Annotated in this window: 103 protein-coding genes and 5 pseudogenes (1 of these 108 running past the window's edge); 61 read left to right on the top strand and 47 right to left on the bottom strand. The window is 73.2% G+C overall.

The features are described 5' to 3' along the window. Positions 1–1,174: the 5' portion of a glycoside hydrolase family 16 protein gene (locus ACIPXC_RS19500; RefSeq protein WP_401619490.1), read on the bottom strand. The gene continues 248 nt to the left of window position 1, outside the view; the window shows 1,174 of its 1,422 coding nt (coding positions 1–1,174); its start codon is at positions 1,172–1,174; the stop codon falls past the left edge of the window. Between the two features lie 292 nt (positions 1,175–1,466). Between ACIPXC_RS19500 and ACIPXC_RS19495 the strand changes: the two are divergent. The 3 genes and pseudogenes from ACIPXC_RS19495 to ACIPXC_RS19485 all read left to right on the top strand — a co-directional run. Further along, positions 1,467–1,729, top strand: a pseudogene (locus ACIPXC_RS19495) (dienelactone hydrolase family protein); the annotation flags it as partial. Positions 1,730–1,890: 161 nt separating this feature from the next. Further along, entirely contained in the window at positions 1,891–2,442 is a 552-nt protein-coding gene (locus ACIPXC_RS19490; protein ID WP_401619488.1) for a MepB family protein, read from the top strand. A gap of 41 nt (positions 2,443–2,483) precedes the next feature. Beyond that, positions 2,484–3,062, top strand: coding sequence for a GNAT family N-acetyltransferase (locus tag ACIPXC_RS19485; RefSeq protein ID WP_401619485.1), 579 nt, complete (start codon positions 2,484–2,486; stop codon positions 3,060–3,062). Positions 3,063–3,453: 391 nt separating this feature from the next. Here ACIPXC_RS19485 and ACIPXC_RS19480 read toward each other — a convergent pair whose 3' ends face one another. Continuing rightward, entirely contained in the window at positions 3,454–3,672 is a 219-nt protein-coding gene (locus ACIPXC_RS19480) for a hypothetical protein (protein ID WP_030848328.1), read from the bottom strand. Positions 3,673–3,785: 113 nt separating this feature from the next. Between ACIPXC_RS19480 and ACIPXC_RS19475 the strand changes: the two genes are divergently transcribed. Next, positions 3,786–4,178, top strand: coding sequence for an acyl-CoA carboxylase epsilon subunit (locus ACIPXC_RS19475; protein ID WP_401619481.1), 393 nt, complete (start codon positions 3,786–3,788; stop codon positions 4,176–4,178). Positions 4,179–4,228: 50 nt separating this feature from the next. On the opposite strand, the gene ACIPXC_RS19470 is transcribed toward ACIPXC_RS19475, so the two are convergent. Next, the gene (locus ACIPXC_RS19470; RefSeq protein ID WP_401619478.1) at positions 4,229–5,863 is read right to left on the bottom strand and encodes an FAD-dependent oxidoreductase; all 1,635 of its coding nucleotides are present in this window, start codon (positions 5,861–5,863) and stop codon (positions 4,229–4,231) included. Between the two features lie 274 nt (positions 5,864–6,137). Between ACIPXC_RS19470 and ACIPXC_RS19465 the strand changes: the two genes are divergently transcribed. The 10 genes from ACIPXC_RS19465 to ACIPXC_RS19420 all read left to right on the top strand — a co-directional run bounded on the left by ACIPXC_RS19465 (position 6,138) and on the right by ACIPXC_RS19420 (position 14,022). Further along, positions 6,138–7,235, top strand: a complete 1,098-nt coding sequence (locus ACIPXC_RS19465; protein WP_401619475.1) for a SchA/CurD-like domain-containing protein — start codon at positions 6,138–6,140, stop codon at positions 7,233–7,235. Positions 7,236–7,368: 133 nt separating this feature from the next. Then, positions 7,369–7,812, top strand: coding sequence for a cupin domain-containing protein (locus tag ACIPXC_RS19460; protein ID WP_030965476.1), 444 nt, complete (start codon positions 7,369–7,371; stop codon positions 7,810–7,812). Beyond that, on the top strand, positions 7,809–9,080 hold the full coding sequence (locus tag ACIPXC_RS19455) for a beta-ketoacyl-[acyl-carrier-protein] synthase family protein (RefSeq protein ID WP_401619472.1): 1,272 nt from the start codon (positions 7,809–7,811) through the stop codon (positions 9,078–9,080). The genes ACIPXC_RS19460 and ACIPXC_RS19455 overlap by 4 nt, the downstream gene beginning before the upstream one ends. Next, positions 9,077–10,315 carry a beta-ketoacyl synthase N-terminal-like domain-containing protein gene (locus ACIPXC_RS19450; RefSeq protein WP_401619469.1) on the top strand — a complete coding sequence of 413 codons (1,239 nt, stop codon included), beginning with the start codon at positions 9,077–9,079 and terminating at the stop codon, positions 10,313–10,315. The genes ACIPXC_RS19455 and ACIPXC_RS19450 overlap by 4 nt, the downstream gene beginning before the upstream one ends. A 42-nt stretch (positions 10,316–10,357) precedes the next feature. Then, positions 10,358–10,612: a phosphopantetheine-binding protein gene (locus ACIPXC_RS19445; protein WP_401619466.1), complete on the top strand. Its 255-nt coding sequence runs from the start codon at positions 10,358–10,360 to the stop codon at positions 10,610–10,612. Position 10,613: 1 nt separating this feature from the next. Continuing rightward, complete coding sequence (locus ACIPXC_RS19440; RefSeq protein WP_401619464.1) at positions 10,614–11,093, top strand: SRPBCC family protein; 480 nt, start codon at positions 10,614–10,616, stop codon at positions 11,091–11,093. Between the two features lie 21 nt (positions 11,094–11,114). Next, positions 11,115–11,456, top strand: a complete 342-nt coding sequence (locus ACIPXC_RS19435; RefSeq protein ID WP_401619461.1) for a TcmI family type II polyketide cyclase — start codon at positions 11,115–11,117, stop codon at positions 11,454–11,456. Between the two features lie 312 nt (positions 11,457–11,768). Next, the gene (locus ACIPXC_RS19430) at positions 11,769–12,326 is read left to right on the top strand and encodes an NADPH-dependent FMN reductase (protein ID WP_401619458.1); all 558 of its coding nucleotides are present in this window, start codon (positions 11,769–11,771) and stop codon (positions 12,324–12,326) included. A 63-nt stretch (positions 12,327–12,389) separates the two neighbouring features. After that, on the top strand, positions 12,390–13,307 hold the full coding sequence (locus ACIPXC_RS19425; protein ID WP_386455898.1) for a MurR/RpiR family transcriptional regulator: 918 nt from the start codon (positions 12,390–12,392) through the stop codon (positions 13,305–13,307). A gap of 328 nt (positions 13,308–13,635) precedes the next feature. Then, positions 13,636–14,022 carry a hypothetical protein gene (locus ACIPXC_RS19420; RefSeq protein ID WP_030965466.1) on the top strand — a complete coding sequence of 129 codons (387 nt, stop codon included), beginning with the start codon at positions 13,636–13,638 and terminating at the stop codon, positions 14,020–14,022. 6 nt (positions 14,023–14,028) lie between these two features. On the opposite strand, the gene ACIPXC_RS19415 is transcribed toward ACIPXC_RS19420, so the two are convergent. Beyond that, positions 14,029–14,403: a toxin Doc gene (locus ACIPXC_RS19415; protein WP_401619455.1), complete on the bottom strand. Its 375-nt coding sequence runs from the start codon at positions 14,401–14,403 to the stop codon at positions 14,029–14,031. Between the two features lie 185 nt (positions 14,404–14,588). Between ACIPXC_RS19415 and ACIPXC_RS19410 the strand changes: the two genes are divergently transcribed. The 4 genes from ACIPXC_RS19410 (at position 14,589) to ACIPXC_RS19395 (ending at position 16,318) form a co-directional block, all read left to right on the top strand. Then, positions 14,589–15,101: a hypothetical protein gene (locus ACIPXC_RS19410; protein WP_401619452.1), complete on the top strand. Its 513-nt coding sequence runs from the start codon at positions 14,589–14,591 to the stop codon at positions 15,099–15,101. Positions 15,102–15,144: 43 nt separating this feature from the next. Beyond that, positions 15,145–15,393, top strand: a complete 249-nt coding sequence (locus tag ACIPXC_RS19405) for a hypothetical protein (protein ID WP_401619449.1) — start codon at positions 15,145–15,147, stop codon at positions 15,391–15,393. A 120-nt stretch (positions 15,394–15,513) separates the two neighbouring features. Beyond that, entirely contained in the window at positions 15,514–15,900 is a 387-nt protein-coding gene (locus ACIPXC_RS19400) for an aldo/keto reductase (protein ID WP_401619445.1), read from the top strand. A gap of 244 nt (positions 15,901–16,144) precedes the next feature. Beyond that, complete coding sequence (locus tag ACIPXC_RS19395; protein ID WP_158717287.1) at positions 16,145–16,318, top strand: hypothetical protein; 174 nt, start codon at positions 16,145–16,147, stop codon at positions 16,316–16,318. Positions 16,319–16,339: 21 nt separating this feature from the next. On the opposite strand, the gene ACIPXC_RS19390 is transcribed toward ACIPXC_RS19395, so the two are convergent. Continuing rightward, positions 16,340–17,629 (bottom strand): MFS transporter, encoded by a 1,290-nt coding sequence (locus ACIPXC_RS19390; protein WP_401619532.1) that lies wholly within the window; start codon positions 17,627–17,629, stop codon positions 16,340–16,342. A 91-nt stretch (positions 17,630–17,720) separates the two neighbouring features. Between ACIPXC_RS19390 and ACIPXC_RS19385 the strand changes: the two genes are divergently transcribed. After that, complete coding sequence (locus ACIPXC_RS19385; protein WP_401619441.1) at positions 17,721–18,788, top strand: AI-2E family transporter; 1,068 nt, start codon at positions 17,721–17,723, stop codon at positions 18,786–18,788. Then, the gene (locus ACIPXC_RS19380; RefSeq protein ID WP_401619439.1) at positions 18,778–20,805 is read left to right on the top strand and encodes a prolyl oligopeptidase family protein; all 2,028 of its coding nucleotides are present in this window, start codon (positions 18,778–18,780) and stop codon (positions 20,803–20,805) included. Before ACIPXC_RS19385 ends, ACIPXC_RS19380 begins: the two co-directional genes overlap by 11 nt. Before the next feature lie 186 nt (positions 20,806–20,991). Here ACIPXC_RS19380 and ACIPXC_RS19375 read toward each other — a convergent pair whose 3' ends face one another. After that, positions 20,992–22,845: a glycoside hydrolase family 15 protein gene (locus tag ACIPXC_RS19375; RefSeq protein WP_401619436.1), complete on the bottom strand. Its 1,854-nt coding sequence runs from the start codon at positions 22,843–22,845 to the stop codon at positions 20,992–20,994. A 706-nt stretch (positions 22,846–23,551) separates the two neighbouring features. Here ACIPXC_RS19375 and ACIPXC_RS19370 point away from each other — a divergent pair. Beyond that, positions 23,552–24,337 carry a class I SAM-dependent methyltransferase gene (locus ACIPXC_RS19370; RefSeq protein ID WP_401619433.1) on the top strand — a complete coding sequence of 262 codons (786 nt, stop codon included), beginning with the start codon at positions 23,552–23,554 and terminating at the stop codon, positions 24,335–24,337. A gap of 52 nt (positions 24,338–24,389) precedes the next feature. On the opposite strand, the gene ACIPXC_RS19365 is transcribed toward ACIPXC_RS19370, so the two are convergent. Next, positions 24,390–25,382 carry an oxidoreductase gene (locus ACIPXC_RS19365; protein WP_401619430.1) on the bottom strand — a complete coding sequence of 331 codons (993 nt, stop codon included), beginning with the start codon at positions 25,380–25,382 and terminating at the stop codon, positions 24,390–24,392. Between the two features lie 79 nt (positions 25,383–25,461). Then, positions 25,462–25,968, bottom strand: a complete 507-nt coding sequence (locus ACIPXC_RS19360) for a GNAT family N-acetyltransferase (RefSeq protein WP_401619427.1) — start codon at positions 25,966–25,968, stop codon at positions 25,462–25,464. 146 nt (positions 25,969–26,114) lie between these two features. On the opposite strand from ACIPXC_RS19360, the gene ACIPXC_RS19355 reads away from it, so the two are divergent. The 3 genes from ACIPXC_RS19355 to ACIPXC_RS19345 all read left to right on the top strand — a co-directional run bounded on the left by ACIPXC_RS19355 (position 26,115) and on the right by ACIPXC_RS19345 (position 28,646). Then, complete coding sequence (locus tag ACIPXC_RS19355; protein ID WP_401619424.1) at positions 26,115–27,548, top strand: Ig-like domain-containing protein; 1,434 nt, start codon at positions 26,115–26,117, stop codon at positions 27,546–27,548. A gap of 35 nt (positions 27,549–27,583) precedes the next feature. After that, positions 27,584–28,276 (top strand): HAD family hydrolase, encoded by a 693-nt coding sequence (locus ACIPXC_RS19350; protein WP_401619421.1) that lies wholly within the window; start codon positions 27,584–27,586, stop codon positions 28,274–28,276. A 133-nt stretch (positions 28,277–28,409) separates the two neighbouring features. Next, positions 28,410–28,646 carry a hypothetical protein gene (locus tag ACIPXC_RS19345; RefSeq protein WP_401619418.1) on the top strand — a complete coding sequence of 79 codons (237 nt, stop codon included), beginning with the start codon at positions 28,410–28,412 and terminating at the stop codon, positions 28,644–28,646. Between the two features lie 22 nt (positions 28,647–28,668). On the opposite strand, the gene ACIPXC_RS19340 is transcribed toward ACIPXC_RS19345, so the two are convergent. From ACIPXC_RS19340 to ACIPXC_RS19330, 3 genes are all read right to left on the bottom strand, one after another. Then, a complete protein-coding gene (locus ACIPXC_RS19340) occupies positions 28,669–29,832 on the bottom strand; it encodes a PP2C family protein-serine/threonine phosphatase (RefSeq protein ID WP_401619415.1) in 1,164 nt (387 codons plus the stop codon). Between the two features lie 22 nt (positions 29,833–29,854). Beyond that, positions 29,855–30,502, bottom strand: coding sequence for a DUF4389 domain-containing protein (locus ACIPXC_RS19335; RefSeq protein WP_401619529.1), 648 nt, complete (start codon positions 30,500–30,502; stop codon positions 29,855–29,857). Between the two features lie 124 nt (positions 30,503–30,626). Further along, a complete protein-coding gene (locus ACIPXC_RS19330; protein WP_401619412.1) occupies positions 30,627–31,358 on the bottom strand; it encodes a DUF2470 domain-containing protein in 732 nt (243 codons plus the stop codon). A gap of 643 nt (positions 31,359–32,001) precedes the next feature. On the opposite strand from ACIPXC_RS19330, the gene ACIPXC_RS19325 reads away from it, so the two are divergent. Then, entirely contained in the window at positions 32,002–34,434 is a 2,433-nt protein-coding gene (locus tag ACIPXC_RS19325) for a SpoIIE family protein phosphatase (protein WP_401619409.1), read from the top strand. Between the two features lie 138 nt (positions 34,435–34,572). Beyond that, positions 34,573–34,911, top strand: coding sequence for a lysine transporter LysE (locus tag ACIPXC_RS19320; protein ID WP_401619406.1), 339 nt, complete (start codon positions 34,573–34,575; stop codon positions 34,909–34,911). A gap of 118 nt (positions 34,912–35,029) precedes the next feature. Here ACIPXC_RS19320 and ACIPXC_RS19315 read toward each other — a convergent pair. Further along, positions 35,030–35,167 (bottom strand): annotated as a pseudogene (locus ACIPXC_RS19315) (GNAT family N-acetyltransferase); the annotation flags it as partial. Between the two features lie 36 nt (positions 35,168–35,203). Then, positions 35,204–36,103 (bottom strand): NAD-dependent protein deacetylase, encoded by a 900-nt coding sequence (locus ACIPXC_RS19310; protein ID WP_401619403.1) that lies wholly within the window; start codon positions 36,101–36,103, stop codon positions 35,204–35,206. A 245-nt stretch (positions 36,104–36,348) separates the two neighbouring features. Here ACIPXC_RS19310 and ACIPXC_RS19305 point away from each other — a divergent pair, with 245 nt between their 5' ends. Next, complete coding sequence (locus ACIPXC_RS19305) at positions 36,349–37,953, top strand: phospholipase (RefSeq protein WP_401619400.1); 1,605 nt, start codon at positions 36,349–36,351, stop codon at positions 37,951–37,953. Between the two features lie 130 nt (positions 37,954–38,083). Here ACIPXC_RS19305 and ACIPXC_RS19300 read toward each other — a convergent pair whose 3' ends face one another. The 4 genes from ACIPXC_RS19300 to ACIPXC_RS19285 form a co-directional block, all read right to left on the bottom strand. Further along, the gene (locus ACIPXC_RS19300) at positions 38,084–38,443 is read right to left on the bottom strand and encodes an ArsR/SmtB family transcription factor (RefSeq protein ID WP_386457470.1); all 360 of its coding nucleotides are present in this window, start codon (positions 38,441–38,443) and stop codon (positions 38,084–38,086) included. A gap of 196 nt (positions 38,444–38,639) precedes the next feature. Beyond that, entirely contained in the window at positions 38,640–39,011 is a 372-nt protein-coding gene (locus tag ACIPXC_RS19295; protein WP_401619397.1) for a hypothetical protein, read from the bottom strand. 1,199 nt (positions 39,012–40,210) lie between these two features. After that, the gene (locus tag ACIPXC_RS19290) at positions 40,211–40,660 is read right to left on the bottom strand and encodes an STAS domain-containing protein (RefSeq protein ID WP_401619394.1); all 450 of its coding nucleotides are present in this window, start codon (positions 40,658–40,660) and stop codon (positions 40,211–40,213) included. Positions 40,661–41,028: 368 nt separating this feature from the next. After that, positions 41,029–41,274 carry a hypothetical protein gene (locus ACIPXC_RS19285; RefSeq protein ID WP_401619391.1) on the bottom strand — a complete coding sequence of 82 codons (246 nt, stop codon included), beginning with the start codon at positions 41,272–41,274 and terminating at the stop codon, positions 41,029–41,031. Positions 41,275–41,680: 406 nt separating this feature from the next. Here ACIPXC_RS19285 and ACIPXC_RS19280 point away from each other — a divergent pair, with 406 nt between their 5' ends. The 6 genes from ACIPXC_RS19280 to ACIPXC_RS19255 all read left to right on the top strand — a co-directional run bounded on the left by ACIPXC_RS19280 (position 41,681) and on the right by ACIPXC_RS19255 (position 54,815). Next, a complete protein-coding gene (locus ACIPXC_RS19280) occupies positions 41,681–43,039 on the top strand; it encodes an MFS transporter (RefSeq protein ID WP_401619388.1) in 1,359 nt (452 codons plus the stop codon). A 58-nt stretch (positions 43,040–43,097) separates the two neighbouring features. Next, the gene (locus ACIPXC_RS19275) at positions 43,098–44,396 is read left to right on the top strand and encodes a condensation domain-containing protein (protein WP_401619385.1); all 1,299 of its coding nucleotides are present in this window, start codon (positions 43,098–43,100) and stop codon (positions 44,394–44,396) included. A 386-nt stretch (positions 44,397–44,782) separates the two neighbouring features. Further along, entirely contained in the window at positions 44,783–48,037 is a 3,255-nt protein-coding gene (locus tag ACIPXC_RS19270; protein WP_401619382.1) for an amino acid adenylation domain-containing protein, read from the top strand. Further along, the gene (locus ACIPXC_RS19265) at positions 48,037–49,968 is read left to right on the top strand and encodes a non-ribosomal peptide synthetase (RefSeq protein ID WP_401619379.1); all 1,932 of its coding nucleotides are present in this window, start codon (positions 48,037–48,039) and stop codon (positions 49,966–49,968) included. Before ACIPXC_RS19270 ends, ACIPXC_RS19265 begins: the two co-directional genes overlap by 1 nt. Before the next feature lies 1 nt (position 49,969). Beyond that, complete coding sequence (locus tag ACIPXC_RS19260; RefSeq protein WP_401619376.1) at positions 49,970–51,829, top strand: non-ribosomal peptide synthetase; 1,860 nt, start codon at positions 49,970–49,972, stop codon at positions 51,827–51,829. Beyond that, positions 51,819–54,815, top strand: coding sequence for a condensation domain-containing protein (locus ACIPXC_RS19255; protein ID WP_401619373.1), 2,997 nt, complete (start codon positions 51,819–51,821; stop codon positions 54,813–54,815). The genes ACIPXC_RS19260 and ACIPXC_RS19255 overlap by 11 nt, the downstream gene beginning before the upstream one ends. A 50-nt stretch (positions 54,816–54,865) precedes the next feature. Here the strand turns inward: ACIPXC_RS19255 and ACIPXC_RS19250 are convergent, their stop codons facing one another. After that, positions 54,866–55,108: a DUF6332 family protein gene (locus ACIPXC_RS19250; RefSeq protein ID WP_401619369.1), complete on the bottom strand. Its 243-nt coding sequence runs from the start codon at positions 55,106–55,108 to the stop codon at positions 54,866–54,868. A gap of 158 nt (positions 55,109–55,266) precedes the next feature. Between ACIPXC_RS19250 and ACIPXC_RS19245 the strand changes: the two are divergent. Further along, positions 55,267–55,728, top strand: a pseudogene (locus tag ACIPXC_RS19245) (FAD-dependent oxidoreductase); the annotation flags it as partial. On the opposite strand, the gene ACIPXC_RS19240 reads toward ACIPXC_RS19245, so the two are convergent. Then, positions 55,712–57,271, bottom strand: coding sequence for a serine/threonine-protein kinase (locus ACIPXC_RS19240; protein WP_401619366.1), 1,560 nt, complete (start codon positions 57,269–57,271; stop codon positions 55,712–55,714). The pseudogene ACIPXC_RS19245 and the gene ACIPXC_RS19240 sit on opposite strands and share 17 nt — an antisense overlap. A 215-nt stretch (positions 57,272–57,486) precedes the next feature. Here ACIPXC_RS19240 and ACIPXC_RS19235 point away from each other — a divergent pair, with 215 nt between their 5' ends. The 3 genes from ACIPXC_RS19235 (at position 57,487) to ACIPXC_RS19225 (ending at position 61,298) form a co-directional block, all read left to right on the top strand. After that, positions 57,487–57,759, top strand: coding sequence for an FHA domain-containing protein (locus tag ACIPXC_RS19235; RefSeq protein ID WP_401619526.1), 273 nt, complete (start codon positions 57,487–57,489; stop codon positions 57,757–57,759). 342 nt (positions 57,760–58,101) lie between these two features. Continuing rightward, entirely contained in the window at positions 58,102–59,274 is a 1,173-nt protein-coding gene (locus ACIPXC_RS19230; protein ID WP_401619363.1) for a 4-hydroxybenzoate 3-monooxygenase, read from the top strand. A 77-nt stretch (positions 59,275–59,351) separates the two neighbouring features. Further along, entirely contained in the window at positions 59,352–61,298 is a 1,947-nt protein-coding gene (locus tag ACIPXC_RS19225) for a methyltransferase (RefSeq protein WP_401619360.1), read from the top strand. Here ACIPXC_RS19225 and ACIPXC_RS19220 read toward each other — a convergent pair. Beyond that, positions 61,282–62,298, bottom strand: a complete 1,017-nt coding sequence (locus ACIPXC_RS19220) for an EamA family transporter (protein ID WP_401619356.1) — start codon at positions 62,296–62,298, stop codon at positions 61,282–61,284. The genes ACIPXC_RS19225 and ACIPXC_RS19220 overlap by 17 nt on opposite strands. 152 nt (positions 62,299–62,450) lie before the next feature. Here ACIPXC_RS19220 and ACIPXC_RS19215 point away from each other — a divergent pair, with 152 nt between their 5' ends. After that, positions 62,451–62,927: a MarR family winged helix-turn-helix transcriptional regulator gene (locus ACIPXC_RS19215; RefSeq protein ID WP_401619354.1), complete on the top strand. Its 477-nt coding sequence runs from the start codon at positions 62,451–62,453 to the stop codon at positions 62,925–62,927. A gap of 79 nt (positions 62,928–63,006) precedes the next feature. Here the strand turns inward: ACIPXC_RS19215 and ACIPXC_RS19210 are convergent, their stop codons facing one another. Continuing rightward, positions 63,007–63,414 carry a RidA family protein gene (locus ACIPXC_RS19210; RefSeq protein WP_401619351.1) on the bottom strand — a complete coding sequence of 136 codons (408 nt, stop codon included), beginning with the start codon at positions 63,412–63,414 and terminating at the stop codon, positions 63,007–63,009. Positions 63,415–63,511: 97 nt separating this feature from the next. Between ACIPXC_RS19210 and ACIPXC_RS19205 the strand changes: the two genes are divergently transcribed. The 3 genes from ACIPXC_RS19205 (at position 63,512) to ACIPXC_RS19195 (ending at position 64,710) form a co-directional block, all read left to right on the top strand. Then, entirely contained in the window at positions 63,512–63,934 is a 423-nt protein-coding gene (locus tag ACIPXC_RS19205) for a winged helix-turn-helix transcriptional regulator (RefSeq protein WP_401619348.1), read from the top strand. Between the two features lie 122 nt (positions 63,935–64,056). Further along, positions 64,057–64,257, top strand: coding sequence for a three-helix bundle dimerization domain-containing protein (locus ACIPXC_RS19200; protein ID WP_401619346.1), 201 nt, complete (start codon positions 64,057–64,059; stop codon positions 64,255–64,257). A 54-nt stretch (positions 64,258–64,311) separates the two neighbouring features. Then, positions 64,312–64,710: a hypothetical protein gene (locus tag ACIPXC_RS19195; protein WP_401619343.1), complete on the top strand. Its 399-nt coding sequence runs from the start codon at positions 64,312–64,314 to the stop codon at positions 64,708–64,710. A 17-nt stretch (positions 64,711–64,727) separates the two neighbouring features. Here the strand turns inward: ACIPXC_RS19195 and ACIPXC_RS19190 are convergent, their stop codons facing one another. The 11 genes from ACIPXC_RS19190 to ACIPXC_RS19140 all read right to left on the bottom strand — a co-directional run bounded on the left by ACIPXC_RS19190 (position 64,728) and on the right by ACIPXC_RS19140 (position 79,301). Next, positions 64,728–65,015, bottom strand: a complete 288-nt coding sequence (locus tag ACIPXC_RS19190; protein ID WP_401619341.1) for a hypothetical protein — start codon at positions 65,013–65,015, stop codon at positions 64,728–64,730. A 534-nt stretch (positions 65,016–65,549) separates the two neighbouring features. Next, positions 65,550–65,795 (bottom strand): helix-turn-helix domain-containing protein, encoded by a 246-nt coding sequence (locus ACIPXC_RS19185; protein ID WP_401619338.1) that lies wholly within the window; start codon positions 65,793–65,795, stop codon positions 65,550–65,552. Continuing rightward, entirely contained in the window at positions 65,795–66,280 is a 486-nt protein-coding gene (locus tag ACIPXC_RS19180; RefSeq protein ID WP_401619336.1) for a DUF2975 domain-containing protein, read from the bottom strand. The genes ACIPXC_RS19185 and ACIPXC_RS19180 overlap by 1 nt, the downstream gene beginning before the upstream one ends. Positions 66,281–66,683: 403 nt before the next feature. Next, positions 66,684–70,235: an ATP-binding protein gene (locus ACIPXC_RS19175; protein WP_401619333.1), complete on the bottom strand. Its 3,552-nt coding sequence runs from the start codon at positions 70,233–70,235 to the stop codon at positions 66,684–66,686. Then, entirely contained in the window at positions 70,232–71,440 is a 1,209-nt protein-coding gene (locus tag ACIPXC_RS19170) for a hypothetical protein (protein WP_401619330.1), read from the bottom strand. The genes ACIPXC_RS19175 and ACIPXC_RS19170 overlap by 4 nt, the downstream gene beginning before the upstream one ends. Then, the gene (locus tag ACIPXC_RS19165; protein WP_401619327.1) at positions 71,437–73,131 is read right to left on the bottom strand and encodes a dynamin family protein; all 1,695 of its coding nucleotides are present in this window, start codon (positions 73,129–73,131) and stop codon (positions 71,437–71,439) included. The genes ACIPXC_RS19170 and ACIPXC_RS19165 overlap by 4 nt, the downstream gene beginning before the upstream one ends. 192 nt (positions 73,132–73,323) lie before the next feature. Further along, the gene (locus tag ACIPXC_RS19160) at positions 73,324–75,414 is read right to left on the bottom strand and encodes a dynamin family protein (protein WP_401619324.1); all 2,091 of its coding nucleotides are present in this window, start codon (positions 75,412–75,414) and stop codon (positions 73,324–73,326) included. Between the two features lie 125 nt (positions 75,415–75,539). Next, the gene (locus ACIPXC_RS19155; protein ID WP_401619322.1) at positions 75,540–77,189 is read right to left on the bottom strand and encodes a hypothetical protein; all 1,650 of its coding nucleotides are present in this window, start codon (positions 77,187–77,189) and stop codon (positions 75,540–75,542) included. Next, positions 77,189–77,722 carry a hypothetical protein gene (locus ACIPXC_RS19150; protein WP_401619319.1) on the bottom strand — a complete coding sequence of 178 codons (534 nt, stop codon included), beginning with the start codon at positions 77,720–77,722 and terminating at the stop codon, positions 77,189–77,191. Before ACIPXC_RS19150 ends, ACIPXC_RS19155 begins: the two co-directional genes overlap by 1 nt. Then, a complete protein-coding gene (locus tag ACIPXC_RS19145; protein ID WP_401619316.1) occupies positions 77,719–78,438 on the bottom strand; it encodes a hypothetical protein in 720 nt (239 codons plus the stop codon). The genes ACIPXC_RS19150 and ACIPXC_RS19145 overlap by 4 nt, the downstream gene beginning before the upstream one ends. Positions 78,439–78,512: 74 nt before the next feature. Further along, the gene (locus ACIPXC_RS19140; RefSeq protein ID WP_401619314.1) at positions 78,513–79,301 is read right to left on the bottom strand and encodes an RNA polymerase sigma factor; all 789 of its coding nucleotides are present in this window, start codon (positions 79,299–79,301) and stop codon (positions 78,513–78,515) included. 914 nt (positions 79,302–80,215) lie between these two features. On the opposite strand from ACIPXC_RS19140, the gene ACIPXC_RS19135 reads away from it, so the two are divergent. From ACIPXC_RS19135 to ACIPXC_RS19120, 4 genes are all read left to right on the top strand, one after another. Beyond that, positions 80,216–81,208 carry an AraC family transcriptional regulator gene (locus ACIPXC_RS19135; protein WP_401619311.1) on the top strand — a complete coding sequence of 331 codons (993 nt, stop codon included), beginning with the start codon at positions 80,216–80,218 and terminating at the stop codon, positions 81,206–81,208. A gap of 164 nt (positions 81,209–81,372) precedes the next feature. After that, positions 81,373–81,828 (top strand): RICIN domain-containing protein, encoded by a 456-nt coding sequence (locus ACIPXC_RS19130; RefSeq protein WP_401619308.1) that lies wholly within the window; start codon positions 81,373–81,375, stop codon positions 81,826–81,828. Between the two features lie 10 nt (positions 81,829–81,838). Next, positions 81,839–82,108, top strand: a complete 270-nt coding sequence (locus ACIPXC_RS19125) for a GNAT family N-acetyltransferase (RefSeq protein ID WP_401619305.1) — start codon at positions 81,839–81,841, stop codon at positions 82,106–82,108. Between the two features lie 168 nt (positions 82,109–82,276). Then, positions 82,277–82,516 (top strand): hypothetical protein, encoded by a 240-nt coding sequence (locus ACIPXC_RS19120; protein ID WP_401619302.1) that lies wholly within the window; start codon positions 82,277–82,279, stop codon positions 82,514–82,516. A gap of 7 nt (positions 82,517–82,523) precedes the next feature. Here ACIPXC_RS19120 and ACIPXC_RS19115 read toward each other — a convergent pair whose 3' ends face one another. Continuing rightward, positions 82,524–82,670, bottom strand: a complete 147-nt coding sequence (locus tag ACIPXC_RS19115; RefSeq protein WP_401619299.1) for a hypothetical protein — start codon at positions 82,668–82,670, stop codon at positions 82,524–82,526. After that, positions 82,667–82,912, bottom strand: coding sequence for a hypothetical protein (locus tag ACIPXC_RS19110; RefSeq protein ID WP_401619297.1), 246 nt, complete (start codon positions 82,910–82,912; stop codon positions 82,667–82,669). The genes ACIPXC_RS19115 and ACIPXC_RS19110 overlap by 4 nt, the downstream gene beginning before the upstream one ends. Before the next feature lie 38 nt (positions 82,913–82,950). Here ACIPXC_RS19110 and ACIPXC_RS19105 point away from each other — a divergent pair, with 38 nt between their 5' ends. The 3 genes from ACIPXC_RS19105 to ACIPXC_RS19095 all read left to right on the top strand — a co-directional run bounded on the left by ACIPXC_RS19105 (position 82,951) and on the right by ACIPXC_RS19095 (position 85,054). Further along, the gene (locus ACIPXC_RS19105; protein ID WP_401619295.1) at positions 82,951–83,190 is read left to right on the top strand and encodes a hypothetical protein; all 240 of its coding nucleotides are present in this window, start codon (positions 82,951–82,953) and stop codon (positions 83,188–83,190) included. Positions 83,191–83,748: 558 nt separating this feature from the next. Further along, complete coding sequence (locus tag ACIPXC_RS19100) at positions 83,749–84,174, top strand: subtilase-type protease inhibitor (RefSeq protein ID WP_401619292.1); 426 nt, start codon at positions 83,749–83,751, stop codon at positions 84,172–84,174. A gap of 268 nt (positions 84,175–84,442) precedes the next feature. Next, complete coding sequence (locus tag ACIPXC_RS19095; protein ID WP_401619286.1) at positions 84,443–85,054, top strand: CAP domain-containing protein; 612 nt, start codon at positions 84,443–84,445, stop codon at positions 85,052–85,054. A 263-nt stretch (positions 85,055–85,317) separates the two neighbouring features. On the opposite strand, the gene ACIPXC_RS19090 is transcribed toward ACIPXC_RS19095, so the two are convergent. Then, a complete protein-coding gene (locus tag ACIPXC_RS19090; protein ID WP_401619284.1) occupies positions 85,318–85,545 on the bottom strand; it encodes a hypothetical protein in 228 nt (75 codons plus the stop codon). 661 nt (positions 85,546–86,206) lie between these two features. Between ACIPXC_RS19090 and ACIPXC_RS19085 the strand changes: the two genes are divergently transcribed. From ACIPXC_RS19085 to ACIPXC_RS19075, 3 genes are all read left to right on the top strand, one after another. Beyond that, complete coding sequence (locus tag ACIPXC_RS19085; RefSeq protein ID WP_401619281.1) at positions 86,207–86,686, top strand: ricin-type beta-trefoil lectin domain protein; 480 nt, start codon at positions 86,207–86,209, stop codon at positions 86,684–86,686. A 151-nt stretch (positions 86,687–86,837) separates the two neighbouring features. After that, positions 86,838–87,119, top strand: coding sequence for a hypothetical protein (locus ACIPXC_RS19080; RefSeq protein WP_401619279.1), 282 nt, complete (start codon positions 86,838–86,840; stop codon positions 87,117–87,119). Continuing rightward, positions 87,083–87,373 carry a hypothetical protein gene (locus tag ACIPXC_RS19075; RefSeq protein WP_401619276.1) on the top strand — a complete coding sequence of 97 codons (291 nt, stop codon included), beginning with the start codon at positions 87,083–87,085 and terminating at the stop codon, positions 87,371–87,373. Before ACIPXC_RS19080 ends, ACIPXC_RS19075 begins: the two co-directional genes overlap by 37 nt. A 58-nt stretch (positions 87,374–87,431) precedes the next feature. Here ACIPXC_RS19075 and ACIPXC_RS19070 read toward each other — a convergent pair whose 3' ends face one another. Further along, positions 87,432–89,807: a phosphoketolase gene (locus ACIPXC_RS19070; protein WP_401619274.1), complete on the bottom strand. Its 2,376-nt coding sequence runs from the start codon at positions 89,805–89,807 to the stop codon at positions 87,432–87,434. A 262-nt stretch (positions 89,808–90,069) separates the two neighbouring features. On the opposite strand from ACIPXC_RS19070, the gene ACIPXC_RS19065 reads away from it, so the two are divergent. Further along, entirely contained in the window at positions 90,070–90,963 is an 894-nt protein-coding gene (locus ACIPXC_RS19065) for a universal stress protein (protein WP_401619271.1), read from the top strand. Positions 90,964–90,989: 26 nt separating this feature from the next. Here the strand turns inward: ACIPXC_RS19065 and ACIPXC_RS19060 are convergent, their stop codons facing one another. Then, the gene (locus ACIPXC_RS19060; protein WP_401619268.1) at positions 90,990–91,724 is read right to left on the bottom strand and encodes a response regulator; all 735 of its coding nucleotides are present in this window, start codon (positions 91,722–91,724) and stop codon (positions 90,990–90,992) included. Positions 91,725–91,990: 266 nt separating this feature from the next. Here ACIPXC_RS19060 and ACIPXC_RS19055 point away from each other — a divergent pair, with 266 nt between their 5' ends. Together ACIPXC_RS19055 and ACIPXC_RS19050 are read left to right on the top strand one after the other, a co-directional pair. Then, the gene (locus ACIPXC_RS19055) at positions 91,991–92,317 is read left to right on the top strand and encodes an STAS domain-containing protein (RefSeq protein WP_401619265.1); all 327 of its coding nucleotides are present in this window, start codon (positions 91,991–91,993) and stop codon (positions 92,315–92,317) included. Positions 92,318–92,443: 126 nt separating this feature from the next. After that, on the top strand, positions 92,444–92,911 hold the full coding sequence (locus ACIPXC_RS19050; protein WP_401619263.1) for a pyridoxamine 5'-phosphate oxidase family protein: 468 nt from the start codon (positions 92,444–92,446) through the stop codon (positions 92,909–92,911). A 68-nt stretch (positions 92,912–92,979) separates the two neighbouring features. Here ACIPXC_RS19050 and ACIPXC_RS19045 read toward each other — a convergent pair whose 3' ends face one another. The 3 genes and pseudogenes from ACIPXC_RS19045 to ACIPXC_RS19035 all read right to left on the bottom strand — a co-directional run bounded on the left by ACIPXC_RS19045 (position 92,980) and on the right by ACIPXC_RS19035 (position 97,522). Further along, positions 92,980–94,743, bottom strand: coding sequence for a GAF domain-containing protein (locus tag ACIPXC_RS19045; protein WP_401619260.1), 1,764 nt, complete (start codon positions 94,741–94,743; stop codon positions 92,980–92,982). 142 nt (positions 94,744–94,885) lie between these two features. Next, positions 94,886–95,143: pseudogene (locus ACIPXC_RS19040) on the bottom strand (aldo/keto reductase); the annotation flags it as partial. Positions 95,144–95,314: 171 nt separating this feature from the next. Continuing rightward, positions 95,315–97,522, bottom strand: a complete 2,208-nt coding sequence (locus tag ACIPXC_RS19035) for an endonuclease (RefSeq protein ID WP_401619257.1) — start codon at positions 97,520–97,522, stop codon at positions 95,315–95,317. Between the two features lie 462 nt (positions 97,523–97,984). Here ACIPXC_RS19035 and ACIPXC_RS19030 point away from each other — a divergent pair, with 462 nt between their 5' ends. Continuing rightward, positions 97,985–98,677, top strand: coding sequence for an N-acetylmuramoyl-L-alanine amidase (locus ACIPXC_RS19030; RefSeq protein WP_401619255.1), 693 nt, complete (start codon positions 97,985–97,987; stop codon positions 98,675–98,677). A 16-nt stretch (positions 98,678–98,693) separates the two neighbouring features. Here the strand turns inward: ACIPXC_RS19030 and ACIPXC_RS19025 are convergent, their stop codons facing one another. The 5 genes from ACIPXC_RS19025 to ACIPXC_RS19005 all read right to left on the bottom strand — a co-directional run bounded on the left by ACIPXC_RS19025 (position 98,694) and on the right by ACIPXC_RS19005 (position 105,392). Next, on the bottom strand, positions 98,694–100,190 hold the full coding sequence (locus tag ACIPXC_RS19025; protein WP_401619252.1) for a M1 family metallopeptidase: 1,497 nt from the start codon (positions 100,188–100,190) through the stop codon (positions 98,694–98,696). Between the two features lie 318 nt (positions 100,191–100,508). Next, positions 100,509–101,519 carry a DUF5914 domain-containing protein gene (locus tag ACIPXC_RS19020; protein ID WP_401619249.1) on the bottom strand — a complete coding sequence of 337 codons (1,011 nt, stop codon included), beginning with the start codon at positions 101,517–101,519 and terminating at the stop codon, positions 100,509–100,511. Beyond that, positions 101,516–102,526 (bottom strand): phytoene/squalene synthase family protein, encoded by a 1,011-nt coding sequence (locus tag ACIPXC_RS19015; RefSeq protein WP_401619246.1) that lies wholly within the window; start codon positions 102,524–102,526, stop codon positions 101,516–101,518. The genes ACIPXC_RS19020 and ACIPXC_RS19015 overlap by 4 nt, the downstream gene beginning before the upstream one ends. Beyond that, a complete protein-coding gene (locus ACIPXC_RS19010) occupies positions 102,523–104,043 on the bottom strand; it encodes a phytoene desaturase (RefSeq protein ID WP_401619243.1) in 1,521 nt (506 codons plus the stop codon). The genes ACIPXC_RS19015 and ACIPXC_RS19010 overlap by 4 nt, the downstream gene beginning before the upstream one ends. Next, a complete protein-coding gene (locus ACIPXC_RS19005; RefSeq protein WP_401619240.1) occupies positions 104,040–105,392 on the bottom strand; it encodes a polyprenyl synthetase family protein in 1,353 nt (450 codons plus the stop codon). The genes ACIPXC_RS19010 and ACIPXC_RS19005 overlap by 4 nt, the downstream gene beginning before the upstream one ends. Positions 105,393–105,623: 231 nt before the next feature. Between ACIPXC_RS19005 and ACIPXC_RS19000 the strand changes: the two genes are divergently transcribed. The 6 genes and pseudogenes from ACIPXC_RS19000 to ACIPXC_RS18975 all read left to right on the top strand — a co-directional run bounded on the left by ACIPXC_RS19000 (position 105,624) and on the right by ACIPXC_RS18975 (position 110,465). Continuing rightward, a complete protein-coding gene (locus ACIPXC_RS19000) occupies positions 105,624–106,805 on the top strand; it encodes a lycopene cyclase family protein (protein WP_401619237.1) in 1,182 nt (393 codons plus the stop codon). 36 nt (positions 106,806–106,841) lie between these two features. Then, positions 106,842–107,561, top strand: coding sequence for a class I SAM-dependent methyltransferase (locus ACIPXC_RS18995; protein WP_401619234.1), 720 nt, complete (start codon positions 106,842–106,844; stop codon positions 107,559–107,561). Then, entirely contained in the window at positions 107,558–109,123 is a 1,566-nt protein-coding gene (locus ACIPXC_RS18990; protein ID WP_401619231.1) for an FAD-dependent oxidoreductase, read from the top strand. Before ACIPXC_RS18995 ends, ACIPXC_RS18990 begins: the two co-directional genes overlap by 4 nt. 179 nt (positions 109,124–109,302) lie before the next feature. Then, positions 109,303–109,491: pseudogene (locus ACIPXC_RS18985) on the top strand (helix-turn-helix domain-containing protein); the annotation flags it as partial. Between the two features lie 101 nt (positions 109,492–109,592). Beyond that, complete coding sequence (locus ACIPXC_RS18980; protein WP_401619228.1) at positions 109,593–110,351, top strand: SOS response-associated peptidase; 759 nt, start codon at positions 109,593–109,595, stop codon at positions 110,349–110,351. A gap of 15 nt (positions 110,352–110,366) precedes the next feature. After that, on the top strand, positions 110,367–110,465 hold the full coding sequence (locus tag ACIPXC_RS18975; protein WP_401619225.1) for a zinc-binding dehydrogenase: 99 nt from the start codon (positions 110,367–110,369) through the stop codon (positions 110,463–110,465). Here the strand turns inward: ACIPXC_RS18975 and ACIPXC_RS18970 are convergent. Together ACIPXC_RS18970 and ACIPXC_RS18965 are read right to left on the bottom strand one after the other, a co-directional pair. After that, positions 110,460–111,500, bottom strand: a complete 1,041-nt coding sequence (locus ACIPXC_RS18970; RefSeq protein WP_401619222.1) for an endonuclease/exonuclease/phosphatase family protein — start codon at positions 111,498–111,500, stop codon at positions 110,460–110,462. The genes ACIPXC_RS18975 and ACIPXC_RS18970 overlap by 6 nt on opposite strands. Positions 111,501–111,914: 414 nt before the next feature. Further along, positions 111,915–112,592 carry a hypothetical protein gene (locus ACIPXC_RS18965; RefSeq protein ID WP_401619219.1) on the bottom strand — a complete coding sequence of 226 codons (678 nt, stop codon included), beginning with the start codon at positions 112,590–112,592 and terminating at the stop codon, positions 111,915–111,917. Positions 112,593–112,715: the final 123 nt, after the last annotated feature.

Genomic DNA, 112,715 nt, shown 5'->3' with positions numbered 1-112,715 from the left:
GCGTCGCCGGGGCGGAGCCGAAGTTCACGCCCCGGAACAGGGCCCAGTCGCCGTTGCCGAGGGCTGCGAGGTTCCGGCCGCCGCCCGTGTCCGTGGAGGCCTCCGTCGCCGTGCCCGACTGGCCGTCGTACGACTCGGCCTCGATCGCGGCGTACGCGTCGCGGTTGCCGGCCGGCGGGGTCGTGGGCGGTGTGGTCGGGGGAGTGGTGGGCGGGGTCGTGCTGCCGGTCGACCGCTGGACCGACACGTAGTCGACGACCATGGCGTGGCCCGGCTCGGTACCGGCGTCGGGCCCGCCTCCGAAGGCGTCCGGGAAGCCGCCGCCCATCGCGACGTTCAGGATGATGAAGTAGCCGTGGTTCGTGGCGTTGGTCCAGGTCGTCGCGTCCACCTGATCGGCCCGAACGGTGTGGTAGTTGAGCCCGTCGACGTAGAAGCGCATCTGCTCGACGGCGGTCGAGCGGTCCCACTCGACCGCGTAGGTGTGGAAGCCGGCCTGGCAGGTGGCCCCGGGGCAGACGCGCTGGCCGCCGATGCCGGACGTCTCGTTGCAGGGGCCGCCGGGGCTGGTGCCGCAGTGCACGGTGGCCCAGACGGTGTTGAGGCCCTGGACGTTCTCCATGATGTCGATCTCGCCGATGCCCGGCCAGTTCCACCAGTTGCCGCGGTAGGGGGTGCCGAGCATCCAGAAGGCGGGCCAGTAGCCCTTGGCCGCGGGGCCGGTGATGTCCGGCATCCGGATGCGGGCCTCGGTGCGCAGGGTGCCGCCCGCGGGGGGCTGGAAGTCGCCGCGCCGGGTCTCGACGCGGCCGGACGTCCACCGGCCGGCGGAGTCCCGCCGGGGCGTGATGCGCAGGTGTCCGGCGCCGTCGAGGGAGACGTTGGCGGGGTCGGCGGTCATCGTCTCGATCTCGCCGGTACCGAAGTTGGCGGGGCCGCCGGGGTAGCTGGTGCCGGTGGTGTACTGCCAGTCGGCGGTGTCCACGCCGGAGCCGGCGGGCCCGTCGAACTCGTCCAGGAACACCTGGGACCAGCCCGCGGGGGTGGGGGGAGCGGCGGCGTTCGCGGGCAGCACGACGCCGGTGGCGGCCGCCGCCACCAGGGCCGTGGTACCGATCGCGGCCAGTGCGGCCCGTCGTAAGGTCGCTCGTTTCCTGCCGGATGTGTCGCGCATGGGTGCCCTCTCTGAAGCGCGCGGCGAGGCGCGGGGTGGGGGGATACGGAGCTGGGTCCACCGTTCTGGGAGCGCTCTCAGAACGGTGGCTACTGTGCTCCGGACCGGCGGGACCGTCAACCCTGCCCCCGCGGGGAGCGCGGCGGTTCACGGCTCGCGCGTGTCCCGGCTGTCCCGCTGGGCGCTGATGGCGGGGTGGGGGGCAGCTCGGAGGTGCGTACGGTGTCGCCCGGCCGCCAGGCGGACAGCGTCCCGGAGACGGACTGCGGTCCGCCGGAAGTGAACACCCGTGGCGGAACGTATTCGCTGCCCGGTGTGGGCCGGAGTCGGTTCGGAAGATCCGATCATGCCGCCTGCGCAACGGGAGGCCTTCACTGCCGAGATGCAGGCCGCAGGCGTCGACTGGCGACTCACGGTCTACGGCGGATCCCTGCACGCCTTCCACCGCCCGCCGGTCGACCACGCCGCGCCCCCCCCCGTGTCGGCCACCACGCGCGGCGCGCCTGGCGCGACATCGTCGACCTGCTCGCCGAGTGCCTACCCGTGACGCAGTGATGTGGTCGGCACCTGACGCTCACTGATGCCCGCCGTCCTCGTCCTCCTCCAGTCCCGAGGTGGGAGATCTCCTGGCGGGCCACGCAGCCGGCCCGTCGGCTCGGGGTTGCGTGGACGTGGCGTGATTCGTTCAGGAGTTCGGAGTCTGGCAGGATGTCCGTATGGCTGTGGAATGTGAACCCTGGCAGGGCGAGCCGCGGATCCCCGGTGACCTGTTGCGGGCGAAGGAGCTGGTGTACGACCCGGCCGGGTTCACCTGCTCGCGCCCGGTGCCCGAGGCGGAGAGCGCCGACTACGGGGCGTGCGGCTTCACCCTGGACGGCCTGTCGGTCAGGTTCCGGGTGGCCAGGACGACCCCGACGAAGGCCGGCCAGTTCGTCACGGTGTGGAAAAGGTCCGCGGGCGGGCCGATCCAGCCCTTCGACGCCGCGGATCCCGTCGACCTGTTCGTCATCAGCACCCGCGAGGGCGAGCGGTTCGGGCAGTTCGTGTTCCCGCGGGACGTGCTGCGCGAGAGGGGCGTCGTGTCGACGAACGGCTCCGGCGGCAAGCGCGCGTTCCGTGTCTATCCGCCGTGGGTGACCACCACCAGTCGTCAGGCGGACGCCACGCAGGCCTGGCAGGCGGACCACTTCCTCCGGTTGTCCGGGGACGGGCCGGTCGACATCGCCCGTGCGCACGCGCTGTGTCACCCCGGGGAGGGCAGCCCTTAATGCGTTGTCGCCGACAGCCGCGCTGAGGGAGCATCCGGTGCATGGAAGAGCCCGCCGAGAGTTTCCGTTCAGACCGGGTCGACCTGCGCCGGTGGCGCATGAGCGACCTCGACGCCCTGGAACGGGCTATCCACGAATCGCTGGACCAGCTCGTGCCGTGGATGCCCTGGGCCGCCGACCCCGGCAGGCGGCAGACCGCCGCGTTCCTCACCCGGGTCGATGAGGAGTGGGAGACCGGGCGGACCTTCGCCTACGCGATCACCCTGGACGCCGAAGTGATCGGCGGCTGCAGTCTCATGCGCCGTATCGGGCCGGGCGGCCTCGAGATCGGCTACTGGCTCCACTCCGCCCGGACCGGACAGGGCCTGGTCACCATGGCCGTCGCGGGCCTCGTCGGCCAGGGCTTCCGGCTGGCGGGCATCGACCGCGTCGAGATCCACCACGACCTCGCCAACCACGCCAGCGGGGCGGTGGCGCGGCGCCTGGGATTCACCGAGCTTGAGCGCGTACCGGCGCCCGAAGGCCCGCTCACCCCCGGCGAGTCGGGGATCGACGTCATCTGGGTGATGACGGCGGACCAGTGGAGGACGAGGAAGGCGGGGACCCGCCGGACGAGCTGACCGCCGGCGCCGTTCCCGGGGCGCCGGGACGGGGCCCGCAGGCCCAAACCTTTCCGCGTGCCGCCGGACCCGTGTGCGCGGCGCTCGACGCCGCCGGACCCACCCGCGCCGGGCAGCGCCTGCGCGCCGGCATCGGTGCACTGCACGCCCTGCTGCCCGACGAGGCCGCCCTCCAGCAGCAGCGGGCGGCGACGCCGGACCTGCGCAAACGGGACGACGAACGCCAGGAGCTCGTACAGGACCTGAGTGACGCCCAGGCCTGGCTGGACGAAGCACCTCAGCGCCGTACGGAGCTCCGCGCACGCATCGAGGCCGCACGCACCGCAGCAGTCCGCCGCGGTGAGGTCCGCGGCGGACGGGTACTCACCCGTGCGGCCCAACGCGCCCCGGTTCAGCGCCGTGGGCCCAGGACCTCCTCGGCGCCGGGCAGGTCGTGGACGCAGACGCCCCTGCCGGTCAGCGGCAGCAGGCCGGCGAGCGGGCACGACACGGGCATCTCGTGGTCGACCTCCCACTGGCCGACCTTGTTCCCGCCCGTGTGGTCCGTCGTGCAGACGGCGTACAGATGGCCGGCGCAGCCCCGGCAGAGCAGGGGCTGGTGGCCGCTCACGGCCACCCCGCCGGGTGCCGAAGTCCCGGCGTGCCGCGTCCGCCGGGCGCTTGTACCGTCGGTCGCGACAGGGGTCCCCAGGATCCGGCAGGACCCCACAGGCCGGTTCGCGCATGCGGAACACGTCCCGTCGGCGCGCCGAGCCACCCGTGTGCCGCCCGCGTCGACGCCGAGCCGGTCAGGCCCTCGCGACGCGACAGGGCGCACGCGCAGCCCCCGTGAGAGAGGCCGTGCCGATGTCGAACGATGTTCCGATAGCGAGCCTGCTGCGTGTGGAGAGGGGCGTTGCCGCCCCCGAGGAACTGGCCGCGATCGCGGTCGTTGTCGCGTGTTACGCGAACCGGACCGCCCTCGACCGTGACCGTGACCGTGACCGTGGCGGTGACGGTGGCGGTGGCGGTGGCGCGACGGGCGGCGCCGGGAGGGTGGCCGGCGGCGGTTCCGGCCGCCGCCGTACCGCCCGGCCCGACGCCGACTGCTGGGCAGGTTGCTGGACCTGCCGCTGAACCCCGTCCGCCGGCCGCGCGCACGGCCGGCGGACGGGGGGAGTGGGCGGTCACGCCCGGCGCAGCACCGTCGAGAGGACCTCCCGCAGCGCCGCCGGGGGATCGGCCACCGCACCCTCCGCGCGCCAGGCCACGAACCCGTCCGGGCGTACGAGCACGGCGCCGTCGGCAGCCAGCCGGTGGACCTCGGTCCAGGGGGCACCGCCCGCCGGGACCAGGTCGGCATCCGGCGCGGAGCCGATCGTGTAGGCCTCCAGCCGTACCTCCAGCTCCCGGGCCACCTGTTCCGCGGCCGCCCGCCACGGCGTACCCGCGCCGCTGAGCAGCACGAAGGAGGTCTCGTACAGGTCCAGGGTGGAGATCCGCTCACCGGCCCTGGTCAGCCACATGTGCGGGGCCCGGGTCCCGGTGTCGCCCATCGACTGCATCGTCTCCGGGATGACGGGCCGCCCCGGGGCGGCGCCGACGAGCGCCCCCTGCGGATAGCAGTAGGCCATCGCCGTGGTGAGGACACCGCTGCCCGGTCCGCCGCCCATGGTGGGCGGAGGCGCGTATCCGGGGTGGCTGTGTTCGGCCGAACGGGCGGACGCCCGCTCACTCGTGGCCCTGGCCACCGGAAGCCGCTCGGCCTGATAGGTGTCGAGCAGTTCGATGCCCGCCGACCCGTCCAGTACCGCGGCGATCTTCCACGCCAGGTTGTGCGCGTCCTGGATACCGGTGTTGGAGCCGAAGGCCCCGGTGGGCGACATCTCGTGGGCGGCGTCCCCGGCCAGGAACACCCGACCGGACGCATACCGCTCCGCCACCCGTTCGGCCGCGTGCCACGGCGCCTTGCCGCCGATCTCCACGTCCAGGTCGGGTACACCGACCGCCTCGCGGATCTGGTCCACGCACCGCTCGTCGGTGAAGTCCTCCAGGGTTTCGCCCTGGTCGGGGTGCCAGGGGGCGTGGAAGACCCACTGGGTGTCGTTGTCCACCGGCAGCAGCGCCCCGTCGGCGCCCGGCCGCATCAGGTAGCAGACGATGAAGCGCAGGTCGCCCAGCACCTTCACCAGCCGCTCCGAGCGGAAGGTGACGCTGACGTTGTGGAACAGCTCGCCGTTACCCGTCTGGGGGATCCGCAGCTGTTCGCGGACGGGGCTGCGCGGCCCGTCCGCCGCGATCAGGAAGTCCGCCCGCACCGTGATGTGCTCGCCCGTCGTGCGGTCCTTCACCACGGCGTTCACCCCGGTGGAGTCCTGGTCGAAGCTCATCAGCTCGTTGCCGAAGCGGATGTCGGCGCCCTGCGCGCGGCTCTGTTCGGCCAGCACCGGCTCGATGTTGTTCTGGCTGCACAGGCACCACTGCGTCGGGCTGAAACGCGCCAGTGCGCCGGACGGGTCGATCGACTTGATCAGCCAGTTGTGGTCGGCGGTGTCGGTCAGCGACCGCGCCTGCAGGATGCCCTGAATGCCCTCCAGTACGGACGCCGCCCGGCGGATCGCGTGTTCCGCCCCTGCTGTGCGGTACAGCTCCATCGTCCGGGCGTTGATGCCACGGCCACGCGGGTGCGGGGAGGTACCGGAGTGCTTCTCGACCAGCAGGTGCCTCACTCCGTGGCGGCTCAGGAACAGCGAGGTGGACAGGCCCACGAGGGAGCCGCCCACGACGAGAACCGGTACGCGAACATCGGCGTTGTCTTCCATCAGCTGCGGGCTCCTGTTTTCTGTGTGGGGGAGTGGACTCTTTATGCCCCCGATCCGGGATGAGGCCCAGTTGATTCGCCGGTTGTCACCCGCTTGATCCCGACATGTAGCGGTACGCCCCTACCCGGATGACGATGAGCGACAGCGGCTCCCCCGGGACGCGCCGGCCCGTCCTTCCCCGGCGAGGCGGCCGCCGGCCCGGGCGGACGCCACCGGTGACGGACGAGGGGTCCGTACGCGATGGATCTCCACCCCCTCATGAAGGAGTGAGTAGATGACAACCACCCTGTCCGAACGGGTGTCGCAGTCAGCCTTCGACGGCTCCATGCTCCGGGTCGTCCTTCTGATGGATCTCCACGAGGGGACCCAGCAGCGGTTCTTCGAGGCGTACGAAAAGCTCCGCAACGACATCGCGTCGGTCCCGGGCCACATCAGCGACCAGCTGTGCCAGTCCTTCGAGAACCCCTCGCAGTGGCTGATCACGAGCGAGTGGGAGAGCGCCCCGCAGTACCTCGCCTGGGTCAACAGCGAGCACCACGCCGAACAGGTCCGGCCGCTCGGCGCATGTGCGCGCTCCATGCGCCCGCTGAAGTTCACCGTCCTGCGCGAGACCGGCCGGGGCTACGACCAGGCGTCCCGCCCGTCCACGGCGCGCCTGCAGTCCACGCCCCGCCTGGGCGCCGGGATCGTGCGCCACGCCCTCACGTTCACCGTGAAGCCCGGCAGCGAGAAGGACGTCGCGGCCATCCTCTCCAGCTACGCCTCACCGGCGGCCCGCGTCGACGACCACACCCGCCTGTGCCGTACCTCGCTGTTCATGCACGGCAACCGGGTGGTGCGCACGGTCGAGGTCCAGGGCGACCTGATGGCGGCCCTGCGGCACGTCTCGGAACAGCCCGAGGTGCGCGCCGTCGAGGAGGCCATCAACCCCTACCTCGAACAGGACCGGGACCTCGGCGACCCGGAATCGGCCCGCATGTTCTTCATGCGCGCCGCCGTCCCGGCCGTCCACCACATCGCCGCACCCGAGCCCGAGTCGCCCGAGGTGCAGCGGCACGCCGTCCTCTACCCGGCCAGGCCCGGCTGCGGCCAGGCGCTCGCCAGGTTCCTCGCCGGTCAGGACGAGGCGGCCGCGCGCCGGCCCGAGAGCCCCGTCCGGAGCAGCAGCATCTTCCAGCGCGACGACATCGTCGTCCGGCTGATCGACGTGCGCGGCCCGCTGGAGACCGACCCCGAGACCGTCTACGGCATCTCGGGCCGCCGCAAGGCCGCGGTGCTCGACCGCCTGACGGTCGCGCCCGGCGGGCGGAGCCGCGGCGCGCACCACACCATGGACCTGATCACCGACCGCCGGGCACCCGCGCAGTCCTGATCCCTCCCGGGGCCGACCGCTGCGGCCCCGCCCCCATCCCCGTCCCGACCCCATCCCCGTCCCGACCCCACCCCGGACCCCCGACCCCCCGATCTCCGTCGAGGCTCTCCCCACACGCCAGGAGGCATCCACCATGACCCAACAGCGCCCACGCATCGTGGACCTGAGCGAGACGCCGCCCAACCGCCGCCGCGGCGGCGACCTGAGGGCCGTGCTCACCCCGACGTCGGTGGGCTCGACCAGCGGCTTCATGGGCCTGGCCATCATGGCCCCCGGAGAGTCGATCGCCGAGCACTACCACCCGTACTCCGAGGAGTTCGTGTACGTCGTCAGCGGCCGGCTGGAGGTCGACCTCGACGGGGAGCCCCACCCGCTGCGCACCGACCAGGGACTCCTGGTCCCCCTGAACACCCGGCACCGCTTCCGCAACGTCGGGGACACCGAAGCCCGCATGGTCTTCCACCTCGGCCCCCTCGCCCCGCGCCCCGAACTGGGCCACGTGGACACCGAGCAGGCCCCGAACCCGGAGGGAACCGCATGGGAGCAGCCGCCGGACCGTACCGGAGCGGTCTCGTGACCCGCCGGCGCGTGGCCGTCACCGGAGTGGGCGTCGTCGCGCCCGGTGGCATCGGCGTCCAGGACTTCTGGGACCTGCTGGCCAACGGGCGTACGGCGACCCGGGGCATCAGCCTCTTCGACCCCACAGGTTTCCGCTCCCGGATAGCCGCCGAGGTCGACTTCGACCCCGCCGCGCACGGCCTCGACGACGAGGAGGCCGCCCGTGCGGACCGGTACATCCAGTTCGCCCTGGTCGCCGCCCGCGAGGCGGTGCGTGACGCCGGACTCGACCTCACCTCGGACGAGGCCTGGCGGACCGGTGTCTCCCTCGGCACCGCCGTCGGCGGCACCACCCGTCTGGAGCACGACTACGTCGCCGTGAGCCAGTCCGGCTCCTGGTGGGACGTCGACCACAAGCTGGCCGGCCGGCACCTGCACCGGGCGTTCACGCCGGCCACCCTCGCCTCCGCCGTCGCGGAGGAGACGGGAGCCCGCGGCCCCGTCCAGACCGTCTCCACCGGCTGCACCTCGGGGCTCGACGCCATCGGGTACGCCGTGCACGCCATCGCGGAGGGCCGGATGGACGTGTGCATCGCCGGAGCCTCGGACTCCCCGATATCGCCGATCACGGTGGCCTGCTTCGACGCCATCAAGGCGACCTCCCCGAACAACGACGACCCGGCCCACGCCTCCCGGCCGTTCGACGCCGACCGGGACGGCTTCGTCCTCGGCGAAGGCGGCGCCGTCCTCGTGCTCGAAGAGCTGGAACACGCCCGCGCCCGCGGCGCGACCGTCTACTGCGAGATCGGCGGCTACGCCACCTTCGGCAACGCCCACCACATGACCGGGCTGACCACCGAGGGCCTGGAGATGGCCCGGGCCATCGAAACCGCCCTCGCCCAGGCCGGGCTCGCCGCGGACGAGATCGACTACGTCAACGCGCACGGTTCGGGCACCAAGCAGAACGACCGCCACGAGACCGCGGCGGTCAAGAAGGTCCTGGGCGACCACGCCTACCGGACGCCGATGACCTCCATCAAGTCCATGGTGGGTCACTCTCTCGGCGCCATCGGGGCCATAGAACTCGCGGCCTGCGTCCTCGCCATGGTCCACCAGGTGGTGCCGCCGACCGCCAACTACGAGACGCCCGACCCCGAATGCGACCTGGACTACGTGCCCAAGGTCGCCCGGGACCGGGAACTGCGCAGCGTGCTCTCCGTGGGCAGCGGCTTCGGCGGCTTCCAGTCCGCCGTGGTCATGACCCGGCCGAAGGAGGAGGTCTCGTGACCAGCCGTACGGTCATCACGGGCATCGGGGTCGTCGCCCCCAACGGCGTCGGCGCCGACGCCTTCTGGAAGGCGACCCAGTCCGGTCAGAGCGTGCTGGACCGCGTCACCCGGGCGGGCTGCGAACACCTGCCGCTGCGCGTCGCGGGCGAGGTACGGGGCTTCGACCCGGGCTCCCTGGTCGAGGACAAGTTCCTCGTCCAGACCGACCGGTTCACCCACCACGCCCTCGCCGCGGCCGACCTCGCCCTGGAGGACGCCCGGCTCGGCCGGGCCGACTACGAGAGCGACCCCTTCGCCTTCGGTGTCGTCACCGCCGCCGGTTCCGGCGGGGGTGAGTTCGGCCAGCGCGAACTGCAGCACCTGTGGGAACAGGGCCCGCGTTTCGTCGGCCCGTACCAGTCGATTGCCTGGTTCTACGCCGCGAGCACCGGCCAGATCTCCATCCGCCGAGGGCTGAAGGGACCCTGCGGGGTCGTCTGCAGCGACGAGGCGGGCGGGCTCGACGCCTTCGCGCACGCCGACCGGGCGATCCGCCGGGGCAGCCGGGCCATGCTGGTCGGAGCGACGGAGGCGCCCCTGGCTCCGTACTCCATCGTCTGCCAGCTGGAGTACGAGGGACTGAGCACGCGGGACGACCCGGAACGCGCCTACCGCCCCTTCACCGACCAGGCCTGCGGCTACGTCCCCGCCGAGGGCGGCGCGATGTTCGTCGTCGAGGACGAGGCCGAAGCCCGCCGGCGCGGCGCCACCGTACGCGCCGTCCTGGCAGGCCACGCCGCGACCTTCAGCGGCACCCGGCGGCCGGACGAGGCCGGCGAGGGGCTGGCCCAGGCGGTCCGCGGCGCACTCCGGGAAGCCGGATGCGCCCCCGAGGACATCGACGTCGTCTTCGCCGACGCCCTCGGCACCCCGGCGGCCGACGCGGCAGAGGCGGCCGCGATCGTCCGCTCCCTGGGCGACCACGGACGGAAGGTGCCGGTCACGGCACCCAAGTCCGGTACCGGCCGGGCATACTGCGCGGCGCCCGCCCTCGACACCGCTGCCGCGGTCCTGGCGCTGGAGCACGGCGTCGTCCCGCCGACCCCGAACGTCTACGACGTGTGCCACGACCTCGACGTGGTGACGGGCAGAGCCCGGCAGGCGGAACTGCGCACCGCGCTCGTGCTCAGCCGCGGCCGGATGGGATCGAACTCCGCGCTCGTCGTCCGCAAGGGCTCCCCGGCGGCCCCGTAGTCCGCCGGGCCCGAGCGGCCCCTCACAGGAAGAGAGCACCACATGCCCGACCGACTGACCGTGGAGGAACTGGCGGCCCTGATGAAGACCGCCGGCATCACCGTCGATCCCGCCGAGATGGCGAGCCGCCCGGACTTCCCGTTCGACGCGTACGGACTGGACTCGCTGGGCCTGCTGGGCATCGTCGGTGAGCTGGAGAACCGGCGCGGACGGGCCCTGCCCACCGACGCCGACCGCTGCAAGACCCCCGGGGAATTCCTCGACCTCGTCAACCACAGCCTGATGACCGGAGCCTGACATGCCAGGACACACCGAGAACGAGATCACCGTCAACGCGCCCGTGGAGCTCGTCTGGGAGATGACCAACGACCTCCCGAGCTGGCCACAGCTGTTCAGCGAGTACGCCTCGCTCGAAATCCTCGAGCAGAAGGGCGACACGACCACGTTCCGTCTGACCATGCACCCCGACGAGAACGGCAAGGTGTGGAGCTGGGTCTCGGAGCGGACCGTCGACCGCCAGGGCCTCACGGTCCGCGCCCGACGGGTGGAGACCGGCCCCTTCGCCCACATGGACATCCACTGGCAGTACTTCAAGGTGCCCGGAGGCACCCGGATGAAGTGGACCCAGGACTTCGCGATGAAGCCGGAAGCACCCGTGGACGACGCCTGGATGACCGACAACATCAACCGCAACTCCCCGATCCAGATGGCGCTCATCCGGGACAAGATCGAGCAGCGCGAACGCGAGAGCCGCGCCCCCGCCGCCAGCCGCATCTGAGGACGAAAGGCAAGCAGCCGGATGAACGACACGCACCGCGCCCTCATCGTCGCCCGCATGGCGCCGGGTTCGGGCCCCGACATCGCCGAGCTCTTCGCGGACTCGGACGCGGGTGAACTGCCCCGCCTGGTAGGGGTCACACGCCGGAGCCTCTTCCAGTTCGGCGATGTGTACATGCACTTCATCGAGGCGGACCGGCCGCCCGGCCCGGCCATCGCCAAGGTCACCGAACACCCCGAGTTCCGCAGACTGAGCGACCGGCTCCAGGCGTACGTCAGCCCGCACGACCCGGAGACCTGGCGCAGTCCGAAGGACGCGATGGCCCACGAGTTCTACCGCTGGGAGAACCCCGGCGCGAAGTGACCCGGCGGCCCGGACGGGACCCGCACACCGGCGTGTGCGGGTCCCGCCGCACGTCGGCCGCCCGCCCCGCCGCGGCCCGCCCCGCCGCCGCCCGCCCTGCCACGGCCCGTCAGCGGCGGCAGGAGGAAGAGCAGCAGACAGCAGCAGAGGAGCAGGAGACGGCATGAACCCGACAGATACCGACCACTTCCCGGCGGATCCGGGCCGCCCGCACGAGGACGGGCACCCGCGTACCTCGCTGCGCGCGCTCGTCCTGTCCGGGTCCTCGCGCACCGGCTCCGTCAACGTCCGGCTCGCGGCCTCGTCGCCGCGATGGTGCGCGACGCCGGGGCCGTGGCCGAACCGGTCACCCTCCGCGACTTCCCCATGCCGCCCTACGACGGCGACGCCGAGGCCGGCGACGGGCTGCCGGAGGGCGCCCTGGCCCTGTGCAGGCGGATCGAGGCCGCGCAGGCGCTGATCATCGCCTCGCCGGAGTACAACGCCTCCGTGCCGGGCGTACTGAAGAACGCCGTGGACTGGGTCTCGCGCTACCGTCCGCAGCCCTTCAAGGACAAGCAGACCCTGCTGGTCTCGGCCTCGCCCTCGATGGTCGGGGGCAACCGTGGACTGTGGGCCCTGCGCGTCCCCCTCGAACACCTCGGCGCCCGCGTCTACCCCGACATGTTCAGCCTGGCGGGGGCACACCAGGCCTTCACCGAGGACGGCGCCCTGACCGACCCGGGCCTCGGCGAGCGGCTCACCGCCACGATCGGCTCCTTCCTCGACCTCGTCGAGGCCGACACCCGCTACCTGTGCCTCCAGCGCCGCTGGTACGAGTTCCTGGGCGACCGCACCGACGCCCCGGTGACCTCCCGCGCCCAGGACTGATCATCATCGGCCACGAGGGGTGAGCTATGTTTGGCGCGAGTGACGTGAGAAGGAGGCCCTCCGGTGTCATCGGGGCAGCAGGCACGCGCGCAAGCGGCTGCGATCACGCCGAGCGGTCAGTCGTCCGCGGAGGTTCGTCCGCCGGCCGACCGGCTCCTCGCGCTCTTCGACGGCCGCCGCCTGTCCCCGGGCCAGCGGCGCATCGCGCAGTACCTGATCGACCACCTCACCGAGGCCGCGTTCCTCTCGATCACCGAGCTCGCCGAGCGGGTGGGCGTCAGCCAGCCCTCGGTGACCCGCTTCGCGTCCTCCCTCGGCTTCAGCGGCTACCCGGCGCTGCGCGACGTGCTCCAGCCGATCGCGCTGAGTGCGGTGGCCGGCGCCCCGGACACCCGGGAGCAGATCCGCCGCAACGAGTTGCAGGCCGCCGTCGACGCGGAGATCGAGAACCTGGAGAACGTCCGCCGGCTGCTCGCCGACACCAACCAGGTACTGGACATCGGCCGTGAGCTGGCCGCATCGGTGCCGCTGACGATCCTCGGTCTGCGCATCTCGGTCTCCCTGGCGGAGTACTTCGCCTACGCCGCGCGGCGCATCCACCCCGATGTGCGCCTGGTGACACGCGGCGGCAGCGTCGCCTTCGACGCGCTGCTTCAGTCCCGGGCCGCCGGCGGGACGTGGGTGCTGGCGTTCGCCATGCCGCGGCACGCCAAGGAGACCCTGTCCGCCGTCCGGGCGGCCCGCAGTACGGGGCTGCGGGTGGTCCTGATCACCGATCCCACCCTCGGGCCACTGGTGGACGAGGCGGACGTCGCCCTGACGGCGGCGACCGGTTCCCGCCTGGTGTTCGACTCCTACGCGGCGCCCGGGATGCTCTCGGCGGCCCTGCTACAGGCCATGGCGGACGCGGATCCCGAGCGGACCCAGGCCCGGCTGGAGGACTACGAGCACGTGGCCGACCAGCACGGGTTTTTCCTGTAAGGGTCCCTACCCGCTCCGCTCCGGCTCCACCAGGCGGTATTCAGCCTTCGAGGTGCATGAAATTTTTCATACGCTTGCTTACTCGACGGTATATATGTTTACTGACGACGGCGCTCCGGATCCACCAGATGCCAAGGAGGACGACCCCACGTCCTCTCGAACGCGCCGCGGTACGACGAACCTCCTCCTCACGTCGCGACCGCGGGACGAGTCCAGGCTTACGGATCCCGCAGAGCGCCCTTGGCGGCCTCGGTCAACCCCTGGGCCGAGGCCGCCCCTTTACAGAACGTCTCGATCAGAGCTTCGATACCACTCGGAAGTGACGAGAATGCCCCAGACGGCCACGTTTACGCTCAGCCCGGACTGGCCCCTGCAGGTCAAGGCGCCCGGTACGCACGACTGGGAGCGCACGGCCACGCGCTGGCTGCGCGACCTCCTCCCGGCCCGCTACGGCGGTTACCTGACGCTGACCCGTCACCACGCGCTCCTCGCCCGGCACGTCCAGCTCCAGCTGCAGCACGAGATGCGCGCGGTGCGGGCGGCCCTGCAGACCAGCCGCGCCGAGCTGCCCACGATGGGCATAGCCGAGTCGGTCATTGAGAACTCGATCAGGATGTACGCCCTGGAGCTGGAGCAGCTGAGCCGCCTCGCCCGCGGTGCGCGGCTCGTCTCGGACGCCCTCCTGGTGGGCACGCCCGCCCAGCGCCGGCGCTGACCGGCCTCAGGCCGGCTTCCACGAGCGCAGCCGGGCGGCGACGTCGAAGACGCTGACGCGCAGCATGCGGATGTCGGTGATGAGGTCGCGCCACTCTTCGTAGGAGGCCTCCACCGCCTTTCCGGAGGCCTCTATGTAAGCGACGGCGACCCCGTAGGCGAAGTACTCGTTCGAGGTGGGCAGCGGCCGGAGCAGCACGATCGCGTCGAGCAGGGCGGCCGCGCGCCAGTAGGCGTCGGGGTCGTCCACCTCCAGGCTGGGCGTGTTGACCCGGTGCCGGGCCACGGCGGCGACCAGGGCGGAGTGGTCGGCCACCGCCACGTCCTTGAACAGCGCCTCCTGCCGCTCCAGCAGCCAGCGGTGATCGATGTGCAGTTCCACGCGTCCGAGTATCCCCGCCCCGGGCCCGGCCGTGGGGCTTTTCGGACCGGCCCGACGACCGGTTCGCGGCGACGGGTCAGTCCCGGCCACGGTGTCCGGTTCGGATCCGACCGCGCAGAGGTGTTCCGCAGCGGGACTTTGCCTCCTACGGTGCGTGCAGCACAGTTCCGGGACCAGGAGGCAGCGTGAAGCGCGAGATCGACATCGACATCGACCAGCTGGTGGCGGCCATGCGGGCGGTCGACGAGGCGGGGCGGCTCTTCGAGGAGGCGCTCGCGGCGTACGAGTCACGCGGCCTCAAGCGCACCAGCGACGACTTCAAGGTGGCCGGCGGCTCCGTGCAGACGCTCCAGGGCGCCGAGGAGATGGCCCTGGGCACCCGGAAGTTCCTCGCCGAGCTCGCGCTGATCCTCGGCTACGCGACGGCGGGCGTCGAGGACCGGGTGGCCGCCCGGCCCGCGGTGGTCCGGGCCGGGTTCACCGGCATCGGCGGCGGTGGGGCCCGGATGGCGCGCCCGCTGCTGGACCCCACCCTGCGGGGACTGCGCCTGCTGCTCGACATCGACTTCTTCGAGCCCGCCTTCAAGGAGGAGATCGAGGCGGTCGTCCTGGCCGAGAAGGCCACCTACCCCGACCCCGCCACGTTCCGCATCCGCGCCTCGGCGGACGCCGCCGCCTCCGTCGGCCGAACGCGCTGACTCCCGGGATGCCGGACCGGGCCGCTCCGGCGAGGCTGGGGGCATGCATCATGCACCCGTCGTCGTGCACCGGATCTTCCCGTCGGGAGGCCGGCAGGTGACCCTGCGGACCGCCGACCGGGAGGAGCCCCTCGGCCTGGCCCGCTCGGACGAGGACCTCATCGAGTTCCTGCGGCGTGCCGGCATGCCGGACCCCGACGACGTCGTCCTCGGCGGCACCGGCCTGGTGGAGTGGGAGTCGGACACCCCGCACGTCTACGAGGCCGACCCGCCGACGGAGGACCTTCCCTGAGCCGGTCGCCCCGGGGTACCGGCCGCCTGCACTCCCCGCGGCAGGCCCGGCCGGGCGGGAGGACCGGATGGCTCCACCGCCGGCCCCCGCCATGGTCCAGGCCTGCACCACCGCGACTGGGTGGAGGCCGGGGTCCTGCTCAACACCCCCGCCTCCACGGCCGACGGCTTCCCCTTCGGCACCCTCGAACACTGCCGCGACCACGGCATCCGCCTCCAGGCGTGGGGTGCGCTGGCCCAGGGCCGGTTCACCGGCCGCCAGCAGACGCCGGCCGAGCGGGCCACCGCCGAGCTGCTGGCCGGGCTGGCCCGGCGCAAGGGCACGACGCCCGAGACCGTCCTGCTGTGGTGGCTGATCCGGCACCCGTCGCGGATCGCTCCGGTCATCGGCACCGCCCGCCCCGACCGGATCCGTGCCTGCCGCGACGCCGCCGTACGCGAACCCGACCTCACGCACGAGGAGTGGTACGAGCTCTGGGTCACGGCCCGCGGCGTCCCCCTCCCCTGACCGGCGGACCCGCACACCACCGGCCCCGTCAGCACGCCGACGCCCCGCGACCCCTACGGCTTGTCGGCCTCCGCGGGGTGACGGCGACGGCCCGCGGAGGCCGCAGCGGAGCCGTTCCGGCGGCGTTCCCACCCGGCCGAGCTACCGGATTCCCATCCGTACTTGTGGGTACTGCGGCCGAATGGCGCCGGATTTGATAGTTCTGGACAGGTCCGGTGTGAGAAACCTGCGGGAAGGACAGGGCATGTTCGATCTACTACGCCCGGAGACCGTCATGTGCCCCTTCTGCAAGGCCACCGCCGCCGACGGCGCGGTGCGCACGCTGCGGACGGGGGCGGGCTCCCTCTCGGTGACCTGGCACGCCCTGAACTGCCCGCACTACGCGGCCGACCGGATCCTCGCCGAGAAGGAGGGCTGAGACAGCCCCGCCGGGCCGGCGTCACCCCACCGTGCCGGCCCCCGCACCGCTCGGCTCCGCCTCCCGGGCGGCCCGGCGGCGCACCGCGTCCTCGTCGGTGTCCGCGTCGTACGAGATCAGCTTCGGCAGGAGCGCGGCCAGCACCGCAACCGAGGCCACACAGGCCAGCCCTCCGCTCCAGAAGGCGGGCCGGGTCCCCGTCCAGCCTGCCATGGTGCCCGCCCGGACCTGGCCGAGCTGGGGGCCCACGCTGTACGAGAGCACCTCGATGCCGGCGAGCCGGCCGCGCAGCTCCTCGGGGATCGTCTGGTTCCAGATCGTGGCGCGGCCCAGCCCGCTCAGCATGTCGCCGGCGCCCGCCACCGCGAGGCAGGCCAGCACCAGCCAGATGCCGGGCGCCACACCGGCCGCGGCGATCGCCAGACCCCAGACCGCCGCGCCGCACACGACCAGGAGCCCGTGCCGCCGCACCCGGGAGACCCAGCCGCTGGTCAGCCCCAGCAGCATCGAGCCCACCGCCCCGGCCGCGTACATCAGACCCAGCGCCCACACCGCGTCCAGCTCGTCCGCGAGGAAGGGGAAGATCGTGTTCGGGAAGGCGAAGAGCATCGCCGCGAGGTCCACGGCGTACGTCCCCAGCAGCACGGGCCGGCTCCAGGCGTAGCGCGCGCCCTCGGCGATCCCGCGCAGCGACGGACGGTCGGCGCCCTCGACGGGCGGTGCCGGACCGAGCCGCGAGCACAGCAGGACGGAGCCGAGGAAGCCCGCCACCGTGACGGCGTAGGCCGAGGCGTGACCGGCGTAGGCGACGACCAGGCCGGCCAGCGCCGGACCGACGATCGCCCCGAACTGGTAGCGCAGCCCGTTGAGCGCCGCGGCGGCCGTCAGCTGGTCGTGCGAAACGATCCGCGCCATCAGCGAGTCCAGGGCCGGACGCTGCAGCCCGGCGAGGGCCGACACGCCCGCCGCGACCACGTACAGCGGCCACAGCAGCGGGTGGGGCAGCAGCGCGTTCACCAGGAGCACCAGGGCCAGCACACCCAGCGCCGCCTCGGTCAGCAGGATCATCCGCCGCCGGTCGACCGCGTCCGCGAGCGCGCCCCCGTACAGCCCGAAGACCACCAGCGGGACCAGCTCCACCGCACCCATCGCGCCGACGGCCAGCGGTGAACCGGTCAGGTGCTTGATCTGGAGCGGCAGCGCGATCATCGCCATGAAGGAGCCGAAGTAGGTCACCGTCCCCTGGTAGAACAGGAGCCGGAAGTCACGGCTGGAACGCCACGGGGCGAGGTCGGGCAGTACGGCGGACAGTCGGGAGGTGCTCACGGCAGGCCATCGTGCGCCGACGGCCCCGATCGGGGCAAAGGGTTTTCCTCCGGGGCCGCCGTGGCACCCATGGACCATGCCGCCGGTGTCACCGTTCCTGCGTACGGCCGCGTCGTACGCCTGGCGCCTGCTGGTCGTCGGCGCCGCCGTCTACGTGGTCTTCGCCCTGCTGGGCCGGTTCCACGAGATCGCCGTCGCGGTCTTCCTCGGTCTCGTCGTCACCGCGCTGCTGTGGACGCCCACCCGGCGCCTCGCCCGTGCCGTGCCCCGGACGATCGCCGTCGCCGTGAGCCTCCTCGGCAGCGCGCTGCTCCTGCTGGTCGTGCTGACCCTGGTCGGTGAGGCGGTGGCGGGGGAGAGCACGACCCTGGCCCGGGAGTTCCGCGAGGGACTCGCCCGCATCGAGGCATGGCTGGAGAAGCCGCCCTTCCGGTTGAATCCGCAGGCGCTCTCCGACGTCCAGTCGCGGGTCGGCGAGTACCTCTCCAGCCACCGCTCCACCGTCCTCAGCCAGGCGGTCAGCGGAGCCGGCCGGCTCGTCCACGTGCTCACCGTCCTCGCCCTCGCCGTTTTCTGCTCCTTCTTCTTCCTGCACGGCGGCGACCGCCAGTGGGCGTGGTTCCGCGACCAGCTGCCCGAGACGGCACGGGAGCGCGTGACGATCGCCGGGCGCGCGGGCTGGCGCACCTTCACCGGATACACCCACGGGATCGTGGTGGTCGCGGCGACGAACGCGGTCCTCGTCGGGCTGGCGCTGTACCTCCTCGGGGTCCCGCTGGCCGTGCCGCTGGCGCTGCTGGAGTTCTTCGCCGCCTTCGTCCCGCTCATCGGCTCGCCGGTCGCCCTGGCGGTGGCCGCGGTGGTCGCCCTTGCCGCGAAGGGGCCGCTCGTCGCGGGGATCGTCGTCGCGCTCATCGTGATCATCGGCCAGATCGAGGGACACCTGCTGCATCCGCTGGTGATGAGCCGGGCCGTCCGCCTCCACCCGCTGGTCGTGGCGATCTCGGTGGTCGCGGGCGCGATCGCCGCCGGCGTGGTCGGCGCCGTGGTCGCGGTCCCGCTGGTCTCCGTCGTCTGGTCGGTCCACACGGCCCTGCGCGACGCCCGCCGGCCGCTTCCTGCACAATCGCCTGATGAGCGATGAAGACCCCTACCTGTGGCTGGAAGACGTATCCGGCGAAGCCGCCCTCGCCTGGGTCCGGGAGCGCAACGCCGAAACCGTCGACGCGCTGACCGGCGACCCCGGCTTCAAGGTGCTCGAACAGGAGATGCGCGAGGTGCTCGACGACGACGGGCGGATCCCCTACGTCGTCCGCCGCGGCCGCCACCTCTACAACTTCTGGCAGGACGCCGACCACGTACGCGGCCTGTGGCGGCGCACCACCCTGGAGGAGTACCGCACGGACCGTCCGGACTGGGAGGTGCTTCTGGACCTCGACGCGCTGGCCGAGGCGGAGGGGGAGAAGTGGGCCTGGGCCGGCAGCAGGGTCCTCGCCCCCGAGCACCGGCACGCCCTGATCCTGCTCTCCCGGGACGGCGCGGACGCCTGCGTCGTGCGCGAGTTCGACCTGGAGACCCTGGAGTTCGTCGCGGACGGGTTCACGGTCGCCGAGGCCAAGACCCGGATCGGGTGGATCGACCACGACCGGGTCTGGATCGGGACCGACTTCGGTCCCGGCTCGATGTCCACGTCCGGCTACCCGCTCCAGGTGCGCCGCTGGCTGCGCGGCACACCCCTCGAAGCGGCCGAGCAGGTCTACGAGGGCCGCCCGTCCGACCTGTCCGCCTCGGGCTGGCACGACGACACCCCCGGCTTCGAGCGGGACTTCGTCCACCGGCAGATCGACTTCTGGAACCAGGAGCTGTTCCTCCTGCCCGAGGATGGCAACGGCCCGCCCGTGAAGATCGACGTGCCGGACGACGCGAGCGCCTCCGTCCACCGGGAGTGGCTGACCGTCACCACGAAGACGCCGTGGCTCGGCCACCCGGCGGGCAGCCTCCTCGCCTTCGACCTCGCCGCGTTCCAGGAGGGAGCGCGGGAGGCCGAGGTGCTGTTCACCCCCGACGAGCGCACCGCCCTCGCCGGGTACAGCTGGACCCGCAACCACCTCATCCTCAGCACCCGGGCTGACGTCTCCTCCGCGATGGAGCTGCTCACCCCCGGCCCGGACGGCTGGAGCCGGGCACCGCTGCCGGGCCTGCCGGCCCTGTCCACCGCCTCGGTCACCTGCACCGACCCGGACGTGGGTGACGAGTACTTCCACCTCGTTACCGGCTTCCTCCAGCCCTCCACCCTCTACCGGGGCACGGCGGGCGGCGAGGACGACAGCGAGCCCGTCAAGCAGGGCCCGGCGCTGTTCGACACCGCCGGCCTCACCGTGAGCCAGTTCTTCGCGACCTCCGCGGACGGCACCCGGGTGCCGTACTTCGTCGTGGGTCCCGAGGAGCGGCCCGGTCCTGGACCCACCCTGCTCTACGGGTACGGGGGCTTCGAGATCTCGATGGTCCCCTCCTACAGCGCCGTCACCGGCCGCGCCTGGCTCGCGCGCGGCGGCACCTACGTCGTCGCCGGGATCCGGGGCGGGCACGAGTACGGGCCCGCCTGGCACCGGGCGGCGCTCGGCGCGAACCGGGTCCGGGCGTACGAGGACTTCGCGGCCGTCGCCCGGGACCTCGTCGCCCGGGACATCACCACCCCGGCCCAGCTGGGCATCGAGGGCGGCAGCAACGGCGGCCTCCTCATGGGCGCGATGCTCACGCGCGAACCGGAGCTGTTCGGCGCGGTCGTCGCGCACGTACCGCTGCTGGACATGCTCCGCTTCCACAAGCTCCTCGCCGGCGCCAGCTGGATCGCCGAGTACGGCGACCCGGACGACCCCGCGGACCGGCCCCACCTGGAGGACATCTCCCCCTACCACCGGATCCGGGCGGACGGTCCCGCCTACCCGCCGCTGCTCCTGCTCACCTCGACCCGCGACGACCGCGTCCACCCCGGGCACGCCCGCAAGATGGCCGCCCGGCTGCGCGAGACCGGTCACCCGGTGTTCTTCCACGAGCACATCGGCGGAGGCCACGCGGGAGCCACGGATCACCGGCAGACGGCCTTCAACGAGGCGCTCGTGCACACCTTCCTGTGGGAGCGCCTGACTCCGTCGACCTGAGCGGCCGGTCGGCCCGCCGGCCGGGCACGCGCGCACCCACGCACCGCGTGCCCGGCCCCGCGCCGGACCCGCCCCCGGGCAGGCGGGCCGCCGCGGCGAGACCGCCGGGCCCCAGGACCCGCGAGCGGGGCCGGTACGCCGCGCAGCCCGCACGGTGTTGCGCCGTCCGGGGTGGCAGGGACTTCCTCACCTGCCGCCGCCTCCCGCCGCCTCAGCCCGGTCGAGCTGCTCGTCCAGGGCGAGGGCCGCCGCGATCAGGGCGAGATGGGTGAACGCCTGCGGGAAGTTGCCCAGTTGCTCACCCGACGGTCCGATCTCCTCGGCGAACAGGCCGACGTGGTTGGCGTAGGTCAGCATCTTGTCGAAGGCGTACCGGGCTTCCTGCGGCTTGCCGGCGCGGGCCAGCGCCTCCACGTACAGGAAGCTGCAGAGGTTGAAGGTGCCCTCGGAGCCGCGCAGTCCGTCCGGGGAGGCCTCCGGGTTGTAGCGGTAGACCAGGCTGTCGCTGACCAGTTCCCGGTCCATCGCGGCGAGGGTGCTGAGCCATAGCGGGTCGGTGGGGGAGAGGAACCCGACCCGGGGCATGAGCAGCAGCGAGGCGTCCAGCACGTCGGTCCCGTAGTGCTGGACGAACGCCTGCTTCTCCGTGTTCCAGCCGCGCTCCACGATCTGGGCGAAGACGGCGTCGCGCACCTCGCGCCACCGGTCGACGTGGCCCGGGCGGGCGAACGCCTCGGCCAGGCGGATGCCCCGTTCGAAGGCCACCCACGTCATGAGGCGGCTGAAGGTGAAGTCCTGGCGGCCGCCCCGGGTCTCCCAGATGCCCTCGTCGGGGCGGTCCCAGTGGTCGGCGAGCCAGTCGAGGACGGCAGCGTACGCCTTCCACCCGTTGATCCCGCCCATGTCCCGGGTCTGGGCCAGGGCGTCGGAGGCCTCGCCGTAGATGTCGAGCTGGATCTGGTCGGCGGCCGCGTTGCCGGCCCGTACCGGTCTCGAACCGGCGTAGCCCTCCAAGTGGTCCAGGACGACCTCGGTCAGCTGGGGTTCGCCGTCGATGCGGTACATGATCTGCAGCGGCTCGCCGGAGGCGGTGCCGCCGGCGTCGAGCCGGTCGCGCAGCCAGCGGCGGAACGCTGCGGCCTCCTCGGCGAACCCGAGGTCGATCAGGGCCTTCACCGACAGGGAGGCGTCGCGGACCCAGGTGAACCGGTAGTCCCAGTTGCGCTCCCCGCCGACCTGCTCGGGCAGTCCCATGGTGAGCGCGGCGATCGGCGCGCCGGTGGGAGCGTAGGTGAGCAGCTTGAGGGTGATCGCCGAGCGGTGGACGATGTCGCGCCAGCGGCCGTGATAGGTGCAGGAGCGCAGCCACGTGTGCCAGAAGGTGCGGCAGGCCTGCAGTTCGTCGCTGATTCCCCCGGCCGACAGCGGAGGCGGGGCGGGGCCGTCGTCGGCGTCGCTGGTCAGCACCACGGCGGCCGCGTTCCCCGCGGTCAGGGTGAAACGGGCGGTGGCGTCGTCGCCGTCGCGCCGCAGCCCGAGGGGACCCGAGGCCCCGGCGACCTGGAGGCAGAGCCGGGTGCCCGGACCGTGGAAGACGACCGAGGCCTCGTCGGTCTGCTCGAACGTGTGGGAGGCGCGCCCGTAGTCGAAGCGCGGGCGGCATTCGAGGTCGAAGTCGAGACTGCCCCGGACCACGCGCACCACACGGACCAGCTGGTGCCGCTGCGTCGGGGTGGTGGTGTCCAGGGGGACCATGAAGTCGGCGACCTCGCCGACCCCGCCGGGTCCCATGTACCGGGTCACGAGCACGGCCGTGTCCGCCTGGTAGAGCTGGCGGACCACGGTTCCGGGCTCGTGGGCGAGGTCGGCGGAGAGCTTGCAGTAGCCCCCGCGTTCGCTGTCGAGGAGGGAGGCGAAGACGCTGGGGGAGTCGAACCGGGGCGTGCACCACCAGTCGACCGTGCCCTGAGAGGACACCAGCGCCGCGGTCTGGAGATCGCCGACCATTCCATGGTCCGCGATGGGCGGGTAGGCGTTCACGAGCGGCTCCCTCTCCCCGTCACGGGGACACGGCGGGCCGGGCGCGCTGCGAACAGGTGACCGGGAGCCGGGCCGACCCGCGATCACCGGGGTCTGCGGTGCCACGGCTGCCACGGTGCGTCGTCACCACCAGGGTGCACCGCCCCCGTGGCCACCGCACTCCGGAGCACATGTGGCAGCCCGGGGGCCGGCCGTCCGGACCGCGACGTCCTCGGCTGCCCCGTGGTGGGTCCGCCCCACCGGGAGCAGGTTGTGGCGTCCGTCCCCCGCTACGACGGCTCAGGGCTCCCGGTCCGCCACGCCGTTCACGGGCCCGGCCGGCTCACGGCCCGCGTGGTCGTGCGGCCGCGCTGTTCGTCACCACCGCCGGTACGGGCACCGGCACCATGGCTGGGCACCGGCACCACGGCTGGGCACCGACCGGGGCGGCTGCGACCCCTGCACCGCGCTGCTCCTGGCGTCGGTACCCCGCCCGGGCCGAGACCCCGACTCGATCGGCTCGCGCCGCCGGGCCCTCGACCCGAAACGCCTTCCGGGGTAGGACGGGAAACACCGGGCGAACGCCACAGGAACACCGAAGGGCGGGGCGATGACGTCCCGGCGGCGCCCCGCAGACATCCGTTCGGGGGATTCGGGGCGCCCGGCGCACATGGAAGCCGGTTCCGTGCTCCACGATCGGCGGGTGCAACCCCGGAGGGAGGACCCCATGAGTACCCCGTTCGCGTCCGCCGCCCCCTACTACGCCCGCTACCGGCCCCCGTATCCGCAGGAGTTCCTCACCCTGCTCGCGGACCGCTTCGTGCTCGACGGCTCCCAGACCGTCCTGGACCTCGGTGCCGGACCCGGCACGCTCGGTCTGTCCCTCGCCCCGCTGGCCGAGCACGTGTACGCCGTGGATCCGGAGCCGGCGATGCTCGCCGAGGGGGCACGGCTCGCCGAGGAGCGCGGCCTTGGGAACATCTCGTGGCTGCGTGGCGACGACGCCGCCGTCACCCGGCTGTGCCTGCCCCGGATCGACCTGTGCGTCATCGGCAGGGCCTTCCGCCGGATGGACCGGGCGCGGGTGCTCGCCGACCTGGACGAGGTGCTCGCGCCCCGGGGCGGCGTCGCCGTCGTCGAGGCCGTGCACCGGCCCGGCGATCCGGAGCCGGCCTGGCTGAACGTGGTCCAGGAGGTACGGCAACGCTTCCTCGGACCCGGCCGGACCGCGCAGTCCGACGGCGGCGACTGGGAGGAACTGTGCGACGTCCTCGCCAAGTCGCCGCTCTCCCACGTCGAGACCCACCGGTGGGACCAGCCCGTCCGGCACACCGTGGACGGAGTGATCGGCCTCCAGCTCTCCCTCTCCTCGTCCGGCCCGGACCAGCTGGGCGACCGCATGGCAGCCTTCGAGACGGAGCTGCGCCGGGCCCTGCTCGACCACGACCCCCGCGGCACGTACGACCGGACCCTCCGCATCGGGGCCGCCGTCGCCACCAGGCCGAGGCGCTGAACCCGGCCCGCCGTGACCCGGCCCGCCGTGACCCGGCCCGCCGTGACCCGGCCTACCCGTGCAGCTCGGCGAGGAGTTCGCGTTCGCGCGCGGTGCTCAGGCCCGCCCGGCGGACGCGGTCGAGGCCCTCGGCGCGCTCCCACTCCAGCAGGTCCGCGAGCATCTCCGCGCGCGGCCGGTGCCGCAGCCCCGCCGCGCGCGCCGCGGCACCGCTGCGGGCGGAGAAGCCCGCCCACTGCGGGTCGGTCATCCACATGGCCATCGACTCCGGTCCCATGAACGGCGCGACCCCCCGGTCCAGCAACCACTGCGGGGCCGCCGTCGCCACCTCCCCGGTGTGCCCGGCCACCCGACGCGACAGGTCGACCCACTCGTCGAACGGCACGACGGGCCCCACCGCGTCGAAGGTCCCGGCCGTGCCCTCCCGCGCGAGGTCCAGCAGCCATCCCGCGAGATCGCGTACGTCCACCACCTGCGTCGGCAGGCCGGGGGAGTGCGGTACGAGCATCGGCTGGTCCACCGTGCGGGCGGCGCGGGCCACCCAGTACCCCGACCGCCCGGTGTGGTCGCCCGGACCGCCGATCAGTCCGGCCCGGGCGACGGCGCCCCGGTCCCCGACCGCCGCGCGCACGGCCGCCTCGCAGGCGACCTTGGCCGCCCCGTACTCCTCCCGTTCCACGTACTGCTGCTCGGTGGGCGCGAGGAGCGCGGCCGACTCGTCGGCCCCGACCGTGCCGTGGTCGGCGTAGGCGCTGACGGACGAGACGTACGTCCAGTGCCGGGTCCGTTCCGCCAGCGCCAGCAGCGCGTCGCGGACGAACGCCGGCTGCCAGGACACCTCCAGTACGGCGTCCCAGTCGCGGTCCAGGAGAGCTGCGTAGGCGCCGGTACCGTCCTTCCGGTCCGCCGCCACCAGCCGTGCGCCCGGCGCGACTTCGCCGCTCTCGCCGCGGGCCAGGCACGTCACGTCGTGGCCGCGGTCCACCGCCTGCCGGGTGATCTCACGGCCCAGCCACGCGGTCCCGCCCAGTATCAGTAGTTCCATCCGTCCACCCCAGCACACCGCGGCCGTCGGCCGCGACCCCGGTTCGCGGTCGGCGAAGGACGCGGGCGCCGCACCGGCCTCACAGATCGCGGCGCATGCACACGCGGGGCCACCGGTCCAGCCCGTGCGCAGCCTCGCGCGCACGGATCTCCCGCAGGCCCGGAGCGAGCGCCTCCGCGGCGAGGGGACGGAAGCCGCAGCGGACGTAGTACGGCGCGTTCCAGGGGACCTCGGCGAAGGTGGTGAGCGTCAGGGCGGGCACGCCCTCGCCCACGGCGACCGAGGCGAGGTGCTCCAACAGGGACCGGCCGATGCCGCGGCGGGCGTGGTCCGGGCGCACGGACACCTGCTCGACGTGGAGGTTGCCGTCCACGCGTTCGGCGATGAGGTAGGCGACCGGGGTGTCGGCCGCGTCCACCGCCACCCAGGCGAGCCCCGCCTCCCGGTAGGTGGCCAGCTCGCCGAGCGCCGGCGGCTCGTCGTCGGCGATCTCCGGCATCCCGATGTCCCGGAAGCAGCGTCCGGCCGCCCTCTCGATGTCCTGGAGGACCGTCAGTTCGTCAGGGTGGACCGCGCGTACGGGCATGCGGGCATTCTCCGTGCGCAGCCGCCCGGGCGCACACGGGTTTTCGCTGCTCCGTCCGAGTTCACTTCGGGTGCCCGTTCGGCCCCAGGGCCGAGCGCATGATCATCATGTTGGCTCCCCATCGGTTTGATACGGATATGCCACGAATGCGACGGACACAACCGATCAAGGCGTGGGGCGCCGTGGCTGCGGTGACGGGGGCCATGCTGGTCGTCGCCGCAGCGCCGGGCCGGGCGCCCGATGCGGCCTCCCCGGACACCACCCCCGCGGGTCACCCGCGCGAAGCCGCGGTCACCCTGCTGGTGGGCAGGGTGCTCGAAGGGGGCCGCGGGACCGGCGAAGGGCGGTGCGCCGCCCGGGTGCTGCAGCGCGGGCTGTGCGACGGCTGGCAGGAGCAGCGGGTACGGGCCACCGCCCGCGGAAGGGGATCCGTACTGAAGGAGCCGGCCTTCGCCGACGCCGCCTGGGCGGAGGCGCGGCCCACCGACGCGGGCGGACCCCTGCAGATCACCCTCGGCGAACCGGGCCGGATCACGGACGTGACCGTGCGGGACGGACAGGGCCGGCACCTGGCCGGTGAACTGGGCCCGCACAGCGACCGCTGGCTCAACACCGAGCCGCTGCGCGCCGGGGAGACCTACACCGTGCAGGTCGGTGCGCAGGACGCGGCCGACAGCCCGGTCGGCGTGACCATGGCCTTCCGTACCGCGCCGCCCGCGGACGGGGGCAGGCTGACCGTCGAGTTCGGGCCGGCACCGGGCACCTACGGAGCCGGGGAGATCGTGACGGCCGTCCTCAGCCGGCCAATCCCCGCCGACGACCCCGTGGCGCGCGCCCGGCTGGAGCAGGCGCTGGAGGTGACCTCGGAGCCGCACGTCGAGGGCGCCTGGCACTGGGTCGACGCGTCGACCCTGCACTTCCGGCCCCGTACGTACTGGCCCGCGCACACGGTGGTCCGCGTCCGCAGCGGACTCGACGGGGTCGAGGTCGGCGACCAGGCCTACGGCGGCCCCTCCGAGGACCTGCAGTTCACCATCGGGGACCGGATCGAGGCCGTCACCGACTCCGCCACCCACCGGATGACCGTGCGCCGCAACGGACGGGTGATCAGGACCATCCCGGTCACCACCGGCAAGGAGGGGTTCAGGACCCGCAGCGGCATCAAGGTGGTCCTGCGCAAGGAGTCCAAGGTCCGCATGCGCGGCGACACCGTCGGCATCAAACGGGGCACCAAGGAGTTCTACGACCTGCCCGTCTCCTACGCGACCCGGGTGACCTGGAGCGGCGAGTACATCCACGCCGCGCCCTGGTCGGTCGAGGCGCAGGGCGAGGAGAACGTCAGCCACGGCTGCACGGGGATGAGCACGGAGAACGCCGCCTGGTTCTTCGACACGGTCCGGGAGGGGGACATCGTGGAGGTGGTCAACAGCGGCGGCGAGGAGATGGCCCCCTTCGACAACGGCTTCGGCGACTGGAACATGGACTGGCCCAGCTGGCTGGCCGGCAGCGCGCTGGCCGACGTGGACGCCGCCCCGCACGGTTCACCGCTCACGTCGTCCCGCCTGCACCCCACCACCTGACGGAGCGTCCGGCGGCCCTGGCATACGATCACCCCATGATCCGAGGAGTGATGTTCGACTTCTCCGGCACGCTGCTGCGCATCGAGTCGACCGAGGAATGGCTCGGCGCGGGCCTGGTGGCGACCGGCATCCGGCTGTCCGACGTGGAGTTCCGCGAGACGGCGGGGCGGCTGACGGAGTACGGCGCCCTGCCGGGCGGTCCCGCGCCCCGGCGGATGCCCCCGCACCTCGAAGCCGTGTGGCACGAACGGGACGTGAGCACCGATCAGCACCGGGCCGCCTACGGCGGTCTGGCGCTGGCCGCCGGCCTCCCCGCGCCGGAGCTGGCGCAGGCGCTCTACGACCGCCACATGAGCCCGGCCGCCTGGCGGCCGTACCCGGACACCGTACCGACGCTGCGCGAGCTGCGGCGCCGGGGCGTCCCGGTGGCCGTGGTGAGCAACATCGGCTGGGACCTGCGGCCGGTCTTCCGTACGCACGGCCTGGACGAGCTGGTCGACGTGTACGTGCTCTCCTACGAGCTGGGCGTCCAGAAGCCCGATCCCCTGATGTTCCGGACCGCCTGCGACCGGCTCGGCCTGCCGCCCGGGGAGGTGCTGATGGTCGGCGACGACCGCACCGCGGACGGCGGCGCCGCGGCGCTCGGCTGCCCCGTGCACTTCGTCGACCACCTGCCGGTCGACCGGCGGCCGCACGGCCTCACACCGCTCCTGGACCTGCTGGGGTAGCTCCCGGCGCCACGTCGTCGCCGTCGACGTTCCACCGGGACGGCAGCGGCCCGTCGCAGAACACGCACACGAGGTCGCCCTCGTGCACGATGCCGACCTCCCGGCAGCCGGGGCACCGGCGGAACACCATCTCGTGCGTGCACCCGTCCGGGCGCCCGGCCCGGCCGTGCCCGACGCGTCCGCGACAGCCGCCCACGAGACGACGCCGGGGCAGTACCCGGTCGACCGCGACCAGGCCCTGTGCGGCAGGACCGCACCGAAGCCGCCGCAGGCACCGAAGGTTCCGAAGCGCGATTCCGTCGAGGGCCCGGCGGCCCTGCCCCCGGCTCTTCCGGTGCTCCCCGCACCGTCGGCGGAAGCCGCTCGCTGAGCCGCCGCAGCCGCCGCAGGGGTCATCCGGCCGCCGCCTCGGGCGGCGGCCGGAGGCGCAGGCGAGCGGCGAGCACGGCGACGTCGTCCTCGGCGTGCTGCGCGTCCAGGCCGGCGCAGACCGCGTCCACCACGTCCGCGACCCCGCAGCCGGCGGTCATGCGGAGCGCGGCGAGCCGGGCCAGCGAGGTGTCGATGTCCTCGCCGCGGCGCTCCACCAGCCCGTCCGTGTAGAGCAGGACCGTCTGGTCCGCCGTGAAGGGCAGGGCGACGGCCTCGTACCCGCCGACACCCGTGCCCAGCGGCGGGCCGACGGGCACGTCGAGGAGTTCCCCGGGGCGGTCCGCGGTGAAGACCGCGGGCGGCAGGTGCCCCGCGCTCGCGTACGCGGCCGTGCCACGGGCGGGATCGACCCGGGCGATGAGGCAGGTCGCGGGGCGGCGGTTGTCCTCCGCGGCCGCGGACGCGTCCAGCCGGCGCAGTACGCGGTGCGGGGCGAGATCGGTGGAGGCCACGTCGCGCAGGACGGAGCGGTAGACGTTCATGTCGACGGCGGCCTCCAGGCCGTGGCCCATGACGTCCCCGACCACCAGCAGGGTGCGGCCGAAATGGAGCCGTACGGTCTCGAACCAGTCGCCGCCGACGAGGGCTCGGGAGCCCAGTGGCAGGTAGCGGCTGGCGATCTCCAGGTTCGGATGGGGCCGGCCCGGCTCGGCGACCAGCGCCCGCTGCAGGTCGAGCGCGATCCTCTCGGTGGCCGCGAGGCGGCGTGCGTGCCCGACGTGGCCGCACGCGAGGCGTGCCGCGAAGCGCAGGGTCGCCGTCTCGTCGGTGCTGAAGGGGACGTGCGCGCGGGCCGCGAGCAGCCGTCCGTAGACCTCGCCCCCGCCGAGGCCGGTCAGCGGGACCGAGACGACGTGCACCGACGCGGCCCGTCCGTCCGGGAGGTCCCCGACATCCGCGCGGTCCAGGAGGCCCGCCGCGTCGCCCGCGGCGGCCACGCGACCGCTCACGCCGTCCGGGCCGCCGCCGGTCAGCTCCACGGCGGCGGCGTCGCACGGGCCCCGGAGCAGGAACGTGGTCAGCTCCCGCCAGATCGCCCGTTCGTTGGACGAGGTCCCGATCCGCTCGACGGCCTCGTCCGCCGCGCGCAGCCGCGCCCGCGGGCCGTCCCCGTCCGGCACCATGGTCCGGAAGTCCCGAACCTGCTCAGGGTGCGGCGGTCACGGGCTCGTCGCCGCCCATGTCGAGCCGGAACGGCGGGTACGCGTCCGTCATCAGGCAGGCGTAGGCGGCGACCCGGAGCACCCACCGGTTGAGCCCGATGATCAGGGCGAACAGGTCGCGGGGGTACTTCTCGGTGAAGGCCAGGGTGACGACGGCGATCAGGGCCAGGAGCCCGATGAGACCGACGCCCCACCTGTCGCTGTGCACGGCGCCGGTGAAGATGCCGGTCACGAGGTACTGCGGGATGGCGAGGAGCCACCACTTCACCAGGACCAGGCCGCGCGAGAGCCGCTCGGGATAGGCGATGTCCAGCCTCGCCGGATAGTCGGGCTCGGGGCCGAGGCTGAAGGGCGGGTACCGGTCGGTGCCGAGGGCGCCGTACGCGTAGTACGAGACCCGCCAGGACCAGCGCAGCACGCCGAGGTTGAAGTCGAACAGCGCGCGCGGGTAGCGCTCGGTGAAGAGGATCGCGAAGAAGGCGATCACGCTGACGACCAGGAACGCGAGCCACAGGAAGGCCAGCACGACGTAGTGGGGGATCGCGAGGAGCCATTTGACCAGCCACAGCCACCGCGACAGCGGCGCGTCCAGCCTGGCCGACACCGTGACCGGCGGATAGGGGGTCTGCATGGTCATGGCGCTCACCTCCGCGTCGCCTCGCGCTGCCTCCTCCATCTTCCTTCCGGCCCGAAGCCCGCGCACCTCACCCGCCCCGCGCGCCCGGCGGGAGCGGTTCGGGCCGGACCGCTCCCGGTCAGGGGCGGGCGGGCAGGCGGCGGCGCCTCGGGCAGCTGCGGGCCGCGGTGAGGAGGAGCCGGATCTGCTCGCCGGCCTGGGCGGCGTCGTGCGCCGGCGACGGGAAGGGCAGGTGCAGGTCGCGCTGGTTGCGGGCGTACTCGCAGCGCAGGGTGATGCCGTAGCGGTCGACGGCGACGGGCAGGACGCGGACGGCGCCGCGCAGGAGCCAGGGGTCGGCGAGGCGGGTCAGGCGGGTCACCGCGTCCTGGTGGGCGTCGGCCAGATGCGTCAGCAGTGATCCCTCGTCGACGGCCAGCGGGTCCGGCCGGGCGAGGACGAGTTCGTCGAGGCCGACCTTCACGGTCGTCTCCCTCGTCGCCAGGGTGGCGCGCGCCGCGTCGAGGCGCAGGTCGACCTTGTCCGTCGCGGTCGCGTGACCGGACCTCGTGAGCCAGCCGGACAGGGTCACCCGGGCCCGCACCCGGTCCCGTACGGCGACGGGGGCGACGTCGGTGAACTCCACCAGTGCGGCCAGGGCCCCGCGCGGCGCGCAGGCCACGTGCGCCGCAGGCAGGCTGTCCGCCGGGAGGTGCAGCCGCACCCGGCCCCTCGCGTCGACGGAATGCAGACCGACGAGGTCGTAGCGGAGCCCGTTCGTGGTGACGGTCAGCGACACCGCGCGGGCGAGCACGGAACGGGTCCGCTCGGCGAGGGTCGCCTGGGCCGCGGGCAGGGCGGCAGCGCTCATCAGAACCTCCAGTTAGGTAAGGCTTGCCTAATCTAATTCATGTGGAGGTGGCGTGGCCAGATCCGGAATCGGCCGTTACCGCGATCGCCGGCCGTGGATGCGCGGGAACCGGCCGCCCGCACCGCATGCGCCGGCGTACGCTCAGCGCCTCCTGGCGCGACGCCGCGCGGCGGGGGCGCACCCGCCCGCGCCCGTAAGCGAACGGGGCCGGTCCGCCGGTCCCGCCGTTCTCCCCACGCCCCGCAGGACGCCCTGAGGACGAATCCGCCGCCCGCGAGAGGCTGGAACATCGCACCCTGGCTCGCGCTCGCCCTGCCGACCTTCCTGCCGGTGCCGGTGCCTCTCACCGCCGCGGCCTCTCACCGCCGCTGCCGCGGCCGCGCTCGCCGACTGGTGGGGCGCCGCACTCGCCGGCGCGGCGTGGCCGGGCGCGCCGGCACCGGCCACGCGGGACCGCCACCGGATCCCGGTCCTCGGCGCCCCGGCGGCCCTCCTCATCACCACGATCGTCACGCCATACCGCTGACCGGCCCCCCTTCCTCCCGCCCGCAGGTTCCGAGTCGCCCGATCGGTCCCGGTGGCGACAGCATGGAGGGAGAGCGGTCGCTCGGCGGGACGGTCACGGGAGGAGGCGACACGGACAGTGAGCAGACATCGCTTTGCGTTCTGCGGTGCGCAACTCGCCGCCGTCTACGTGGCCGCCGACCAGGACCGGGAACTCCATCTGGCCGAACTGACCGGAAACCGCGGTGTTCTGTACGGACTGCCGGCGATCCTCGCCGTGGCCGGACATTCGCCCGCCGCCAACGCCTTCCGCTCCGGCCGCCCGTTGTGGCTGACCCCCAAGGAACTCGCCACGTTCATCGAGGAGGATCCCCACCACTTCCCCACCCGGGTCCGGGACGGAGATCCGGGCTCGCCGGCCCGGATCTCGCTGGGCGCCCTGCCCCTCGGGCACGGCGACCAGGAACTCGGCTGCCTGATCGTCGCCGGCGACGTCGGGGAGGGCTTCAGCGCGGACGACCGCAGCCTGCTGGAGCTGTACGCCGACCAGGTCGCCGCCGGACTCGAATCGGTCGCGGCCCGCTTCGCCGGGCGCAGGGCCCCGCAGGCGCATCTGGTCCAGTCCCTGGTCCCCGACCAGGGCGGCGCCTTCATCCTCGACCTCGGCACCGGCCGTATGGAGGCCCACGCGCATGTGCTGGAACTGCTCGGCCTGCCACCCGAGCAGTTCGACGGACAGGTGGAGACCCTGCTCGCCTGCGCCGTCCCGGACGACATGCCCGCACTGATGGCCGTCGTCGAGCCGGACCGGCTGGCCGCCGCAGGACAGCAGCTGGCGTTCCGTATCCGCCGCCCGGGCGGCGAGTTGCGCTGGCTGGGCCTGCGCTGCCGGGTGGAGGTGGACCCCGACGGCACCCCGCGGCGCGTCCTGGGTGTGGTCGCCGACGCCTCCTACCTGCGGCCCAGTGCCGACGAGGTCTCCCTCGTGCAGAGGCTGTCGGCCACGCTCGCGGGAGCGGCGACCATCCGCGAGGTCAGCCGGCTGGCGGTCGCCGCCCTGCGCGAGCCGCTCGGCGCCTCCCGGGTCGCGGTCGGCGAGCTGGAACCCGAACGGCTCATCGTCACCGCGCTCGCTCCCCCGGAGCCGGACGCCTGGCCCGAGTCCTGGCGCGCCGAATGGCGGTCCGAGTGGCCCGACGTGTCACTGGGCGACCTGCCCACCCTGCAGAGCGCACTCCGGGCCGGCCACATGAGTCTGTGGCCGCCGGGCGCGGCGCTCGAACCCGGCCTCCTCGGCGTGGGGCCCGGAGGCCTCGCCGTGCTGCCGCTGCCCGCCGAGGGCAGGATGGTCGGGGTCTGCCTCGTGGGCTGGGACGAGGAGCACCGGTTCGGGCCGGAGGAACGGTCGCTGCTGACCGCGACCGCAGGGCTGGTCGGGCAGGCCCTGGTGCGCGCGCACGCCCTGGACGCCGGCCACGAACTCGCCACCATGCTCCAGCGCAGCCTGCTGCCCCGTAAGCTCCCGGAACTGCCGGGCGGGGTCGCCGTCGCCCGCTACCTGCCGGCCACGGCGGGACTGGAGGTCGGCGGCGACTGGTACGACGTCATCCCGCTCGGCGACGCACATGTGGCCTTCGTCATCGGGGACGTGCAGGGCCACAGCGCCGGCGCCGCCACGATCATGGGTCAGATGCGTACGGCGGTCAGGGCCTACGCGGTGGAGGGCCACCCGCCCGACGTGGTGGTCGCGCGGGCCAACCGCCTGCTCGTCGGCATGGAGACCGATCTGTTCGCCACGTGTACGTACGTGGACCTCGACATGGAGGAGGGCATCGCCCGGGTCGTCCGAGCGGGCCACCTGCCGCCGGTCCTGCGTCATCCCGACGGCGTCGCCGAGGAGATGCCGGTCGAGGGCGGGCCCCCGCTGGGGGTGCTCGCGGAAGCCGAGTTCCCCATGACCGAACTGGGGCTGCTGCCGGGAACCCTGCTGGTCCTGCTGACGGACGGCCTGGTCGAGTCCGCCCGGCTGCCCCTGGAGGAGGGCATGCGGCGGGTGTGCGAGGACCTCGCCGAGGCCGACCCGGACGATGTCGGTGGCGTCGCCGACGAGTTGGTCGCCGGCGTACGCCGGCGCGACGACGACGTGGCACTCCTGCTGCTGCGCTACGACGGCACCGCGGGCCGGCCCAAGCGGGGCCACTGGACGGTATGGCGCCTGCCCAGGGCCGTCCTGCACGCGCGCCGCTTCACCGCGCGCACGCTGCGGTCCTGGGGGGTGGTGGAGGAGGTCGACACGGCTCTGCTGATCGTGTCCGAGCTGGTCACCAATGCGATCGCGCACACGCAGGGCGAGGTGGGCATGGACCTGACCCTGTCGGCGGACCGGTTGCGGATCGCCGTGAACGACGCGTCGCCGCGCAGCCCCGTCAAACCGGTGTCGGTGAGCTGGGAGTCGACCGGCGGCCGCGGCCTGCTCATCGTCGAGGCGACGGCGATGGCCTGGGGCTCCGTGCCGCTCAGCGGCGGCAAGCAGGTCTGGGCCGAGATCCCCTGGCACGCCCCGTCCGCCTGACCCCGCCCCGCCCCACGCCACCCCTCTGCGGGCACCCGGGACGGCGCTGCTCATGATGACGCACGCCGCGCGGCAACCCTCCGGACGCCCCGCGGGTCTTTCCTGCCGTGGCGGCAGACGTGGCGACGGGGGAGTTCGGTGGGGGTCCGCAAGGCGGTGAAGGGGGTCGGCGACTTCCTGGTGGAGACGGTCGGCGAAGTGGTGGCCGAGGTGGTGCTGAGCGTGCTGGCCTGCCTGCTGCTCGGCCTGCTGGCCCTGACCGCCCACCTGGCCTGGTCCTTCAGCCCTCGCGCGACCCTCGTGGGGGTGGCAGTACTCGGCCTCGCACTCGCCCATGGCGCCTGGGCGGCCTTCCGTGACCCGGCGAAGGGCCGCGGCCGGCGGGGTCTCGCGGCCGTCACCTCGGCCGGCTTCGTCCTGACCGCCGCGACCGCCGTCTTCCTGGCGCTGTACGTCCCGGACTGCGGATGCCTGTGAGGCGGCACGGCGTGCCCCCGGCCCCACGGGGCGTCGGCCGCACCGCGTGAAGCCCGGAAGGGCCGTTCGCCCCGGCGAACCGACGAGCCGACCCGCCCGCGGAGTCGGCGATCGCGCATCAGGCCCTCAGCAGTCCACCCACCCACCAGTCGTGCCCTTTGCCGTCGTTGGCGATGCTCTGATTGCGCAGGGTCCCCTCGACGGTGAAGCCGAGCCTCTCGGCGACGGCACGTGAGCCGGAGTTCCCGACCATGGCCTGGCGACCACCGGCGTCACGGGACCCGGTGCCGGGTCAGGCGGTGCCGTCGTCTACCGGGACGTCCAGGTGGCCGGCCAGCGCGGTGAGGGCCGGTCCCAGGGGGAGCGCGACCCGGGTCACGGCGTGCCGGTCGCCGCGGGTGGGGTCCCGGTTGACGATCAGCACGGGCTTGCCGGCCTGCGCCGCCTGACGGACGAACCGGAGGCCGGACATCACCGTCAGTGAGGAGCCGAGGACCAGCAGCGAGGTCGCGCCCTCGACCAGCCGGCGGCAGTGCTCGACCCGGGACGCGGGCACCGTCTCGCCGAAGAACACCACGTCCGGTTTGAGGACGCCCCCGCACTGCGCGCAGGGCACCACGGAGAAGTTCCCGACCTGGTCGTCGGTGAGGTCGGCGTCGCCGTCCGGGTTCAGCCGGGCGGACACGGGCCCGAAGCCCGCATTGGCCGCCTCCAGCCGCCGGGCGAGGTCACGACGTGAGCCGGGGGCGCCGCAGGAGAGGCACACGACCCGGTCCAGGCTGCCGTGGAGTTCCACCACGTCCTCGCTGCCGGCGGCCTGGTGCAGGCCGTCCACGTTCTGGGTGATCACCCCGGCGAGCAGCCCGTGCCGCCCGAACGCCGTGACGGCCCGGTGCCCGGCGTTGGGCCTGGCGCGGCCGAAGGTGCGCCAGCCGAGGTGGCTGCGCGCCCAGTACCGGCGCCGGGCCCGGGCGCTCGCGGTGAACTCCTGGTAGGTCATCGGGGTGTGCCGACTCAGGCTGCCGCCCTCACCCCGGTAGTCGGGGATGCCCGACTCCGTGGAGATGCCCGCCCCGCTGAGCACCAGTACGCCGCCGGCCCGGAGCGCGTCGGCGACCGGCCCCGGATCCGTGGTGCCGGGCCGCAGGTCCTCGGCCGTGGGTGTCCAGCTCAGGGTGGGGCGCGTACGCATGGGACCAGGGTACGGAACGGGCGGCGGCAGCGGCCGATCCCGATGCCGATCCCCGCGGCGGGGCTCGGCCGATCATGCGATGGCGCGGGCCGCGGCGCTGCCGCGCCCGCGGCGTGGCCGGAAGTCGACCGGCGAAGGTGAACAAGGGGCTACGGGCTGGTAATTTGCGCGAGTTGATCAAGGTCGGAGGCGTGGCCGGCCCACGTCCGTCCCGGCCCGAGCCACCCCCCAGTCAAGGAACCACATTGGCACGCACCGTCCGTACGACGGCCCTCGTCTCCACCTCGGCCCTCGCACTCGGCATCTCCCTCCTCGGCACCGCCGCCCCCGCCCGCGCGGCGGAGGCGCCCACCCCGCACCTGGACTCGATCGAGCAGACCCTGCGTCAGGTCTCGCCCGGCCTGGAGGGCTCGGTCTGGGAGCGCACCTCCGGAAACCGGCTCGGCTCCTCCACGCCCGGCGGCGCCGACTGGCTGCTCCAGACCCCCGGCTGCTGGGGCGACGCCGCCTGCACCGACCGGCCCGGAGCGCGCCGGCTCCTGGACAAGACGCGCCAGGACATCGCCGACGCCCGGGAGACCGTCGACATATCGACACTGGCCCCCTTCCCCAACGGCGGCTACCAGGACGCGATCGTCGCGGGCCTGAAGGAGTCCGCCCAGAAGGGCAACCGGCTGAAGGTGCGCATCATGGTGGGCGCCGCGCCCATCTACCACTCCACGGTCATCCCCTCGTCCTACCGGGACGAGCTGCTCGCGAAGCTCGGCCCCGCCGCGGCCAGCATCACCCTCAACGTGGCCTCGATGACCACTTCGAAGACGTCCTTCTCCTGGAACCACTCCAAGCTGATCGTGGTGGACGGCAGTTCGGTGATCACCGGCGGCATCAACAGCTGGAAGGACGACTACCTCGACACGACCCACCCGGTCAGCGACGTCGACCTCGCGCTGTCCGGGCCCGCCGCCGGCTCCGCGGGCCGCTACCTGGACTCCCTGTGGGACTGGACCTGCCGCAACAGGAGCAGCTGGAGCTCGGTCTGGTTCGCCGCCTCGCCCGGTGCGGACTGCATGCCCGCCCTGCCGCGGCCCGCCTCTCCCGCGGGCGGCGGCAACGTGCCCGCGCTCGCCGTCGGCGGCCTCGGCGTCGGCATCCGCCAGAACGACCCCACCTCGCCCTTCCGCCCCGTCCTGCCCACGGCCGGTGACACCAAGTGCGGCATCGGGCTGCCCGACAAGACCAACAACGACCGGGACTACGACACCGTCAACCCGGAGGAGAGTGCCCTGCGCGCCCTCGTCTCCAGCGCGACCTCGCACATCGAGATCTCCCAGCAGGACGTGCACGCCACCTGCCCGCCCCTGCCCCGCTACGACGTACGCCTCTACGACGCCCTCGCCGCGAAGCTCGTCTCCGGAGTGAAGGTCCGCATCGTCGTGAGCGACCCGGCGAACCGCGGCACCATCGGCAGCGGCGGCTACTCGCAGATCAAGTCGCTCTCCGAGGTGAGCGACGCCCTGCGCGGCCGGGTGACGGCCCTGACCGGTGACGGCGGCCGGGCGCGGACGGCCATGTGCGAGAACCTGCAGCTGGCCACGTTCCGCGCATCCGACCGGCCGACCTGGGCGGACGGGAAGCCCTACGCCCAGCACCACAAGCTGGTCTCCGTGGACGGTTCGGCCTTCTACATCGGCTCGAAGAACCTCTACCCGTCCTGGCTGCAGGACTTCGGCTACATCGTCGAGAGCCCGGCCGCGGCCGGACAGCTCAAGAGCGATCTGCTGGACCCGCAGTGGCGCTACTCGCAGGCCACCGCGACGTACGACTACGCCCGCGGCCTCTGCCAGGGCTGACGGCCGGCCTCACCCCGCCCCGCCGGCCCGCCACCCCGTCCCCTGCGCTCCACCTCGGCCCCTGCGCTCCACCCGGCCTTCCCGGCCGGGTGGAGCGCCCTTCCTCGGCACGTACGCACGGCCGGACGGCCTACAGCGGGGGAGACCCCGTGTGCACCGAGGTGTCGGCGTGCCGCAGCTCGGCGAGCAACTCGCTCTGTCCGACCAGCAGTTCGGTGAGGATGCGTCGAGCGGCCCGCAGCAGTTCCGCCACGTCGCCACCGGCGAGGGCGTAACTGACCGTCGCGCCGTCGCGTATGGAGATCACGATGCCGGATCGGCGCAGTACCGCGAGTTGTTGCGACAGGTTCGACGGTTCGATCTCGATCTCGTTCAGCAGCTCGCGCACGGGTACGGGGCCGTTCTGAAGCAGCTCGAGAACTCGGATGCGGACGGGGTGTCCGAGCATCCGGAAAAACTCCGCCTTGGCCTGGTACAGCGGGACCTGCATGTGGCAACGCTCCTACCCGGGTTCTGACCAATGGACGGGAACGGCATTCGGTACCGCCGGCCCGCCCCCGGTGACCATGACCAGCCATTCTCCTGTACCCCGGCCCTGACCGAACGACCGGTGACGGCATTCGGATGTGCCGAGTTGAAGACTTCTTCAACTCATGGGCATAAGGAAACGGGGTACAGGAAGGCGGCTAGAGTTCCAGGTCGGATTCGATGCGCTTGAGCTGGTGCCGGGCCATGGCCAGGTTCGACTTGGCCTTGTCCAGGACGATGTAGAGGAACAGCCCGTTGCCCCCGCGCCCCTTGAGCAGCCGGATCAGGTGGTACTGGTTGCCGAGGGTGATCAGTACGTCCTCGATGTCCTCCTTGAGGCCCAGCATTTCCATCGTGCGGGTCTTCGCCCGGATCACGTCGGTGTTGCCCGCGGCCGCGACCGTCAGGTCGAGATCCTTGCCGCCCCCCAGCGTGCCGAGAGCCATGCCACTCGTGTAGTCGACCAGTGCCGCTCCCACGCTCCCCTCGATCGAGGTCATGGCCTCTTTCAGGGACGTCTCTACGTTCATCGTTGCAGCCTCTCGTTTCTCACGACCCTGGCCGGCTTCGCGCCTCCGGCCGGGTTGGACTGGAGGGACGCTACGCGCCGGAATCCGGGGACGGGGTGAACATCAGGTATTCGGGGAGGATATGGACCTCCATCCGCTAAGGTGCGGGCCCGCGATCACCCGACTGCCGGAAAACATCGCGGAGTCGGCACCGGACCCGGGGCTTCCGCCCGGCGGACGCCCGGCCACGAGCGGTGGATCCATGCAGTTCAGCACCGGTCGGGTCGTCGAAGGCCCGCCTTCGAGACGCCCAGTACGCCTCGGACTGCGACGGTTGACGGGTTTGGCCGACAGAAGCCGTTCGCGATCACCGGCGGTGCGTTGTCAGTGGATCGGTACGGTCGGCGGACCTGATCAGTGCGCTCCACGGGGACGACGCCGAAGCGGTAGAGGAGGCGATCCAGGAGCCGTACGGCACCATCCACCGCCAGGGCACCGTCCACCCGGCCGCCGCCCCTGGCTCCGGACCGCCGTCGCCCCGGCCGTACGGGGTGCGATCACCGTGGGGGAGGGGTGCGTGAACGGAACGGGCAACCGGCCCGGCTGGGCGTGGGCCCCGGTGCGTACCGCGTCACGAGTGCCGTGGTGCCCGCCGACCGGTGGCCTTCACCCGCGAGAAGAAGTGACCGGGCCTGAATGGGCGTCACTTAACGTGTTTAGAGCGGCTGATAGTGGAAACGCTGAGTAGCCATAGGGTGTAAAGGTCAAGGCGAAAGGCGGGATTCATGTCTGTGAGCATTGCAATCATCCTCGTCGCGGTAGCGGCATCCATCGCTGCGATCGCGCTCTTCCCGGCGGTGGCACCGGCGCAACCCGACCAGACCGCTGTCCGATCCGGTGACCAGGACGTGCGCAGGACCGAACGGGGCCGGCCCCCTGCCCGCCGACTGCGCACCATCCCACCGCAGCAGAGCAGGGAACACCGGCGCAGTTTCGGCTGATCCGGCGGCCCGCGGAGCGCGGCCTGCCCGGCACGCACTGGCCGGGCAGGCCGCGCTCCGCGCGGAACGGCCCGGCCGGTGACGGGAACCGGTGCGGCGCCGACGTCATCGGAAACCGAACGACGCGCTCCTCAGGGACACATGGAGCCGGGCGAGCAGCGCCGGCCGGATCCCGGCCGCGTGCGGCGGGGCGGCCTGGGCCCACCACGCACGCCTCGTCTACCCCGTGGGGCCCAGGTGCGACGAAGGTGAAGAGGACGGGCGGCGGCGGGCCAGGGAGCCGTGGGGAGGCCGGGTCACCGAGGCGGCCGCGCGCAGGAGGCGTTCCACGGCCTGGGAGCGACGGGTGAGCCTGAGGCGGCGTCCTTGCCGGGGCCACCAGTCCAGGGCGGCCAGGAAACCCGAGTCGCAGAAGGTGACCCGCGAGCAGTCCAGCACCAGGCCGGTGTGGCCGTTGTCGGCCGCCGAGGCCAGGAACGCCCTCAGTGGTGCGGCGCTGAAGTGGTCGATCTCGCCCGCGAGGTGGACGACCAGGGTGCCGCCGAGGGAGGTGCAGGAGTGGATGAGTATGACGCCGGGCGCGGTGTCCGCGCCCGAGTCGTGCACGGTGGGCGGCGCCTCGGCGGTGAGAGGGGCGGACAGTATCGGGGCGGTGCTTGAGGTATTCACGTCCCCGTCAACGCCTCCCGGACGGGGTCGGGAAACGAGTGACGCACTCCTTTCACCCCATGCGACCAGCGGGGATCCCCGGTCGGGGGAAAGATTCATCCCGGATGAGGCAGCAGGGCGCCCGCCCGTGCGCGCGTCGTTGCGGGCGCGGAGCGCGATGCGGCCCCCGGTCCCGCGCCACCGCGTCGAGTCGGCCCGGCGGGATGATCCGGCTTCCGGAGCGGTACTCGCCCCGGCTGGTCCTGCCACCGCCGTACCGCCGGGCCATCCCGCGCACGGTGAGCCCGGCGGTGAGCTCGACCAGGAACCGGGCGAGCTCGTCCGACGGCCCGTGGCGCGCCCGGCATGGCCGCCTGCGGGCGCCCCGGTCAGCCGGTGCCCGTGCGTCTCCAGGTCAGGGAGAGGGTGAGGCCGTGGCCCGGGTGCAGGGGTTCGAGCACCAGGTGGTCCGGGTCGACGAGGGCGGCGCGGCGGCGCAGTTCCTGGCCCGGCCGGAACGGCCAGGTGCCGACGTCGACCCGGTGCACGGCCTGGTCGCCCTCGACCCGGAAGAGCCCCGTGTAGGCGAACGTCCTGCCCAGCCGAAGGGGGCGTTCGACGTGCAGCTCCATCACCGTCGTCACGGTGCCGGCGGCCGTGTGGACGAGGGTCCGCGCGGCAGTGGAGCGCTTCCCGGGCCGAGCGCCAGCGACCGGGGCTGCGGCAAGCGCGCCTGCACCGGGCGGCGTTCATAACCGACGGAATGAGCGGCTCCGCAGCGGCGTGATCACAGGTGAACCTTTTCAGTCAGGGTTGGACTGGTCACTCAGGGTGAGGAGCGCCGTCGTCCTCTCCCTCGCGCCCCTTGTTCCCCCTTGCTCCGCCTGCCCCCGACGGGCGTGCAACCGACGGGAATTCACGCGGTCTTACCCCGGGTAGTGTGAAGAATTTCCTGATCGACGTCCACGGTGCAGCAAAACGAGTCCGAAAGTGACAGGTTTACTTTGACTCTTGATCGATGGATCCGTGAATGTCGTTCACATGTCCGACAGATCCGGAGCCTCCACCGGGGGCCCCATGCGCTTGCGCGACTTCCGACTCCTGCTCGCGGGAGCCGCCGCGGGACAGGTCGGCGCTCAGGTGACGCTGGTGGCGCTGCCCCTCGTGGCCGTCCTCGAACTCGACGCCCCCGCCTTCCAGGTGGGTCTCCTGACCGCCGCTGAAACCGCCGCCTTCCTGCTCGTCGGGCTGCCCGCCGGTGCGCTCACCGACCGCATGCGCAAACGACCCCTGATGATCCGCGCGGACCTGGTGCGCGCCGTGGCCATGCTGAGCATCCCCGCCGCCGCGCTCGCCGACGTCCTGACCATGGTCCAGCTGTACGCCGTCGCGCTGGTGACCGGCGTGGCGACCGTGTTCTTCGACGTCGCCCATCAGAGCTACCTGCCGCAGATCCTGCCCCGCGAACAACTCGTGGCAGGGAACGGCGCGCTGGAGACGGTCCGTTCCACCGCCCACGTCACCGGTCCCGGCATCGGCGGCGGACTCGTCCAGCTCGTCGGAGCGCAGTTCGCGGTCATCGTCGACGCCGTCGGCTACGTCCTCTCCGCGCTCTTCCTGCTCCGCGTGGACAAGACCGAGGAGGTGCCCGAGCGCGCCCCCGGCGGGTCCCTGCGCAAGGAGATCGGCGAGGGCGTCCGCTTCATCTTCGGGCACCCGCTGCTCCGCGTCATCGCCTTCACCACCGGCCTCGCCAACTTCTGCACGGCCGTCCTCATGGCGACCCAGACCGTGCACCTCGTCCGCGTCGTCGGCCTGGAGGCCGGCGGACTGGGCCTGGTGCTCTCCGCGTCCGCTGTGGGAGGACTCCTCGGCGCCCTGTGCGCCGGACGTCTCGCCACCCGGCTGGGACAGGCCCGGGTCATCCTCCTGTCCCTCCTCGTCACCGGCCCGTTCGCGCTGCTGTGGCCCCTGTCCGGGCACGGCGTCGTCGGCGCGGTCCTGTTCGCCGCCGGTTCTGCGGTCGTCTCCTTCGGCGCCGTCGTCTACAACGTCGCCCAGGTCAGCTTCCGCCAGGGGATGTGCCCGCCGCGGCTCCTCGGCCGGATGAACGCCACCCTGCGCTTCCTCATGTGGGGCACCCTGCCCCTCGGCGCGCTCCTCGGCGGAGCCCTCGCCCAGTCCTACGGGTCGCGCACGGCGCTCGCCTGGTGCGCCGTCGGCATCCTCGCCGTCCCCCTGCCACTGCTGCTCTCCCCCCTGCGCCGGATGCGGGACCTGCCCGCCGCGCAGGACCACGACCACGACGGCGCCGGCAGCGCCACCACCCCCGGGAGCCCACGGGACACCGCCGCCGCCACCGACGGCGACGAACGCCCGGCTCCCGCACCCACGGGCTGACGCCGGCAGCCACCGCCACACCGTTCCGCCCGACCGCGGACACGACGAAGAGGACGACGTGCTCAGCATCACCAGTCAGTACCTGGACCGCTACCGACGCCTGGCCGGCGACCGCTCCGACACCCTCCTGCCGGTCACCGGAGCACAGCGCCGCTTCGTGCTGGTACGGTCCCTCGACCCGTCGGGACGCCCCGACCTGGTACCGATGTTCTTCGCGTTCCCCCGCGGGAGCGTCGACCCCGAACGGCTGCGGGCCGCCGCCCGCGGACTGGCCGCCCGGCACACCGCCCTGCGCTCGCGCGTCGGCGTGGTGCGCGGCACACCCGTCCTGAGCGTCCCCGCCGATCCGGACGTCGGCGTGACCCGGCCGGACCTCCTGCCGGGGGAGTCACCCGCCGACGCGATCCGTCGCGCACTGGCCTCCTGGGACGCGCAGGGCCCCGCCATGCGGCTCCTCCTCGTGGGCGACGAGGAACGCGAGGAGGACATCCTCGCGGTCGTCCTCGACCACGCCGCCTGCGACGGCCGTTCGCTCGCGCGGATCGTCGACGAACTCGGCGCCGCCTACGGCGAGGACGACCCCGCAGCCCTGACCGCACCGGAGGAGACGCACGCCGAACTCGCCGCCTACCGCGACGCGGTCCTCGGCCAACTCGCCGCCGAGGAAGGAGCGGAGACGCCCGAGGCGGCCGCGTACTGGGCGGACCGGCTGTGTGCGCTCGACACCCACGCCCCGGCACCCCGCCCGGAACGCGTGCCCGGGGGAGCACGGCCCAGCGGCGCCGCGCAGGCCCGGCTGCCCGCGCACGGCGGCGGCGTGTCCTTCCCCCGACTGCTCGACGCGTGCCGCTCCGCGACCCGTGAGCTGTACGGCACCGACCGCGCGGTGCCGCTCGGCTACCCGTGGGGCGGCCGCCCCACGGGAGCGGAACCGGTCGTCGGCTGTTTCCTCAACACCCTCGTCTTCCCGGTCGACACGGGCCGCGGCACCGGCACCGGCCCGGAAGGGACGGCCGACGCCTGGTGGGACGACCTCGACCGGGCCGACGTACCGTTCGACGCGGTCGTGGCCGCCGTACGCTCCGCCGGCTCACGCTGGACCGGAGGCCTCGACGGCCTGCTCACCGTGGACGACGACACCCGCCGCCCGCCGCTGAAGCTGGCCGGAGTCGAAGGACGGGAGATCCACGTCGACGGCAGGCCGGTCCGCGCCCCCTTCGCCCTGTCCGTCACGCAGGGAGCGGAGATCCGTCTGCGGATGGTGTGGGACCGGGCGGTCCTCGACGACGGGACCGCACACCGGGCCTTCGACGCGCTCACCCACGCGCTGCGCCCCTCGGACCCCGCGGTGCGGTGAACCCGCAGCCCGGACGGCCGGTCCCCACCGAGGCCCCCCGCGCCGCAGCGGTATCACCGCCCCGCCCCGGGAACGACGCGCCCCCGCCCGCCCCCGCTCCCGCCAACCCGATCGGTCCGGCGCGTCGCAGGCACCCCGGCCACCGCCGACGCCCCACCGACCCGAGGCCACCGCGCCCCGGCGCTCACGCGCAGCCGCGCGAGAGGCACCGGCGCCCGGCGCACCCCGACGCCCCGGCGCATCCCCCCGGGCCCCAAGCCTCCCCCCCCACGGCAATCCCCCCACGCAGAAAACGGCACCGCGCGACCCGCGGGGCCGCCCGCACCACCGCCGGACACGACCGTGACCGGCACCGGAGACCGACCCGACAACCTCAGGGATCGCCCATGTTCGCCCTCTCCTCCTCGCAGGAGATCGTCTGGCTGCACGAGCAGATGCAGCCCGGCAGTCGCGCCTACAACTTCACCGCATCACTCGACCTGTGGGGCACGCTCGACACCGCGGCACTGCACCGGGGGCTCGCCGCCACCCTGGCGCGCCACCCCGGCCTGCGCCTCGAACTCGTAGCCTCCACCGGATCCGTACCGGCGCAGCAGGTCGCACCACAGTGCGCGCCGAGGCTGCACACCGTCGACCTCAGCACGGAGGAGGACCCGGAGGCCGCTTTCGCGCATCTGCTGCGCACCGAGGCCGAGACCCCGCTCGACACCTTCGAGGCACCGCTCATCCGCTGGACGCTCGTGCGGCTGGCCGAGCGCCACCACCGGCTCGTGCACGTCGAGCACCACCTGATCCACGACGGACACTCCTTCGCGATCCTGCTCGACGACGTCTTCCGCGTCTACCGTGCCCATGTCCTCGGCGAGACCCTGGAGCTCCCGCCCGCCCCGTCCTACGCGGACCACGTCCGGGAGCGGGCCGAAACCGCGTACGCCCCCGAGTCGCTCGACTTCTGGCGGGCCGAACTCCACGACCAGCAGCACGACCTGCCGCTCCCGGGCCTGACCCGCCCCGGTGCCCGCCGCAGGCACCATGGCGGACAGCTCCGCCAGACGATCGGTGCCGATCTCGCCGAACGCCTGCGCGGGCACGCCCGTACCCGCGGCCTCACCCCCTTCGCCACGCTCCTCGGGCTGTTCGCCGAGCTCCTGCGCCGGCACAGCGGCCGCTCCCGCATGGTCATCGGCACCGCCGTCGGCAACCGTCCCCGCGGATACGAGGACGCCGTGGGCATGTTCGTCAACACCATCCCGCTGCCGCTCGCCCTGGACGCCGCCGCCCCCGCCCAGGACACCATGGACGAGGTCACCGACACCCTCATCAGGGCCCTGCCGCACCAGGACGTCCCCGTCCAGGAGCTGACCCGGGCCCTGGGCATGCACACCTCCGGCGCCGACAACCCGCTCTTCTCGGTCATGTTCAGCGCCCACGACGCACCGCTGCCCGAGATCGACGTTCCCGGCCTCGACATCACCCTCTTCGAAGGCTTCAACACCGGCACCACCCGCTTCGACCTCGACGTGGTCCTGCTCCCGGACGACCGGCGCGGCGTCACCACCCGCCACGGCGCGCCCGGCATGACGCTGGTCTGGGACTACGACACGGACCTCTTCGGCGAGGACGTGGCCCGCCTCGTCGCCGGCCGCTTCCTCGACCTGCTGCGCGCCTATCTCGACAGCCCCGGGACCCCGCTCGCCGACCTCGCTCCGACCGCCGTCGAACCGCCCGCCGAGGCCCCGCCCGTCCCGGCCGACCGCGATCCGCTGGACCCGGTGGCCGCGCACCACCCGTCGCTGCCCGCCCTGCTGTGCGGCGCCCGCCGCCTCACCTACGGCGAGCTCGGCGAGCGCGTCGGCGCGCTCGCCGAGCGGCTGACGGCCGCAGGCGTCACGGCCGGCCGGCCGGTGGCCACCGTCCTGCCCCGGGGCACCGACTCGGTCGTCGCCCTGCTCGCGTGCCTGCGGACCGGCGCCGTCCACTGCCCGCTGTCCCCGTCCGACCCGCCGGCCCGGCTCGGCCTGCTGCTGGAGCGGCTCGCCCCGGCGCTGGTCCTGACCGGCGACGGCACCCCGGACCTGCCGGAAGGACTGCCGGCCGTCCGGATCGACGCCCCGGTGCTGCCGCCCGCGCGTGACGGCGCCGTACTGCCCGCCGCCGCGTACGTCATCCACACCTCCGGCTCCACGGGGACGCCCAAGCCGGTCGCCGTCGGCCCCGCCGCCCTGGTGCACCACATGACGGCGACCGCCGACCGGTTCGGCCTCACCTCCTCCGACCGGGTGCTGATGTTCGCCCAGCCGTCCTTCGACGTGGCGCTGGAGGAGGTGCTGCCGACCCTGCACGCCGGTGCCTGCCTGGTCCTGCCCGAGCACGAGGTGCCCACGGGCGCGGAACTCGCCGAACTGCTCGCAGCGGCCCGGGTGACCGTCGCCAACCTGCCCACCAGCTACTTCCTCGCCACCCGCGAGGACCTGCGCCCGGCCCTGCGCGACGAGAGCTGGGTGCCCAGGCTCCTGGTCCTGGGCGGCGAGCGCCTTCCCGCCGAGGCACTGAGCGGCGTCCTCGCCGACACCGACGCCACCGTGCTCAACGTGTACGGCGTCACGGAGGCGGCCATCAGCTCGACCGTCCACGAGATCTCCCGCGACGCACTCGCCACCGGCGCCGAGATCCCCCTGGGCACCGAGCTCCCGGGCGAGCGGGTCCACGTACTGGACGCCCACCACCGCCCGCTGCCGACCGGGGCGGTCGGAGAACTCGCCGTCGCAGGACCCGGCCTCGCCGAGGGCTATCCCGGCAACGCGGAGGCGACCGCCGCCCGCTTCGTCACCGTCGACGCGCTCGACGGGCAGCGCGTCTACCTCACCGGAGACCTCGGCTACCGCGGTCTCGACGGGCTGCTGTACTTCCTCGGGCGGCGCGACAACCAGATCAAGCTCCGCGGTCACCGCATCGAGCTGGAGGAGATCGAGGCGGCGGCGTCCGCGGCGCTCGGCGGCCGCTCCTGCGCGGTCGTCCTGGACCGGGAGGGCGCGGGCGGGCCCCGGCTCGTCGGCTTCCTCGAATGCGCCGAGGACGGAGCCGACGGCCCGGCCTTCGACGAGAAGGCACTCCATGCCGAGCTGAGCCGCCGCCTGCCGGGCCCCCTCGTGCCCGCCCGATGGGCACCCCTGGACAGCATGCCGACCCTCGCCGGCGGAAAGCCGGACCGGGTGGCACTGTCCCGCCGAGCGGCGGCGCTGGACCCCGAGGACACCGCGGCGCCCGGGTCCGGGTCCGAGGCCGGGTCCGGGTCCGGGTCCGAAGCCGGGTGCGCGGCGGCGTCCCGCGCTGACGCCGACGCCGACGCCGACGCCGGCACCGGCGCCGAGCCCGGGCCGACGGCCACCGGGCCCGTCGATCCGATGACGGCCCTGGTCACCGAAGGCTGGCGCAAGGTCCTCGGCCACAGCCGGTTCGACGCCCGCTCCCACTTCTTCCACAGCGGGGGCCACTCCTTGCTGGCCGCCGAGCTGGCCGCCTGGCTGGAGCCCCGGCTGGGCACGCGCCCACCGCTGAAGGTGCTCTTCCGCAACCCGGTGCTCGCCGACCAGGCCGCCGCCCTCGCCCTCGCCGCCGCCTCGCCCTCCACGGAGTCGTGATGATCCAGTCCCCGACCGCAGTGCTCCTTCCCACCGTGCCCACCGCCGCCACCGCTGCCGCTGCCGCTGCCGCGCCGAGCATCGCGCACGGCCCCTCCGCCGAACCGACCCGTGTGCTCGCCCGCTTCGAGGACTGGGCCCGGCGCTCCCCGCAGGCCCCGGCGGTGATCGACTCCACCCGGACCTGGACGTACCAGGACCTCGACGCGGCGGCCGTGCGGGTCGCGGCGGCCCTCGGCGACCGCGTCCGGCCCGGCGACCTCGTCGGAGTCTGCCTCGACCGGTCCGCCGCCCTGGTGGTGGCCGCCGTCGCCCTCGCCCGGATCGGCGCCGTCTACCTGCCGCTCGGCCCCCGCCCCGGCGAACGCCGCACCCAGGCCGTCACCGAGGACCTCGACGTGGCCTGCCTCATCGGCGACCCCGACGTCCTGCCCGGGGCACACCGCGGCGGGGAGCAGGTCCCGCTGCCGCTGCCCACCGAAGGCGTCAACGCCCCCGCCACCGCGGTCGCGGCCTTCACCGACACCGTCTGCGGCAACCGTCGCGCGCCCAGGGGCTCCCTGTACGCCGTGCTCACCTCCGGTTCCACCGGCCGCCCCAAGGCGGTGGCCGTGGCCGAGCCCTCGCTCTCCGTCGCCCTGGACTGGTACCGGGCAGAGACGGGTCTCGCACCCGGCGACCGCCAGTCGCTGCTCATCGGCGTCGCGTTCGACCCGCACCTGCTGGAACTGTGGGCCGCGCTGACCTCGGGCGCCGCCCTCGTCCCCGCGCCGGACGACACCCGCTGGGACAGCAGCGTCCTCACCGACTGGTGGCGTGAGGCCGCCCTCACGCACGCCGTGGCGGCCACGCCCACCGTAGAGCCGCTCCTGGACCGGCCGTGGCCGCAGGGCCTGAAGCTGCGTCACCTCGTCGTCGGCGGCGACCGTATGCGCCGCCGGCCCGGCGCCGACGTCACCGCCACCGTCCACAACGCCTACGGCCCCGCCGAAGCCACCGTCCTCACCACCGCCCACACCATGCGCGGCACCGACCCGGAGGCCGGCGACCGGACGCCGCCCCCCATCGGCACCGCCCTGCCGGGCGTCACCCTCGTCGTCACGGACGAGGAGGGCCGCCCCGTCGCACGCGGCGAGGAAGGCGAACTGCGCGTCGGCGGCCACTGCCTGGCCCTCGGCTACCTCGACCCGGAACTCACCGCCCGCCGCTTCACCGCGCCCCCGCAGGAAGCGGAACTGCCCGCGGTCGACCGCCTGTACCGCACCGGCGACCGGGTACGCATGAACGCCGACGACAGCCTCGACTTCCTCGGCCGCCGCGACGACCAGGTGAAGATCAGCGGAGTGCGAATCGAACCGGTCGAGGTGGAAGCCGCCTTCGAGCAGGACCCCCGCGTGCGCACCGCCGTCGTCACCGTGCTGCGCGACAGCTCCGGCCACGGCCGCCTGGTCGCCCACGTACGGGCCGCCGACGGCGCCGACCCGGCGCCCGGGGAACTCCTCGACGCGGTCCGCGCCTGGCTCCCCGAGCAGGCCGTCCCCGCCGGAGTCCGGATCGTCGACGGCTTCCCGCTCGACGCCAACGGCAAGGTGGACCGGCCGGCCCTGGCGGCCCTGGCCCGGTCCGAGGCTCCGCAGACGCACCGGACCGGCACCGCGGGCGCCCCGGCGGACGCCGACGCCGACGCCACGGCCACCGAGCGGCTCGTGCTGACGACCGTGCGGGACCTCCTCGGCCGGCCCGGCGCCGGACTGGCCGACAACTTCACCGACGCCGGGGGAACTTCCATCATCGCCGCACGCCTGCTGGCCGCCGTCGAAGCGGAGACCGGCGTACGCCTGCGCGCCCCCGAGCTGCTGCGCAGCCCGGACCTGCGCACCTTCGCCGCCCTCGTCGAACAACGACGGACCCCGCGCCCGGAAGGAGCCTGACATGACCGCGTCCCACATGACCGCGCCCGGCACGCCCCCCGGTACCCCGCAGCCCGCCGCCCCGGCGCCCGGCAGGGCCACCACCCTGCCCGCGCTCGTCGCCCGGCAGGCCGAGCTCACTCCCGACGCCCTCGCCGTCGTCGACGGCGACACGACCCTCACCTACGGCCGGCTCATCCGGGCCGGCCACGCCCTCGCCGCCCGCCTGCGCGAACACGAGGTGGTCCGCGGCGACCGGGTGGCGCTGCTGACGACGCGCTCGTACCGGACGGTCGTGGCGCAGCTCGGGCTGTGGCTGGCCGGAGCCGTGTGCGTGCCCCTCGATCCGGCCCAACCCCGGCCGCGCACCGAGGCGATGATCGCCGATGCGGAGGTGACGCTCACCCTCGGCGATGCGAAGCTGCTGGACGCGGCCACCCTCCCCGGCCCCGTGCTCCCCCTGCCCGAGGAGCCGCTCACGAGCGGCCACCCCGTCGACGAGTCCGACCCGGACAGCCCGGCGTTCATCATGTTCACCTCCGGCTCCACGGGCCGCCCCAAGGGCGTCCTCGTGCCGCACGGCGCCATCGCCGAGCTGGTCACCGCGCCCGACTACGTCACCCTCACGGGCCGCGACCGCGTCCTGTTCCACTCACCCATGACCTTCGACGCCTCGACGTTCGAGGTCTGGGTCGCCCTCGCGGCCGGTGCGGCGGTCGTCGTCTGCACCGAGCAGCGGCCCTCCCTGGAGGACCTCGCCCGGCACGTCGAACGGCACGGCGTGACGGTGGCGTTCTTCACCACCGCCCTCTTCCACCAGCTCGCCGCGCGCCGCTCCCGCGTCTTCGCCCAGCTCCGCTCGGTCGTCGTCGGCGGCGAGGCGATGGCCGCCGCACAGGCCCGCGAGGTGCTCACCGCCTTCCCCTGGCTGGAGCTCGTCAACGGCTACGGACCGACCGAGACGACCACCTTCGCGACCGCCCACCGGGTCACGGTGCAGGACTGCGAAGGGCCGGTACCGATCGGCAGGCCCATCGCCGGGGCCACGGCGCACGTCCTCGACCCCGCCGGCCGTCCGGTGGCCGAAGGGGACCGGGGCGAGCTGTGGGTCGGCGGCAGCAGGCTCGCCCACGGCTACACGGGCCTGCCCGAACTCACCGCCGAACGGTTCGTCGAGCATGCGGCCGTCGGCGGGCGGCTCTACCGCACCGGCGATATCGTCTCCCTCCGCCCCGACGGCATCCTGCACTTCCACGGCCGCAACGACGACCAGGTGAAGGTACGGGGCTTCCGCATCGAACCCGCCGAGGTCGAACACGCCCTCCGTGAGCAGCCGGACGTGGACGACGCCGCCGTCACCGTCGACGGCGCCGGGACCCCCGAGGCACGCCTCGTCGCGTTCGTCGTCGCCGCGCCCGGCCCGGTGCCCACCGGAGCGGCGCTGCGCGAGCGGCTGACCGCGGTCCTGCCCGCCCACCTGGTGCCCGACGCGGTCACCCTGCTGGAACGGCTGCCCCTCACCCCGGCCGGCAAGGTCGACCGGCGTGCCCTGACCGGACGCGTACGCACCGCCGAGAGCGGGCCCGCCGACGAGCCGGCCGCGATGACTCCGCTGGAACAGGCCGTGGCCGAGGTGTGGAGCCGGGCACTGGGCACCGAGGTGACCCGCGCCGACTCCGAGTTCCTCCTCCTCGGCGGCCATTCCCTGCTCGCCCTCGTCGTCACCGAGGACCTGCGCGAGGAGCTCGGCGTGGAGATCGCCCTCGCCGACTTCTTCGCCGCCCCGACCGTCGCCGCTCAGGCCGCGCTGGTCGAACGCGCCCTCCTGGACGCCCACCGAGACCTCCACCCCGAGACACCGGAGCACAGCGATGCCCACTGACGCCGACCCCGCGGCCCACGACGACCGCCGGCAACTCCAGCGGGAACTGCTGCGCCGGGCCCGCGCCGGAACGGCCCGGCGCACGGCGGCCGGACCCGCCGGCGCCCCGGCCGCCGCCACCGCCCCCGGGGCGGGCGGCCTCCCCAAGGCGGGCGGCGAGCCGCACGCGGGCGGCGGGCCGGAGGCCGGAAGGGTCCCGCTGTCCCGCGCCCAGCGCCGCATGTGGCTGATGGAACGGCTCGGCGGCGCGGGGGACTCGTACCACGTACCGTTCGCCACCCGGCTGCGCGGCCCGTTCGACGTGGCCGCCCTCGCCACCGCCCTCACTTCCCTGGTGGCCCGGCACTCCATCCTCCGCACCCGCTACGCGGAGCACGAGGGCGAGCCCTACCAGGAGGTGCTCCCCACGCCGCGGACGGTCCCCGTGCACGTCGTCGACACCGACCCGGCCCAGGCACCCGCGCTGCTGCGGCGCGAGAGCGCCCGGCCGTTCGACCTCGCGGCCGCGGACGCCGTACGGGCCCTCGTCCTGCGGCACGGGCCGGAGGACCACACCCTGCTGCTGACGTTCCACCACATCGCCATGGACGGGGCGTCGCTGGAGACCGTGGCCGGCGAACTGGCCGTCCTCTACGCGTCCGCCACCGGCGCGGCGGCCCCGCCCGCGCTCACCGAGGCCCCGCAGTACGCCGACCACGCGCGCCGCGAGCACGACGGCCTGCCGGGCTTCGAGACGGAACTGAAGCACTGGAGCGACCTGCTGGCCGACGCCGCCCCACCGCGCCTGCCCCGGCGGGCGGGAGACACGCCGCAGACGGCCGTGCGTCCCGCGGCCGTGCACACCGTGCCGCTCGCACCGGCCGTCCCCGACGCCCTGCGGACACTCGGCGCACAGCGGCGGGCCACGCTCTTCGCGGTGACCCTCACCGCGGCCTTCGCCGCACTGCACCGCCTCACCGGCGACGAGGACCTCGTCATCGGAGTGGCCGGCACCCACCGCAGCGGAACAGCCATGCGCGCCCTGGTCGGCCTGTGCGTCAACACCCTGCCGGTACGCGTGGACGTCTCCGGCGCCCCGACCTTCGCGGAACTGCTGCGACGCGTGAACGAGGCACTCCTGGAGGCCCAGCGCCACCGGCACGTCCCCTTCGACCTGGTCCTCGAACGCCTCGGCGCCGGAGCGCGCGGCGCCGACGGCACCGCGCTCGTCCGCGTCACCTGCGACGTCCTCGGCGAGCCGACGGTGCTCCGGCTCCCCGGTACCTCGGCCGAGTACGTCGACGTCCCCACCGACGGCGCGAAGTTCACCGTGTCGTACGGTCTGGCACTGGACGATGCCGAGCAGCCCCGGGCACTGGTCCAGTACGACGCGCACACGCTGGACGACTCCGTCGCGGAGGCGGCCGTACGGGACTACGCGGCGCTGCTCCACGCGGTGGCGGCCGACCCGGAACGGGCCCTGGCCGAGCTGCCCCTGCCCGGCCCGGACCTCGCCGCCGCCGGGGACGGCCCGGCCCCGGAGGACGGCAGCCACCCGGCTGCTCGGGCCCTGCGCGCCCACCCGGAGGTCGTCGACGCCGAGGTGGTCCGGCCCGTGCGGGGACCGGCCGTCGCCTACGCCGTACTGCGTGACGGCATCGGCCCGTCCGGCCACGAACTGCTGGGCCTGCTGCGCCGGTCGCTCGCGCCCGAGGCCGTACCCGCCGCCGTCACGCTGCTCGACGCACTGCCGCGTACGGCCGCCGGGCCGCTCGATCCCGCGCGACTGCCCGGCTCGTCCGCGCCGTCCGGCCCGAGCGCTCCCGCCGACCCGCGGGCCGCAGCGGTCACGGAGGCCTTCACCACCGTGCTCGGTCTGCCGCCGGCACCGGACGACGACTTCTTCGCCCTCGGCGGCCACTCCCTCAAAGCCGTTCAGCTCGCCGAACGGCTGCGCACGGACCTCGCACTGCCGCTCACCGGACTCGACGTGCTCCAGGCCCGCACACCGCGGGCCCTGACCGCCCTCCTCGGCGAACGGGCGGCACGCCGGAGCGCCGCGAAGGCCGCGAGCCGGCCGGCCCCCCGCTCCCGGGACGTCCGCCCGGGTACGGTACTGGTCACCGGGGCGACCGGCGGCGTCGGCGCCTTCGTCGTGCGGGAACTCGCCGCACGGGGACGTCCCGTGCTGGCACTGGCCCGGCCCGAGTCCGCCCATCTGATCGCCACCGAGGGCGTCGACGTCATCGAGGGCGACCTCGGCGACCCGGACGGGCTCCGGGACGCCGTCGCACAGGCGGACGCGGTCGTCCACGCCGCCTGCACCTTCACCCGGCACGACGTCGACCTTGCGGCGATGCGGGCCATGGTCGACGCCTGGCGGCGCGGACCGTTCGTCTTCGTCAGCAGCGTCGACGCCTACGGGCACCCCGGTACGGACCGGGTCGCCGAGGAGTCGGCGCCGCACGAGCCGGTCAGCCCCTACGGGAAGGCCAAGCTCGACTGCGAGGCGATGGTGCTGCACGCCGCGGGCACCGGGGGACGCGGAGGCGCGAGCGCCGTGCGGTCACCGATCGTCTGGGGTGCGCACGACCGGCTGCGCGAACAGCTGCGCTGGGGCGCCATCGGCACGCTCTACCAGGCCGCCCGCCAGGGCCGGCCGATCGAACTGCCCCGTCCCGGAACCGGCGGACACGCCTGGTACGGAGCCGCCTGGGTGCACGCGGCGGCCCTGGCCCGCGCGGTGGCCGAGTGCCTGGACCGGCCCGTTCACGGCGTCGCCAACGCGTGCAGCGGCCACGTGTCCTGGCGCGACCTCGCCCAGGAGCTCACCGAACTCCTGGGCACCGAAGCCGACATCCGCGAGACGGGTACGGTCCCCCGGGACCTGGACCACCGCTGGCACTACGACAGCAGCCGCCTGGCCCGTCCCCTGCGGCCCCGCCCGGGCGAGGACCGGCGGACCGTACTGGCGGAGATGACCGCCGCCATGGACCCCACCGGCTGACCGCCGTCGCGCCGTAGTGCCGTCCGTCGTGCGAAGGGTTCGGGCACCCCTCAGCGGGGGTGCCCGAACCGCCACAGGACATGGACCACGCGCAGTACCGCGAGGACACCGGCGACCACCGCCCCCGCCGTCCGGAGGACCTCCTCGACCACAGCGGGGAGGGACCAGACCAGCGTCGGCCCGGCGATCGCGGCGAACATGACGGCGCCGAGGAAACATGCGCTGAGCAGCGCGTATCCGATCTCGACCGTGATCGCGTCCCGTTCGGCCCGGCCCTGTTGTGTCGTCGTCATGGTTGAAGAATCGCACCCGGCCGGGCCGGGGGACAACGCGATTGCCGTGCCCGGCCGGCGTGTCGGCGCGGGTCCGGACGGGCGGCGGCCGGCCGTCGGGGTGGTGTCGCATCCGTGTCGGGGCGACGGGCGGAACACAGTGGACGGGCGGTACACGCCGCCTGGAGACTTCCGCCCGGGTGTTCCACCTGGTCTGGCGCAGAATGCTGCGGGGAACCGGCTGCCTGCCGGCCGAGGGCATCGGGGCGGTCCCGCGCGCCCTCGCGGCCGGCCCGCCCGAGGGCGCCGTACGGCTGGAGACCCCGGCGACGGGGGGCTCACGGACGACGGCGTGCTGACGGCAGCGGGAAAGGAGATCCCCGCGCGCCGTCGTGGTCGCCACCGGACCGGGGCCCGTCTCGATGCTGCTGCCCGAACTCGCCCTGCCCGCCATGGCGCCGCCGCAGCCGCTGACCCGTACCTCGCGGGTGTCGTTGGGCCGGTACGTGTGCGGCGATCACCGTGCCACCGGTTCCGTCCAGGGCGCGCTGGCCTCCGGCGCGCGGGCGGCCCGTGAGGTCCTGCGCGATCTGCCCGGGCTGCGGGCCCCGGGGGGAGCGGGGGTCAGCCGGTACAGGTGATCGAGAAGGGGACGGGGTGGGAGACGGCGCGGGTCGGGCTCTGGAGTTCCACGGCCATCCCGGTGGTCAGGGTGCCCGTCTTCGCGTAGGTCGTCAGCCGGATGGTGTCGCGGCCGGTGGGGTTGGCCCTGTCCCCGATCGACAGGGTGCGCCATCGGGGGTCCACCACCGAGCCGTCGCCGGACACCCACCGGTAGGAGATCAGCGTCGGCTCGGCGGCGGTGAAGGTCGCCGTGAACGCCGGGGCCCGGCCCTCGGGGACGGGGCAGCCGCCGGTGTAGGTCGTGTTCGTCCCCGCCACCGACACCCGTACGCCAGAACCACCCGTACCGTCCGAGCCGTCCGCGTCGTCGTCGCCGTGACCGGCGAAGGCGTAGGCGAGCCCACCGGCGATCAGCAGGCAGGCGGCCGCGCCCACCGCGACGAACGCCGCCGCCCGGTGCCCCCGCGGCGGGGCGGAGGCCGCCCGGCGCCCGGCGGGCCGTCCGGCCGAGGGCGCCGCCGCAGGGGTGGCCGTGGCGGTGGCCGCGGGGGTGGCCGCGCCCTCGGGGCGGCGGGCCACGGCCGGGCCGGTCTCCTCCGTGGCCGTCAGGGTGCGCGAGGCCGTGGTGGTGCCGTCCGCGCCGCCCGCGATGGTCCCCAGGGCTGCTGCGACGTCGGCGGCCGGGGTCCGTTCCGCCGGTTCCTTGCGGAGCAGCCCGGCGATCACCGGGGTGAGCGGGCCGGCGCGGGTCGGTGTCGGTGGTTCCTGTTCCACCACGGCTCGCAGGGTGCTCAGCGCGGTGTCGTGCCGGAACGGGGAGGTCCCCTCCACGGCCGCGTACAGCAGCACGCCGAGGGACCACAGGTCCGACTCGGGACCCGAGGAGCGGCCCAGCGCCCGTTCCGGCGGCAGGTACTCGGGGGAGCCGACCACCTCGCCGGTCATGGTCAGGGCGGTGCTGCCCTCCACCATCGCGATCCCGAAGTCGCTCAGCACCACCCGTCCGTCGTCGGAGAGCAGTACGTTCGCCGGCTTGACGTCCCGGTGTTCCACCCCGGCGGCGTGCGCGGCACGCAGCGCGCCCAGCACCTCCGCGCCGATGCGTGCGGCCTGCCGCGGGGGGAGGGGTCCCCCGGCTCGCAGCAGGTCGGCCAGCGACTGACCGCGGATCAGTTCCATCACGATCCAGGGTCGGTCGTCCGCCACGACCACGTCGTGGACCGTGATCACGCTCCGGTCGTGTATCCGGGCCGCCGCCCACGCCTCCCGCTCCAGCCTGCCGTACATCCGCGTGACGTCGGCGGACCCCAGACCGGCCGGGGCCCGTACCTCCTTGACGGCGACCTCCCGGTGCAGGGTTTCGTCGTGAGCCCGCCACACGGTGCCCATACCACCCTCGCCCAGCCGCGACAGGAGCCGGTAGCGGCCCGCGATCAGCACGTCCGCGCCGGCCGTGCCGCCCGCCGTCCCCGCGGTTGCCGCGGCGGTACCCGCGCCGGTCATCGCGGGGGCGGCCGCGAAGGCGGTCTCCGCCAGGGTCTCGGATTCTTCGTTGTGCATGGGGGCGGTCTCCCTCGTATCGCCGGCCGACGCGAACATCACGTACGGTCCCCGGGGCCGGTTCAGGGGGACTCGAAGTTCCTCGAAAATGATTGAACCGAATACGTTCTCGATCGCGTGTCGGCGGCGTACGAGCAATCAGCGTCATCGTCTTCACGGGGTGTGAAGCGCCTTCGGTCATCGTTGGGCGCACGGGTCCGTTCGCCGGGCAGAGCGTGGTCCTGGGCGGCGAGCCCCTCAGCTTCGGGCGCAAGAGCGACAACGGCATCGTGATCGTCAGCCCCAGTGCCTCCCGGCTGCATGCCGAGATCCTCTCGGAGGGCGCCGGTTTCGGACTCCACGACCGGGACAGCCGCAACGGCACCTACGTCAACGAACAGCGCGTCACCCGGCACGTCCTGCGCCCGAACGACTGCATCCGGATCGGTGATGAGACCTTTCCTCCACTCCATGGGCGCGACCGTACCGACCTCCGGAAGAGGCCATGAAACGCCGATGGGCGCAACGGGCAGGCGACTTGCGGTACGCGGTGTCCACGGCTCGGTGGCCGTCCGTCCCGCGGTCCGTGTGTCCACGTAGGCCGAACGAGCGGGCACGCGGTGGGGCGTGAGGGGAGAGCGCGTGTGCCCCCGTACGCCCGGAGCGCACCACTGGAGGAGTGTCGGCACCAGGCTCCGGCCCTGTCGTCGGCGGGCAGCGGGGATCACGCAGATTGTCACTCTATTCCCGCCTTCGGATGGCTCAGGTGTGTTCATTGATCTTCGCGTGCTTATGCTTCACCCGCTATGACGGAAAGTCACGACTCTCACACGTTACGTGAATCATCCGACGTGGTCGTCCTCGGTGCGGGGCCCGCCGGACTTGTCCTCGGAGTCCTGTTGCACACCGCCGGAATCGACTGCGTCGTCCTGGAACGCGCCTCCCGCACCCAGGTGCAGACCCGGGCCCGAGCCGGATTCCTCGCCCCGAACACCGCGCGGATCCTGGAGCGTCACGGCCTCGCCGACGGCCTGCGCAGCAGGGGCATCCGCCACGGCACATGCGAATTCCGCACGGACGACGGCCGGTTCCGCCTCGACTACGGTGCTCTCGGCGACGGGGGGCACCACCACGTCTACCCGCAGCAGAACCTGGTCACGGACCTCCTGGCCCACTACCTCGAGATCGGCGGACGCATCCGCTTCCACACCGAGGCGGTCGTCGTGCAGGACGCGGACGGCGCGCAGCCGTACGTCACGGCGCGCGAGCCCGACGGCCGGCCCGCCCGGTGGACCGCCCGCTACGTCGCCGGCTGTGACGGCAGACACGGGGCGGCCCGCCGCTCCCTGCCACCGGGCGCCGTCCGGCACCACCACCACGACCACGGCGTGACCTGGCTCGGGCTGCTCGCCGAAGCCCCACCGAGCCTCGACGCCGTCGGATACGCCGTCCACGCCCGGGGCTTCGCCGGACACATGGCCCGCACACAGGACGTCACCCGCTACTACCTGCAGTGGCAGCGCGGCACACCCGCCGACTCCTGGCCCGAGCAGCGGATCTGGGACGAACTCGACGTCCGCATGCGCGCCGAGGACCACGGGCCGCTGCGCCGGGGCGGACTCCTGGAACGCGCCGCCTTCGACCTGACCTGCGATGTCGTTGAACCATTGCGCCACGGCTCGCTCTTCCTGGCGGGAGACGCGGCGAGCCTGCTCGCCCCGGCCGCCGCGAAGGGCACCAACCTCGCCGTGCTGGAGGCCGAGATCCTGGCGCAAGCCCTGACCGGCGCCCTGCGCCGGGGCGACACCTCGGGAATCGACACGTACTCGGAGCGGTGCCTGGCGCACATCTGGCGTGCGCAGGAGTTCACCGGCTGGATGACCCGGCTGCTGCACGCGACGTCCGACCACGACCACGGTGCCGGATCGTTCTTCCTCGCCGGGCTGCAGCGTTCGCGGCTCAACTCGCTGCGCACCTCCCGCATCCACCAGGACTGGTTCGCCGAGAACTACGTCGGCGTGTGACCCGTGCGCAGTACCCCCTTCCGCTCCCTGCCCTGCCCTGCCCCCCTGCCCCGTACCGGCCCTAGGACGACCCCACGATGACGACGACCTTCCCCGCCAAAACGTTGCTTCCGGACGACACCGCCAGCCTGCGCGCGGCTGCCCGGTTCGTCCGGGAGCGCGACAGCGCCGCCCTGCTCCCCCTCCTCCTGCCCGGCCTCGCCGGCCCGGACCTGCAGGCGCTGGCCGGGCACTGCCGGTTCGCCCACGTGGGGTTGCTGCTCTTCCCGCCGGACGCGGACAGCCTCCGGGCCCAACTCGCCTGCTGCGGACTGGCCGTGGACACCCCTTCCCACCCCAGCGTGGTGGTCCGCGAGCGCCTCGCCCGGCGCCATGGGCGCGACCCCGAGGAGCTCGACGTCCAGATCCTGCGCCCTCAGGTGCACGGCCGTCACGGGCAGCGGCGCGCGGTCGAGGTGTTCGCCCTGACCGTGCCGCCGCACTCGGGCCTGGAACCGATCGCCGCCCACGAACGCACCCACCGGCACGAGGCGCACCTCGCCTTCGAGATCGAGGACCCGGAGCCGCTGGCCCTGCGCGGCCTGTGCGCGATCCTCGTCCGTCACGGCGCGAGGCCCGACGGCGGCGGCTACAACCCCCACGAGGACGGCACGGTCCTCTACTTCACCCTGCCCGCCGACGCGGCCTGCGACTACGGGCGGCTGGAACTCTACGCACGCGGCGACCACCAGGACACCCTCGCAGCCCATCTCGACCACCCGGGGCGCGCCGCCCACGCCGCCCACGCCGCCCACGCCGCCCACGCCGCCCACGCCGCCCACGCCGCCCACGCCGCCCACGCCGCCCACGCCGCCCACGCCGACGACCCGTACCACCGCACCCGCCGCGACGGGCGACAGCCGGCCGAAACGCTCCTCCACCTCCTCACCGGCGCCTGGACGACGCAGGCACTCGCCGCCTCCGCCCGGCTGGGCCTGCCCGACGCCATGGACACCCATACCGCGTACCGGACCGAGGACCTCGCCCGGCTGACCGGCACCGACCGCGCAAGCCTGGCCACACTCCTGCGCTACCTCGCCATGCTCGGCGCCGTCATCCGGGAGCTGGACCCGGAGCCCGTGCGGGAACCGGCCCGGGCGCGGGGCCAGGAGCGGGGCCAGGAGTCGGACCGTACGCAGGAACGATTCCGCCTGACGGAGCTCGGTGCTCTGCTGCGCGCGGACACGCCCGGTTCGATGCGGTCGCTGGCCCTGATGTACGGCGGCCCCTTCTACCGCTCCTTCGGTGGCCTCGACCATGCCGTGCGCACCGGGCAGCCGGCCTTCGACCACCTCTTCGGCGAGAGCCACTTCGACCACTTCGCCCGCGATCCCGAACTCGGCCCGCTCTTCGACCAGTCCATGGCCGCGAGTTCACGGATGTTCCACCCGCTCCCCGGGCATCCGGTCGTCACCGCCGCCGCCCGGGCGCACGCCCCGGCGACCGTCGTCGACGTCGCCGGGGGGAACGGAGAGCTCCTCGGCCGGATCCTCGCCGCACACCCACGCCTGCGCGGCATCCTGCTCGAACGCCCGCACGCCGTCGCGGCCGCCCGTCGCCGGCTCGACGCCGCGGGCTGCGGCGCGCGCTGCGACTACCGGGCCGGCGACTTCGCCGACGTGCCGTCCGGCGGCGACGTCTACGTCCTCTCGCGCGTCCTGCACGACTGGGACGACGACCGCTGCCGCGAGATCCTTCGCCACTGCGCCCGCGCGATGCCCGCCCATGCGGATCTGCTCGTCGTGGAACGCCTCCTGCCGACCGACGGCTCCCCCTCACTGGCCACCGCCTGGGACCTGCACATGCTGTGCAACGTCGGTGGCCGCGAACGCCGCGCCGACCACTACGCACGCCTGCTCGCCGACGCAGGCCTCGAACTCGTCGGCCACAGCCCCCTGCCGCTGGACGCGCATGTGCTGCACGCCCGCAGGACGGCCGCGGCCGTCGAGGCCGCCGTACCGGATCCGGTCATCCGGCTGAGCTGAGGCGGGCCGGCCCGCCGACGGAACACCCCCCGGGTGAATCCGACGGCGGGCCGGCCGGGTCCCGCGGATCGTCCGGTGCGTCCGGTGCGTCCGGGGCCTCCGGCCGCCCGTCGAGGGGCGTCGTACCGGCCGGACCCCGACGGCCCGGGCGGGACGTGCGCGACGGGCGTCCCAGGGCGACCCCGGCCAGTACGAGCACCAGCCCGCCCAGTTGCCTGCCCGTCAGTACCTCGCCGGCGACCACCGTCCCGAGCAGCACGCCCGTGACCGGATTCAGCAGCCCGATCAGACCCACCGTCCCGGCGGGCAGGCGGCGGAGCCCGGCGAACCAGGCCGTGAAGGCCAGTGCGGTGGCGACCAGGCCGACGTAGCAGTACGCCAGGAACGCCGACGGGGGCACCGGCGGCGGAGCGCCCTCCACCGCCACGGCGACCGGCAGCAGGAGCAGGCCGCCCGCGGTGAGCTGCCAGGCGGTCGAGGCGAGTACGCCGTCACCCGGGCCGCCCGCCACGCCGGTGGTGTTCCACCGTTTGGCCAGGATGTGACCGAAGGCCGACACCAGCACCGCCCCGGCCGACGCCAGGACGCCCGGCACGCTGATCTCGTCCGTGCCGCCCAGCAGCATGAGACACACCCCGCCCAGCCCGATCAGCGCGCCCACCAGGCGGGCGAGGCCGGGCCGTTCGGCCACCAGGAGCCGGGCTGCCAGCATCATCACCAGGGGGGAGACGGCCATGACGGTCGAGGCCACGCTCGTCGGCAGGAGCTGGGAGGCGGCGAAGACGAGTACGAAGAACACGCTGACGTTGAGCAGCCCGAGTACGGCGGACCGTCCCCACCACGCTCCGTGCGGCCGTCGGCGGCACAGCGCCAGCAGGGCCAGGCCGGCCGGGAGGGCCCGTAGAGCGGCCCCGTACAGCGGGTGGTCCGCCGGCAGGAACTCGTGGGTGACGAAGTAGTTGGCGCCCCAGGCCACCGGCGCCACCGCGGTCAGCGCCACCCAGCGCCACCCAGCGCATATTACCTTCCATGGAAGGTAATATAGCTTCCATGGAAGATAGTGTGTCCTCCAAAGATCGCGGTCCGGCCCCGGACCGGTCGGATCCGCCGTACCCGGTCGATCGGCCGTACCGGGTCGATCGACCGGATCGGGTGGCGCGGATCCAGGCCGACTGGCGACGGGAAAGGCCCGACCTCGACGTCGGCCCGCAGGGTGTCATCGGCCGCCTGCACCGCCTCGCCGACCGGCTCGGCGCGGAACTGCGCCTCGTCTACGACCGCTACGGACTCGGTGAGGGGGAGTTCGACGTCCTGTGCGCACTGCGCCGCGCGGGCGAGCCCTTCGAACGCGCGCCGGGCGAGCTCGCCGCGCACACCATGGTCACCACCGGAGCGATGACGAAGCGGATCGACCGGCTGGAACGCTCCGGACTCGTCACCCGCCGCCGCTCCGGCGACGACCAGCGCGGCCGGATCGTGGCCCTCACCCCGGCCGGACGCGACCTCATCGACCGGGCCTTCGCCGATCACATGGCCAACGAACACCGACTCCTACGCCTCGTGACCCCGGAGGAGACGGTCGCCCTCGAAAAGCTGCTCGCCGACTGGCTCCACCGCCTGGAGGACTGACCGGGGCCGTACCGCCGGCCGGTCCGCCCGGTTGCGCGCGCCTCCCGGTCGGTCGCGCGCCGCCCGGGTGCCCCGGATGTCAGTCGATGACCGCGGTGGCCTCGACCTCCACCAGGTGCTCGGGCACATCCAGCGCCGCCACACCGAGCAACGTGGCCGGCGGGACCGGGGTGACCCCCAGCCTGGCGGCCGCCCGGTCGATCCCTTCCAGAAGCTGGGGCATCTTGTCGGGGGTCCAGTCGACGACGTGAACGGTCAGTTTCGCCACGTCGTCGAAGGACCCGCGGGCCCCGGCCAGGGCGAGGCCGACGTTCAAGTAGCACTGTTCCACCTGCGCGGCGAGGTCGCCCTCGCCGACCGTGGCGCCCTCGGCGTCCCAGGACACCTGTCCGGCGATGAACACGAGCTTCGACCCGGTCGCCACCGACACCTGCCGGTAGACGTCGATCTCGGGCAGTCCGGTGGGGTTGATCAGGGTGACGGCCATGGCCTGTGACTCCTTGGGTCTCTTGTGGTTACTCAGGAACCGTAGGAGAGTGAGCGCTGACATGGAAGAACGCACTTTTCAGTGACTGGGGAACCATATGGTTACCAAGCAGTTCACCGGCTCGCCGGAGGACGCGGATCTGCGGCGCGCCGACTCCCTGGCGCGGGAGATCTTCTCGGACGTCGCCAACAAATGGGCGCTCCTGATCATCGAGGCCCTGGGGGAGCGGGTCCTGCGGTTCAGCGAGCTGCGCGACGAGGTCGAGGGCATCAGCCACAAGATGCTCACGCAGAACCTGCGCATGCTGGAGCGCAACGGCCTGATCGAGCGGATGGTGTACCCGGTGGTGCCGCCACGGGTGGAGTACGCCCTCACCGAGCCGGGTCAGGCCCTGCGGGTGACGATCGACGCGCTGTGCGACTGGACCCACCGCCACCTCGGCCACATCGAAGCCGCCCGCCGCCGCACGGACACGGCGGCCGCGGCCGACTCGCCGGACTCGCCGGACACGGGGCGGTGAGCGGTCACGCAGGGGACGGGTGCGGGGCCCCGGGACGGCTCCGGAGGGGGAAGATCGACTTCCCGGTTGAACGGCCCGCCGCGAAAATGGGAGAGGGATGAGCGACCGGGAGGCTGAGGCGCGTGACGGCGGATTCAGACGACGCACTTACCATCCGCGCTGTCGCCGAGCGGCTGATGAAGTCGCACCCGCAGGTGGACGCCGGCCTGGTGCAGAGCTCGGTGCAGACCGCGTACGAGGAACTCAGGTACGCCCGCGTACGCGCCTACCTGCCCGTGCTGATGGAACGCAGGGCGCAGGACCTCCTGCCCTCGGACGAGTAGCCGAAGAGGCCGAGCAGCCGGTACGGACGGGGCCCGCGTGACACAATCGGTGCCGTGACCACACCGCACGCACCGACGAAGCCATGGTGCCGGGACGACGGCGGGTCCTACCTGTCGCTCTGCTCCAAGGACTCGATCCTGTCCATCGGGTCCGTCGGATCGGTCCTCTCGATCGGATCGGTCGGCTCGGTCCTGTCCGTCGGATCGGTCGGCTCCGCCCTCTCAGCCGCGTCCATCGGCTCCAGTCTCTCGCTGCTCTCCGCAGGGTCCTGGCTCAGCCTGGGCTCGCTGTTGTCCGCGCGGTCCTGCTGGTCGGTGCTGTCCTGGCGCTCACGCGACGGCTTCATGACGGCGGGATGCGTCGCCGTGGCCACCGCCACTGCCGCAGTGGCCCTGCATACCGCGCACCGGCGGACCCGCGGGGGCGGCGGCGTCGGCAGGGCGGTCGGCTGAGGCAGTGGCGGCCCCGCTCACTTCGCCCTGAGCAACTGGTCGACCCGCGGCACCGAGAGCCCGGTCAGTTCCGCGACCTCCTTCAGGGTGCGGCCCTGCCTCAACTCGCCCATGGCGGCGCTGCGTATGAGCTTGGCCTCCTTGGCGCCGGTGAGCATTTCATCGGTGACCAGCCGGGCGCCGCGCTCACGGGTGAGAGGAGAGTCGATCTCGGCGAGGCGCGCACGGACCGCCTGCATGTACTGGTCCGTCAGGGTACGCAGATCGGCGTACGCCTGTTCGTCGTTCGTGCCGGTGTCGGTCATGCGCGTCAGCGTACTTCGGAGCGGGGCGGTTTCTAGCGCCTCTTTCACGCAGCCGACATCAAGGGCCGATTCCCTTTGTTCTGGCGGAAACTGATGGTGCGTCGTCGGTCGGTGGCGGCTCGACCGGTGGCGGCTCGGCGGGGGAGCCGTGGGCGGCGGCCTCCGCGCCGGCTCCGCGGCCGCCCCGGTGCCGTCGGCTCCGCGGTCACCCGGGATGCGCCACCGCGTCCTTCTGCAGCTCGACCGCCGCCAGGAGGCTCAGCTGCGGCTCCGCCCGGTGCAGCGCCTTCATCGCGGCGACCGAACCGGCGTCCGCGGGGACGCCACGACCGTGTCCGGGTCGCGGATGGGCAGTACGAAGGTGTGCGTGGTGTCCGTTCCCGGCAATCCAGTCATGCGGATCGTCGTGCTGGCCGTGTTCGGCCCACGGGGGGACTTGAGGAGGCGGCAGGCGCGACCGCAGGCTGACCGTTGGCGTTGGCGTTGGCGTTGGCGTTGGCGTCGGCGTCGGCGCCCGCTCCGGCGCCGGTGTGCTCAGCCCTCCGCGAGGTCGACCGCCTCGGCGCCCTCGACGTCCGCGGCCTCCCAGCGCAGCAGGTCGCCCGGCTGGCATTCGAGGACCTCGCAGAGTGCCGCGAGTGTCGCGAAGCGCACCGCCTTGGCGCGGCCGTTCTTCAGCACCGCCAGATTGGCGGGCGTGATCCCCACCCGGTCCGCGAGCTCGCCCACGGACATCTTTCGCCTGGCCAGCATCACGTCGATGTCGACGGCGATGGGCATCAGATCACCTCGTCCAGCTCGGCCCTCATCTGCGCCGCTTCGCCGTCGCGTGTGACGGCTTGGGCGAGCAGCATCCGCAGCACGAGCACGATGAGCGCGACCCCCAGGATGGCGACGCCGATCCCTCCCATGATCACAGTAACGCCCGGGTCCTCGCGCTGGCCCGGCGCATTGACGGCCGTGACCGCGAACCACAGCAGGGCGGCCGCCACGATCGAGCCGATCACGCCGTCCACGTACCGGAAGGCGGCGTGGGAGAACACGGTTCCGCGCCGCACCATCGCCGTCAGCCGCCCTACGCACACCAGCGCCACCTGGGCGGACATCATGCCCAGGATCACGATCACCCGCATCGGGGTCAGCGGGAGCGACCCCTCCACCTCACGCGTGACCAACGCCCACACCATCGCCGCCTGCACGCACACGGTGCCGAGGAACACCACCGCGAGGACGACGCGCAGAGCGAGCACCGCCAGCTTTCCCATGACCTGTCCTCCCATCGAGTTGCGATGGAAATCTATCGAATATCGATAGGTGAGGCAAGGTCTGACCGCCCGGCCCCGCCCGGCGCCTGATGCGCCGTGCCCGACCGGGCCGGACCAGGGCGGACCGCGCCGGACCGGGCAGACGTCCAGAAGTCCCAGCTCTGATTCCGTACGCCGTTGCAGCTCCAGCCGGCCCGTCGGGACCGGGCGCTACCGGCTTGTCCTGCTCCGGCCGCGGGCCCTGGGCTGCGGGCCACCCAGTTCGCCCGGAAGCCTCCTGCCCCGGGGGCCGCTGTAGAAGGTGGACGACTCGGGCTGGCCGATGCCGGAGGGCGGGACTGCGGCCGCGTCGGATGGTTCCGGACTCGTGGCCTGTCCGGGAGTCCCGCAGGGACGTGTCCCCCTACGGAACCACCGGCCGGTCCGAGCGCAGGGCGTCGAGGGCTTCTGTGGGAGGTGGCGCACCGAGGCCGCGGTCGTAGGCGTTGGCCGTGACCGTCATGCAGTACAGCAGTGCCGCACGGTCCTTCTCCACAGCTCCGCGGGCGGCCGGAGCGTACTCGTCCGCGAGGCGGTCGATCAGCGACAGGCGGGACTCCAGCGGCACGGGGCGGTCCGCGGCCGCCGCGACCTTCGCCGCGTAGGCCGGGAGGCTGTCGGCGAGAAGTGCGAAGGGGCGACAGCGCGCGGGACAGTCCGTGCAACCGGGCAGTTCCCGGTCCGGCCGGCTCGCGACCAGGGCTACGAACTCGGCGCGAGCCTGTTCCAGGCGCGCCACGGCGTGTTCGGTCAGCTCCGTGGTGGCGAGCCAGTCCGCGCACAGCTGCGCCAGGACCCGTGCGGCCCGGTCGCGCGCCAGTAGCCGACGGCCGGTCTCGTCGGCGGTCGTCCCGGACGGGGCGGGCTCCGCAGGAGCCGCAGCGCGTCCCGCGGGGACGGCGCGGGCGGGGGCCCTCCGCGGGAGGGTGGCCAGATGGCGCTGCGCGGCCTGGGCGAAGGCGCAGTACGCTTCCTCGCCGTCGGCCGGAGCCTCGGCCCTCCAGGCGCTCCACGCCTCCCACAAGTCTTCCGCCCGGCCGAAGACCAGCCCCTGGAAGAACGGCGCCAGCGCGGCATCCGCCGACCGACGGGCCGGCGGCCGGTCGATCCGGTGGAGCAGGGTGCAGGGGGACGGGCAGCGGCGGCAGCCTCCGTGCCGGTGGAGGTAATGGCGGTTGGCCTCGGCCGGTGCACCGGGGCGGCCGCCGTCGGCCTCCGGCCCGTGCGCGCCGCCCGCCCCCACGACCTCGTCCGCCTCGCGCATCGCGACGAGTACGGCCGATCCGATCCGCTCGTCGTGCACCACCGCCACCCCGGGCGGAAGCAGCCCCAGCTGACGGCTCTGCCGGTCCGTCAGGTTCACGGCCGCGGACACCACCGCGCGGTCGTCGGCCGCCACGAGCCGGTGCAGGATCTTCACGTTGGAGTTCTTCACCACGTCCGGCGCCAGCTTGACCGGCACCTGGTCGGCGACGACGAAGCCCTCGCCGTACGCGCGCATCTCGGCCAGCATGTCGGTGAACATGGACACCGCCTTGGCCTGCGGATCCCCCACCTCACCGCCGGACGGGCCGCGAGAGGCGCGCAGCAGCCGGTGTGCCTCCTCGATGAGGGTGAGGTGTCGCAGTCCCACGCCGGACGGGGCGGCAGCGGTATCGCACCGGGCCTCCGCGTGCTCGTACAGCATGCACAGCAGCAGGGCCATGACGAAGGACTTCTCCTCGTCGTCTCCCAGGCCGCGCAGCTCCACCACGGCCGGACGCTCGAACAGCTCGGTCACCGGCACCCCGCGCCGGGTGTCCAGCGCCATGCCCTTGGTGCCGACGAGCAGGCTGCCGAGCCGGGACCGCAGGGCCGCTCCCATGTTCTGGTGGACCTCACGCCCGTACGAGCGACGGTCCAGCACCTCTTCGATCTTCCCGTACAGGTCACCGACCGAGGGGATCAGCGCAGCACGGTCGGCCGCCGACGGGCGGCGCCCCAGAAGGTCGTTGACGGAGTACTGAAGATCCCAGCCCCGCTCGGTGTACACCTCGATCATGGCGTCCTCCAACACGTACGACATCCCGGCGAACATCGGGAACGAGGCGTTGAACACCGCTTTCAGGAGATCCAGGTGGCGCGAGAGCGGGGTGCCCTCCAGAGGCTCGAACGGGTTGAGCCGCAGCGGCATCGGAGCCTGAGGCCCGATGCCGAAGACACGCAGGCGCCCACCGAGGCCCGGATGCGCTGCCAGATGCCGGTACTCGGCCTTGGCCGGTTCGATGACCAGGAACGGCACACCCAGCCCGGTGTACGCCTCCAGGAGCAGGTTCTTCGCCGTGGTGGTCTTGCCGTAGCCGGTCATCCCGGTGATGAACACATGCCGGTTGAGGTCCTCCGCCGAGACCGCCACCGACTGGTGCACCTCGCCCCGGCTGTCCAGCAGCCCGCCGAGCGTCACCGGACGGTGTTCCACCCCGGGGGCGATGAGCGCGAATTCGGCGCTCTCGCGCATCGGCAGCCCGGGCACGGCCCGGCGCGGCAGCGCGAGGAGAACGGCCAGCTCGGTGGAGGTGATGTTGGTGGCCAGCGCGTCGAATGCGGGGCCGAGCGGGTGACCGGTGCTGCCGTCGGCGGGCGTCAGGGACAGGACCTGCCCCTGCAGAGCGGCTTCGCGCAGCTGGGCGGGTGGCAGCCGTAGCACCCGCAGCGGGTCGAGACTCGTGCTCTCGCCGCTGCAGATACCGCGCAGCGCTCCGGAGAGCGACTCCAGCACGCCGTCGCTCTCCGCCGCGAGGTAGACCGCAGTACGCCACCAGCCCTGCGATCGGGCCGCCTCCAGCCGGTCGATATGGCGTTGCAGCAGCCGCTCGCAGGCTTCGGCGGCACCGTCGAGCAGTTCGCTGCTCTCGCCGAGCGACCGGCTGCTGCCGGTCGTCCCCGAGGGGGTGTCCTGCGCCACGGCCATCGACTTCGTGAGCCCGCCCAGCGGGACGGACAGTGGGCCGACCCTGCCCAGGGGGCGCAGCACCGCGGCAGCAGGGGCGAGTGGCGGGACCGCCGCCGCGAGCGCGCAGAACACCGCGATCCTGCTCAGCAGCGCGGGCAGCGCCTCGGAACCCTCGTGGGGGAGGGGCGTGGACATCGAACTGCTGCTGCCCTCGGTACTGCTGACCGTACGCCGGACCAGCGCGTGGATCTCCCCGCGGATCCGGCGGCAGTGGTCCAGCGTGGCGTCCAGAACGGCGGCGGGCAGCGGCTCGGCCGCGACCACGAGGGCGTAGCGTCCGTCGACGGCGGAGGTGAGCCGGTCCAGTGACTGGAAGGCGGCGGGGGAGGGACCGGACGAGGGGGAGGGGATGCCGGTGACCACGGCGAGTGCGGGGGCGGTCCGCAGGAACGCGGTCAGCTCCGCGTGGGTACCCTCGTCCGGCTGCTGGGCAGGGCCGAGCCGCAGGCCGGGGACGTGAGCACGCAATGCTCCGCTCTGCCCGTGCAGGAAGTCCTCCGTGGAGCCGGCCGAGACCCCGGGGATCCGTCGGCCGCCCCAGTGGACGCGGTGCGCGGTACCGGTGCCGTGCACCGCCACGCTCACCACGTGTCCACCGCTGTGGCAGGAATTCAGTACGTGGGGCAGCTCCGCGTTGCAGTCCTCGCCGGGGACGGGTACGCCCAACGCCTCGACCTGGTGCAGAAGCGGGCGTGGTGCGGATCGCGCGGGGCCTCCCACGGTCCAGCGGGCGGAGTCGAAGTCACCCAGGTACCGCCGCTCCAGCAGGCCGAGCAGGAGTCCGGCCACATCGTGGTCGGGCCGGCCGGCTCGGTCCGGCGGCCCGGCGGATCCTGAGCCGCCTCCCCGGGCGCGCGGCGGTCCGGTGGTGGCGGGGGCGGCGAGGAGTGCCGCGTCGGCATCCGGCACGCTCGGGGGAGTCATGGACGCATCCACGGTGGGAGCACCTCCACAGGGTCGGGGCAGCGGGAGTTCGGGGAGAACGGCCCCGGCCCGGTTCCTGATCGGTCGGCGGACGGGGTGGACGGGGTGGACGAGTCCGCGTCGGGGCCGCGGTCCGGTGGTGCCGGGACCACAGGGGCGGCGCCGACGGTCTCAACGGCGTACCCCGCGGGCGGCGCGGGCGTGAAACAGGAACGCAGCAACGGCCACCAGGCGGCGCCCGCCGCGAGATCGGTCGCCGGGTCGGGACCGCACCACACCGACGCCCCTGCCGCCGGACCGGCGAGCGCGGAGCGCATCGCCGGCCAGACGGCGCCCGGCCCGCCGAGCACGACCGAGGAAGGGTGCCGCACGGCCACACGGGCGGCCCGCCGGAGCTCGTGCAGGCCGTCGGCCACTGCCGGATCCGCCGCCAGATCGGCCCCGCGCACCACCAGCGGGGCGAACAGCCTCTCGGTGTAGGCGCCCTGCCACTCGACGGCGTCGGCCTGCGCGAGACGGGCCGCGCACTCCTGGACGCCGTCGGCCAGCGCCAGCAGATCGGCGGCCGGGGCGTCCTCGCGGCACCGCGCCAGCACCTGACCCACGAGGAGTTCGGTCCATGCGCCCCCGCCGTGCGCGAGCACGGTGTCCGGCCCGGTACGCGTGAGGACGACGGGTCCGCCGTCCGGCCGGATCGCACGGAACGGGGCGAGTACGCTCCACCGCTCGCCCACCGCGACGGCCAGCAGCGCACCGGTGGGCAACGGCTGCCCGGGCGAGGCCAGCCGTCGGCACAGCAGTGCTTCGGCCGGTCCGACCCGCAGGGCGCCGCCCAGCCCCGCTTCCTCCGCGTACTCCTCGGCGTCGGCGGGTGTGCCGGGCCCGGCACACAGCACCACCCGGTGGCCGGGCACCGGACCCGCACGTTCCGGGAGCCCCAGGTAGCGCGCGACCCGGTCGCGCAGTCCGGTCAGGAACTCCGCGTCCCACGGATCGCGCCGCCACTCCAGCAGGCGGTCCGCGGTGGCACGCCCCGATGCCAGGGACCGCAGGGCCGCCGCACTTCCCCACCCGAGACCCTCGCCGTAGGCGTGGGGGATCCACACGCGCAGCCCGTCACCGACCGGCAGGGGCCGACCGCCGCCTTCCAGCAGTGCCGCCACCGTGCCGCTGTGCTGCACGTCGAGGCCGAGGAATCCGCTCATCGCACCGCTGCCTCCCCGGACGCGGCAACGAGCTGCTCCACCTCTCGGCTCAGCAGCCCGTGTACCGCCTCCAGGCAGTCCACCGCGGCGGGGTCGGGATCGGCCGGCGCGGCTGCCACCGGGCGGCAGCCCGCGCCGATCTCGTCGAGCGCGGCCTGGCGCCGCCGGCACAGTTGCTCGGCGGCCCGGACCGCTGCCGCGCGGATGTCCGCCTTGACCTTGGCCCGGTCGGGCATGGCCGCCTCCGTGGCGAGTTTCGCGGCCTGAACCGAGGCAGCCGCAGCGGTGACGGCCGTGTCGATGTGCCGCAGGGCCTTCCAGGACAGCTTCGGAATCATCGTTCCCACCCGGCTGCTGACCATGGAGCCGAGCCCGTCGACGGGGGCCTCCGGGAGCCTTCCCGCCAGTCGGCCCACGACCTCGACCGACACCCGCTCGGGCTCCAGGATGTCCAGCAGCCTCCGTGTTCCCTGTGTGTCCGGCGGCCTGTGGTGGTTGAGTTCGGCCGTCCTGGCCACGGCCTCGGCGAGGCCGGAGGCTTCCTGCCGGGCCGCCGTGCGCAGCCGTTCGGTGAGCCGGTCGCCGTAGCTGCCGTCCCGTAGCACCGGGCCCTGGTCCAGCTCTGCGGCGATCTCGTCTCCCACGGTCCGCGCCTGCAGCGCCAACCGCTCCAGCATCCGGTCCAGTTCACCGCCGACGGCGTCGAGGAAGCGCCGCCGGGAGGCGTCGATGGACGTACGGGCCACCTCCGCCTCGACCACCAGCTGCTGGAACAGCGCACGTTCGGCGTCCAGCCGCTCGGCGGCTTCCTGCGCGGCCGCCCCGAGGATCCGGGACGCGCGGCTGCGGCGGGAGGCGAGGGCCGACGCCGTGGCTCGGTTGGTGAGCCTGCTGACCAGGGCACTTGCCTGCGGTCCCCCGAACTGGTCCGGGTGCGCGGCGGCGGCGCGGGCACTGACGAACACCACTTCCGGCGGCAGCGCGCCGTCCAGCGCGTACTCCAGGCGCCCCAGATGGGCCGGGGCCCGGGTGTCGAGGTAGCGCTGCCACTCCTCGGGCGTGTCTTCGTCGAGGAAGACGTTGACGAGCAGCGCCAGTGACTCGGCGCCGTGACGTTGCCGGTATGCGCGCAGGAAGTCCTCCTCGACGGTGGCCATCGGCTGGCGCGAGTTGAAGACCCACAGCAGGAAGTCGCCCTGGGCGGCGATGTCCGCCGCGCGACGGGTCATGGCCGGGGTGTCGTTGATGCCGGGGGAATCGACCCAGCGTCCGCCGCCCGGGAGGGGGGAACCGGCGAGTTCGACGGTGACGGTACGTTCGGCGCCCACCACCTCGGAGCGGTAGGCCCCGTCCGGGGCGACGAGCGTGACGGCCTCCGTGATCGCCTCGGTGGTGGCGGGCACCTCCCGCCGCCCCTCTCCGTCGCAGACCGTGACCCGGTCTTCGGGGCCGGGGGTGATGACGCAGGCGATACCCGTCTCCGGGTAGTCGCTCACCGGAAGCAGGTCGCGGCCCAGCAGTGTGTTGAGCAGGCTGGACTTGCCCGCACTGAAATGACCCCCGAACACCAGGGTGACGGCCGGACGGTTCAGCGCCGCGGCGGCCCGGGCCAGGGCATCGGCCACCGAGTCCCGGTAGGACTGACCGTGATGGCGGGCGAGAGCGGCATCGAGCGGGGACGGAAGGTTCACGGCTTGTCGCTTTCGTCGTCCGTGCTGGACAGGTACGGGGAGGGGGGAAGGGAGGACCGCGGGGGAGGGCCGCGGGAGGGGGCAGGCGAGGAGCGCGGTGGACGGGGTGACCGGGAGGCGTCCCGCGACACTTCTGCCGCAGTGCGCGACGTGGGTGCGCCGACGGGCGCCTCCCGGTGGGGCCCGGGCGGGTCAGATCTGCTGGGCCGTACTGATCGCCTTCTGGAGCTTCAGCAGGTGCCCGGAGACCGTGGACCGGACCGCGTCGAGACGCGCGACCAGCAGGTCACGTTCGTGCTGGTCCCGCTGGTTCTCCTCGACCATCGCCCGGATGTGCTGCTCCTCCTCGCCGATCACGCCGTTGATCTCGGCGGTGACCACCTCCTCCAACTCCTCGAAGGCGGCCCGCACCCGAGCGCCCAGGTGCGGCGCGAGCTGGCCGGGCAGATCCCGCAAGAGGTCGTCCGAGTCCGCCGCGAGCCGCCTCTTGAGCCGCTTCTCCAGGTTGATCCCTCCGCCGACGGTGCTGCCGAACAACGAGGCGGCCAGCAGCACCGGCACCACCAGCGGGGCGGCCGGGCTGACCCCGAGCAGACCGAGCACCACGCCCGCCCCCAGGACGCCGCCCGCTCCGCCGAGCGCGCCGCGGAATCCGGACGTACCCCCGCCGACCGCGCCGCCCAGCCCGCCCAGCGCGAACCCCGCGACCATCGACAGAACCCGCTCGGCCGTTCCCACCAGCGGTTTCCGCTCCGGCTCCGTCTCCCAGCCCGTCAGCCGCAGATGCAGTTCCCCGAATCCGTCACCGATCGCGGCGATCTCACCCTCGATGTCATGCGCGAGGTTGGCCAGGATCGGCTCCAGCACCCGCTGTGCCTCGACGTCGGCCCAGTCGGCGAGCTGATCGGTCACGTACTGCTGCACGGCCTCACCGATGACGGCGCCGGCCTTCTTCTGCTGGAACACGCCCAGTGCGAGGTTCATCTTCACCTCGACGGCGTCGACGTGGGCCGGCAGTCCGTCCCGCATCGACGCGATCCGGGAGGCGAAGCTGACGGCCAGCACGGCTTCGGCCTCGGTGCGGTAGCGGTCGAAGAGCGCGGGCAGCAGGGCCGGCCGGTTCCTGATCGACGTCATCGTCGGCAGAAGCTCGGTGTACGTCTCGCGCAGCCGTACCTGGTCGGTACGCGCCGCACGCATCCGCTGCGCGATGTGCTGCTCCACCGATTCCGCGGAAGCGGCCGCCACCGTCGTGTACTTGGTCAGGTGGACGTGGTGGCGGTCCCGCAGCAGGAAGTCGCCCAGCCGCCGCTCCAGGACGGCCAGGCCGGACTGTTCGACGAGTTCCGGCTTCTCGTCGTAGACCCCGGAGCGGGCCCGGGCCGCGTCCACGAAATAGATGTCACGGGACGTGAGGTCCTGGCCGGTGTACGCGGGGCCTCCCTGGTAGTCGCGGATGTACTTGTTCCACACGTAGCCGCGCAGCCGCTCGTCCACGGTCCGGCCGTTGAACAGGTTGACCACCGTGAAGACACGGGTGCCTTCTTTGACGAGAGCGCCCGCGTTCATCAGCTCGCCGTGGCCCATCAGGATGTCGCTGCGGTAGACGAGAACGGCGGCGTCGCACCGCGCCGTGGCTTCCTGGGTCACCTTCGTACGGGTGGGGTGCTCGTCCAGGCCGGGTGAGTCGTACACGACGACACCCGCCTGGCAGAGCCGGGAAGGGAAGCCCATCTCGAACTCCCGGACGGTACGGAAGCGCCGCGAGGTCTCCTCTTCGTCGATGTCCAGGGTGGACTCCCTCAGATATCGCTCCAGCGTCCACGTCTCCGAGGAACCGTCGAACCCCCACCGGGTGACGTAGGGCTGCTCGGCGTAGCACACACCGGTCAGCGTGGCGGTGGCCGGCAGGTCGTCGACCACCATGGGCCCACTCTGGCCCCCGAGGTCGACGGGCCCGGTGGTACCGCCGAGCAGGGCGTTGAGCAGCGTCGACTTCCCTGTCTTGAAGCGGCCCATCACCATCAGGTTGAAGGTGTCGGAGCGGAGCTGGGAGGCGATGGTGGACAGGCGCCCCGCGGTCTCCCGCATCTCCAGTTCCCGGGCGACCTTCGCCAGACCCTCGATGGCCTGGTCGGCCTCGTCGCGCGCCTGTTCCGCGCCGCGACGCATCATGTCGGCGAGTTTGCTGCCGGCCTGAGTGCTGTGGGCCTGAGCGCCGATGGTCGGTGCGCCGCTGGTCTGTGCGGCACTGCCACCGGTCGTGCTGAACGTTTCGGACACGGCTTTCTTCCCTCCCTCTGTCCCGGGCGGGGACCGGTGAACGGTCGGCCCGGTGGTACCTGCTTGTCTGTCGGCGGTGCCTCCGCGCGGCGGGTCCCGGCTCTTCCCGGCGGCCCGCGCGTGGATCAGCGCCGTGTCGTCAGGGCGGCGAACCTGTCCTTCAGGTCCGCCAGTTCGGCAGCGCCGGCCATGGCGCTCCCGGTCTCGGCGCGGCGGGGCGCGGGCGGCCCGGCTTCCACCGTCGGTGCCTTCGCCGGCAACTCGGCGACGGCCCGCGCGTACGCGGCGTCGGCCGCCGTCCGCATGGCTCCGCCCAGCTCCCGCATCGCCCCCGTCGCGGCAGCGGCCAGCTCGTCCACGCGGTCGCGGACCACGCGGCTGCCGTGGCGTGCGGCGTGGCCGAGTCGCTGCTGCGTCCGGTAGCGGTGTACCGCCACCCCCACTGCGGCTCCGGCACTCGTCGTCAGGAGGACGCCGATGCCGCCGAGGGAGAGCCCGGTGGCCGCTCCCAGCACGCCGCCCGCCAGTACCTCACCGGGAGGCATCCCCGGGCCCGAGGACGGCCGGCCCGGGGCCGACCCGCCGGACCGCGGCTCCCACGCGGACTCGTCGAGTGGCGTCCGCGCGGCACCGGCCGACCTGTCCGGGGGGCTCATCGCGTGGGCGACGTACGCGGCGTCGATCCTCTGCTCCCACTCGACGCGGGCCAGGTCGGCCTTGGCGGCGCGGGCCCGGATGGCGGCCCGGGCCGTCGCGGCGTACGCGACGATCCCCCGGTCGAGGTAGGCGGACACCAGAGCGTCGACACCGGGACGGTCGGGGACGCGGTCCCGGTGCTGCGCCAGGTGGCGGTCGAGCCCGCGCAGCAGATCCTGTTCCATGGTGCGCAATCCCGCCTCGATCTCCTGACAGCCGGCCTCGACCTCGTGGGCGAGAACGCGCTGCAGATCGCGGTACGCGTCGTCCAGCACGGCGCGGGAACGGGCGGCCGCGGCGGCCGCAGCCGTGCCGGCCGCGTCGTCGGGGGACGTGTCCCGGCGGGCGGTCACGGCCTCCGCGGCGAGGTCGAGCAGGCGGGCGACCTCCCGTTCGAGCAGGGTGGTCCCGGCCGCCGTGTCCTCGGGGGAGGGGGTGGGGGAAGGAGAGGCGAAGGAGGCGAGGCGGGAGGCGTCGGCGGCCAGCCGTTCGCGGAGTCCTTCGTCGGCGGCGGGCGTGGCCTGCTGCCCCGGCCACAGGAGCAGCCCCGAGACCGGAGGAGCTCCGCTGCCGTCGTCCAGCATCCGCAGGAAGCGGCCCTCCACCAGCGCGACGTCGGCAGAGCCGGCCAGCTCCCCGGCACCCGTCAGGACGACGGCGATGGTGCCGGCGGGACGCGTCGCCAGGTCCGCAGCGGCGGCCAGCTCGTCCGGGCCGAGCAACTCGGCACACCCCATGGCCAGGAGCACGCGGTCCGCGTGCAGGGAGCGCAGGGGGTCGGTGTACAGGTCGGCCAGCGTCACCGTGGGCCGGGCCGCGGCGCCGGACCGTCCGGCGGGGAGCGCTTCGGCCAGGCCGGAGGCCAGTGCCTCGGAGGAGGCGGCCAGCAGCAGGCCCGGGCGGACGCTCCGCACCGTGCCGGCTGCGTGCGCCACCGTGGGCCAGCCGTGCCGGTCAGCGGCCTTCTCGAGGTCGCCCACCAGCGCGGTCAGCTCCGTCGCTGCGTTCTCCTTCGCTGCGTTCTCCTTCCGGTCGGTGCCGGGCGGGGGATTCGTGCCTGCCGTGCGGTCGTCGGACATCACTGCTCCAGCCAGGAGAAGAAGTCGGGCGTCAGGTCCCGCGCCCAGGGGATGAGTTCGGGGGCCAGGAGCAGAGGCAGCATCGACGCCAGCTCCGCGCGGCCCCCGGGATCGCCGCTGCTCTCTGCGAAGAAGTCGGGCAGGCACCGGTCGAGGAGATCGTCCAGCAGCCGCTGGTCCTCGCGCAGTGCCGAGATCGGTCGGCCGGTCGGGGCAACCGTCACGGGTCCGGCCGGTGCGTCCGAGGCCGGCGGGAGGGCCCGCGTCGTCGCGTACACCAACAGGTCCCCGCCGCCGGCGGCCAGCGCCCACCACCGGTCGGGTGTGTCGACCCGGAGGGGCTGCCGGGGGCGCCGCAGTGCGGGCGAGGCGAAGACGGCGAAGCCGGGTACGCCCCAGCGCAGAGTGGGCAGGGGAGGCGAGACGAAGTGCTCCACCGGTACCTCCGAGCGCCGCAGCGGATGCTCGGCGAACTCCTTGCGGATCTGCTCGTACGGACGACCGGGGGGCTGCGGGACGGGCGGGGTGTTCACTGCGCGATCCTTTCGCTGGGCACGGCTCCGGTGACGCGGACCCGGTCGGTGACCACACAGCCGCCACCGCTGTGCAGCCACGCGTCGGCCATCGTCGCGGCATCCACGAAGCGGGCGGCCTCTCCGCTGCCGCTGTCGTTGAGGTAGAAGCCCTGGAGCCGTCCGCCGAGCGGATCGCGTGCGGCGCCGATCGGCACCGCGGCATGGTTGGCGCCGCCCGCCTCGTAGTAGTTCCCGTCGTCCCACAGCACGCCGGCGTTGACCGCGACGATCACGCCGCGCCCCTCCTCCAGGTGCGCGGCCAGGTCCTCCAGCGAGGTCGCCTGCTCGGTGTGTGCCGGAACGCCGAAGTCACCGAGCAGCCGGACCTGTTGCTCCAGCCCGGTGCCACCGCGGGTCGCGAGGCTTCCTTCCGTCTGGCAGAGGCCGTTCTCGACGGCGTGCCGGACGACGTCCGCCTCGGTGACGTCGAGCCCGAACTGGCGCAGCACCCCCTCGCAGGCGCACAGGCCACAGGTGCCCTGGTAGCCGTAGGGGTTGTCGCCCTGCTGGTGGGCGTGGTCGGCGAAGGTGCCGACGTCGCCGAACACGATGGTTTCGGAGCCGTCGGGCAACGTGTCGAAGTAGTGGGGGACATCCGCCTCTACGTCGGCCGGCCAGGCGTGGATCTCGGACAGGATGTCCGTATGGGGTTCCGGGGGTGGTGCCTGGTCCACTGTCCCCTCCTGCGTCTGATGGGCCCGCTGGAGCGCGGGCCTTCATCGCATTGGACCCGGCGGGCGGGACGCCATTACCGGTCCCGGGAAAGTTCTTCCGCGACTTTCGCGCAGCCGCCCCTGAGCAGGGCCGCCCAGTTCCGCGGCCGGTGGCCGGGGGAGCGGTCGAGGACCATCCGGCGGAAGGTGTCGGCCTCGTCGGGAGTCAGCGGTTCGCTCCGGGTACGGCGCGCCGCCCGCTCCGCCGCCGCCGACAGCTCCTCGGGTGTGCCCAGCAGTTCGGGATGGTGGAGGAAGAGGGCCACCCGGAGCTTGACGACGCCCCTGCAGTGAGCCACCGCGCACCGTGAGGCGGGGAGGCCCAGCTCGTCGCCCAGCTGGGCCCAGGTGGAGTCCGGTCGGCGTAATCGGGCGAGCAGTACGGCGAGTTCGGTGGCGTTGACCTCACCGCGTTCGTGCGCGCCCCGGGCTGCTTCTGCCAGTCGGCCGCCCGGCGCCCGCCCGACGCCGACGGCGGGTCCGGGCGTCGCCGGGTCCGCGTCCTCCGCGGCCCAGGGTGGATCCGGTGGCAGCGGTGCCTCGCGTGTCCTCAGCCGCTGCCGTCGAGCGCCGGCGCGGGCGGCCTCCCGGCGGGCGATGGCCATCGTCCAGGTCAGGAACGCGGCGTCACCACGGAAATGCGCGAATCCGCGCCAGGCGCGGACGGCGACGGCCTGGACCAGGTCCTCGGCCTCTTCCCGGCTGCCGGTCGCCCAGCGGGCGTACGCCAGTAACTGCTGCTGCACTGCTTCCCATTCACGCGCGAAATGCGCCTCCACCCGCTCCCGGCCGTGCGGAATGCCGGCCGGCCGTCCCATGGACATGTGGAGTCCCCCTCCCCAGTCCCCCACCCTTGGGCGGTGACACCGAACTTCAGAATAGGAAGCGTCCTTCCGTCCGTGCAGCGATGAAGATAATGAGTCCTCTATTGATCGCTTAGGCGCAGTTGTGATCAGAGGTTGGCACTTGATCTGCATCGCGCGGGGTTGACATGTGCAGTGCATCGGGGGTGGATCAGCGCGAAGGCTCCTCGGGGGAATGGAGAATGGCTGCAATCGTGTATTCCCGGAAGGTCTCGGAGACCGAAGAGCGCGTGGAGTGCGAGTTCGGCGACGCCCCCGACGACTTCGGGCGAATACTGGCCATGGACAGGGTTTCCCGCACCTCCACGGTCCAGGACGAACAGATCGACCACACGTTCCCGAAGGCCTCCCGGAAGCTCGGCACACCGCACACGCAGCGGGGTGTGTGGCCGGAGCGGGGCATGAGCGTGAGCCGATCAGTGATGGCGCCCGACCCCCGCCCTCGCCGGCCCACGAGGCCGCGACGGACCAGCGCGCGGCGGAGCCGGGCAGGGACCCGGTCGAGTTCCCGGCCTGTCGAACAGCACGCGCGGCGAGGGGCGTCCGCCGGACTTTTCCGGGAGGGCCGCAAGGCCGTCACCGCCGACGGCGAGGGCCCGTCCATGATCATGGTCACTGCTCGTGGACGGGGGGCGGCGGAAGCCGAAGCGGAACGGCGGCACTTGCCCACTGGGCGAGGTACGCGGCATCGGCGGGGCCCCCGCACATGACGTCCGCCCCGGCCGTCCCCGCGGCGATCCGGAACACAACCGGACCGGAACTCGGCAGGACCCGAACCGTCAGGAGCACCGCACAGGTCTCCGACGGCCCCGCCCGGACCGGTGCGTGGCCTACCGGCCAGCCGGACCGCGGCGGCCGGGATCCGCGCCGGACGCATGCCAGGATGGGGCGGCAGGCCATCGGACGGGGGACCGGAGACCATGTCACATATTGTCGAGAACACGTGGGTTGGCTCAAGGAAGCAAGGACCCAAGGGGGTCAAGGGAGCCAAGGGAGCCAAGGGGGACAAGGGGGGCCGCTTCCGCTGCGTGCACCAAGGGTCGGTGGTGCTCTACGAACGCGGGCGGGGGGCGGAGGTCGATGTCACGTCGGCCGAGCCGCTGGACTCCTACGACGTGCACATCCCGCTCACCGGTGACGGCGCCGTCACCATGAACCGAAAGGGACTCTTCTCCGTTCTCGGCGTCGTGGGACCGGAGCAGAGGGGCTCGACGGGCCGGAACGGGCACAGCGTCAACCGGATCCTGATCATCCCGAGGGCAGCGGTCGACGACGCCCTCACCGTCCGCCTGGGCGAGCCGCCGCACGAGCCGTTGTCCTTCGAGCCCGTTCTGGACAACACGGCGGCCCCGGTGCAGGGGTGGCTGGAGCTGGTGGGGCAGCTCGCCGATTTCGCCGACTCCGGCCTCGCGGCCCGTTCGCCCCTGGCCACGGGCCACTTCGAGCAACTGCTGGTGAACGGGCTGCTGGACGTCCAACCCCACACGTTGAGCGAGGCGGTGGCCGGCCGGGCAACCGCCGCCGTGCCGCGTGCGGTGCGCCGCGCCAGGGACTTCTGCGCCGGGCACGCCCACGAGCCGATATCGGCGGCCGACATGGCGCGGGCCGCCGGTGTCAGCGTGCGGAGTCTGCGCGAGGGCTTCCGGCAGCACCTGGACACCACGCCGTCGGCGTACCTGCGCGGCGTCCGGCTGGGCCTCGTACGGCGTGACCTGCTGGCCGCGGACGACGGCCGGGCGGCGCACAACGTCACCGATGTGGCGCTGCGGTGGGGCTTCACCCACCTCGGCAGGTTCACCGGCCACTACCGGGCGGCCTACGGGGAGACCCCCTCGCAGACCCTGCGCACCGTCCGCGGATCAGACTGATCCCTCCTCGCCGTCCGCGCTATCCGGAAACGCGCTCGCACCTCCGCCGATAGCGGATAGCTGTCATGTGCACCCAAGACGATGCTGAGTGCGGGCCGCCCACCCGCACCGAGCACGCACACGATGCGGGACGGCCTGCCGATCATCAGACGAAAGGAACCGACGTGTTCACCCGTAAGTCTCTTGCCACCGTCTTGTCGTCCGTGGTCGTAGCCGGTGCCGGTGTCATGGCCCTCTCTTCGCCGGCGCAGGCGGCCGTGCCCGGGACCGAGCAGTTCAAGAACGTCGCCACCGGCTTCTGCCTGGACAGCAATGCCGCCCGCAGCGTGTACACGCACGGTTGCAACTCCGGCGCCTACCAGAAGTGGACCGTGACCGCGGTCAGTGGCGGCTACACCCTCAAGAACCAGGCAACGGGCTTCTGTCTGGACAGCAACGCCGCCCAGAGCGTCTACACCCACGCCTGCAACGGTGGCAGCTACCAGAAGTGGGTCATCTCCAACAGCGGCGGTGTCTACCGGCTGAAGAACGTCGCGACCGGCTACTACCTGGACAGCAACGCCGCCCAGAAGGTGTACACGCGTCCGTCGAACTCCGGCAGCTACCAGAAGTGGACCTGATCCCCGGATCGTGAACGGGACGGCTGCCCGCCCCCGAGGGGCGGGCAGCCGTCCCGCCGTCGGGCCGCACGAACTGTTCGCCAGGCCTCGGCGAACGGTTCGTGAGGCGGGACCGGGGACAGACACCTGGAGCGGCAACGAACGCGCCATTCGGGCCTTCAGCAAGGCGGGCTTCCGCGAGGAGGGACGGCGCCGGTCCACGGTGCTGGTGGCGGGCGAGCGCCACGACACCGTGCTGTTCGGGATGCTGCGCGAGGAATGGCCGGAGACGGCCCGCTGACCCCGGGCGAATCCACGCACACGGAGGGGGTCTGAAATAGGGTGCATCAGGAAGAAACGGGCCGGCACCGCATACCTCCGCAGCACGTCCGCACAGGTGTCAGACCCCTGCCCGCGACGGAACTGCGTGAAGCGCTCCCCGCGCTCAACAACCGGAACGTGCCGATCAATGTGCGAGATCCCGCAGGCGCAGCTGACGCTCAGGACCCGCATCCGTCTGATGTCGGCCGAACGCGAGCTGCTCGTCCTGGAGGAGCGGTGGGAGCCCTCGCCCGACTCCGGTCGGCAGTACGGCCGCGGGGGCTCCAAGGCGTACCGGCAGTGGGAGTTCCAGCACGGTGCCGTCGGCCGACGGCACAAGGTCGAGACGCTGCGCTTTGACACGCGGGACGGGCTCGGCGAGGGGTGATGTTCCGCTACTGACCGGCCGGTCCGGGCCCGCCCTCCTCGGCTCCGGCGGGTACGGCGCGGACGTGGGCGGCCGAGAGGTGCAGTTCGTAGGGCAGACAGCAGTCGGAGCAGAGCGTCGCGACGAGCGTCCCGCAGGCGCACACCTGGTTCATGCCGACGTCCGGAGTCGCTCCGCAGCACGCCGCGGAGGCGTGCCGCAGTCCCAGACTGCGAAGGGTTCCTCGCGGACCTCGCCGAGGAGGCCCTGGCCCGCCTGTATGAGGCCCATCAGGAGCTCTTCGGCGGCATCGACGTCTCCCACCTGGACGCGCAGTACCTCCTGCAGGACGGCGGTGTCGACGTCGTCGCCCTGCAGGAGGCGCTGAGCCGCAGCCGGGAGAAGAACAGCGGCCAAGTCGCCTGTGGTCCGCCCGCCATTGGCTGGCCGGGCAGGTGCGGGACGAGGAGCGGATCGCCGCCTTCCTGTGCCTGTGGATGGGCATCGCCCAGTCGTACGGCCGGCTGCCGCCCTCGTACGCGCGCGACCTGGCCGCCGCGCTCGCCACCATCGACCCGGACGCCTCCTGCGAGCATCCCCGGCCCTCTGGTCCGCCGCCGAATCCACCGTGCAGTCCCGGTACCGCGCGGTGGTTCATCTGCACGCGCCGGACGACCACCCCGACACCCCCGTAACCGCCGGGCTCTCGTCCCGCGCGCTGTCGGAATGCCCGGTGCACTGCGCCCAGTTGGCGCGAGAGGCGCTGCAAGGCCTCGAAGGATGGCGCACCATGCGCGGCGGCGACGCGGAGGACTGCGAGGACTGACCGGTACGGTCCCGACCGCCCCGGCGCCGGTCGGCCCACCCGCCGGAACCTCAGCACTTGACGGCCCTCCGCCCCTCCGGCTCGCTGCCCTGCGCCCCTCCGCTCCTCTGCGGGCCCGACCGACCGCAGTCATCCCGTCAGCCTGTACGCCCAATCGGTGCACTGTGCACCGCCGTCACCAGGGAGGTACGGGCTGCGGAAGGCTCCCCAATCCCGCCTCCCGCGCTCCGCGGGGTCCTGGATGTGCCGTGCGAGCTGGGTGAATGCGCGACCGTCACCCGGTGGCGGTCCGGTATGCGAATGATGTGTCCGTAAATCGACCGCCCATTGGCGACGCCCCTTCGGACCTGCCAGGCTGAACCTCAGTTGAGCGCAAGATCGCAGACATGAACACCAGTCAACCCTTGAATCGAAGGCGAAATCTGTCATGCGTCACCACGTCATCGCCGTATCCGCCCTCGGCCTTCTCTGCCTCGCAGGCAGCACCGGTCTCGCGGAGGCTCAACCCGCCAGCGCGCACGGCCCGTCCGCGATGGTCTTCACCGTCATCCAAGGTTCCGGCGCGCCCACGGACGCCGTCCTGCGCGCCACCACCCTGAGCTGCGCTTACACGGCCGAAGGCACCCACCCCGCCCCGCGGGAAGCGTGCGATGCCCTCAACGCCACCGACGGCGAACTCGACCGCCTGCTGACGGCCCCCGACCCGTCGCTGGCCTGCCCGATGTACTTCGACCCCGTGACGGTCACGGCGGACGGTGCGCTGCACGGCCGACGCGTGGCCTGGGAGCACACCTTCTCCAACCCGTGCGTCATGTCCACGAGCCTGAACGCCAACCCGGTGTACGCGTTCTGACGCCGAGCAGCCTGTCGCCCGGTCCGGCCCCGGAGGGCGACCCGACGCCGCTCCGCCCGACCGGGGCGGCGGCCTCGCGTCCGCCGGCCCGTCCGCCGTCCGTCCGTCCGCCCGCTTACCCGCGGGGGGCCGGATGGCGGGTCGGGACGACGGCTGGCAGCCTGGAAGGGAGGCCGCAGCGGAGGCCCGTGCCATGCGCCGCCACTTGCGCGACGCGGCACCTCAACCGCTGGAAACCACAGTGAGTGTTCGCAGGAGGTGGACCTCCTTGAGCAGGCACGCTTCACGCACCAGAATCGCACGGAGCCTCGCGGCGGCCGCAGTTCTGTCGGCCGCGCTGGTTCCCGTATCGGCAGCACCGGCGACGGCCGTCGCCTGCGACACGGCGGCCGCGGCTCGGGCGCCGAGCAGCAGTAACGACACCGCCGTCCGGAACGCGCTGGTGTGCCTCATCAACGCCCAGCGCACGCAGCGGGGGCTGCCCGCCCTCACCGTGAACCAGGCGCTGACGACGGCGGCGCAGCAGCACTCCGCGGCCGCCGTGCAGCTGAAGTGGTGGGGACCGGGCAAGGATTCGCACCGCAATCCGCAGACCGGTTCGACACCGGAGAGCCGGATCAAGGCCGCGGGCTACTGCCCGAACCCCAGGTCCTGGGCCTTCGCCGAGATCACGTACACCGGCTGGGGCGGCTCCGGAACACCGAATGCCGCGGTCAACTGGTGGATGAACGTGAGCACGTGGGGCCACCGCCAGAGAATCCTCGACCCGACGATGCGGGAGATCGGCGCCTGGGCCCAGCCGGGTGCGGCCGACCGCGCCGGTGCCGGCGCGAGCCAGGCCGGGACCTACGTCGTGACCTTCGGGCGCTGCCAGAAGTGAACCGCGCGGGACGAACGTCCGCTCTCCGCCCGGGCCGACGTACGGCCGCCAGCCGCCACGGCCACGTGACTTCGTCCAGGAGAACGGACAGCAGACGTTCACCACGTCGGGAGGCACCGCAGCCGACCTGGTTCGATTCCACGACTACTGCGGCAGAGGGGTCGGCGTGTGCCGGGTGCTCAACGCCTCGCCGCTCGTCCCTCGGCATCAAGGGCCGGCGCTGCCGACGATTTCCGCCAACTCGCCAGCGGCCTCGGGGGCGGTCAGGCGGTCTGCCGGCGCTGGTGCGCCTTGCGCGTCTTGACCCCGCCGGCGACGAGTGCCAACCCCAGGACGACCATGCCGAGGTAGGCGGTGGACGAAAGGTCGACGACCTTGTGCAGCCAGCCCCACTCCGTGCCGAAGAAGGTCTGCGACGCGAAGCTGACAACCCCCTGGGCTCCTACGACGTAGCCGATGCTTTCGACGGTATATCCCATGGTTGTTCGCACGCATCAACCTTCTCGTGGCGGTGCCTTGAGGTCGTCCTCCGCAGGTCCGAGAAGCCAGTAGGCCGAAGGATGCAGTCCGCCCTTCGAGGCGATGCGGAATCATCGGTGGGATGTCGCGGGATCAGCAGGGAAGGCGGGCGGGCGGCTCGGCGGGAAGCCGAGCAGGTCGTCAACGAAGTCGCCCAGGGCGTGCGTACGCCGGCCGGCCGTGGAGCCGTGGGCGCGGCGACGCTTTTGCCCGGCCGCCCTCCGCCCTCAGCCCTCCGCTGGCCGCGGTATCGCATTCGGATATCCGCCGCATCGCCGTTCCGGCTGGATTTCGCTCGCCATGCGGTCTCAATGAGATATGCCGAGGTGGGAGTGAGGAACGTTTCGGCAATTGCTTGACGCTGTGGTGAATGTGGTGAATCGGGTGCCTCTCGGGGTCGGGTGGATCGCGCCCGGGCGGTCCTCCATCTCGTTTCGGCCATTCTCCAAAGGCGTGCGACAGGTGGCGTTCTACGGTGAATCGTTTCTCGGAGATCATCGGATGTTCCGGTGACTGCGTGTTCCGAGTGAATGAGTTGTCGAACTTTATCGACGGTCCTGTGAATGCTGGTACTCATTCTCTTGCGCTCGCATTCGAGCCGAATATCCCCGCATCGAGAATGGAATCCGCACCATGGGAATCGCCCTCCGCAAGACCGTCGCCCTCGCCGCGCTGGCCGTGACCGCCTCCCTCCTGCCGGTCGGTCAGGCAGGCGCGACGAGCGCCACCCAGCAGGGCGCGCGCGTCCCCGGCCGGTACTGTCTCGCGAACGCCTGGGAGACCCCGAGCATCTCGACCAAGCCGTGTGACGCCGTGGACCGGGGCCAGCACTGGACCGTCTCCGGCCAGCAGATCTCCCTCACCAACGCGCGCGCCTACTGCCTCGCCAACACCTGGAACACCGCGCAGGTCTCGGTGAAGCCGTGCGACCCCAACGACCAGGGGCAGTACTGGAACGTCTCCGGCCAGCAGATCTCCCTCGCCTTCGCCCCGGCCTACTGCTTCGCCAATGCCTGGGAGACCCCGAACGTGTCCACCAAGCCGTGCGACCGCGCCGACCGCGGGCAGAGCTGGGCGGTCTTCAACGACCAGATCAGCCTCGGACTCGCCTGATCCCCACTGCCGTGCCCAGGACGCAGGCGCCGGTCCTGGGCACGGCAGCCAGGCTGTACGGCAGCCAGGTGGCACGGCAGCCAGGCGCCGCGGCAGCCAGGCGCCGCGGCGTCCGGCGCGGTGGCCGATGCAGACGGCGTAGGCTCGCCTCATGGACGAGGACGCCGAGACCCTGGCCCTGCTGCGTGCTCTGGACCGGCTGCCGGGACCCGACCACCTGGAGTACCCCCACGGGTTCGACTACGAGGCGGCCAGGGCGCGGGCGACGCGGCTGGGAGACCGGCTGACCCACGACTTCGGCAGCACGTGGGGACTCGACGAAGGGATCCAGGACGCCAGTTACTCCTTCCTGCTCCGCCTCCCGGCCGAGCGACCGGGGCCGGTGTGCCCGTGGCCGTGCGGCTCAGCAACTTCGGTGACCTGGCGGTGGTGACCACCCCTCGGCCCGACAGCCATGGGGATCTGGACGATGCGGTTCGGGAGGGTGCGCTCACCGCGGCGGACCGGAGCCGGATCGAGGCCGCCCTCACCGATCTCGGCTACACACCGGTCCCCGCGCGACCGCTCCACCGCCCCTACGACGGCGTGACCTGGCTCGCCGACGAACCCGAAGGGGCCCTCTACGCCGGCTACGGCCCGCACGGGGGCCGTGTGACGTGGTGGATCCGCTACTTCGAGCACCTGTGACAGCGCCGCCCGTCCGGCCGAGCGGACTGTGCCGTCGCGTGCTGGAGGCGGCCCCTGATCAGTACGGCCAGGACCAGTTCGCGACCTCGGGGAGGTCCGTGCCGTGTTCGCGGATCCAGGCGTGGTGGCGGACGCGCTGGTCGGCCATCGACCGGCGCAGCCACTCGGCACGGCCCGTCAGGCCGGGGACGCGGTCGATGACGTCCATGACCAGGCGGTAGCGGTCCATGTCGTTGCGGACCACCATGTCGAACGGGGTCGTGGTGGTGCCGGACTCCTTGTACCCGCGCACGTGCAGCCGGGCGTGGCCGCTGCGGCGGTAGGCGAGGCGGTGCACCAGCCACGGGTAGCCGTGGTAGGCGAAGATCACCGGCCGGTCCGTCGTGAACAGGGCGTCGTACTCGTCGTCCGTCATGCCGTGCGGGTGTTCCCCCTGAGGCATCAGGCGGGCGATGTCGACCACGTTGACGACACGCACGGCCAGCGAGGGGAGGTGCTCGCGGAGCAGGGACGCGGCGGCCAGCACTTCCATGGTGGGGACGTCGCCGGCGCAGGCGAGGACGACATCGGGCTCGCGGGAGCCGTCGTCGGTCCCAGCCCATCGCCATGTGCCGGCACCGCGCGCCACGTGTGCGCGCGCCTCATCGACCCCGAGCCAGTCGAAGCAGGGCTGCTTGCCGGCGACGACCACGTTCACCCGGTCGCGGCTGCGCAGGGCGTGGTCGGCCACGGCGAGGAGGGTGTTGGCGTCCGGCGGCAGATAGACCCGGACGACCTCGGGGCTCTTGTTGAGCACGTGGTCGACGAAGCCCGGGTCCTGGTGCGAGAAGCCGTTGTTGTCCTGGCGCCACACGTGCGAGGTGAGCAGGTAGTTGAGCGAGGCGATCGGCTCGCGCCAGGACAGTTCACGCGAGGTCTTCAGCCACTTGATGTGCTGGCCGGCCATGGAGCCGACGATGTGCGCGAAGGCCTCGTAGGTGGAGAACAGGCCGTGGCGGCCGGTGAGGAGGTAGCCCTCCAGCCAGCCCTGGCAGACGTGTTCGGAGAGGATCTCCATCACCCTGCCGTCGCGTGACAGGTTCCGGTCGGTGGCTTCGGTGATGCCCTGCCAGGCCTTGCCGGTGGCCCCGTACAGGTCGTCCAGCCGGTTGGAGGCGGTCTCGTCCGGTCCGACGACCCGGAAGTCCCTCCGTCCGGCCGTGTCCCGCATGACCTGCGCGAGGAAGTGCCCGAGGACGCGGGTCGGTTCGTGCAGCGTGCGCCCCGGTTTGTCGACCGGGACGGCGTGCGCGTCGAGCGCGGGCAGGGGGAGCGGCTGGAGCAGCCGGCCCCCGTTCGCATACGGCACGGCGCCCAGCCGGCGGTCGCCCTCCGGGACACAGGCCAGGACCTGGGCCACCGGGCGGCCATCGGCACCGAAGAGTTCCTCCGGCCGGTACGAACGCAGCCAGTCCTCCAGCTGCTTCAGGTGCGCCGGATTCTCGCGCACCCCGGCGAGCGGGACCTGGTGGGAACGCCACGTGCCCTCGACCGGGTCGCCGTCGACGCTCGCGGGCCCCGTCCAGCCCTTCGGCGTGCGCAGCACGATCATCGGCCAGCGGGGGTACTCCCGGCCGGCGCCGGAGCCGGCGCCCGCCGCCCGCGCCCCGCGCTGGACGGCGGCGATGCGGTCCAGCGCGTGGTCCATCGCGCGTGCCATGGCCTGGTGCACCTGGGCGGGGTCGCTGCCGGTGACGTACAGCGGCTCGTGGCCGTAGCCGCGCAGCAGCGCGTCGAGCTCGGCCTCGGGGATCCGGGACAGCACCGTCGGGTTGGCGATCTTGTATCCGTTGAGGTGCAGGATCGGCAGGACCGCGCCGTCGTGGACCGGGTCGAGGAACTTGTTCGCGTGCCAGGACGCGGCCAGCGGCCCGGTCTCCGCCTCGCCGTCGCCGATGACGCAGGCGACCAGCAGGCCGGGATGGTCGAAGGCCGCTCCGTAGGCGTGGGCGAGGGCGTATCCGAGTTCCCCGCCCTCGTGGATGGACCCGGGCGTCTCCGGGGCCACATGGCTCGGCACGCCGCCGGGGAAGGAGAACTGCCGGAACAGCGCCGCCATGCCGCCCGCGTCGCGCGTCACCTCCGGGTAGCACTCGCTGTACGTCCCCTCCAGCCAGGAGTTCGCCAGCACCGCCGGGCCGCCGTGCCCCGGACCCCAGACGCACAGGGCCTCCGGTGAACGCTCCTTGATCACGCGGTTGAGGTGGGTGTACACCAGGTTCAGGCCCGGAGAAGTGCCCCAGTGGCCGAGCAGCCGCGGCTTGACATGCTCCGGCCGCAGCGGCTCGGTCAGCAGCGGATTGGCCATGAGGTAGATCTGGCCCACCGCCAGGTAGTTGGCGGCGCGCCAGTGGGCGTCCAGCTCCGAGACGGAGTGCGCGGTCAGCGCGGTCATGTCCCCTCCAGAGGGTGAGGGCGATCGAGCGGGCGAAGGTGAGGGACGTGCGTCGACTGGGCCGATGCCGACACAGTGCGCGCCGCCCGGGTGCGCCCGGGAGGGGAGGACCGGCCCTGAGGGAGGGACGGTCGGCCCTTTCGCGCACCTGCCCGGCCCGGGGAAGGTGAATCCCGGTGGCGCCCGGTCCTTCCCCCGGCCGGCGCCACCCGTTCCGGCCATCGACCCCGATGCCTCGCGCATCAGTACGGAGGACAGCATCGTGAAGCGCACCCTCGTCGTCGGCGTGGACGGCTCCCCCGAGAGCCGGGCCGCGGCCGACTGGGCCGCAGAGGAAGCCGTATGCCGCGACCTGCACGTACATCTGGTCCACGCCTGGCTGTGGCAGCCGCTGGCCGTCCCGGTCGTCCAGGACCGCGACGTCGAGGCACGCCGCGCCCAGGAGATCCTGGACGAGACGCGGGCGGAGCTCACCCGACGCCACCCGCGGCTCTCCCTCACCGCCGAAGTGGTGCCGGACGTCCCCGTGCCGGCCCTGCTGCGCGCCGCCGAGGGCGCGGAGATGCTGGTGCTCGGCACGCGCGGGCAGAGCGCTCTCGCGGGCTTCCTGCTGGGCTCCTACGGACAGCAGCTGATCGCCTCCGCCGAGTGCCCCGTGGTCTCCGTGCGCGCACGGGACGGCATGACTCCGCCCGGGGGCGCCGGGGGCGAGGCGGCCGCCGGGGGCGAGGTGGTCGTCGGCCAGCAGGGCAGCGCGGAGGACTGCGCCGACGTACTGCGCTTCGCCTTCGAGGCGGCCGCGGCCCGCAGGGCACCACTGCGCGCGGTCCGCGCCTGGAGCCTGCCCCCGGTCTACGCCTACAGCCCCGGGTCGATGTGGATCGCCGAGCAGCTCGGCGGGCTGGAACCCTTCGAGAAGGCCGCACTGGAGGAGTCGCTGGAGCCGTGGAAGGCGAAGTATCCCGAGGTGGAGGTCGTCGCGCAGGTGGAACAGGGCAGCGCCGGGCATGTGCTGCTGTCCGCCGCGTCGGACGCTCGACTGCTCGTCGTCGGCCGCCGGATCCGGGAGTCGGCACTGGGACCGCGTACCGGATCGGTGGCCCATGCGGTGCTGCACCACTCGACCTGCCCCGTCGCCGTGGTACCGCACCACTGAACCGCCGGCGGCCTCCGTACCGGCCGCTATCCCCGGGACGAGGTCGGGGAGGGGGCCGGGGAGGGGGCCGGGTGCCGGCCCCCGGGCGGGGTCAGGGCGTGGCTGGCGATCACGGCGGCCTGGACCCGCCGCTCCACACCGAGCTTGACGAACAGCCGCGAAATGTTGTTCTTGACGGTCTTCTCCGCCAGGTAGAGCCGCTTGCCGATCTCCCGGTTGGTGAGCCCCTCGCTGACCATGAGGAGGATCTCCTTCTCCCGATCGGTGAAGCCGGGAAGCCCCGGGACCTGCTCCTCCTGGGGCACATCCCCCCGCATGCGGGCCATCAGCCGGCTGGTGGCCCCGGCATCGAGCATCGACTGGCCCGAGGCCACCGTCCGTACGGCGGTCACCAGGTCGGTGCCGGTGATCTGCTTCAGGACGTAGCCGGAGGCCCCCGCCATCACGGCGTCCAGCAGCGCTTCCTCGTCGTCGAACGACGTGAGCATCAGGCAGGCCAGTTCGGGCATCCGGGAGCGCAGCTCACGGCACACGCTCACCCCGTCGCCGTCCTGGAGCCGCACGTCCAGGACCGCGACCTGGGGACGCAGCGCAGGAATGCGGATCAGTGCCTGTTCCGCCGTACCCGCCTCCCCGATCACGGTCAGATCGGGCTCGGCGTCCAACAGGTCGTGCACGCCCCGGCGCACGACCTCGTGGTCGTCGAGCAGGAAGACCCGGATGGGCTCCGCCGCGGGGGAGGGGGCACTACTGCCGGTCATGAAGCAACTCCTTCGCCTTGGTTCGTCCCTTGACGCACGAACAACGGCATCCTGCCCGCCGGGCGGGGCGAACGGACAGGGCCGATCGGCCCTGATCGGACGGGGAGCCTCGCTGCGGCTGGACCGGTCGGCCCCTGCGAAGAGGGACCTTCGGCCCTGTCCGGAGGGACGGCCGGGCCTTCTCCGGCGGCCTCGCCGGGGGATGGACTGGGGGCGGACGGGGAACGGCGCGACTCCACAGAGCCGCACGCAGCGGGGAGGACGCCATGACGAGCGCCTTGATCGAACTGAGGACCGTGGCACGGGACGACCACGGTCTGCGCATGTCCCTGGCCGGAGAGCTGGACTTCCACACGGCCGAACAAGTGGGGCCTCGCCTGCGCGAACTCGCCGGATCCGGCCACCGCACCATCGTCCTGGACATGCGCGGCCTCTCCTTCTGCGACAGCGCGGGCATAGACCTCCTCACCTGCTTCAACCGCCACTGCCGGGCGGCCGGCACGCGGCTCCTCCTGTGCGACGTACCGCTCCGCGTCATCAAACCCATGCGCGTGCTCGCCGCCGACCGGGAACTGAAGTTCGTCGTCTCGTGAGCGCGGGGACGCCTCGGTGCGGGGCACGGAAGGGACCGTTCGGCCCTGTTCGCGGCGGCGGAGCGGGAGGGAGGCTGGAACGTCGGAAACCGTAGGACCGAGTGGGGCCGGATGAAGGTACGGATCATGGATCAGGAAGGCGAACGGCGGCCCGCAGGCCGGACCGGTGGCGCGATGTCGGCCCGCCAAATGCGGGAGGTGGACAGGGCCGAGGCCCTGAGGCTCCTCGCCACCGTGTCGCTGGGACGCATCGTCTTCACGCAGCACGCACTGCCCGCCGTCCGGCCGGTGAACCACCTCGTCGAGGGCGAGGACATCATCATCCGGATCCACGAGGGCGGAGCGCTGGCCTCGCTGGCGGCACCCGCCGACGTCCCGGGCGTGGTGGTGGCGTACGAAGCGGATGCCATCGACCCCGACACCCACCTCGGGTGGAGCGTCGTCGTCACCGGCTACGCGCGAGCGGTGGTCGAAGCCGAGGAGACCGACCGGTACGAGGACCTGCTGCGCCCCTGGGTGGGCCGGCCGATGACCGGCACGCTGCGGATCCGCCCGGATCTCGTCACGGGTTTCCGGCTGGAGGCGGCACCGTAGCCGGTCGGCCGGTCGGCCGGTCGGCCGGCGGGCCAGCCAGCCGCGGCGCGACCCTCCTGCCGGTTTCCTCAGCCGTCGCGGGGGAGCGGGGCCCGCCACACGAGGCGGCTGCCGCCCTCCTCGGGAGTCTCGACGCTGAAGCTCCCGCCCACGACCTGTGCCCGCTCCTCAAGGTTGCGCAGACCGCTCCTGCGCCCCTGCGCCGGAATGCCCGTGCCGTTGTCCGAGACGGTCAGCGCGATCTCGCCCCCCACGGCCCTGAGGTTTACGTCGACGCGGGTCGCCCGCGCGTGACGGGCCGCGTTGCTGAGGAGCTCCCCGAGCACCGCGACCACGTGGTCGGCGATCTGCGCTGGGACGCCGGTGTCCAGGAGCCCTTCCATGGTCAGCCGCGGCGGGTGGCCCAGGGCGGTGGCGGCGTAGCCGACGGCCCGGGCGGTGCGTGCCCGCAGCCCGGGACCGCTTTCGCGGTCCTTGGTGCGGAGGCCGAAGATCGTCGATCGGATGATCTTGATGGTCTCGTCCAGGTCGTCGACCGCCCGGCCGACCCGTTCGGCAGCACCCTCGTGCTCCACGAGCCGGGCGGCGCTCTGCAGGGTCATGCCGGTGGCGAAGAGCCGCTGGATGGCCAGGTCGTGCAGGTCGCGGGCGATCCTGTCGCGTTCCTCCAGCAGAGCTATCTGCTCGGCGTCCCGACGCCGCTCCGCCAGCTCCAGCGCGATGGCGGCCTGGCCCGCGAAGGCGACGAGAGGCTCCAGTTCGCCCTCACCGAACGCGGGCTCCCCCGCGGACCGCGAGAGGAGCAGGACGCCCCGGCCCCCGCCGCCCGCGGTGCCCAGCGGCACCGCCACGGCCGGTCCCGTAACATCCCGTCCGGCTCCGTCCCGTCCGGCTCCGTCCCCTCCCGCTCCGTCCCTTCCGACTCCGTCCTCTCCGGCTCCGTTCCGTTCCCGCACCGGAGCGCCGGTCGCGCAGCGCCCGTCGTCCGAGACCTGCAAGGCCGTCACCGGCCTGCCCGCCCGGTGCGCGGCTCCGGAGAGCGTGCCGTCGAAGGGGACGACGAGGCCCTGCCACGCGGCTCCGCCCGCGCCCGCCACGTACTCGACGACCAGACCGTCGACGCCGTCCACCGGGACCGCGATGTGCGCGAGCCGTGCCGCGGTGATCTCCTGGGCGCGGCGGGCGATCAGCTCCAGCACCTCCGGGCGCGAACTCCCGGACAGCAGACTTTCGGTGATCTCCGCATTGGCACGCAGCCAGCGCTGCTGCCGCTGCGAACCCTCGTAGAGCCGCGCGTTGTCGATTGCCACACCCGCTGCCACCGAGAGGGTGGAGATCACCGTCTCGTCCTCGGTGTCGAAGTCGACACCACCCCGCTTGTCGGTCAGATAGAGGTTTCCGAACACCTCGTCGCGGACCCGGATCGGCACCCCGAGGAACGTGCGCATGGGCGGGTGATGCGCCGGAAAACCGTGGGAGGACGGATGTGCCCCGAGGTCGGTCAGGCGCAGGGGCTCCGGATGGTGGATGACCTCGCCGAGCAGACCGTGGCCGGCCGGCAGCGGGCCGATGGCCGCGATCTCCTCGTCGCTGAGCCCCACGGTCAGGAACTGCGCGAGGGTCCGCCCGTCGGGGCCGATCACGCCCAGGGCGCCGTACTCGGCGTCCACCAGCAGTGCGGCCGCCTCCACGATACGCCGGAGCACCTGGGCGAGATCCAGCTCCCGCCCGACCGACACGACGGCCTCCAGCAGGCTGTGCACCCGGTCCCGGGTGCCGCGCACCTCGTCGATGCGCACCTGCAGCTCGTCCAGCAGTTCGTCCAGCCGCATCCTCGGCACCTGCGTCAACTGATCCCCCACACCCACTCGATTCTTCCCCTGAGCCGCCCGCCCGAAGGCCGGCCCAGGGCCAGACTATCCAGGCCGGAGGGCGGGACCGTGACGCCACCGTGGGCGCGGCCAGGGCTTCGAGACGGTCGAGCTGTGCCCGGCTCGGCCGGAGGCCGGCCGCGGCGACGTTCTCCGCGAGGTGGGAGAGCGAGGCCGTGCCGGGGATCGGCACCATGACGGGGGAGCGGGTGAGCGGCCAGGCGAGGAGGAGCTGCGGTGTCGTGGCACCGGGTTCGGCGGCGACGGCGGCGAGTTCCGCGGCCCTGCCCGGCGTTGCCGCGCCGACGGGACGCCAGGGCAGGAAGGCGATCCCCGCGGCCTCGTGCCCTGGGTCCGCCACCTGGTCACCGACGGCTGTGGGCCAACGGCCAGACCCTCTTCCTCAACGGCGGCTACACCACCCGCTGACCACCACCACCCGCTGACCGCCACGGCCCGCGGTGTGCGGCACCACCATCCCGGTGCCCCGCACCGCCGGCCGCGCAGGGCGGCACCGGACGGGATCGTCGGCTCAGGTCCAGGCACCTGCGAAGTCGATCTCCGCGGCCCACTCCGGGTGGTCTATCAGCGGATTGCGGTTGCCTTGCATCTCGGCTATCGCCGCGTTGCGGTGCTGTTCGTAGACGTCCACCGAATGGTCCCTGTGCCAGGTCAGCAGCATCTCGAGCCCGGAACGCTGGAGTTCGCGCGCCTCGTCGCCGATCCTGCCGGGGTAGCGGAGCAGGAAGTAGAGCGTCGCCCTGGCGACCGGCCCCTTGCCCTCCGAGGGCTCGAACTTCCCCGGGTCCCGGCGCCCGCAGTCGTGCATCACGGCCTCCTGGAAATCCGGGAAGTCGAAGTAGGGGATGTTCCCCCGGAAGCTGTTGCACGTCGACTCGCAGGCGAAGAGATGGTGCAGGTCTCCGCGCATCGGCTCCTTCTTCGCGAACCAGGACTGCGGCACGACGTGTTCGCAGTTGAAGGGCAGCGAAGCCTCCAGGAGATCCAGCTCGGCTTCGACGGCATCCGGGCCGGGTGAGCCCTCGTGGAGCATGAACTCCTGCCAGCGTCCTGTCCGGGCGGCCTCCACCGCCGCGTCCGCCTCCATGAGTTCCTGTGGAGTGAAGCCCCTGCCCGAATAGATGCCGTGCAGCTTCTCGTCGGGGTGCAGGTCCACCCATGGGTAGAGCAGCCGCATCGGTTTGTACGCGGGCCGGCGCTCGTGGGTGGACTCCAGGCGTTCGGTGAGCGCGAGACGCAGGCCGATGGGGTCGCCGGGGTGAATGCCCGCGTAGTAGGCGTCGCGTGCCATCAGGTCCGCGGCCTCGTCGTAGTAGGGGCGGTCTCTGAAGGCCGCGAGGTTGACCATGGCGGCCGCCAGGTCCCGCTCGGCGGGCGACTGGCCGTCGATACGGCCGATTCCGGCCGGCACGGGTACTGCGGCGGGCGATTCGGCCCGGGGCCGAAGGGCGTCGGCCCCGGCGTACGCGTCGAGGCTGATGCTGATGCGCAGGGGGAGGCTCCAGCTGACCGATCCCGTCGTGGTGTGCTGCTCAGCGCTCCCGTCCCTCGTCACGCTCTGCGGCGCGGCGCCGTTCGTCCGACCAGCCAGGACCGTCGGGACTGCCGGGACTGCCGGGACCGTCGGAGGTGAGACGTCCACGGCATGCAGGGAGGAACCGGACGCGAACAGTTCCGCGCGGAGCGCCGCGGCGGTGCCGGACAGAGGGAACTGCTGGATCGCGCCGAGGATGCGGCTGACCCGCACGCCCTCATTGGCCACCCAGTCCACGCGGTGTTCACCCATGCTCGGATTCCAGCGGGTTCCGTCGACGGCCAGCACGTTGCCGTCGCGGTCCCTGCGGGGAGCACCGGCGTGGTGCAGGGCCACGACCTCCCACTGGTCGTTGAACACCGGAGCCCCAGAGGAGCCGCGCGCCGTGTCGGCCGAGTAGTGCACGAAGTCGTCCAGCACGTCCACGATCCGGTTGTCCCGGAGGGCGAGCTGCTTGGGCTCGCCGTTGGGGTGCTGGATGATGTTGACGAGTTCCCCGATGACGGCCTTGCCCTGCGCCTCCTTGAGCGGCAGCCTGCCGAAAGCCGCCAGCGGCTGACCGTCCCGGGAGCGGTCGGAGACCGCCACCACGGTGAAATCGAGATCACGGTGGGTGACGAAGAAGCGGTACGGATCGAGCGTGAACTCGACCGGAACGAGCGGCTGCCCGTCCAGGCCCGCCTGGAAGTTGAACTCGATCACTCCGGCAGCCGCCTCCTGGGCGGAGCCCAGTACGTGATGGTTCGTCATCAGCAGGGAGGGGGCCACCAGGAAACCGGTTCCGTGGTGGGACGATCCGGGACTTCGGACGGTTATCCGGCCGATCGAGCGGGCGGCGAGGAAGCCGCCTTCGAGGTAGTCGATTCCGATGAGATCGTTGCGGCCCATGAACCGTTCAAGCGTCAACAGGTCGGTGCCGACCAGTCCGCGGTCCAGATCCAGGCTGGTCCCGGTCGTGGCGGTCGCCGGTGTCCGCTCGATCGCCGTGGCCATCGCCCAGTCGACGCCCAGCCGCTTCAGCCTGCTGTTGACCCGATCCGGGGTGTCGGTGTACAGGATGCCCTGCTGCTGGAGCGCCGCCATACGGCCGCCACGTTCCCCGGTACGGCTCGCGTAGCGCCGACTGGCATCCTCCATCTGCTCCAGGAAACCCTTGTCAACGGGTGACAACTGCTCCACTGTCATTTCGGCTCGCCTCCTCGGCGGCAGCCTTCGTCTTCAGATGTCGGTCCCTCCCCGTCCCTCCCGTCCCTCCTCGTCCTCCCCTCGTTTTCAGTATGGGCGCAGGGCCTGCGTGACGCGCCCAGCCGGACTCGGGGGAGGTGCACAGTGGTTGCCGCGTCAATTTCCCGTCGCGTGTTTCCGCGTCGTCGGGGAGGAGGCGCTGCCCGGGAACGTCGCGGTCAGGGACCGGCCGGTCGATTCGGCGAGCGCGGACCCCTGGGTACCGGGCGAGTGGAGTAGCGCGCTCCGGCGGGGACGCGGCCGGTCAGCGCGAGGGCGTGCGCCGAGTGGTGGAGGACCGGTTGCCGCGGTGTGGGCACTGGTGAAGCATCAGGCTACGGGACGTGCCGCCCCCGCATCGTCATTGCGGGATGCGCGGCGCGTCGTCCTCTGCCTGCCTGCTCGACCTGACGAGGAGTGGCCATGGAAGACAGCCCGCTGAGTCGTCGACGGCTGCTGTGGGGTGCCGCCGGCACGGCGGGTACGGCTCTGGCCGCGGTCGGGCTGCCCCAGCTGATCAGACCCGAGGAGGGGGCGGAACCTGCGCTGCCGCGCCCCGGGCGCAAGGCTGCCGTCGCCGCAGGGCCGCCTGCGGCACCGCGAACGGATCCCTCGGTGGACTACGCCCCTGCCGTCTGGGTCGAAGCGTCCGAGTCCAACTACACGGCCTCCGACCGCCCCGAGGCGTACCCCATCGAATACGTCGTCATCCACCTGACGACGGACACCCTGCCGGTCATGTTCGCCAGGTTCAAGGACGACGCCGAGAGGGTGTCCGCGCACTACATGATCAGCGCAACCGGCACGCGGATCGCCCAGTGCGTGCGCGAGCGCGACGTGGCCTGGCACTCGGGCAGCGTCTGGTACAACTACCGGAGCATCGGCATCGAGCACGAAGGCTGGACCGATCAGCCCGTTTACACCGACGGGATGTACGAGGCGTCCGCTGTCCTCACGGCCACGATCTGCGCGAAGTACGACGTGCCGGTCGACCGGGACCACATCCTGGGCCACGTCGAGGTCCCGCTGTCCACGCACGACGACCCCGGGACCGTGTGGGACTGGGACAAGTACATGAACCTCGTCGGGACCGCGCGCCGGCGCATCAGGACCTGACACCGCGTCCACCCCGTCACGCGGGCTTGCCGTGCCCGTGGAGCCACGAGTCCCAGATCGAGTCGAGGTCCCGGCCGGCCCTCGCCTCGACGTACGCGGTGAAGTCGTCCGTGGAGGCGTGGCCGTGCCGGTGGCGCAGGGTCCAGCCCCGCACCAGGGAGCGGAAGGCCTCGTCGCCCAGGGCCTGGCGGATCTTGTGGATCACCATCGCGCCGCGCACGTACACCGGCTGGCCGGAGATGTCCGCAGCGCTCGGCGGATCGGCGGGCGGGAAGTCCCACTCGTCGTCGTCCGCGGCCTTGGCGTGGTTCCGGTCGAAGTGGTCCTGGGCGCTGGCCCCGTCGTGGTCCTCGGTCCAGAGCCATTCCGCGTAGGTCGCGAAACCCTCGTTGAGCCACATGTCCCGCCAGGTCCGCGGGGTGACGGAGTTGCCGAACCACTGGTGGGACAGTTCGTGCACCACGTTGATGGTGTGGAAGATGCCGGCCGGGACGGTCGGCCTGGTCTGGGTCTCCAGGGCGTAGGGCACGTCGGCCGCCTGATCGACGATCAGCCCGGCGGCGCTGAAGGGGTAGGGGCCGAACCTCTCCTCGGCCCACTCCATGATCTCGGGGAACCGGGCGAGGACCGCTGCGTCCTCCTCGTCCATGTCCGCGGTCGTGTCGATCGCCGACACGACCGGGACGCCCGATCGGGTCCGGGAGGTCCTGATGTCGTAGCTGCCGATGGCCACCGTCGCCACATGGCTGGCCATGGGCTCGGCCTGGTGCCAGTGGAAGGTGGTGCGGTCGCCGCTGCTGCGCCGGGCGCGCAGCTGCCCGTTGGAGATCGCCTGCACCCCCTTCGGAACGGTGACGGTGATGTCGTAGGAGGCCTTGTCCGAGGGGTGATGACTGCCGGGGAACCAGGACATCGAGCCCGTCGGCTCGCCGAACGCGACCGCTCCGTTGGCCGTCCTCAACCAGCCCTCGCGCCACCCGTGGTCATGGGTGATCGACTCCGGCGTGCCGGTGTAGCGCACGACGCTGCGGAAGGCGGCGCCCTTCCTGAGGTGATGGCGCGGCTGCAGGGTCAGCTCCTGTCCGTCCTGGCGGACCTGCGCCGTGCCGCCGTCGACCGTGGCACCCAGCACCTCCATGCCGAGGAGGTCGAGATTGAAGGCGCTGAGGTCCGCGGTGGCCTTCGCCGTGATCTCCGCGGTGCCCTTGAGACGGCCGCTGCCGGGGTCGTAGTCCAGGGCCAGGGCGTAGTGCGTGACGTCGTAGCCGCCGTTGCCGAGCTGGGGGAAGTAGGGGTCTCCGGCGCCTGCGGCACCGGGGCGCCCGCCCCGGAACACCGTGCCGGACGCCTCCGTCCGGGCGCTGCCCCCGCCTCCGGGAGCGCCCGCCCTCGCTTCCGCGCCGGAGCCGGCCCTCGCCCCGCTGCTGCCGCGGCCGCCGGACTCCGAGCATGCGGGGAGAGCGGCGAGCAGGCCCGCGAGGGCGAAGGCGGTCAGACGTCCGGAGGTCTTCACACAGCCGATCATGACCCAGCACGCGAGCGCTCCGACCCCGCCACGCCGTGCCCATGACCCCTCCGGCGCCGGCGGCGCAGGCAGGGCGGATTCCCACGCGAGCCGGTACCCGCGCCCTCGGTGACGCCGACGGGGCCGACGGCTCCCGTCGCCGCCGGAGAACCCGCGCCCGGCCCCCGGGCCGCCGACGGGGAACCCGCCCGGCGAGCCGACGTACCGCCGGCGGCGGCCGGGTGCCACGACGTGAACGTCGGCCGGCGCCGGCCCCGGTCCGCACCCCCGACCTGCATCGGCCGCGAGCTGCTGCAGCCGTTGCGCTCATCCCGGGAACCGGCCCGTGGAGCGCAGGTGCCAGCGGCGCTCGGCATAGGCCAGGTCGTCCCGCCACAGTCGGGCCGCTGCGGTACGCATCATCGGACGGAGGACCGGTGCGGCCCAGCGGGCGAACGCGAACCCCGGCCTGTCGGACGCGGCCACCACGGCCTCGGTCACTGCCGTGCGCGGACGACCTCGCTCGTCCGGGCCGAGGGGCGTCGCGTGCGTCTCCACCACCGAGCCCGCGCCTTCCCCCTCGGTGATGTGCATGACGACAGTCCGTGGCTCGGGAGCGGTGAAGACGGCCTGCACCGGTACGACCAGGCGCCCGGCGACCTTGAAGGAGACATCGACGGTGAAGCAGTCCTCGGTGCCGGTACCGTCGGGCCGGCCGACGACCGTGAGGTCGACGAAGGAGTAGGGGTGGAACCAGGCCCCGTGCCACGGATCCAGCCGATTGGCCACGACGTCCTCGGGCTCGCAACGTCCGGTGCCCTCGTACACCGCGGTCACCCCGCGAGTGAGAGCCGGCCGGGCCGGTACGACGGGGGCGTCCAGGGGCTCCTCCCCTCCTGACCCGTCGAGCCGCACCCACAGCAGGATGCCGTCGTCGAAGGCCGGCAACGGCTCCCAGCCCGCGAACGAGGTGCCGTCGAGGGCGAGGCCGTGCCAATGGCACACCAGGGTTCCGCACCGGACCGGGCTGTCGGCCAACGGCGCTCCGAGGTGGGGGCAGACTCCGGGTCCGGCGTGGAGGCGGCCGCCGGCACCGCGCCACAGTACGACCTCATGGCCGGCAATGGTGCGGGCCACGGGGCGGCCGTCGCCCAGCGCTGAGGACGCACCCACGACGTACCAGTTACCGGACGGCCGGGCCTGCGCCCGTTTCAGCGCCTCTGCGATCAGGCCGGGCCTGGCGTCGCGCCAGGTCGGCTGCTGCCGGTCCCACGGGACGGGCCGGCGGCGCAGCGAAAGGGGCAGACGCCTACGCCGTGCCGACCGTTCGGGATTCATACGACCTCCTCGGGAACCGGCCGGGCCGGGTCGGCGGGCGGCGGCTGCGGCGATGTGGCGGGCGCGGGGTGCCGGCGGCGGCGCAGCCTGATCGCCGCCACCCGGACCAGCGCACCCGTCGCGACCGCCGCACGCCTGCGGCGCGACACCACGGCGCGCCGGTGCAACACGGCATGCCCGTCGCGCGCGACGGCGTCCAGGATGCTGCCGTACAGGACGTACGCGGTGCGGATGCACGGCCGCGACGCCGGGTCGAGCATGGCCAGACCAGGCCGTGCCTCCTGGTAGACGCCGCGGGTGAGCGTCTCGAACTCCCTCAGGGCGGCCAGCACGCGGCGGTCCTGGCGGCCCGTGTTCCGGCACCAGTGCAGCAGCTCCCGCTCGACGCCGTGCCCGGCCAGCAGGTCCTCCGGCAGGTACACCCGCCCGCGGTCGAGGTCCTCGCCGACGTCCCGCAGGAAGTTGGTGAGCTGGAAGGCGACCCCGAGGGCCGCCGCGTGCGGCGCGGCCTCCTCCCTCGGCACCACCGTGCCCAGCACCGGCAGCATCTGCAGGCCGATCACGGCTGCCGAACCGTGCATGTAGCCGCACAGTTCGGCGTAGCTGGGGTACGCCGTCACCAGCAGGTCGGACCGCATGGCGGTCATGAAGTCCTGGAAGAGACGGTGATCGATGCAGTACCGGCGAGCGGTGTCGGCCAGGGCCGTCACCACCGGTTCGCCGCCCTCACCCCGGCGCAGCCCGTCGTCCAGCTGCCGTTGCAGCGCCGCCAGCCGCGCACGACGCAGGCCGTCGTCCGTGCCGGGAGCCGTCACGTCGACGATGTCGTCGGCCCACCTGGCGAACCCGTACAGGGCGTGCACGGCGGGCCGGCGCTCGACGGGGAGGAGCCGGGTGGCCAGGAAGTACGTCTTTCCGTGCGCGGCATTCAGGTCGCGGCAGCGGCGGTAGGCCGCGCGCAGCGCCGGATCGGTGATGCCGGCCGCGTCGAGTTCGCGCCGCGTCATCGGGTGGCCCCGGTGGAGCGCGCGGAGGCGCGGCGGGAGCCGCCGGTGATCCGGGCCGCCGCCAGCTTCCCCGACACCAGGGCGGTGGGCACGCCCACGCCTGGGGTGGTGCCGCAGCCGGCCAGGACGGCGTTCGCCGTACCGCGGATCAGGTTGCGCGGCCGGAACGGCCCTGTCTGCAGGAAGGTGTGGGCGGCGGAGAAGGGGGTGCCCGCCGTATGCCCCTGGCCGGCCCAGTCGGCCGGGGTGACGAGGCATTCGTCCTCGATGGCGGCCTCGATGCCGTCGAGGCCGCGCTGTTCCAGCTCGCGCAGCAGGGTGTCGCGGTAGCGGGGGCCGAGCTCGGCCCAGGCGGTTCCTGTTGGGCCGATCTCGGTGTTGGGGCAGGGGGCGAGGATGTAGTGCAGATGTCGGCCCGGTGGCGCGAGGGAGGGGTCGGTGGCCGTGGGCCGGGTGATGAGGAGGGACGGATCACTCATCAGCCGTCCCTGCCGGGTGAGTTCGTCGAACGTGTTCCGCCAGGCGGCACCGAACGAGATCGTGTGGTGGGCCAGTTGCGGCCAGGTGCGGTCCGTGCCCGCGTGCAGCACGACCGCGGAGGGGGAGTACCGCAACCTCACCGGCCTGCGCGGCCGGTGGCCGAGGAGTCGGTAGCTGACGGGCAGGTCCGGGGTGAGGACGACCGCGTCGCAGGGGATGCGGTCCTTCGCGGTGACGACGGCGGTGATCCGCGCGCCGGAGCGTTCCAGACCGGTCACCGGCTCGCCCGACCGCAGCTCGGCGCCCGCGTCGCGGGCGGCGTCCGCCATGGCCTGCGGCAGGGCGTGCATGCCGCCGCGCGGGAAGTACACCCCGGCCACCGTGTCCATGTAGGCGATGACGGCGTAGGCGGCGAGGGCTCGGGCCGGCGGCACGCCCGCGTACAGGGCCTGGAAGGAGAAGACCCGCTGCAGCCGCTCGTCTTTCAGGAAGCCGGCGATGCGCCGGTCCAGGCGCCCGAAACCGCCGAGCGCCGCCAGCCGGGCGAGGTCACCGGTCAGCAGGTCCAGCGGCGAGTCGAAGTTCGCGTCGATGAAGCGGCGCATCTGTACCCGGTAGAGCTGCTCCAGCCAGGCGCGCAGCCGCCGGTAGCCCGCCGCCTCACCGGCTCCGGCGAACCGTTCGACCGCTGCGGCCATCGCTTCGCCGTCGGTGTGCACGTCCAGGGTGCTGCCGTCGGCGAAGGACGCCCGGTAGGCCGGGTGCAGCGGGATCAGCTCCACCCGTCGGTGCAGGCTGTCGCCGACCGCCGCGAAGGCTTCATCGGCGAGGTCGGGCATGGTCAGCACGGTCGGGCCGGTGTCGATCCGGTATCCGCCGCGCAGAAGGCGCCCTGCCCGCCCGCCGGGCGTCGCGTCCCGTTCGACCACGGTGACCCGGCGTCCGGCGCCCAGCAGGTGCAGAGCCGCGGACAGGCCGGCCAGGCCCGCACCGACGATCACCACGTGGTCCGTGCGACCGCTCACGGTACGGGTCATCGCCCGGCTCCTGACGCGCCGGAGCCGGCCGTGGTGTCAGCGGACGCGGTACGTGAGCGGGCGGGCGGGTCCTCGGCGGGGCGAGAAGTCAGCGCGGTCAGCAGCCCGCGCAGACGTTCCGCGGCGTCCGGGTCCAGCAGGGCGCCGTCGAAGTGTCGCATCGCCCGGGCCGACAGGCGTTCGATCTTCGCCTCGACCGCCGCCCGTGCGCCCGTCCGAACCAGTGCCTCCCGCACCTCGTCGAGGCCGTCGCGGGAAAGGCCCTCGTTCCCGAGGGCCCGTTCCAGCACCTCCAGGGCCGGCTGGTCCGCGGCGGCCCCGGCGCGTGCGACCGCCAGCGCGGCCAGGTAGGTCGGCTTTCCCTCCCGGATGTCCCCTCCGCAGCTCTTGCCGGTGTGCCGCGGGTCGCCGAAGACGTCTTCGAGGTCGTCGCGCAACTGGAAGGCCATGCCCACGCAGCGACCGGCCGAGCACAGCGCCCGTGTGGTCCGGGCGTCCGCGCCCGCCACCGCCGCACCCAGTGCCAAGGGCCGCTCGACCGAGTACAGGGCGCTCTTGAGGTGGGCGGCGCGCAGCGCCTGCTCCGTGGAACGGGACCTGGTCAGCTGGCCCTGGAGGTCGAGGAACTGACCTGCCACCATCTCGGTACGCATGTCGCTCCAGACCTCGCGCACGGTGGTCGCCGTCCATGGGTCGAGGGCTGTCTCCGCCACGGTGTCGTCCGCCCATACGAGGGCCAGGTCCCCGGCCAGGACCGCGACCGCCTCGCCGAACCGGGCGGCGCGAGCCGGCGATGCCCCTGCGCCGCAGCTGTCCCGCACGTCGGTGTGCAGGGCTGGACGGCCGCGCCGAAGCGCCGAACCGTCCATCACGTCGTCGTGGACCAGGGCACAGGTCTGGAGCAGTTCGAGCGCCGCACCGATGCGCAGGGCGGCCGAGGCCGTCGGCTCGTCGCCCCCGCCACAGGCGCGCATCGACCACCAGACGAACTGCGAGCGGGTGCGCTTGCCGCCCTCCCGGGTGAAGCGTGCGACGCGCTCGGCCAGTTCCCCGGCGAACTCGGCGTCCAGCACACCGGCCCGGGTGAGCCGGTCGGCGAGTACCCGCTCCAGCGCGTAGCCGATCGCGGAGGGCACGTCCGCGTCCACGGCCGCGAGGTCCACCGCCGACGCGGCGCCGTCCCGGGGCTGCGCGCCGTCCACGGAGTCCACGGAGTCCACAGCGTCCGCGGCGTCGACCGTCGCCCGGCCGGACCGACGGCGCCGCTGGGCGGACCCCGAGAGGGCCACCAGGCGGGGGAGGGGCGGCGGTGCGGCCGCGGGCTGGTCCTTCGCCTGGGTGCGACGCATCCGGGTTCCTCTCGTCGTGGTTCTCGACCGCCGTGGTGTCGATGGCTCGGCGCGTGTGTCTTCGGTTCCTTCCCGTGATACGGATGCGGTGCGGGCCGGATACCCGAACGCGCGGGAATGCCATCGGGCGGATGCACCTGACCAGGTGAACCCGGCACGAGAGCGCATCCGATTCCCCGCCGCGGCGGGAAACCCCCGCGTGAACGCCGACCCGGGATGGAGGCAGCAGCCGTGCTGAAGGCGGACGTGGCGGTCATCGGGGCGGGCGCCGCCGGCTTGTCCCTGGCCCACCGGCTGAACGGACACGGCGCCGCGGCCCCGTCCGTCGTCCTCGTCGACGCCCCACCGGGTCCGCTGCGACCGGCCCCGCGCACCTGGTGCTTCTGGGAGCCCGGCCGCGGCCGCTTCGATGCCGCGGTGCGATCGCAATGGCTCCACCTGCGGGTACGGCCACCCGCCGGAGCCCCGATCGACGTGAACATCGCACCGCTGCGGTACAAGATGATCCGCTCCGACGACTTCGAGTCGCTGGTCACGCGGCACCTCGCCCTCAGCCCCAACGTCCGGCGCCTGGAAGCGACCGTGGAATCCGTGGAGGAGGCCCCGTCCGGCACGCGGGTGCTGATGACCCGGCCCGACGGCAGCCGCGATGTCCTCGGGGCCCGCTGGGTGTTCGACTCACGTCCTCCGGGCAGCCTCCCGGCTGCCCGAACCACCCTGCTGCAGCACTTCCACGGCTGGTTCCTCCGGACGGCCCGGCCCGTCTTCGACCCCGGCGCCGCGGAACTGATGGACTTCCGCACACCACAGCCCGCCGACGGGCTCTCCTTCGGCTACGTCCTGCCCACCGGCCCGCACGAAGCACTCGTCGAGTACACCGAGTTCTCCCGCGACGCCCTGACGAACAGCGGCTACGAGGCGGCGCTACAGCACTATGCCGCCGACGTCCTCGCCCTCGGCGACCTGGAGGTCCTCGCCACCGAGACGGGCCTGATCCCCATGACGGACGCCCCCATCCCGCGACGCACGGGAGCGTCGGTGTTCCGCATCGGTGCCGCCGGCGGCGCGACCCGCCCGTCCACCGGCTACACCTTCGCCGGACTCCAGCGCCAGACCCGGGCGGTCGCCGCCGCGCTGCGACAGGGCCGCGATCCGGTTCCCCCGGCAGCCCACTCCGTGCGGGCCCGCACCATGGACGCGGTGTTGCTACGGGCCCTGGACAGCGGCCGGGTCGACGGCCCGGACCTGTTCTGCCGACTCTTCGCCCGTGTTCCGCCGACCCGGCTCCTGCGCTTCCTCGACGGGCGCACGAACCTGCTAGAGGACCTGGCCGTCGGCCGCCACGCCCCGGTCGGCCCCATGCTGCGCACCGCCGTCGAGCTGCCCCGCCTGCCGCGCCGTCCCTTCCCCTGACCCTCGACCGGGCCACCACCGGACTCTGGAGACCGTATGACACTGCTGCGCGACGACGACCTCGCCGCCGCCTTCGACCACGCCTCCCGCACCTACGACGCCCTGGTCGCCGCGAACCCCGGCTACCACGCGCACCTCCGGCGCTCGGTGCGCCGCCTCGGCCTGGCCGCACCGGGGGAGGGGCTGCGGGTCCTGGACCTCGGCTGCGGCACCGGTGCCTCGACGGCAGCGATCCGGTCCGTCCTCCCGGCCGCACACATCACGGCCGTCGACGCGTCCGCCGGCATGCTGGCGAGGGCTGCCGCCAAACCGTGGGCGGGCGAGGTGCACTTCATCCATGCACCGGCCGAGCACCTGACGGACGCGGGCGTCCGCGGACCGTTCGACGCCGTCTTCGCCGCCTACCTCTTCCGCAACCTCACCGATCCCGACGCCGTCCTCCACACCGTCCGCAGCATGCTGAGGCCGGGCGGCCGGCTCGCCGCACACGAATACAGCCTCAGCGGACGGCGCACCGACCGCGCCGTGTGGACGCTGGTGTGCCGCGGCATCGTGCAGCCCGCCGCCACCCTGCTGGGGGACGGACCCCTCTACCGCCACCTGTGGGGCAGCGTCGTCCACTTCGACCCCACCGACCGGTTCGCCACCCGCATGCGCGACGCCGGCTTCGACCGAGTCCGAGCCCTGCCCCTGCCGGGCTGGCAGACAGGCATCACCCACACCTTCGTTGCCGCCCGCCCGGAAGGCCCCCGATGAGCGCCCCCACGCACCGGCGGACCGCGGCCCGACGGGGCAGAGACCGGCGAGCACGCATCCTGCCCGCCCGTCCAGGCGCCCGCCACGCACGGGGCCGCCACACCGCAGCCGTGATCGGCGGCGGGATCGCCGGCCTGGCCGCCGCCACCGCGCTCGCCGAACGGGGCGTGAAGGTGACGCTGTACGAGCGCGAGCCCTACCTCGGCGGCCGCGCGGGCGGATGGCCGACCCGCCTTCGCGACGGCAGCACCGTGACGATGAGCCGCGGCTTCCACGCCTTCTTCCGGCAGTACTACAACCTGCGGGGCCTGCTGCGCCGAACCGACCCCGCCCTGGCCCACCTCACCGGACTCCCCGACTACCCGCTGGTACACGCGGGCGGCCTCCGCGACAGCTTCCGGCACGTGCCACGCACCCCACCGTGGAGCGCACTGGGCTTCGTCACGCTCAGCCCCACCTTCCGCCTGCGGGACCTGCGCGCCATGAATCCGGTCCCGGCCCTGCCGCTGCTCGACGTCCGCGTTCCCGAGGTGTACCACCGGCTCGACGGCACCAGCGCCCACGACTTCCTTGAGGCCATCGGCTTTCCGGAACAGGCTCGACACCTTGCCTTCGAGGTCTTCTCCCGGAGCTTCTTCGCCGACCCGCGGCAGCTCTCCGCAGCCGAGATGGCGCTCATGTTCCACATCTACTTCCTGGGCTCCGCCGAAGGCCTGCTGTTCGACGTGCCCCGCTCGCCCTACCCGGCCGCCCTGTGGGCCCCCCTGGCCGCGTACCTGTCTCGGCACGGGGCCGAGGTACGCACCGCCAGCGCCGTCGACCACGTCGGACCCACCCCTTCCGGCGCGTTCGAGGTGACCGGGGCCGACGCGACGCTCCGGTACGACGCCGTGGTTCTCGCCCTGGACGCCAGGGGCCTGCGGTCGCTGGTCGCCCGGTCGGACAGGCTGGGCGACCGGGCATGGCGGGAGCGCGTGGCGCGCCTGCGCACGGCTCCGCCCTTCCTCGTCACCCGACTCTGGCTCGACCGGCCCGTCGCCCGCGACCGCCCCGGCTTCCTGGGCACCAGCGGCTTCGGCGGCCTCGACAACATCAGCGTGCTGGACCGCTGGGAAGACGAGGCCGCCCAGTGGGCGGCACGCAGCGGAGGATCCGTCGTGGAACTCCACGCCTACGCCGCCGACCGGTCCGTTCCGCAGAGCCACCAGGAGCAGCAACTCCTCGACCAGCTCCGCCGCGTGTACCCGGAAACCCGTGACGCCGAGGTCGTCGACGTCCGCCACGAATGGCGTGAGGACTGCCCGCTGTTCGCCGTGGGCGGGTACCGCGACCGTCCCGCCGTCCGTACCACCGACCCCGGGCTGGTCGTCGCCGGCGACGTCGTGCGTACCGACCTTCCCGTCGCGCTGATGGAACGGGCGGCCACGACCGGCTTCCAGGCCGCGAACGCCCTGCTCGAACGCTGGGGCCTCCACGGGCAGACCCTGTGGACGGTGCCGGACCGCGGTCGCGTCCCGGTACTGCGGAAGGCGGCCGCCTGGGCGGGACACCGAACCGGGTAGCCGGCGTCGCCCAGGTGCTCGTCCCGGTGCACAACGCGCTGTCCACGCGTGTGCGGCAGGTGTCGGCGGGGTGTTCCGGGAGCCTTCGGGGTGTCCGACGTGGCGGTGTGGTGGTCAGGTACACCAGGGGGTGCCTGAATGTGATGTCCCACCACATACGCCGTCGACCTGCGGGCTGGGGCGCGAGCCAGGCCAGGGCCGCCGAGGCCCTCCACGTGCACGTCAACACCGTGGTGCAGCGCCTGGACCGGACAGGCCGGCTGCTGGGCCGTGACTGGCAGCGACCGGAACGGGCCCTGGAGCTCCACCTCGCCCTGCGTGTCCACCGGATACAGCGGCCGGACGATTGCGCTCCGCCACCCGCGTAGCCCCCGTTCCGCCACCCGCGCAGCCTCCGTTCCGCCACCCGCCCGGCCCCGGTTCGCGGAGCAACCGGCCGAAGACGCGGGCAGGTGGCAGGGTGGAGGGCATGTGCGGCCGTTACGTCTCCACCCGTGGTCCCGAGGACCTCTCCGGCCTCTTCCGGACGGCTCCCCCGGATCCCGGGCACGTGCTGGAGCCCAGCTGGAACGTCGCCCCCACGGACGCGGTCTGGGCGGTGCTGGAGCGCGCCGACCGGGAGAGCGGGCTGCTGGAGCGCAGGCTGCGGCCCCTGCGCTGGGGTCTGGTGCCGTCGTGGTCGAAGAGCCCGTCCGGCGGCGCGAAGATGATCAATGCGCGGGTGGAGACGGTGCACGAGAAGCCCGCGTACCGGCGCGCTTTCGCCAGGCGTCGCTGCCTGCTGCCGGCGGACGGGTTCTACGAGTGGCAGGCCGTCCCGGCCTCCGCCGGCGTGAAGGCCCACAAGCAGCCGTACTTCATTCGGCCCGAGGACGGCGCGGTGATGGCGATGGCCGGGCTCTACGAGTTCTGGCGCGACCCCGGCGTAGCCGACGACGACGATCCGGCGGCGTGGTGGGCGACCTGCACGATCATCACCACCGAGGCGAGCGACGCGGCCGGCCGCGTCCACCCCCGCATGCCGCTCGCGCTGGCTCCGGCCGACTACGAGGCCTGGCTCGACCCGTCCCACCAGGACGCGGACGAGCTGCGCGCCCTGCTCGCGGCGCCCGGGGGCGGCCGGCTGGACGTCCGTGCCGTGTCGACCGCGGTCAACAGCGTGCGCAACAACGGGCCCGAGCTCCTCGACGGACCCGGGCCCGCCGATCCCGCACCGGCGGCGAAGTAAAGAAACATTGACACGATGGTCGTGGACCGGACCTACCCACTGGCCGAAGTGCCCGATGCCATCCGCCACCTGAGGAGCGGCCGGGTACGCGGCAAGATCGCGATCCGGCTATGAGCCGGCCGCGGGATCCCAGGTGATGCGGGCGGCCACCGGCAGGTGGTCGCTGCCCGTGGCGGGCAGCGTGCGGATCCCGCCGACGCTCGCCGAACGCACCAGGACCTGGTCAATCCGGGACACCGGGAACGACGCGGGCCAGCTGAGGGCGAACCCCCGCCGGGGAGCCTCCAGCCGCGAGGTCAGGGGAGCGAGCCCGCGGTCGTCCACGGTGCCGTTGAGGTCTCCGAGCAGGACCACCCGGTCCACCGGCTCGGCGGCGACGGCCGCGCCCAGCAGCAGCGCGCTCTCGTCCCGCAGCTGCGAGGCGAACCCGGACGGCCGGATGCGTACCGAGGGCAGGTGGGCGACATACGCGGCGATCTCGCCCTGAGGGGTCGCCACCCCGGCCCGCAGACCGCGGCTCCAGCCCTCCCCGATGCCCGCGGGCTTGATGTCCAGCCGCCGTACGCCCGTCAGCGGGTACGTCGACCAGAGACCGACCGTGCCCTCGACCGCGTGGTACGGATACCTCGACGCCAGGGCCGCCGCATAGACGGGCAGCGCCGAGGGCGTCAGTTCCTCCAGGGCGATGAGCTCCGGCGCGGCCCCCGCCAGGGCGGCCGCGGTGCCCGCCGGATCCGGGTTCTCGTCACTGACGTTGTGCTGGACGACCGTGAGGTGGTGGGGACCGCGCTCCTCGGGAAGGAGCAGACCGCCGAAGAGCCACACCCAGGTGAGCACGGGCAGCAGCAGGGCCACCAGGGCGACGGCCGACCTGCGTACCAGCGCCGCCACGAACAGCACCGGGATCACCAGGCCGAGCCAGGGCAGGAACGCCTCCAGCAGGCTTCCGAGGCGGCCCACCCCGTTGGGCACGGCGGAGTGGAACGCCGACGCGGCGGCGGTCAGCAGAGCGAGCGCGGCGAGGACGCGCCCGCGAGCAGCCCCGGTCGCCGCACGCCACCGGCCCGCGCCGCGCACGGCGGCGACCGCACCGCCGCCCGCACCGCCGGCCCCACCCTGGGCCGTCCCGCCGCCCGTCCGCCTCGCCACTGCCCCGCCCATCCGTCCCGGACCGTTCCCTCGCGCCCGATGGGCACGACGTCGCCCGCTACGACGCGTGATCCGCCGCCGGGGTTCCCGGCACGGGCCACAGGAAGCAGCGGCCGGGGGCGAGAGGACGGGGAGAGCCGCACGGGCGCAGCGGCGCTCGCTCGCGGCGGTTCCGGCCCCGGGCGAACCGCCGTTCGCCCGGGTGGACCTGGCGGCGGGCGGAGCGGGGGAACCGGTGCTCATGCAACCGGAGCCGGCTCATGGAGCCGGACCTGTTCCCCGGACTCGCCCCGCACGCAGCGGACCGGCTCGCCCTGGCCGTGGCGGCGGCGGGCCGTGAAGCCGCCGACCGGTAGCCGTTGCACGCGGACCGGGCCGGGCTGCGCGAGCCCGGCCCGATCCGCAGCCGACCGGCTACGACGTGCGGCACGCGCCGCGCATCCGGCGCCGGCGCAGCAGCAGGCCCACGCCCGCTCCGGCCAGCGCGGTCACCGCGACACCTGCCGTGGTCCACCAGACGGCGTCGCCGTCGGAGCCGGCCACCGCCTGCGCCGCGGAGGGCGCCGGAGCGGGGGACGCGGCGTCCGCGGTCGTCGCCGCGGTGGAACCGGACCCGGAGGCGGCGTCGGGAGTGGGGGCCGAGACAGCCGGAGTGCCGCCGGTGGCGGAGGTGGCACCACCGCCGGTGGTCCCCCCACCGGTGGCCGGGGCCGGGTCCACCACGGGTACACCGACCTCCAGTTCACCCTTCCCGAGTGCGGGGAACCCCACCTCGACGCTGACCTTCCACGTACCGGGCGGCAGGACCTCGGCGGTGGTCCAGCCGGCGGGCGCGGCCGCAGTGTCGCGGACCAGGCGCCAGGGACCCATCGTGCGGGAGCCGTCGACGCTGACCGCGTTCACGGTGGCGGCCACGGTCTCGTCGACGGCGTCCCCGTCGTTCTCCCAGGTGATGTCGGTGGTGACGTGGCCGGCGCGTTGTCCGGTCACCACCACCTTCAGGGTGTCTCCGTGGGCCTGGGCCGCAGCGGGGAGCAGGAACATGAGACCGAGTGCGGCCAGGGTGGCGGAGAGAGCGGTTCTTGTGCGCATCGTCGGGGTGCTCCGGTCGAGATGAGGGGGAACCGGGGGGGGGGGGGCCCCGGGGGGGCCCCCCCCCCCCCGCGGGCGCCCCCCCCCCCCCGGGGGGGCCCCCCCCCCCCCCCCGGGGCCGCC

Source organism: Streptomyces sp. NPDC090021 (genome assembly GCF_044748225.1).
Lineage (GTDB): Bacteria > Actinomycetota > Actinomycetes > Streptomycetales > Streptomycetaceae > Streptomyces.
The sequence above is the reverse complement of the archived record's forward strand: the minus strand, read 5'-3'. Positions and strand labels throughout refer to the sequence as shown.

Bases quoted from the DNA above. Each gene is read 5' to 3' on its own strand.
- ACIPXC_RS18975 (WP_401619225.1), top strand. From the start codon at position 110,367: ATGGTCGTGGACCGGACCTACCCACTGGCCGAAGTGCCCGATGCCATC.
- ACIPXC_RS19035 (WP_401619257.1), bottom strand. From the start codon at position 97,522: ATGACAGTGGAGCAGTTGTCACCCGTTGACAAGGGTTTCCTGGAGCAG.
- ACIPXC_RS19190 (WP_401619341.1), bottom strand. From the start codon at position 65,015: ATGACCGACACCGGCACGAACGACGAACAGGCGTACGCCGATCTGCGT.
- ACIPXC_RS19380 (WP_401619439.1), top strand. From the start codon at position 18,778: ATGAGCGATGAAGACCCCTACCTGTGGCTGGAAGACGTATCCGGCGAA.
- ACIPXC_RS19485 (WP_401619485.1), top strand. From the start codon at position 2,484: ATGGAAGAGCCCGCCGAGAGTTTCCGTTCAGACCGGGTCGACCTGCGC.
- ACIPXC_RS19430 (WP_401619458.1), top strand. From the start codon at position 11,769: ATGGTGCGCGACGCCGGGGCCGTGGCCGAACCGGTCACCCTCCGCGAC.
- ACIPXC_RS19250 (WP_401619369.1), bottom strand. From the start codon at position 55,108: ATGACGACGACACAACAGGGCCGGGCCGAACGGGACGCGATCACGGTC.
- ACIPXC_RS19180 (WP_401619336.1), bottom strand. From the start codon at position 66,280: ATGGGAAAGCTGGCGGTGCTCGCTCTGCGCGTCGTCCTCGCGGTGGTG.
- ACIPXC_RS19070 (WP_401619274.1), bottom strand. From the start codon at position 89,807: ATGACCGCGCTGACCGCGCACTCCGTCTCGGAGCTGGACGCCCACTGG.
- ACIPXC_RS19080 (WP_401619279.1), top strand. From the start codon at position 86,838: ATGGACGAGGACGCCGAGACCCTGGCCCTGCTGCGTGCTCTGGACCGG.
- ACIPXC_RS19470 (WP_401619478.1), bottom strand. From the start codon at position 5,863: ATGGAAGACAACGCCGATGTTCGCGTACCGGTTCTCGTCGTGGGCGGC.
- ACIPXC_RS19210 (WP_401619351.1), bottom strand. From the start codon at position 63,414: ATGGCCGTCACCCTGATCAACCCCACCGGACTGCCCGAGATCGACGTC.
- ACIPXC_RS19050 (WP_401619263.1), top strand. From the start codon at position 92,444: ATGGATCAGGAAGGCGAACGGCGGCCCGCAGGCCGGACCGGTGGCGCG.
- ACIPXC_RS19225 (WP_401619360.1), top strand. From the start codon at position 59,352: ATGACGACGACCTTCCCCGCCAAAACGTTGCTTCCGGACGACACCGCC.
- ACIPXC_RS18995 (WP_401619234.1), top strand. From the start codon at position 106,842: ATGACACTGCTGCGCGACGACGACCTCGCCGCCGCCTTCGACCACGCC.
- ACIPXC_RS19055 (WP_401619265.1), top strand. From the start codon at position 91,991: ATGACGAGCGCCTTGATCGAACTGAGGACCGTGGCACGGGACGACCAC.
- ACIPXC_RS19355 (WP_401619424.1), top strand. From the start codon at position 26,115: ATGCGACGGACACAACCGATCAAGGCGTGGGGCGCCGTGGCTGCGGTG.
- ACIPXC_RS19100 (WP_401619292.1), top strand. From the start codon at position 83,749: ATGCGTCACCACGTCATCGCCGTATCCGCCCTCGGCCTTCTCTGCCTC.
- ACIPXC_RS19330 (WP_401619412.1), bottom strand. From the start codon at position 31,358: ATGAGCGCTGCCGCCCTGCCCGCGGCCCAGGCGACCCTCGCCGAGCGG.
- ACIPXC_RS19255 (WP_401619373.1), top strand. From the start codon at position 51,819: ATGCCCACTGACGCCGACCCCGCGGCCCACGACGACCGCCGGCAACTC.
- ACIPXC_RS19185 (WP_401619338.1), bottom strand. From the start codon at position 65,795: ATGCCCATCGCCGTCGACATCGACGTGATGCTGGCCAGGCGAAAGATG.
- ACIPXC_RS19440 (WP_401619464.1), top strand. From the start codon at position 10,614: ATGCCAGGACACACCGAGAACGAGATCACCGTCAACGCGCCCGTGGAG.
- ACIPXC_RS19295 (WP_401619397.1), bottom strand. From the start codon at position 39,011: ATGAACGTAGAGACGTCCCTGAAAGAGGCCATGACCTCGATCGAGGGG.
- ACIPXC_RS19350 (WP_401619421.1), top strand. From the start codon at position 27,584: ATGATCCGAGGAGTGATGTTCGACTTCTCCGGCACGCTGCTGCGCATC.
- ACIPXC_RS19260 (WP_401619376.1), top strand. From the start codon at position 49,970: ATGACCGCGTCCCACATGACCGCGCCCGGCACGCCCCCCGGTACCCCG.
- ACIPXC_RS19460 (WP_030965476.1), top strand. From the start codon at position 7,369: ATGACCCAACAGCGCCCACGCATCGTGGACCTGAGCGAGACGCCGCCC.
- ACIPXC_RS19270 (WP_401619382.1), top strand. From the start codon at position 44,783: ATGTTCGCCCTCTCCTCCTCGCAGGAGATCGTCTGGCTGCACGAGCAG.
- ACIPXC_RS19335 (WP_401619529.1), bottom strand. From the start codon at position 30,502: ATGCAGACCCCCTATCCGCCGGTCACGGTGTCGGCCAGGCTGGACGCG.
- ACIPXC_RS19405 (WP_401619449.1), top strand. From the start codon at position 15,145: ATGCATCATGCACCCGTCGTCGTGCACCGGATCTTCCCGTCGGGAGGC.
- ACIPXC_RS19015 (WP_401619246.1), bottom strand. From the start codon at position 102,526: ATGACGCGGCGCGAACTCGACGCGGCCGGCATCACCGATCCGGCGCTG.
- ACIPXC_RS19240 (WP_401619366.1), bottom strand. From the start codon at position 57,271: ATGCACAACGAAGAATCCGAGACCCTGGCGGAGACCGCCTTCGCGGCC.
- ACIPXC_RS19205 (WP_401619348.1), top strand. From the start codon at position 63,512: ATGGTTACCAAGCAGTTCACCGGCTCGCCGGAGGACGCGGATCTGCGG.
- ACIPXC_RS19170 (WP_401619330.1), bottom strand. From the start codon at position 71,440: ATGAGCGGATTCCTCGGCCTCGACGTGCAGCACAGCGGCACGGTGGCG.
- ACIPXC_RS19085 (WP_401619281.1), top strand. From the start codon at position 86,207: ATGGGAATCGCCCTCCGCAAGACCGTCGCCCTCGCCGCGCTGGCCGTG.
- ACIPXC_RS19435 (WP_401619461.1), top strand. From the start codon at position 11,115: ATGAACGACACGCACCGCGCCCTCATCGTCGCCCGCATGGCGCCGGGT.
- ACIPXC_RS19365 (WP_401619430.1), bottom strand. From the start codon at position 25,382: ATGGAACTACTGATACTGGGCGGGACCGCGTGGCTGGGCCGTGAGATC.
- ACIPXC_RS18965 (WP_401619219.1), bottom strand. From the start codon at position 112,592: ATGCGCACAAGAACCGCTCTCTCCGCCACCCTGGCCGCACTCGGTCTC.
- ACIPXC_RS19445 (WP_401619466.1), top strand. From the start codon at position 10,358: ATGCCCGACCGACTGACCGTGGAGGAACTGGCGGCCCTGATGAAGACC.
- ACIPXC_RS19020 (WP_401619249.1), bottom strand. From the start codon at position 101,519: ATGAATCCCGAACGGTCGGCACGGCGTAGGCGTCTGCCCCTTTCGCTG.
- ACIPXC_RS19010 (WP_401619243.1), bottom strand. From the start codon at position 104,043: ATGACCCGTACCGTGAGCGGTCGCACGGACCACGTGGTGATCGTCGGT.
- ACIPXC_RS19370 (WP_401619433.1), top strand. From the start codon at position 23,552: ATGAGTACCCCGTTCGCGTCCGCCGCCCCCTACTACGCCCGCTACCGG.
- ACIPXC_RS19030 (WP_401619255.1), top strand. From the start codon at position 97,985: ATGGAAGACAGCCCGCTGAGTCGTCGACGGCTGCTGTGGGGTGCCGCC.
- ACIPXC_RS19465 (WP_401619475.1), top strand. From the start codon at position 6,138: ATGACAACCACCCTGTCCGAACGGGTGTCGCAGTCAGCCTTCGACGGC.
- ACIPXC_RS19005 (WP_401619240.1), bottom strand. From the start codon at position 105,392: ATGCGTCGCACCCAGGCGAAGGACCAGCCCGCGGCCGCACCGCCGCCC.
- ACIPXC_RS19120 (WP_401619302.1), top strand. From the start codon at position 82,277: ATGTGCGAGATCCCGCAGGCGCAGCTGACGCTCAGGACCCGCATCCGT.
- ACIPXC_RS19280 (WP_401619388.1), top strand. From the start codon at position 41,681: ATGTCCGACAGATCCGGAGCCTCCACCGGGGGCCCCATGCGCTTGCGC.
- ACIPXC_RS19045 (WP_401619260.1), bottom strand. From the start codon at position 94,743: ATGCGGCTGGACGAACTGCTGGACGAGCTGCAGGTGCGCATCGACGAG.
- ACIPXC_RS19135 (WP_401619311.1), top strand. From the start codon at position 80,216: ATGCCAGGATGGGGCGGCAGGCCATCGGACGGGGGACCGGAGACCATG.
- ACIPXC_RS18980 (WP_401619228.1), top strand. From the start codon at position 109,593: ATGTGCGGCCGTTACGTCTCCACCCGTGGTCCCGAGGACCTCTCCGGC.
- ACIPXC_RS19420 (WP_030965466.1), top strand. From the start codon at position 13,636: ATGCCCCAGACGGCCACGTTTACGCTCAGCCCGGACTGGCCCCTGCAG.
- ACIPXC_RS19340 (WP_401619415.1), bottom strand. From the start codon at position 29,832: ATGGTGCCGGACGGGGACGGCCCGCGGGCGCGGCTGCGCGCGGCGGAC.
- ACIPXC_RS19115 (WP_401619299.1), bottom strand. From the start codon at position 82,670: ATGAACCAGGTGTGCGCCTGCGGGACGCTCGTCGCGACGCTCTGCTCC.
- ACIPXC_RS19310 (WP_401619403.1), bottom strand. From the start codon at position 36,103: ATGCGTACGCGCCCCACCCTGAGCTGGACACCCACGGCCGAGGACCTG.
- ACIPXC_RS19265 (WP_401619379.1), top strand. From the start codon at position 48,037: ATGATCCAGTCCCCGACCGCAGTGCTCCTTCCCACCGTGCCCACCGCC.
- ACIPXC_RS19175 (WP_401619333.1), bottom strand. From the start codon at position 70,235: ATGACTCCCCCGAGCGTGCCGGATGCCGACGCGGCACTCCTCGCCGCC.
- ACIPXC_RS18990 (WP_401619231.1), top strand. From the start codon at position 107,558: ATGAGCGCCCCCACGCACCGGCGGACCGCGGCCCGACGGGGCAGAGAC.
- ACIPXC_RS19395 (WP_158717287.1), top strand. From the start codon at position 16,145: ATGTTCGATCTACTACGCCCGGAGACCGTCATGTGCCCCTTCTGCAAG.
- ACIPXC_RS19490 (WP_401619488.1), top strand. From the start codon at position 1,891: ATGGCTGTGGAATGTGAACCCTGGCAGGGCGAGCCGCGGATCCCCGGT.
- ACIPXC_RS19385 (WP_401619441.1), top strand. From the start codon at position 17,721: ATGCCGCCGGTGTCACCGTTCCTGCGTACGGCCGCGTCGTACGCCTGG.
- ACIPXC_RS19140 (WP_401619314.1), bottom strand. From the start codon at position 79,301: ATGTCCATGGGACGGCCGGCCGGCATTCCGCACGGCCGGGAGCGGGTG.
- ACIPXC_RS19360 (WP_401619427.1), bottom strand. From the start codon at position 25,968: ATGCCCGTACGCGCGGTCCACCCTGACGAACTGACGGTCCTCCAGGAC.
- ACIPXC_RS19155 (WP_401619322.1), bottom strand. From the start codon at position 77,189: ATGTCCGACGACCGCACGGCAGGCACGAATCCCCCGCCCGGCACCGAC.
- ACIPXC_RS19060 (WP_401619268.1), bottom strand. From the start codon at position 91,724: ATGACCGGCAGTAGTGCCCCCTCCCCCGCGGCGGAGCCCATCCGGGTC.
- ACIPXC_RS19475 (WP_401619481.1), top strand. From the start codon at position 3,786: ATGCGGAACACGTCCCGTCGGCGCGCCGAGCCACCCGTGTGCCGCCCG.
- ACIPXC_RS19300 (WP_386457470.1), bottom strand. From the start codon at position 38,443: ATGCAGGTCCCGCTGTACCAGGCCAAGGCGGAGTTTTTCCGGATGCTC.